This window comes from Exiguobacterium sp. RM11 (assembly GCF_059821525.1).
Genome location: NZ_CM187558.1, coordinates 150,001 through 260,889 on the forward strand (window position 1 = coordinate 150,001; position 110,889 = coordinate 260,889).

Annotated in this window: 131 protein-coding genes, 8 tRNA genes, 2 rRNA genes, 1 CRISPR repeat array and 2 riboswitches (2 of these 144 cut by a window edge); of the genes, 95 read left to right on the top strand and 46 right to left on the bottom strand. The window is 47.4% G+C overall.

Annotation, left to right across the window (positions count from 1 at the left end):
* From AC5LIL_RS00835 to AC5LIL_RS00965, 27 genes are all read left to right on the top strand, one after another.
* A 23S ribosomal RNA gene (locus AC5LIL_RS00835) occupies positions 1-569 on the top strand; it begins 2,343 nt to the left of the window's first position.
* Positions 570-662: 93 nt separating this feature from the next.
* Positions 663-779: ribosomal RNA gene (gene rrf / locus AC5LIL_RS00840) — 5S ribosomal RNA — on the top strand.
* Positions 780-787: 8 nt separating this feature from the next.
* Positions 788-862 (top strand) — tRNA-Asn (locus AC5LIL_RS00845).
* 5 nt (positions 863-867) lie between these two features.
* Positions 868-942, top strand: a tRNA-Glu gene (locus AC5LIL_RS00850).
* Between the two features lie 3 nt (positions 943-945).
* Positions 946-1,021: transfer RNA gene (locus tag AC5LIL_RS00855), tRNA-Val, on the top strand.
* 31 nt (positions 1,022-1,052) lie between these two features.
* Positions 1,053-1,125: transfer RNA gene (locus AC5LIL_RS00860), tRNA-Thr, on the top strand.
* A 6-nt stretch (positions 1,126-1,131) separates the two neighbouring features.
* Positions 1,132-1,215, top strand: a tRNA-Tyr gene (locus AC5LIL_RS00865).
* A 5-nt stretch (positions 1,216-1,220) separates the two neighbouring features.
* Positions 1,221-1,296 (top strand) — tRNA-Lys (locus AC5LIL_RS00870).
* 6 nt (positions 1,297-1,302) lie between these two features.
* A tRNA-Gly gene (locus AC5LIL_RS00875) sits at positions 1,303-1,377 on the top strand.
* 18 nt (positions 1,378-1,395) lie between these two features.
* Positions 1,396-1,471: transfer RNA gene (locus tag AC5LIL_RS00880), tRNA-Ala, on the top strand.
* Positions 1,472-1,672: 201 nt separating this feature from the next.
* A complete protein-coding gene (rocF, locus tag AC5LIL_RS00885; protein WP_224862717.1) occupies positions 1,673-2,575 on the top strand; it encodes an arginase in 903 nt (300 codons plus the stop codon).
* Positions 2,576-2,705: 130 nt separating this feature from the next.
* Positions 2,706-3,281, top strand: coding sequence for an RNA polymerase sigma factor SigW (gene sigW / locus AC5LIL_RS00890; protein ID WP_012727640.1), 576 nt, complete (start codon positions 2,706-2,708; stop codon positions 3,279-3,281).
* Positions 3,278-3,913 (top strand): RseA family anti-sigma factor, encoded by a 636-nt coding sequence (locus AC5LIL_RS00895; protein WP_214786340.1) that lies wholly within the window; start codon positions 3,278-3,280, stop codon positions 3,911-3,913. The genes sigW and AC5LIL_RS00895 overlap by 4 nt, the downstream gene beginning before the upstream one ends.
* Before the next feature lie 127 nt (positions 3,914-4,040).
* Entirely contained in the window at positions 4,041-4,901 is an 861-nt protein-coding gene (cdaA, locus tag AC5LIL_RS00900) for a diadenylate cyclase CdaA (protein ID WP_214697362.1), read from the top strand.
* On the top strand, positions 4,902-6,182 hold the full coding sequence (locus AC5LIL_RS00905) for a CdaR family protein (RefSeq protein ID WP_499824561.1): 1,281 nt from the start codon (positions 4,902-4,904) through the stop codon (positions 6,180-6,182).
* A gap of 36 nt (positions 6,183-6,218) precedes the next feature.
* Positions 6,219-7,577: a phosphoglucosamine mutase gene (gene glmM, locus AC5LIL_RS00910; RefSeq protein WP_074035349.1), complete on the top strand. Its 1,359-nt coding sequence runs from the start codon at positions 6,219-6,221 to the stop codon at positions 7,575-7,577.
* 359 nt (positions 7,578-7,936) lie between these two features.
* On the top strand, positions 7,937-9,733 hold the full coding sequence (glmS, locus tag AC5LIL_RS00915) for a glutamine--fructose-6-phosphate transaminase (isomerizing) (RefSeq protein WP_074035350.1): 1,797 nt from the start codon (positions 7,937-7,939) through the stop codon (positions 9,731-9,733).
* A gap of 140 nt (positions 9,734-9,873) precedes the next feature.
* Positions 9,874-10,437: a YdhK family protein gene (locus AC5LIL_RS00920; protein ID WP_214785191.1), complete on the top strand. Its 564-nt coding sequence runs from the start codon at positions 9,874-9,876 to the stop codon at positions 10,435-10,437.
* A gap of 116 nt (positions 10,438-10,553) precedes the next feature.
* Complete coding sequence (locus AC5LIL_RS00925; RefSeq protein WP_499824562.1) at positions 10,554-11,033, top strand: DUF2975 domain-containing protein; 480 nt, start codon at positions 10,554-10,556, stop codon at positions 11,031-11,033.
* A gap of 9 nt (positions 11,034-11,042) precedes the next feature.
* On the top strand, positions 11,043-11,261 hold the full coding sequence (locus AC5LIL_RS00930; protein ID WP_012727632.1) for a helix-turn-helix domain-containing protein: 219 nt from the start codon (positions 11,043-11,045) through the stop codon (positions 11,259-11,261).
* Positions 11,262-11,345: 84 nt separating this feature from the next.
* Complete coding sequence (locus AC5LIL_RS00935) at positions 11,346-12,032, top strand: DUF975 family protein (RefSeq protein WP_499824564.1); 687 nt, start codon at positions 11,346-11,348, stop codon at positions 12,030-12,032.
* A 69-nt stretch (positions 12,033-12,101) separates the two neighbouring features.
* The gene (locus AC5LIL_RS00940; RefSeq protein ID WP_499824565.1) at positions 12,102-13,043 is read left to right on the top strand and encodes an NAD(P)/FAD-dependent oxidoreductase; all 942 of its coding nucleotides are present in this window, start codon (positions 12,102-12,104) and stop codon (positions 13,041-13,043) included.
* Between the two features lie 71 nt (positions 13,044-13,114).
* The gene (locus AC5LIL_RS00945) at positions 13,115-13,588 is read left to right on the top strand and encodes a YfbM family protein (protein ID WP_499824566.1); all 474 of its coding nucleotides are present in this window, start codon (positions 13,115-13,117) and stop codon (positions 13,586-13,588) included.
* A 111-nt stretch (positions 13,589-13,699) separates the two neighbouring features.
* The gene (locus AC5LIL_RS00950; protein ID WP_499824567.1) at positions 13,700-14,143 is read left to right on the top strand and encodes a MarR family winged helix-turn-helix transcriptional regulator; all 444 of its coding nucleotides are present in this window, start codon (positions 13,700-13,702) and stop codon (positions 14,141-14,143) included.
* Positions 14,144-14,146: 3 nt separating this feature from the next.
* Positions 14,147-16,801, top strand: a complete 2,655-nt coding sequence (locus AC5LIL_RS00955) for an MMPL family transporter (protein ID WP_499824568.1) — start codon at positions 14,147-14,149, stop codon at positions 16,799-16,801.
* A gap of 103 nt (positions 16,802-16,904) precedes the next feature.
* On the top strand, positions 16,905-17,189 hold the full coding sequence (locus AC5LIL_RS00960) for a putative quinol monooxygenase (protein WP_214785177.1): 285 nt from the start codon (positions 16,905-16,907) through the stop codon (positions 17,187-17,189).
* A gap of 14 nt (positions 17,190-17,203) precedes the next feature.
* Positions 17,204-18,088 (top strand): VOC family protein, encoded by an 885-nt coding sequence (locus AC5LIL_RS00965; RefSeq protein WP_499824569.1) that lies wholly within the window; start codon positions 17,204-17,206, stop codon positions 18,086-18,088.
* Between the two features lie 35 nt (positions 18,089-18,123).
* Here the strand turns inward: AC5LIL_RS00965 and AC5LIL_RS00970 are convergent, their stop codons facing one another.
* The 3 genes from AC5LIL_RS00970 to AC5LIL_RS00980 form a co-directional block, all read right to left on the bottom strand.
* On the bottom strand, positions 18,124-19,941 hold the full coding sequence (locus AC5LIL_RS00970) for an LTA synthase family protein (protein WP_499824570.1): 1,818 nt from the start codon (positions 19,939-19,941) through the stop codon (positions 18,124-18,126).
* A gap of 87 nt (positions 19,942-20,028) precedes the next feature.
* Positions 20,029-20,427, bottom strand: a complete 399-nt coding sequence (locus AC5LIL_RS00975; RefSeq protein ID WP_214742322.1) for a VOC family protein — start codon at positions 20,425-20,427, stop codon at positions 20,029-20,031.
* The gene (locus AC5LIL_RS00980; RefSeq protein WP_499824571.1) at positions 20,427-20,849 is read right to left on the bottom strand and encodes a VOC family protein; all 423 of its coding nucleotides are present in this window, start codon (positions 20,847-20,849) and stop codon (positions 20,427-20,429) included. The genes AC5LIL_RS00975 and AC5LIL_RS00980 overlap by 1 nt, the downstream gene beginning before the upstream one ends.
* Positions 20,850-20,967: 118 nt before the next feature.
* Here AC5LIL_RS00980 and AC5LIL_RS00985 point away from each other — a divergent pair, with 118 nt between their 5' ends.
* On the top strand, positions 20,968-21,444 hold the full coding sequence (locus tag AC5LIL_RS00985; RefSeq protein ID WP_337874473.1) for a GNAT family N-acetyltransferase: 477 nt from the start codon (positions 20,968-20,970) through the stop codon (positions 21,442-21,444).
* 28 nt (positions 21,445-21,472) lie between these two features.
* Here AC5LIL_RS00985 and thiW read toward each other — a convergent pair whose 3' ends face one another.
* The 3 genes from thiW to AC5LIL_RS01000 form a co-directional block, all read right to left on the bottom strand.
* A complete protein-coding gene (thiW, locus tag AC5LIL_RS00990; protein ID WP_271305768.1) occupies positions 21,473-21,958 on the bottom strand; it encodes an energy coupling factor transporter S component ThiW in 486 nt (161 codons plus the stop codon).
* 67 nt (positions 21,959-22,025) lie between these two features.
* A riboswitch (TPP riboswitch) is annotated at positions 22,026-22,124 on the bottom strand.
* Between the two features lie 50 nt (positions 22,125-22,174).
* On the bottom strand, positions 22,175-22,921 hold the full coding sequence (locus AC5LIL_RS00995; RefSeq protein WP_499824572.1) for a hypothetical protein: 747 nt from the start codon (positions 22,919-22,921) through the stop codon (positions 22,175-22,177).
* A 73-nt stretch (positions 22,922-22,994) separates the two neighbouring features.
* Positions 22,995-23,687, bottom strand: coding sequence for a hypothetical protein (locus tag AC5LIL_RS01000; RefSeq protein ID WP_499824573.1), 693 nt, complete (start codon positions 23,685-23,687; stop codon positions 22,995-22,997).
* Positions 23,688-23,781: 94 nt separating this feature from the next.
* Here AC5LIL_RS01000 and AC5LIL_RS01005 point away from each other — a divergent pair, with 94 nt between their 5' ends.
* From AC5LIL_RS01005 to AC5LIL_RS01060, 12 genes are all read left to right on the top strand, one after another.
* Positions 23,782-24,702, top strand: coding sequence for an AAA family ATPase (locus AC5LIL_RS01005; protein WP_214785161.1), 921 nt, complete (start codon positions 23,782-23,784; stop codon positions 24,700-24,702).
* Between the two features lie 2 nt (positions 24,703-24,704).
* Positions 24,705-25,757 carry a DUF58 domain-containing protein gene (locus tag AC5LIL_RS01010; protein WP_214785159.1) on the top strand — a complete coding sequence of 351 codons (1,053 nt, stop codon included), beginning with the start codon at positions 24,705-24,707 and terminating at the stop codon, positions 25,755-25,757.
* 64 nt (positions 25,758-25,821) lie between these two features.
* Positions 25,822-26,361, top strand: coding sequence for a ribonuclease FAU-1 family protein (locus AC5LIL_RS01015; protein ID WP_214785157.1), 540 nt, complete (start codon positions 25,822-25,824; stop codon positions 26,359-26,361).
* A gap of 49 nt (positions 26,362-26,410) precedes the next feature.
* Complete coding sequence (locus tag AC5LIL_RS01020) at positions 26,411-27,541, top strand: tetratricopeptide repeat protein (protein WP_499824574.1); 1,131 nt, start codon at positions 26,411-26,413, stop codon at positions 27,539-27,541.
* 11 nt (positions 27,542-27,552) lie between these two features.
* Positions 27,553-27,984, top strand: coding sequence for a GNAT family N-acetyltransferase (locus AC5LIL_RS01025; RefSeq protein WP_337874480.1), 432 nt, complete (start codon positions 27,553-27,555; stop codon positions 27,982-27,984).
* A 133-nt stretch (positions 27,985-28,117) separates the two neighbouring features.
* Complete coding sequence (locus tag AC5LIL_RS01030; protein ID WP_499824575.1) at positions 28,118-28,561, top strand: MarR family winged helix-turn-helix transcriptional regulator; 444 nt, start codon at positions 28,118-28,120, stop codon at positions 28,559-28,561.
* Positions 28,562-28,588: 27 nt separating this feature from the next.
* Positions 28,589-29,581 (top strand): ring-cleaving dioxygenase, encoded by a 993-nt coding sequence (locus AC5LIL_RS01035; protein ID WP_214785150.1) that lies wholly within the window; start codon positions 28,589-28,591, stop codon positions 29,579-29,581.
* Positions 29,578-30,207: an NADPH-dependent FMN reductase gene (locus AC5LIL_RS01040; protein ID WP_074035419.1), complete on the top strand. Its 630-nt coding sequence runs from the start codon at positions 29,578-29,580 to the stop codon at positions 30,205-30,207. Before AC5LIL_RS01035 ends, AC5LIL_RS01040 begins: the two co-directional genes overlap by 4 nt.
* A gap of 96 nt (positions 30,208-30,303) precedes the next feature.
* A complete protein-coding gene (locus AC5LIL_RS01045) occupies positions 30,304-30,783 on the top strand; it encodes a hypothetical protein (RefSeq protein ID WP_499824576.1) in 480 nt (159 codons plus the stop codon).
* A gap of 40 nt (positions 30,784-30,823) precedes the next feature.
* A complete protein-coding gene (locus AC5LIL_RS01050; RefSeq protein WP_499824577.1) occupies positions 30,824-31,891 on the top strand; it encodes a saccharopine dehydrogenase family protein in 1,068 nt (355 codons plus the stop codon).
* Positions 31,888-32,385, top strand: a complete 498-nt coding sequence (locus tag AC5LIL_RS01055) for an NUDIX hydrolase (RefSeq protein ID WP_337874483.1) — start codon at positions 31,888-31,890, stop codon at positions 32,383-32,385. The genes AC5LIL_RS01050 and AC5LIL_RS01055 overlap by 4 nt, the downstream gene beginning before the upstream one ends.
* A gap of 39 nt (positions 32,386-32,424) precedes the next feature.
* On the top strand, positions 32,425-33,219 hold the full coding sequence (locus AC5LIL_RS01060) for a GNAT family N-acetyltransferase (protein WP_499824578.1): 795 nt from the start codon (positions 32,425-32,427) through the stop codon (positions 33,217-33,219).
* A 38-nt stretch (positions 33,220-33,257) separates the two neighbouring features.
* Here AC5LIL_RS01060 and AC5LIL_RS01065 read toward each other — a convergent pair whose 3' ends face one another.
* Positions 33,258-34,043: an SDR family oxidoreductase gene (locus AC5LIL_RS01065; protein WP_214695037.1), complete on the bottom strand. Its 786-nt coding sequence runs from the start codon at positions 34,041-34,043 to the stop codon at positions 33,258-33,260.
* A gap of 72 nt (positions 34,044-34,115) precedes the next feature.
* Positions 34,116-34,430, bottom strand: a complete 315-nt coding sequence (locus AC5LIL_RS01070; RefSeq protein WP_427372061.1) for a hypothetical protein — start codon at positions 34,428-34,430, stop codon at positions 34,116-34,118.
* Positions 34,431-34,574: 144 nt separating this feature from the next.
* On the opposite strand from AC5LIL_RS01070, the gene AC5LIL_RS01075 reads away from it, so the two are divergent.
* The 3 genes from AC5LIL_RS01075 to AC5LIL_RS01085 all read left to right on the top strand — a co-directional run bounded on the left by AC5LIL_RS01075 (position 34,575) and on the right by AC5LIL_RS01085 (position 36,543).
* Positions 34,575-34,883 carry a hypothetical protein gene (locus AC5LIL_RS01075; RefSeq protein ID WP_498390838.1) on the top strand — a complete coding sequence of 103 codons (309 nt, stop codon included), beginning with the start codon at positions 34,575-34,577 and terminating at the stop codon, positions 34,881-34,883.
* A 68-nt stretch (positions 34,884-34,951) separates the two neighbouring features.
* The gene (locus AC5LIL_RS01080; protein ID WP_499824579.1) at positions 34,952-35,956 is read left to right on the top strand and encodes a S66 family peptidase; all 1,005 of its coding nucleotides are present in this window, start codon (positions 34,952-34,954) and stop codon (positions 35,954-35,956) included.
* Positions 35,953-36,543, top strand: a complete 591-nt coding sequence (locus AC5LIL_RS01085) for an NUDIX hydrolase (protein ID WP_499824580.1) — start codon at positions 35,953-35,955, stop codon at positions 36,541-36,543. Before AC5LIL_RS01080 ends, AC5LIL_RS01085 begins: the two co-directional genes overlap by 4 nt.
* Here AC5LIL_RS01085 and AC5LIL_RS01090 read toward each other — a convergent pair.
* On the bottom strand, positions 36,532-36,996 hold the full coding sequence (locus tag AC5LIL_RS01090; RefSeq protein WP_499824581.1) for a GNAT family N-acetyltransferase: 465 nt from the start codon (positions 36,994-36,996) through the stop codon (positions 36,532-36,534). The two genes, AC5LIL_RS01085 and AC5LIL_RS01090, sit on opposite strands and share 12 nt — an antisense overlap.
* 50 nt (positions 36,997-37,046) lie before the next feature.
* Here AC5LIL_RS01090 and AC5LIL_RS01095 point away from each other — a divergent pair, with 50 nt between their 5' ends.
* From AC5LIL_RS01095 to AC5LIL_RS01105, 3 genes are all read left to right on the top strand, one after another.
* Positions 37,047-37,838: a GNAT family N-acetyltransferase gene (locus tag AC5LIL_RS01095; RefSeq protein ID WP_499824582.1), complete on the top strand. Its 792-nt coding sequence runs from the start codon at positions 37,047-37,049 to the stop codon at positions 37,836-37,838.
* Positions 37,835-38,020 carry a hypothetical protein gene (locus AC5LIL_RS01100; RefSeq protein WP_214759951.1) on the top strand — a complete coding sequence of 62 codons (186 nt, stop codon included), beginning with the start codon at positions 37,835-37,837 and terminating at the stop codon, positions 38,018-38,020. Before AC5LIL_RS01095 ends, AC5LIL_RS01100 begins: the two co-directional genes overlap by 4 nt.
* Positions 38,021-38,183: 163 nt before the next feature.
* Positions 38,184-39,167 carry a M23 family metallopeptidase gene (locus AC5LIL_RS01105; protein WP_499824583.1) on the top strand — a complete coding sequence of 328 codons (984 nt, stop codon included), beginning with the start codon at positions 38,184-38,186 and terminating at the stop codon, positions 39,165-39,167.
* 44 nt (positions 39,168-39,211) lie between these two features.
* On the opposite strand, the gene AC5LIL_RS01110 is transcribed toward AC5LIL_RS01105, so the two are convergent.
* Entirely contained in the window at positions 39,212-39,757 is a 546-nt protein-coding gene (locus AC5LIL_RS01110; RefSeq protein ID WP_074035454.1) for a TraR/DksA C4-type zinc finger protein, read from the bottom strand.
* Positions 39,758-39,862: 105 nt separating this feature from the next.
* Here AC5LIL_RS01110 and AC5LIL_RS01115 point away from each other — a divergent pair, with 105 nt between their 5' ends.
* Genes AC5LIL_RS01115 through AC5LIL_RS01130 form a run of 4 tightly spaced genes read left to right on the top strand, consistent with a single transcriptional unit; the run spans position 39,863 to position 41,566 of the window.
* Positions 39,863-40,432 carry a GrpB family protein gene (locus AC5LIL_RS01115; protein WP_499824584.1) on the top strand — a complete coding sequence of 190 codons (570 nt, stop codon included), beginning with the start codon at positions 39,863-39,865 and terminating at the stop codon, positions 40,430-40,432.
* 57 nt (positions 40,433-40,489) lie between these two features.
* Positions 40,490-40,789, top strand: coding sequence for a hypothetical protein (locus AC5LIL_RS01120; RefSeq protein ID WP_499824585.1), 300 nt, complete (start codon positions 40,490-40,492; stop codon positions 40,787-40,789).
* The gene (locus AC5LIL_RS01125; protein ID WP_499824586.1) at positions 40,789-41,262 is read left to right on the top strand and encodes a GNAT family N-acetyltransferase; all 474 of its coding nucleotides are present in this window, start codon (positions 40,789-40,791) and stop codon (positions 41,260-41,262) included. Before AC5LIL_RS01120 ends, AC5LIL_RS01125 begins: the two co-directional genes overlap by 1 nt.
* 4 nt (positions 41,263-41,266) lie before the next feature.
* Positions 41,267-41,566 (top strand): hypothetical protein, encoded by a 300-nt coding sequence (locus tag AC5LIL_RS01130; RefSeq protein WP_214759938.1) that lies wholly within the window; start codon positions 41,267-41,269, stop codon positions 41,564-41,566.
* Between the two features lie 39 nt (positions 41,567-41,605).
* On the opposite strand, the gene AC5LIL_RS01135 is transcribed toward AC5LIL_RS01130, so the two are convergent.
* From AC5LIL_RS01135 to AC5LIL_RS01145, 3 genes are all read right to left on the bottom strand, one after another.
* Positions 41,606-42,463, bottom strand: coding sequence for a pirin family protein (locus tag AC5LIL_RS01135; protein WP_214785116.1), 858 nt, complete (start codon positions 42,461-42,463; stop codon positions 41,606-41,608).
* Between the two features lie 107 nt (positions 42,464-42,570).
* The gene (locus AC5LIL_RS01140) at positions 42,571-43,836 is read right to left on the bottom strand and encodes a hypothetical protein (RefSeq protein ID WP_339963736.1); all 1,266 of its coding nucleotides are present in this window, start codon (positions 43,834-43,836) and stop codon (positions 42,571-42,573) included.
* Positions 43,837-44,122: 286 nt separating this feature from the next.
* Positions 44,123-45,019, bottom strand: coding sequence for an aldo/keto reductase (locus tag AC5LIL_RS01145; protein WP_339963737.1), 897 nt, complete (start codon positions 45,017-45,019; stop codon positions 44,123-44,125).
* 148 nt (positions 45,020-45,167) lie between these two features.
* On the opposite strand from AC5LIL_RS01145, the gene AC5LIL_RS01150 reads away from it, so the two are divergent.
* The 6 genes from AC5LIL_RS01150 to AC5LIL_RS01175 all read left to right on the top strand — a co-directional run bounded on the left by AC5LIL_RS01150 (position 45,168) and on the right by AC5LIL_RS01175 (position 47,975).
* Positions 45,168-45,779, top strand: a complete 612-nt coding sequence (locus AC5LIL_RS01150) for a protein kinase family protein (RefSeq protein ID WP_499824587.1) — start codon at positions 45,168-45,170, stop codon at positions 45,777-45,779.
* An 81-nt stretch (positions 45,780-45,860) separates the two neighbouring features.
* A complete protein-coding gene (locus AC5LIL_RS01155) occupies positions 45,861-46,190 on the top strand; it encodes a four-helix bundle copper-binding protein (protein ID WP_499824588.1) in 330 nt (109 codons plus the stop codon).
* 92 nt (positions 46,191-46,282) lie between these two features.
* Positions 46,283-46,795 carry a GNAT family N-acetyltransferase gene (locus tag AC5LIL_RS01160; protein ID WP_499824589.1) on the top strand — a complete coding sequence of 171 codons (513 nt, stop codon included), beginning with the start codon at positions 46,283-46,285 and terminating at the stop codon, positions 46,793-46,795.
* Between the two features lie 66 nt (positions 46,796-46,861).
* Entirely contained in the window at positions 46,862-47,200 is a 339-nt protein-coding gene (locus tag AC5LIL_RS01165) for a zinc ribbon domain-containing protein YjdM (protein WP_337874493.1), read from the top strand.
* Between the two features lie 116 nt (positions 47,201-47,316).
* A complete protein-coding gene (locus tag AC5LIL_RS01170; protein WP_499824590.1) occupies positions 47,317-47,703 on the top strand; it encodes a hypothetical protein in 387 nt (128 codons plus the stop codon).
* A gap of 89 nt (positions 47,704-47,792) precedes the next feature.
* Entirely contained in the window at positions 47,793-47,975 is a 183-nt protein-coding gene (locus AC5LIL_RS01175) for a DUF6440 family protein (RefSeq protein WP_074035494.1), read from the top strand.
* A gap of 66 nt (positions 47,976-48,041) precedes the next feature.
* Here the strand turns inward: AC5LIL_RS01175 and AC5LIL_RS01180 are convergent, their stop codons facing one another.
* Positions 48,042-49,499, bottom strand: a complete 1,458-nt coding sequence (locus AC5LIL_RS01180) for an aldehyde dehydrogenase family protein (protein ID WP_499824591.1) — start codon at positions 49,497-49,499, stop codon at positions 48,042-48,044.
* Between the two features lie 252 nt (positions 49,500-49,751).
* On the opposite strand from AC5LIL_RS01180, the gene AC5LIL_RS01185 reads away from it, so the two are divergent.
* Entirely contained in the window at positions 49,752-50,429 is a 678-nt protein-coding gene (locus tag AC5LIL_RS01185; RefSeq protein ID WP_214785100.1) for a YjjG family noncanonical pyrimidine nucleotidase, read from the top strand.
* A gap of 2 nt (positions 50,430-50,431) precedes the next feature.
* Here the strand turns inward: AC5LIL_RS01185 and AC5LIL_RS01190 are convergent, their stop codons facing one another.
* Positions 50,432-50,881 (bottom strand): NUDIX hydrolase, encoded by a 450-nt coding sequence (locus AC5LIL_RS01190; protein WP_499824592.1) that lies wholly within the window; start codon positions 50,879-50,881, stop codon positions 50,432-50,434.
* A gap of 55 nt (positions 50,882-50,936) precedes the next feature.
* On the opposite strand from AC5LIL_RS01190, the gene AC5LIL_RS01195 reads away from it, so the two are divergent.
* The 3 genes from AC5LIL_RS01195 to AC5LIL_RS01205 are packed head-to-tail and all read left to right on the top strand — an operon-like array spanning position 50,937 to position 52,566.
* Positions 50,937-51,539 carry a pentapeptide repeat-containing protein gene (locus AC5LIL_RS01195; RefSeq protein WP_499824593.1) on the top strand — a complete coding sequence of 201 codons (603 nt, stop codon included), beginning with the start codon at positions 50,937-50,939 and terminating at the stop codon, positions 51,537-51,539.
* Complete coding sequence (locus AC5LIL_RS01200; RefSeq protein WP_499824594.1) at positions 51,536-52,363, top strand: aminoglycoside 6-adenylyltransferase; 828 nt, start codon at positions 51,536-51,538, stop codon at positions 52,361-52,363. The genes AC5LIL_RS01195 and AC5LIL_RS01200 overlap by 4 nt, the downstream gene beginning before the upstream one ends.
* Positions 52,364-52,413: 50 nt before the next feature.
* Entirely contained in the window at positions 52,414-52,566 is a 153-nt protein-coding gene (locus tag AC5LIL_RS01205) for a hypothetical protein (protein WP_499824595.1), read from the top strand.
* A gap of 7 nt (positions 52,567-52,573) precedes the next feature.
* On the opposite strand, the gene AC5LIL_RS01210 is transcribed toward AC5LIL_RS01205, so the two are convergent.
* Positions 52,574-52,978, bottom strand: a complete 405-nt coding sequence (locus AC5LIL_RS01210) for an ion channel (protein WP_274664709.1) — start codon at positions 52,976-52,978, stop codon at positions 52,574-52,576.
* A gap of 127 nt (positions 52,979-53,105) precedes the next feature.
* Positions 53,106-53,210: riboswitch (TPP riboswitch) on the top strand.
* Positions 53,211-53,298: 88 nt separating this feature from the next.
* Here AC5LIL_RS01210 and tenA point away from each other — a divergent pair.
* From tenA to AC5LIL_RS01250, 8 genes are all read left to right on the top strand, one after another.
* The gene (gene tenA / locus AC5LIL_RS01215) at positions 53,299-53,973 is read left to right on the top strand and encodes a thiaminase II (protein WP_499824596.1); all 675 of its coding nucleotides are present in this window, start codon (positions 53,299-53,301) and stop codon (positions 53,971-53,973) included.
* Entirely contained in the window at positions 53,970-54,761 is a 792-nt protein-coding gene (thiM, locus tag AC5LIL_RS01220; RefSeq protein ID WP_499824597.1) for a hydroxyethylthiazole kinase, read from the top strand. The genes tenA and thiM overlap by 4 nt, the downstream gene beginning before the upstream one ends.
* The gene (gene thiD, locus AC5LIL_RS01225; protein ID WP_499824598.1) at positions 54,758-55,597 is read left to right on the top strand and encodes a bifunctional hydroxymethylpyrimidine kinase/phosphomethylpyrimidine kinase; all 840 of its coding nucleotides are present in this window, start codon (positions 54,758-54,760) and stop codon (positions 55,595-55,597) included. The genes thiM and thiD overlap by 4 nt, the downstream gene beginning before the upstream one ends.
* Positions 55,566-56,207: a thiamine phosphate synthase gene (gene thiE, locus AC5LIL_RS01230; protein ID WP_214785088.1), complete on the top strand. Its 642-nt coding sequence runs from the start codon at positions 55,566-55,568 to the stop codon at positions 56,205-56,207. Before thiD ends, thiE begins: the two co-directional genes overlap by 32 nt.
* A gap of 26 nt (positions 56,208-56,233) precedes the next feature.
* Complete coding sequence (locus AC5LIL_RS01235; RefSeq protein ID WP_214694957.1) at positions 56,234-56,872, top strand: SDR family oxidoreductase; 639 nt, start codon at positions 56,234-56,236, stop codon at positions 56,870-56,872.
* A 112-nt stretch (positions 56,873-56,984) separates the two neighbouring features.
* Positions 56,985-58,550 (top strand): GGDEF domain-containing protein, encoded by a 1,566-nt coding sequence (locus AC5LIL_RS01240; RefSeq protein ID WP_499824599.1) that lies wholly within the window; start codon positions 56,985-56,987, stop codon positions 58,548-58,550.
* 42 nt (positions 58,551-58,592) lie between these two features.
* Positions 58,593-59,042 carry an OsmC family protein gene (locus tag AC5LIL_RS01245; RefSeq protein WP_339963750.1) on the top strand — a complete coding sequence of 150 codons (450 nt, stop codon included), beginning with the start codon at positions 58,593-58,595 and terminating at the stop codon, positions 59,040-59,042.
* A 62-nt stretch (positions 59,043-59,104) separates the two neighbouring features.
* Positions 59,105-59,548, top strand: a complete 444-nt coding sequence (locus AC5LIL_RS01250; protein ID WP_499824600.1) for a GNAT family N-acetyltransferase — start codon at positions 59,105-59,107, stop codon at positions 59,546-59,548.
* Here the strand turns inward: AC5LIL_RS01250 and AC5LIL_RS01255 are convergent.
* Entirely contained in the window at positions 59,545-59,991 is a 447-nt protein-coding gene (locus tag AC5LIL_RS01255; RefSeq protein ID WP_012727567.1) for a DUF4385 domain-containing protein, read from the bottom strand. The two genes, AC5LIL_RS01250 and AC5LIL_RS01255, sit on opposite strands and share 4 nt — an antisense overlap.
* 75 nt (positions 59,992-60,066) lie before the next feature.
* On the opposite strand from AC5LIL_RS01255, the gene AC5LIL_RS01260 reads away from it, so the two are divergent.
* The 7 genes from AC5LIL_RS01260 (at position 60,067) to rbsB (ending at position 66,364) form a co-directional block, all read left to right on the top strand.
* The gene (locus tag AC5LIL_RS01260; RefSeq protein WP_499824601.1) at positions 60,067-60,609 is read left to right on the top strand and encodes a GNAT family N-acetyltransferase; all 543 of its coding nucleotides are present in this window, start codon (positions 60,067-60,069) and stop codon (positions 60,607-60,609) included.
* A 107-nt stretch (positions 60,610-60,716) separates the two neighbouring features.
* Complete coding sequence (locus AC5LIL_RS01265; protein WP_214875080.1) at positions 60,717-61,694, top strand: LacI family DNA-binding transcriptional regulator; 978 nt, start codon at positions 60,717-60,719, stop codon at positions 61,692-61,694.
* Positions 61,695-61,697: 3 nt separating this feature from the next.
* Complete coding sequence (rbsK, locus tag AC5LIL_RS01270) at positions 61,698-62,582, top strand: ribokinase (RefSeq protein WP_499824602.1); 885 nt, start codon at positions 61,698-61,700, stop codon at positions 62,580-62,582.
* Positions 62,582-62,971, top strand: a complete 390-nt coding sequence (gene rbsD, locus AC5LIL_RS01275; RefSeq protein ID WP_147536999.1) for a D-ribose pyranase — start codon at positions 62,582-62,584, stop codon at positions 62,969-62,971. The genes rbsK and rbsD overlap by 1 nt, the downstream gene beginning before the upstream one ends.
* A 12-nt stretch (positions 62,972-62,983) precedes the next feature.
* Positions 62,984-64,462, top strand: a complete 1,479-nt coding sequence (locus tag AC5LIL_RS01280; protein WP_214785076.1) for a sugar ABC transporter ATP-binding protein — start codon at positions 62,984-62,986, stop codon at positions 64,460-64,462.
* Position 64,463: 1 nt separating this feature from the next.
* On the top strand, positions 64,464-65,429 hold the full coding sequence (locus AC5LIL_RS01285; RefSeq protein ID WP_214694930.1) for an ABC transporter permease subunit: 966 nt from the start codon (positions 64,464-64,466) through the stop codon (positions 65,427-65,429).
* Positions 65,430-65,452: 23 nt separating this feature from the next.
* Complete coding sequence (rbsB, locus tag AC5LIL_RS01290; protein WP_214694925.1) at positions 65,453-66,364, top strand: ribose ABC transporter substrate-binding protein RbsB; 912 nt, start codon at positions 65,453-65,455, stop codon at positions 66,362-66,364.
* Between the two features lie 52 nt (positions 66,365-66,416).
* On the opposite strand, the gene AC5LIL_RS01295 is transcribed toward rbsB, so the two are convergent.
* The 5 genes from AC5LIL_RS01295 to AC5LIL_RS01315 all read right to left on the bottom strand — a co-directional run bounded on the left by AC5LIL_RS01295 (position 66,417) and on the right by AC5LIL_RS01315 (position 72,263).
* Positions 66,417-67,745, bottom strand: coding sequence for a sugar phosphate nucleotidyltransferase (locus AC5LIL_RS01295; RefSeq protein ID WP_499824603.1), 1,329 nt, complete (start codon positions 67,743-67,745; stop codon positions 66,417-66,419).
* Between the two features lie 99 nt (positions 67,746-67,844).
* A complete protein-coding gene (gene kynB, locus AC5LIL_RS01300) occupies positions 67,845-68,468 on the bottom strand; it encodes an arylformamidase (protein ID WP_499824604.1) in 624 nt (207 codons plus the stop codon).
* 15 nt (positions 68,469-68,483) lie between these two features.
* Complete coding sequence (gene kynA, locus AC5LIL_RS01305; protein ID WP_214792553.1) at positions 68,484-69,323, bottom strand: tryptophan 2,3-dioxygenase; 840 nt, start codon at positions 69,321-69,323, stop codon at positions 68,484-68,486.
* Between the two features lie 12 nt (positions 69,324-69,335).
* Positions 69,336-70,610: a kynureninase gene (kynU, locus tag AC5LIL_RS01310; protein WP_499824605.1), complete on the bottom strand. Its 1,275-nt coding sequence runs from the start codon at positions 70,608-70,610 to the stop codon at positions 69,336-69,338.
* A gap of 138 nt (positions 70,611-70,748) precedes the next feature.
* Positions 70,749-72,263, bottom strand: a complete 1,515-nt coding sequence (locus tag AC5LIL_RS01315; RefSeq protein WP_214785066.1) for a glycine betaine uptake BCCT transporter — start codon at positions 72,261-72,263, stop codon at positions 70,749-70,751.
* A gap of 133 nt (positions 72,264-72,396) precedes the next feature.
* Here AC5LIL_RS01315 and AC5LIL_RS01320 point away from each other — a divergent pair, with 133 nt between their 5' ends.
* Both AC5LIL_RS01320 and AC5LIL_RS01325 read left to right on the top strand, forming a co-directional pair.
* Positions 72,397-73,245, top strand: a complete 849-nt coding sequence (locus tag AC5LIL_RS01320) for a Cof-type HAD-IIB family hydrolase (protein ID WP_214785064.1) — start codon at positions 72,397-72,399, stop codon at positions 73,243-73,245.
* A 567-nt stretch (positions 73,246-73,812) separates the two neighbouring features.
* Entirely contained in the window at positions 73,813-73,977 is a 165-nt protein-coding gene (locus AC5LIL_RS01325; protein WP_214785062.1) for a hypothetical protein, read from the top strand.
* Between the two features lie 17 nt (positions 73,978-73,994).
* Here AC5LIL_RS01325 and abc-f read toward each other — a convergent pair whose 3' ends face one another.
* The gene (gene abc-f, locus AC5LIL_RS01330; protein WP_214785060.1) at positions 73,995-75,839 is read right to left on the bottom strand and encodes a ribosomal protection-like ABC-F family protein; all 1,845 of its coding nucleotides are present in this window, start codon (positions 75,837-75,839) and stop codon (positions 73,995-73,997) included.
* A 326-nt stretch (positions 75,840-76,165) separates the two neighbouring features.
* Here abc-f and AC5LIL_RS01335 point away from each other — a divergent pair, with 326 nt between their 5' ends.
* Complete coding sequence (locus AC5LIL_RS01335; RefSeq protein ID WP_214785058.1) at positions 76,166-77,065, top strand: DMT family transporter; 900 nt, start codon at positions 76,166-76,168, stop codon at positions 77,063-77,065.
* Between the two features lie 43 nt (positions 77,066-77,108).
* Here the strand turns inward: AC5LIL_RS01335 and AC5LIL_RS01340 are convergent, their stop codons facing one another.
* The 5 genes from AC5LIL_RS01340 to AC5LIL_RS01360 all read right to left on the bottom strand — a co-directional run bounded on the left by AC5LIL_RS01340 (position 77,109) and on the right by AC5LIL_RS01360 (position 79,897).
* Positions 77,109-77,300, bottom strand: a complete 192-nt coding sequence (locus AC5LIL_RS01340; RefSeq protein ID WP_214785056.1) for a hypothetical protein — start codon at positions 77,298-77,300, stop codon at positions 77,109-77,111.
* Positions 77,301-77,313: 13 nt separating this feature from the next.
* On the bottom strand, positions 77,314-78,219 hold the full coding sequence (locus AC5LIL_RS01345; protein ID WP_214785054.1) for a Gfo/Idh/MocA family protein: 906 nt from the start codon (positions 78,217-78,219) through the stop codon (positions 77,314-77,316).
* Positions 78,220-78,281: 62 nt separating this feature from the next.
* A complete protein-coding gene (locus AC5LIL_RS01350; protein WP_214785052.1) occupies positions 78,282-79,004 on the bottom strand; it encodes an anti-sigma factor in 723 nt (240 codons plus the stop codon).
* Complete coding sequence (locus AC5LIL_RS01355; RefSeq protein ID WP_214744848.1) at positions 79,001-79,561, bottom strand: RNA polymerase sigma factor; 561 nt, start codon at positions 79,559-79,561, stop codon at positions 79,001-79,003. The genes AC5LIL_RS01350 and AC5LIL_RS01355 overlap by 4 nt, the downstream gene beginning before the upstream one ends.
* A gap of 69 nt (positions 79,562-79,630) precedes the next feature.
* Complete coding sequence (locus AC5LIL_RS01360; protein ID WP_214785050.1) at positions 79,631-79,897, bottom strand: hypothetical protein; 267 nt, start codon at positions 79,895-79,897, stop codon at positions 79,631-79,633.
* Positions 79,898-79,959: 62 nt separating this feature from the next.
* Between AC5LIL_RS01360 and AC5LIL_RS01365 the strand changes: the two genes are divergently transcribed.
* On the top strand, positions 79,960-80,760 hold the full coding sequence (locus AC5LIL_RS01365; RefSeq protein ID WP_214785048.1) for an HAD-IIB family hydrolase: 801 nt from the start codon (positions 79,960-79,962) through the stop codon (positions 80,758-80,760).
* On the opposite strand, the gene AC5LIL_RS01370 is transcribed toward AC5LIL_RS01365, so the two are convergent.
* Positions 80,706-81,080: an RNA polymerase sigma factor gene (locus AC5LIL_RS01370; protein ID WP_499824608.1), complete on the bottom strand. Its 375-nt coding sequence runs from the start codon at positions 81,078-81,080 to the stop codon at positions 80,706-80,708. The genes AC5LIL_RS01365 and AC5LIL_RS01370 overlap by 55 nt on opposite strands.
* Before the next feature lie 86 nt (positions 81,081-81,166).
* Positions 81,167-81,382 carry a zinc-ribbon domain-containing protein gene (locus AC5LIL_RS01375; protein WP_214694872.1) on the bottom strand — a complete coding sequence of 72 codons (216 nt, stop codon included), beginning with the start codon at positions 81,380-81,382 and terminating at the stop codon, positions 81,167-81,169.
* A 122-nt stretch (positions 81,383-81,504) separates the two neighbouring features.
* Between AC5LIL_RS01375 and AC5LIL_RS01380 the strand changes: the two genes are divergently transcribed.
* The 4 genes from AC5LIL_RS01380 to AC5LIL_RS01395 all read left to right on the top strand — a co-directional run bounded on the left by AC5LIL_RS01380 (position 81,505) and on the right by AC5LIL_RS01395 (position 83,986).
* Positions 81,505-81,738, top strand: coding sequence for a hypothetical protein (locus AC5LIL_RS01380; protein WP_499824609.1), 234 nt, complete (start codon positions 81,505-81,507; stop codon positions 81,736-81,738).
* On the top strand, positions 81,735-81,935 hold the full coding sequence (locus AC5LIL_RS01385; protein ID WP_499824610.1) for a helix-hairpin-helix domain-containing protein: 201 nt from the start codon (positions 81,735-81,737) through the stop codon (positions 81,933-81,935). Before AC5LIL_RS01380 ends, AC5LIL_RS01385 begins: the two co-directional genes overlap by 4 nt.
* 149 nt (positions 81,936-82,084) lie before the next feature.
* Complete coding sequence (locus tag AC5LIL_RS01390; RefSeq protein WP_499824612.1) at positions 82,085-83,545, top strand: UDP-N-acetylmuramoyl-L-alanyl-D-glutamate--2,6-diaminopimelate ligase; 1,461 nt, start codon at positions 82,085-82,087, stop codon at positions 83,543-83,545.
* Between the two features lie 96 nt (positions 83,546-83,641).
* Positions 83,642-83,986, top strand: a complete 345-nt coding sequence (locus AC5LIL_RS01395) for a YflT domain-containing protein (protein ID WP_499824613.1) — start codon at positions 83,642-83,644, stop codon at positions 83,984-83,986.
* Between the two features lie 67 nt (positions 83,987-84,053).
* Here the strand turns inward: AC5LIL_RS01395 and AC5LIL_RS01400 are convergent, their stop codons facing one another.
* Positions 84,054-85,046 carry an MDR family oxidoreductase gene (locus AC5LIL_RS01400; protein ID WP_499824614.1) on the bottom strand — a complete coding sequence of 331 codons (993 nt, stop codon included), beginning with the start codon at positions 85,044-85,046 and terminating at the stop codon, positions 84,054-84,056.
* 143 nt (positions 85,047-85,189) lie between these two features.
* Between AC5LIL_RS01400 and AC5LIL_RS01405 the strand changes: the two genes are divergently transcribed.
* Positions 85,190-85,612 carry a hypothetical protein gene (locus AC5LIL_RS01405; RefSeq protein WP_074035571.1) on the top strand — a complete coding sequence of 141 codons (423 nt, stop codon included), beginning with the start codon at positions 85,190-85,192 and terminating at the stop codon, positions 85,610-85,612.
* A gap of 43 nt (positions 85,613-85,655) precedes the next feature.
* Here the strand turns inward: AC5LIL_RS01405 and cas2 are convergent, their stop codons facing one another.
* The 10 genes from cas2 to AC5LIL_RS01455 all read right to left on the bottom strand — a co-directional run bounded on the left by cas2 (position 85,656) and on the right by AC5LIL_RS01455 (position 92,971).
* Positions 85,656-85,919: a CRISPR-associated endonuclease Cas2 gene (gene cas2, locus AC5LIL_RS01410; RefSeq protein ID WP_499824615.1), complete on the bottom strand. Its 264-nt coding sequence runs from the start codon at positions 85,917-85,919 to the stop codon at positions 85,656-85,658.
* The gene (gene cas1 / locus AC5LIL_RS01415) at positions 85,916-86,908 is read right to left on the bottom strand and encodes a CRISPR-associated endonuclease Cas1 (protein WP_499824616.1); all 993 of its coding nucleotides are present in this window, start codon (positions 86,906-86,908) and stop codon (positions 85,916-85,918) included. The genes cas2 and cas1 overlap by 4 nt, the downstream gene beginning before the upstream one ends.
* Complete coding sequence (locus tag AC5LIL_RS01420) at positions 86,905-88,437, bottom strand: hypothetical protein (protein ID WP_499824618.1); 1,533 nt, start codon at positions 88,435-88,437, stop codon at positions 86,905-86,907. The genes cas1 and AC5LIL_RS01420 overlap by 4 nt, the downstream gene beginning before the upstream one ends.
* A gap of 1 nt (position 88,438) precedes the next feature.
* Positions 88,439-88,822: a hypothetical protein gene (locus tag AC5LIL_RS01425; RefSeq protein WP_499824619.1), complete on the bottom strand. Its 384-nt coding sequence runs from the start codon at positions 88,820-88,822 to the stop codon at positions 88,439-88,441.
* 121 nt (positions 88,823-88,943) lie between these two features.
* Positions 88,944-89,303, bottom strand: coding sequence for a hypothetical protein (locus AC5LIL_RS01430; RefSeq protein ID WP_499824620.1), 360 nt, complete (start codon positions 89,301-89,303; stop codon positions 88,944-88,946).
* Positions 89,300-90,403: an ATP-binding protein gene (locus tag AC5LIL_RS01435; RefSeq protein WP_499824621.1), complete on the bottom strand. Its 1,104-nt coding sequence runs from the start codon at positions 90,401-90,403 to the stop codon at positions 89,300-89,302. The genes AC5LIL_RS01430 and AC5LIL_RS01435 overlap by 4 nt, the downstream gene beginning before the upstream one ends.
* Positions 90,404-90,482: 79 nt before the next feature.
* Complete coding sequence (locus AC5LIL_RS01440) at positions 90,483-91,082, bottom strand: hypothetical protein (protein ID WP_499824622.1); 600 nt, start codon at positions 91,080-91,082, stop codon at positions 90,483-90,485.
* Positions 91,063-92,256, bottom strand: a complete 1,194-nt coding sequence (locus AC5LIL_RS01445) for a hypothetical protein (RefSeq protein ID WP_499824623.1) — start codon at positions 92,254-92,256, stop codon at positions 91,063-91,065. Before AC5LIL_RS01445 ends, AC5LIL_RS01440 begins: the two co-directional genes overlap by 20 nt.
* Positions 92,257-92,523: 267 nt before the next feature.
* Entirely contained in the window at positions 92,524-92,739 is a 216-nt protein-coding gene (locus tag AC5LIL_RS01450; protein ID WP_499824624.1) for a hypothetical protein, read from the bottom strand.
* Between the two features lie 10 nt (positions 92,740-92,749).
* On the bottom strand, positions 92,750-92,971 hold the full coding sequence (locus tag AC5LIL_RS01455) for a hypothetical protein (protein ID WP_499824625.1): 222 nt from the start codon (positions 92,969-92,971) through the stop codon (positions 92,750-92,752).
* A gap of 591 nt (positions 92,972-93,562) precedes the next feature.
* A CRISPR array of direct repeats spans positions 93,563-95,874; the repeat unit is 29 nt; unit sequence GTTTCAATTCCATTAAGGAAAGATCAAAG.
* Positions 95,875-96,087: 213 nt separating this feature from the next.
* Between AC5LIL_RS01455 and AC5LIL_RS01460 the strand changes: the two genes are divergently transcribed.
* Genes AC5LIL_RS01460 through AC5LIL_RS01500 form a run of 9 tightly spaced genes read left to right on the top strand, consistent with a single transcriptional unit; the run spans position 96,088 to position 104,994 of the window.
* Entirely contained in the window at positions 96,088-97,335 is a 1,248-nt protein-coding gene (locus AC5LIL_RS01460) for a TM1812 family CRISPR-associated protein (RefSeq protein WP_499824626.1), read from the top strand.
* Positions 97,319-98,011, top strand: a complete 693-nt coding sequence (gene cas6 / locus AC5LIL_RS01465; RefSeq protein WP_499824627.1) for a CRISPR-associated endoribonuclease Cas6 — start codon at positions 97,319-97,321, stop codon at positions 98,009-98,011. Before AC5LIL_RS01460 ends, cas6 begins: the two co-directional genes overlap by 17 nt.
* A gap of 12 nt (positions 98,012-98,023) precedes the next feature.
* Entirely contained in the window at positions 98,024-98,911 is an 888-nt protein-coding gene (gene cmr1, locus AC5LIL_RS01470) for a type III-B CRISPR module RAMP protein Cmr1 (RefSeq protein ID WP_499824628.1), read from the top strand.
* A gap of 14 nt (positions 98,912-98,925) precedes the next feature.
* Complete coding sequence (cas10, locus tag AC5LIL_RS01475) at positions 98,926-100,533, top strand: type III-B CRISPR-associated protein Cas10/Cmr2 (RefSeq protein WP_499824629.1); 1,608 nt, start codon at positions 98,926-98,928, stop codon at positions 100,531-100,533.
* On the top strand, positions 100,508-101,539 hold the full coding sequence (locus tag AC5LIL_RS01480) for a type III-B CRISPR module-associated Cmr3 family protein (protein WP_499824630.1): 1,032 nt from the start codon (positions 100,508-100,510) through the stop codon (positions 101,537-101,539). The genes cas10 and AC5LIL_RS01480 overlap by 26 nt, the downstream gene beginning before the upstream one ends.
* A complete protein-coding gene (gene cmr4, locus AC5LIL_RS01485) occupies positions 101,536-102,429 on the top strand; it encodes a type III-B CRISPR module RAMP protein Cmr4 (RefSeq protein ID WP_499824631.1) in 894 nt (297 codons plus the stop codon). Before AC5LIL_RS01480 ends, cmr4 begins: the two co-directional genes overlap by 4 nt.
* Positions 102,426-102,794, top strand: a complete 369-nt coding sequence (cmr5, locus tag AC5LIL_RS01490) for a type III-B CRISPR module-associated protein Cmr5 (protein ID WP_498388390.1) — start codon at positions 102,426-102,428, stop codon at positions 102,792-102,794. The genes cmr4 and cmr5 overlap by 4 nt, the downstream gene beginning before the upstream one ends.
* Complete coding sequence (gene cmr6, locus AC5LIL_RS01495) at positions 102,791-103,906, top strand: type III-B CRISPR module RAMP protein Cmr6 (RefSeq protein ID WP_499824632.1); 1,116 nt, start codon at positions 102,791-102,793, stop codon at positions 103,904-103,906. The genes cmr5 and cmr6 overlap by 4 nt, the downstream gene beginning before the upstream one ends.
* A complete protein-coding gene (locus AC5LIL_RS01500; protein ID WP_499824633.1) occupies positions 103,903-104,994 on the top strand; it encodes a putative CRISPR-associated protein in 1,092 nt (363 codons plus the stop codon). Before cmr6 ends, AC5LIL_RS01500 begins: the two co-directional genes overlap by 4 nt.
* Before the next feature lie 18 nt (positions 104,995-105,012).
* Here the strand turns inward: AC5LIL_RS01500 and AC5LIL_RS01505 are convergent, their stop codons facing one another.
* From AC5LIL_RS01505 to AC5LIL_RS01520, 4 genes are all read right to left on the bottom strand, one after another.
* Positions 105,013-105,222, bottom strand: a complete 210-nt coding sequence (locus AC5LIL_RS01505; protein WP_499824634.1) for a hypothetical protein — start codon at positions 105,220-105,222, stop codon at positions 105,013-105,015.
* A gap of 83 nt (positions 105,223-105,305) precedes the next feature.
* Positions 105,306-106,013, bottom strand: coding sequence for an SDR family NAD(P)-dependent oxidoreductase (locus tag AC5LIL_RS01510; protein ID WP_499824635.1), 708 nt, complete (start codon positions 106,011-106,013; stop codon positions 105,306-105,308).
* A gap of 11 nt (positions 106,014-106,024) precedes the next feature.
* Positions 106,025-106,414 carry a GNAT family N-acetyltransferase gene (locus tag AC5LIL_RS01515; RefSeq protein WP_214785036.1) on the bottom strand — a complete coding sequence of 130 codons (390 nt, stop codon included), beginning with the start codon at positions 106,412-106,414 and terminating at the stop codon, positions 106,025-106,027.
* Positions 106,411-107,451: a serine hydrolase domain-containing protein gene (locus AC5LIL_RS01520; protein ID WP_499824636.1), complete on the bottom strand. Its 1,041-nt coding sequence runs from the start codon at positions 107,449-107,451 to the stop codon at positions 106,411-106,413. Before AC5LIL_RS01520 ends, AC5LIL_RS01515 begins: the two co-directional genes overlap by 4 nt.
* 147 nt (positions 107,452-107,598) lie before the next feature.
* On the opposite strand from AC5LIL_RS01520, the gene AC5LIL_RS01525 reads away from it, so the two are divergent.
* The gene (locus tag AC5LIL_RS01525) at positions 107,599-108,498 is read left to right on the top strand and encodes a sensor domain-containing diguanylate cyclase (protein ID WP_499824637.1); all 900 of its coding nucleotides are present in this window, start codon (positions 107,599-107,601) and stop codon (positions 108,496-108,498) included.
* 21 nt (positions 108,499-108,519) lie between these two features.
* On the opposite strand, the gene AC5LIL_RS01530 is transcribed toward AC5LIL_RS01525, so the two are convergent.
* Positions 108,520-110,298 (bottom strand): solute:sodium symporter family transporter, encoded by a 1,779-nt coding sequence (locus AC5LIL_RS01530; RefSeq protein WP_499824638.1) that lies wholly within the window; start codon positions 110,296-110,298, stop codon positions 108,520-108,522.
* A 174-nt stretch (positions 110,299-110,472) separates the two neighbouring features.
* Between AC5LIL_RS01530 and AC5LIL_RS01535 the strand changes: the two genes are divergently transcribed.
* Positions 110,473-110,889: the 5' portion of a hypothetical protein gene (locus AC5LIL_RS01535; protein ID WP_499824639.1), read on the top strand. The gene runs 201 nt beyond the window's last position; the window shows 417 of its 618 coding nt (coding positions 1-417); the start codon lies at positions 110,473-110,475; the stop codon falls past the right edge of the window.

The window sequence follows — 110,889 nt, forward strand, 5'->3', positions numbered from 1 at the left end:
GCAGAAGGGAGCTTGACTGCGAGACCTACAAGTCGAGCAGGGACGAAAGTCGGGCTTAGTGATCCGGTGGTTCCGCATGGAAGGGCCATCGCTCAACGGATAAAAGCTACCCTGGGGATAACAGGCTGATCTCCCCCAAGAGTCCACATCGACGGGGAGGTTTGGCACCTCGATGTCGGCTCATCGCATCCTGGGGCTGGAGTAGGTCCCAAGGGTTGGGCTGTTCGCCCATTAAAGCGGTACGCGAGCTGGGTTCAGAACGTCGTGAGACAGTTCGGTCCCTATCCGTCGTGGGCGCAGGAAATTTGAGGAGAGCTGTCCTTAGTACGAGAGGACCGGGATGGACGCACCGCTGGTGTACCAGTTGTTCCGCCAGGAGCATCGCTGGGTAGCTACGTGCGGACGGGATAAGTGCTGAAAGCATCTAAGCATGAAGCCCCCTCCGAGATGAGATTTCCCTTTGAGCAATCAAGAAAGACCCCTCAGAGACGATGAGGTAGATAGGTCATGGGTGGAAGCGTGGTGACACGTGGAGCTGAATGATACTAATCGGTCGAGGCTTTGATCTAGTCTACGGTTTGTGTTGATGAATCCTCAGTTTTCAGGGAATAAACCCTAAACATTATTGACATGCGTATGACGTGGTGTTAATATTCATTTTGTCTGGTGGCGATAGCGAGACGGCCACACCTGTTCCCATGCCGAACACAGAAGTTAAGCGTCTCAGCGCCGAAAGTAGTTGGGGGATCTCCCCCTGTGAGGATAGGACGTTGCCAGGCAAGATCGTTCCGCAATAGCTCAGTGGTAGAGCAACCGGCTGTTAACCGGTAGGTCGTAGGTTCAAATCCTACTTGCGGAGCCAATTTAGGCCCGTTGGTCAAGCGGTTAAGACACCGCCCTTTCACGGCGGTAACACGGGTTCGAATCCCGTACGGGTCACCATATGGAGGATTAGCTCAGCTGGGAGAGCACCTGCCTTACAAGCAGGGGGTCGGCGGTTCGATCCCGTCATCCTCCACCATTTTAATGTATTACATCAAACCTATATATATGCCGGTGTAGCTCAGTTGGTAGAGCATCTGACTTGTAATCAGAGGGTCGAGGGTTCGAATCCTTTCGCCGGCACTCCTCGGGGGGGTAGCGAAGTGGCTAAACGCGGCGGACTGTAAATCCGCTCCTTCGGGTTCGGCGGTTCGAATCCGCCCCCCCCCACCAGGTTTGAGCCATTAGCTCAGTTGGTAGAGCATCTGACTTTTAATCAGAGGGTCGCAGGTTCGAGCCCTGCATGGCTCACCATTTTTTGCGGAAGTAGTTCAGTGGTAGAATACGACCTTGCCAAGGTCGGGGTCGCGGGTTCGAATCCCGTCTTCCGCTCCATATTCTTATCCCTGTTTCGGGGCCTTAGCTCAGCTGGGAGAGCGCCTGCCTTGCACGCAGGAGGTCAGCGGTTCGATCCCGCTAGGCTCCACCATATGTTTGTTTCTTAAGTTAGTGATGACTTAAGTTTTTTTTTGCCTAAAACCATGAACCATTCAAATGAGAGTACAGAGAAAGGCAGCCTGCCACCATTCAGGTTGCCTTTTTGTATGTTTATTCATTGTATTGCCGAGTTGAACCAAACGAATGATAGCGTTTACAATTTAGTTATCAAGCGTTCAAAGGGGGAATGGCAATGCAATGGTCATATATTCATGTACCGCTGCGATACGGTCAAGGGAAACTCGGGGTTGACCAAGGACCAGCAAAATTAAACGAATTAGGGATGGAGGCACTCCTGCCATCGGAAACGGTCAAACATACGATTCGCGTATTACCGGAATCTGAAATTCGTGAAAATGAGGAACACTTGAAGCGAGTCGATGGTGTCCTACACACAGTCACTGAATTGGCGGAAGTTGTGCATCGCGAGATTACAGCGAATCGATTCCCATTGATCGTTGGGGGCGATCATAGTATGGCAATCGGTACACTCGCTGGGTTGGCTCAAACAGGACCATACGGTGTCATCTGGGTAGACGCTCATGCTGACTTGAATACAGGAGAAACTTCACCATCCGGTAACATTCATGGAATGCCACTTGCGGCTGCGATGGGCATGGGAGATGTTCGTCTGACAGAGGTAGGCGGACGTGAGCCGAAGCTATCACCGGAGCATTTAGTATACATCGCACTTCGTGATATCGATGAAGGGGAAATGAACGAGATTAATCGACTTGGCATCAAAGTCATTACTGTAGAAGAAGTGCGAACGCGTGGTGTCGATATCATCATGCAAGAAGCATTGAATTATCTACGTGAACGCGTCAATCGTTTCTATATCAGCTTTGATATGGATAGTTTAGATGCATCACTTGTACCTGGCACTGGGACACCAGTTGATGGCGGTCTGACAGAAGTCGAGGCCAAAGCGATTTTAACAGAAGCTATGAAAGCAGATGATTTAATTGCTGTCGAACTCGTTGAATTGAATCCAGTGTTAGACCGAGAAGATATGACGGCAAATTTAGCGTATCGCCTGTGTGAAACGATCATAAAATCAAAAGAAAACCTGTTATTGGAAGGCGAGACAGTCTGATTTCCTTACAGTTTCCAAACCCGTTTGCTACAATGGGGGTGGAAACTTTTTTTATTTTAAATGAAACCATTTGAATCATGAGACGTATATAGAAATGACCGCATGTGTAGCGGAGAGGGGAAGTGGATTGATGGAACGGCTGACCACCCGTTTGGTAGATGAATTGAGGGCGGGGAATCACGATTCGTTTGCCGAACTGGTAGAACTATACAAGGATGGCGTCTTTGCAATCGCCTATAAAATTTTGTATGATCGTGGCGAAGCGGAAGACGCTGCCCAGGAAGCGTTCATTCGTGCGTATACACGAATCGATACGTATGACGCACAATATAAGTTCAAAACATGGCTCTATCGAATCACAACGAACGTTGCCATCGATCGATTGAGGAAACGGAAGCCAGAGTATTCGATGGATGCCGAAATTGCAGGTACAGACGGTTTGACCTATCAAGACCACTTAGCTGATGAAGCGCCCCAACCCGATGCCCAAGTGGTTCATCGCGAAATTCGAAGTGAGATGCATGAAGCGATCAAGCAACTCCCCGACAAATATCGTATTCCCTTACTACTAAAGTACGTGGATGATTTGTCATTAAAAGAAATCAGCGTGATGATCGACATGCCGGTCGCAACGGTTAAAACAAGGATCTTCCGGGGAAGAGAAATGTTAAAAACAATCTTTCAAAATAGGGAGGGGTTCAATTGACTCCTGAAGAAAAAGTACAACAATATTTGGAAGATGGCGTTTTGCCCGAAGAATCTGACGAATTGCGTCAATTGTTAGAAGACGATGAATTATACGAGTCGTATCTACAATATGAACGAATCGACGCAGAACTGAAAGCATTGCCTCGTCCAAAGTTATCAGCCGATTTTACTGCACGTGTGATGGCCGCTTTGCCTGAAGCACCTGTACAAAAAGCACCCGATACGGTCGTTCCGTTATCAAAACCAATCCGAAAAGAACGAAAACCGCACTCGAAACAAATCGCTTGGCTACAACGACACCCGGCTTTAATCGCGGCGGTCCTGTTCTTCAGTCTAATGTCTAGCGCGACACTTGGACTCTGGAACAGTGCATCTGAGACGATGACCTATACAAAAGTACCAGGGGTTGTCGTGTCAGAGAACGAAGTCATTGTGCCAGCCGGTGTAACGGTCGAGAAGGATATCACCGTTCAAGGTGGCGATTTACGAATCGAAGGAACGGTCAAAGGTGACGCGACCGCTGTGAATGGTCGTGCGTATTTAGCCAGTGCCGGTCAAGTGACAGGTGAGCTTGAACAGATTGACCAAATGTTCGAGTGGATTTGGTACTCGATGAAACAACTATTCTAAAGACGCATCTAGCGTCTTTTTTTCGTTTCAATCTGGTTTCGTTTTGAAGTGACGCAATGCGTCTAGACAGAATTGATGATATAATGGAACTTGCACGATTTAGCTAGGTAGTGAAGGAGGGGAGCATTTGCCGCTACTTGAACAAGTATCATTTTTCTCATTTTTAAATCTTTCAGAAAACGTACATTGGTACGATTATTTGAATGATGTTTTAGATATCGTCGTCGTCACGTACGTGATTTATAAGTTAATGATGATTGTACGTGGGACAAAAGCAGTTCAGTTAATCAAAGGGATCTCAATCATCCTGGTCAGTTGGTTCTTGAGCGGTTTCTTCGGATTGAAGACGCTCCAGTTCTTGCTAAATCAGGTGATTACGTATGGTCTTCTTGGGATTATCATCATTTTTCAACCTGAGTTGAGACGTGGTCTTGAACATCTCGGACGAACGAGCAATTTATTCGGACGTACGGGAACGAGTGACGAAGAGCAACAACGACAAATGATTGAAGCCATCGTCAGTTCTGCGCAGTATATGTCCAAACGGCGAATCGGTGCATTGATTGCCATCGAACGCGATACGGGACTCAATGAATATGTCGAGACAGGCATTCGGATGGACTCACATATTACGTCACAGTTGATTATTAACTTATTCATTCCAAACACGCCGCTTCATGATGGAGCGATGATTATTCAGGACGGGAAGATTGCAGCGGCAGCTTGTTATTTACCGCTCTCTGAAAGTCCACACATCGATAAAGCGCTCGGGACGCGTCACCGTGCAGCTATCGGCGTCAGTGAAGTGACAGACAGTGTCACCCTTACCGTCTCAGAAGAAACGGGAGCGGTCTCCCTTGCGATTGCAGGACGTCTGTATCGCGAATTGGATGAAGAGGCGCTACGCAACAAATTAATTCAAGAACTCGTCATCGAAGAAAAAGAGGCGACCCTCTCGTTCTTCGGTAAAAAAGGAGGGGATAAGTAAGTGATTGATCAGTGGTTACAACATAAATGGTTTCTCCGCTTCATCGCACTTGCTTTAGCCGTCCTTTTATACTTAATGGTCGCTGAGACCAGTTCTTCAAACAATGCGTCGAGTGCGCTGCCGATCGTCGGACAGAGTTCCATGACGCTCGATGTGCCGGTCGAAGTGTTTTTTGATGAGGTGCAATATGTTGCATATAATGTACCGGAAGAGATGGGCGTTGAGCTTCAAGGTCCATCCAGTAGTTTAACGATGACCAAATTGGTGAAAGATTATCAGGTATTCGTCGACTTGACGAACCTCGGGACGGGCTTTCACCGTGTTCCGGTCGAGGCACGAGGATTCGGTGGCGACGTCAACGTCAAGTTAGACCGAGAGACTGTCGAAATCTATATTGACCGGAAGCAAACGATTGAAGTGCCGGTATCTGTCAACTTATTAAACAAAGATCAGTTACCGGACGGGAAAGTAGCGGGCGATGTCGAAATCGAACCGTCTGCTGTGAAAGTCACAGGAGGCGCGAGTCGGATTCAAAACGTCAAAGAGATCACATTGAATGTAGACGTTGCGAATCAAAGTCAGACGTTTACCCGAGAAATTCCCCCGACTATTTTAGATGCGAATGGGAACCCATTAAACGTGTCGGTCGACCCGAATATCATCAATGTCACCGTACCGATTTATGATCAAAGTGCGATGATTCCAATCGAGGTCGTGACGAGCGGAGATGTGGCGGACGACTTCCGACTAGTCGATACGTTGTTAGGTGAGACGGAAGTCCGTGTCTTTGCTCCAAAAGAAGTGCTCGATGCACTCGAAACAATCGAAACGGAACCGATTGAGCTGGATGACTTAACGAAGTCTGAAAAGTTGAACGCTACCCTCCGCCTTCCAGAAGGTGCGACATCTCTCGGTAAAAAAGAAGTCGAAGTCCAGGTTTTGATTCGTCCGAACGACGAGTCGAAGGATGACACGGGTGAATTGACGGAACGGATTCGATTGACGGTTCCGGTCAATGTTCGTGGGTATGACCGAACGAATTATACGGTTCAAACGCAAGAAGTCGTCAGTGTGACATTGTCGGGAAAACGATCCCTTCTAGAGAACATCTCCTCGAACAGTGTCAATGTAACCTTAGATTTAACAGGTTTACCGAGTGGGACACACGCGGTAGATGTAGATTATGAAGTACCAAAAGGCGTGACTGTCATTTCGCCAAAAACAATCGATGTTCAATTGACAAGCGTCGATGAAGAAACAGAAACATCTTCTATTCAATAAAGATGTTCAATCATACAAAAGTGAGGATTTAATCTTATGGGTAAATATTTTGGAACAGATGGAGTTCGCGGTGTTGCGAACTCAGAGTTGACTGCGGAATTAGCATATCGTTTAGGTCGTGCGGGTGGCTACGTGCTCTCGAAACATTTGCCAGAAGGCGAACAGCCAAAAGTCTTGATTGGTCGTGACACACGAATCTCAGGACATATGTTAGAGGGTGCATTGATTGCGGGTCTTCTTTCAATCGGTGCAGAAGTCATGCGTCTCGGTGTCATCTCGACACCTGGGGTCGCTTACTTGACGAAGTCATTAGATGCGACAGCGGGAGTCATGATCTCGGCATCGCATAACCCCGTGGCAGACAACGGCATCAAATTCTTCGGTAGCGATGGTTTCAAATTAGATGACGCAACCGAGCAAGAAATCGAAGACATTTTGGACGCTGCAGAAGATACACTCCCACGTCCGACTGGAAAAGACCTCGGTTTCGTTTCAGATTATTATGAAGGTGCACAAAAGTATCTTCAAATGTTGAAACAGACTGTAGAAGAGGACTTTGATGGCCTTCACATCGCGCTTGATTGCGCACATGGTGCAACGAGTGGTCTTGCAGCTCGTCTCTTCGCGGACCTTGAGGCGAACGTGTCGACAATCGGAAACTCGCCAAACGGGTTGAACATCAACGAAGGTGTCGGCTCGACACACCCTGAGCACTTGGCTGAGTTCGTTCGTGAAAAAGGAGCGGATATGGGTCTTGCCTTTGATGGTGATGGAGATCGTTTGATTGCGATTGATGAGAACGGTGATATCGTGGATGGGGACAAAATCATGTACATCTGCGGTAAATACTTGAGTGAAAAAGGTCGTTTGAAAGACAATACGATTGTCGCGACGGTCATGAGTAACCTTGGCTTCCATAAAGCTGTGGAAGAAGCGGGTATGACTGCGCTTCAAACAGCAGTTGGTGACCGTTATGTTGTGGAAGAAATGAAGAAACATCAATACACACTCGGTGGTGAACAGTCGGGTCACTTGATTTTCCTCGATCACTCGACAACGGGTGACGGGATGTTATCAGGCGTCCAATTGGCGGAAATCGTCAAGTCGACAGGCCGTAAACTTTCTGAGTTGGCAGCTGAGATGCCGGTTTATCCGCAAAAGCTCGTCAACATTCGTGTGACGAATAAAAATGATGCGATGAACGGAGAACGTGTCCTTGCGACGATTCAAGAAGCAGAAGCGGAAATGGCTGGGAACGGTCGTATTCTCGTCCGTGCTTCTGGAACAGAGCCACTCGTCCGTGTCATGGCAGAAGCGCCGACAGCGGAAGAGTGCGACCGCTACGTTGAAAAAATCGCGCAAGTCGTGCGTGAAGATTACGGCGTAGAAGGATAATTTTTCAGAAACCGGGAATAACACAAGGGAATCCAACGTTGGATTCCCTTTTTGTTTCCGTTTTGTCATCGAGAAAACAATGGTTCTTCTTGACGAATGGGGGTGTGATTTGTACTATTAAGAGCGTGACCTTGGAAACGGAAGGACACAAGAGTACGAACAAGCGCCAGAACTCTGCGGAGTTGACGAGGTTAGAGGTTATCGAGATTTCGGCGGATGCCTCTTCGTCGCCTGTCACGACGAAAAGCACGCTTTTAAAACGCCCGGGTGACCGGACGGACAAAGAAGTGTGTGCTGACAGCTCTTAGAAAAAGCCCGTTTCCTTTTTCGAGAAATCGAAGAATAGAGGAGATTTGTTTATGTGTGGAATTGTAGGAATGATTGGGAATACCGGAGCGAAGGAAGTCCTTCTCAAAGGTCTTGAAAAACTCGAGTACCGTGGTTATGACTCGGCAGGTCTTGCGTTGATGCATGAAAATGTCAACGTTCACAAAGAAGTCGGTCGCATCGCTGCGCTACGCGAAATCATCCCAGCAGAAGTAGACGGCACGATTGGAATCGGCCACACACGTTGGGCGACACACGGGGTACCGAGCGTACCGAACGCCCACCCGCACCAAAGTACGACAGGACGCTTCACGCTCGTCCATAACGGCGTGATCGAGAACGACGAAATCATCAAGAAGACGCTTGACGTCCCGTTCCTTTCAGAGACGGACACGGAAGTCATCGTCCAGCTCATGGAGAAACACTTCGTCGAGCTCGGCGACGTCGAGGCGGCGTTCCGCAAGACGCTCTCGGACCTCCACGGTTCATACGCGATCGCGATGATCGACTCAGAGGACAAAGAGCGCCTCTATATCGGGAAGAACAAGTCACCGCTCCTCGTCGGACTCGGTGACGGCACGTTCAACGTCGTCGCATCGGACGCGATGGCGATGCTCCAGGTGACGGACCAGTACCTCGAGCTCCACGACGGCGAGATCGTCATCCTCACGCGTGAATCGGCGACGATCAAGACGCTCGACGGCGAAGTGCTCGAACGTGCACCGTACACGGCCGAGATCGATGCGTCAGACATCGAGAAGGGCACGTACGCGCACTACATGTTGAAGGAGATGGACGAGCAGCCGGCCGTCATCCGCAACATCATCCAGCATTACCAGAACGAGAACGGTGACATCGAACTCACGGACGGCGTGCGCGAGCTCGTCTCGGAAGCGGACCGCGTCTATATCGTCGCGTGTGGTACAAGTTACCACGCCGGTCTTGTTGGGAAACAATTGATCGAACGCGTCGCAGGTGTACCGACTGAAGTACACGTCGCGTCAGAGTTCGGTTACAACATGCCACTTTTGACAGAGAAGCCACTCTTCCTCTTCATTTCACAATCAGGTGAGACAGCGGACAGCCGTGCCGTCCTCGTCGAAGTGAAAAAGCTTGGCCATAAAGCGCTCACGTTGACAAACGTAGCAGGATCGACACTCTCGCGTGAAGCGAACGAGACGATGCTCCTCCACGCAGGACCTGAGATCGCCGTCGCCTCGACGAAAGCGTACACGGCACAGATCGCCGTCCTCGCGATTCTCGCATACGACATCGCTCGTGCGAACGGGAAGAAACTTCCGTTTGATTTGATGCAAGAGCTCGCACTCGTTGCAACAACGATGGACTCGATTATGGCACAAAAAGAAATCTTTGAAGAGCTTGCTGATAAGTTCTTGAAAGAATCACGTAACGCATTCTTCCTCGGACGTGGATTGGATTCATATGTAGGTCTTGAAGGCGCATTGAAGCTCAAAGAGATCTCATACATCCAAGCAGAAGGATACCCAGGTGGGGAACTCAAACACGGACCGATCGCGTTGATTGAAGACGGGACACCAGTCATCACGCTTGTGTCTCAACCGAACACACACCTCAACATTCGTGGAAACATCAAAGAAGTTGTGGCGCGTGGTGCAGTAGCTTGTACGATTTCAATGGAAGGCATGGAGCACGAGAACGATGCATTCGTTCTTCCACGTGTTGAACCACTTCTCACGCCACTCGTGACGGTTCTTCCACTTCAACTCATCTCGTACTATGCGGCACTTGCCCGCGACTGTGATGTCGACAAGCCACGTAACTTGGCGAAGTCTGTAACAGTTGAATAATCATCCATGGCCAGAATCTTTCGGGATTTTGGCCTTTTTTGTTGCAATGTGATAACAAATCATCGCAATGCTCTCAAAAATGTCTGTTTCCCCGAAAGAGCGGGTAAAATCAACATGAGCATGAATAAAGGAGAGATTCGATGAAACAGAAAAAATGGATGACGGGATTAGGTGTCATGATCCTCGCTACATCATTGGCTGCATGTGGGGATACAGCAGACGATACATCGATGGAGATGTCAGAAGAACAAAGCATGGACCATTCGGCAATGGACCACTCGGGGACTGGAGAGATACCGGACGGACTGATGGAAGCGAATGATCCGACATATCCGGTCGGGTCGACAGCGATGATGACAGCGGATCATATGCCGGGGATGGAAGGTGTCGAAGCCACGATTGTCGGTGCGTATGATACGACTGTATACGCAGTCAGTTATACACCGACGACAGGCGGTGATCCGGTAGAGAATCACAAATGGGTGATCCATGAGGAGCTCGAGAATCCGGGCGACGCGCCATTAGCAGAAGATGAGCAAGTCGTTTTGGCCGCTGATCACATGGAGGGCATGGATGGCGCAGAAGCGACAATTGATATGGCTGAAGAGACGACGGTTTATATGGTGGATTACACGACGGAAGATGGAGAAGAGGTCACAAACCATAAATGGGTGACAGAAAGTGAACTAGAAGCGATGAAGTAAGGAAAGAAGACCTCAAGAAATTTTTTGAGGTCTATTTTTTTCGATAAATATTTATTGATAAACGATAAATAAAGGGCGTATGATAAAGGAAATAAAATGAGTGAGGTGTATGACAGGTGAAACGAGAAACCGTCTTTTTAAAACTATCGGTGATTGTCTTAGCTCTTCCGATTCTTGCAGCCTGTATCTTTTTACTTCCGTTTCTTTGGCGAAACGCAACCGAGAGCGGGGGTTGGATTGCGAATTCGATGCGTCCGATTCTCGTGGGGATGTATGTGGCGGCAGTTCCTTATTTCATGGCTCTGTTCAAAACGTTTACCTTGCTAGGATTGATTGATCGGAATGAGGCGTTCTCCTATGGAGCGGTGAAAGTACTTCGGGTGATCAAGTATTGTGCATTGACCATCACGGTCATCTATACGGCGTTGCTTCCGTTCTTCTATTGGTTCGCTGAACGTGATGATTCCCCAGGTTTCTTAGTCATCGGGTTCGTCTTCGTGTTCGCCGCATTTGTCATTGCCGTCTTTGCTGAGTTGTTACAGAAATTATTGAAGCGAGCCATTGATATGAAACAAGAAATCGATTTGACGGTCTGAGGTGAGAACATGGCGATGATTGTGAATCTAGATGTGATGTTAGCGAAGCGGAAAATGAGTGTGACAGAGCTGTCGGAGCGGGTCGGGATCACCATGGCGAACTTGTCGATTTTAAAGAATGGAAAAGCGAAAGCGATTCGTTTTTCGACGCTCGAAGCGATTTGTGAAGCGCTCGACTGTCAACCGGGGGACATACTAGAATATCGAGCGGACGAACGAGCAGAGTGAATCTCTGCTTTTTTTGTGTGAACATGAAACGTATTTGAACGATATAGCGTATATAAGATAAATCATTCAGGGGGAGACTAGAAAATGGTTCAAACATGGACAGAACGGACACACGAAGCAATTAATGGGAAACGAGGCCTACTGTTAATCTGGTCGTTTCTCTGTGCCGTGATCTTAGAATTTAGCGCATTGCTCGACCCGACACTTTACGGGGCGAAAGCCGGTTCGTTACAGGCGATTGTATTCCTTTTAAGTACAATTGTTGTATCCTTTATGCTATATCCAATCATCATCGGGTATCACTGGGTCATTCTTTCAATCATTCGCGGACAAGACGCGGAGTTTCGTGATGTGTTTCGACCGATGAAAGAACGATTTGGTAAGCATGTGACGGCTGTCATCCTACTAGCCATCTTCCAGACGCTTTGGACACTATTGTTCATTGTTCCGGGAATCATGAAGTTCTTTTCCTACGCGTTCACGTACTTTATTTTGCGAGATGAGCCAGAGCTATCAGTCAGAGAATCGATCACGAAGTCACGCACGTTGATGCATGGTCGGAAGTGGGACGCATTTAAACTGATTTTGCCGTTCATCCCGATTTATTTGATTGGCTTCACGTTATTTATGGTTGTGAATTCGGTTTTACTTGCCGCATTATCATTATCGATTGCGACAATCCTCATTCGTCCATTCGTCGTTGCGCGTTTCGCTGTCATGTATGAAGACTCGCGTCGGGCGTACGACGAACAATGGAACAAACCAGCCTGAAGCATATTAGATAGAGGTTGAAAGGAATGAGCATGCTACAATCTTCATGAAGGAAAGGGGAAATGCTGAATGAAGATTGGAATCATTGGGGCTGGTCTGAGCGGGATTATCGCAGCGCGTGAACTCGCACGTCGAGGTCATACGGTCGAATTGATCGAAAAGAGCCAAAGCGTCGGGGGACGTTTGGCAACTCGCCGAATCGGTGACGGACAAGCGGATCACGGGGCCGTCTATTTCACCGTACGTGGAGAAAATCTCAAACGCGAGGTACAGTCGTGGATGAGTGCGAACTGGGTGCGTGTCTGGTATGCGGACCCTTATCCGCGATACGTGGGGACGGATGGTATGAATGGACTCGCCAAGCATCTTGCTGAGGGATTGACGGTACACTTGAATGAACATGTGGAGCACGTTCACATAGAAGAGGATAGTACCATCAGCGTGAAGACAGATGTGACGAGACGTTCATACGACCGAATCGTGATGACGGCACCGCTTCCGCAATCGTTCGAATTACTCGGGAGTTTGGTTGATCAGGTCACACCTTCCTTGCGACGTCTCGTGTATGCGCCGACGTTCGTTGGTCTCTTCGAATGTACGGGTGATGTACAGATTGGGGAAGATGGGATTCTCGATCATGACCTGACACCTGGATTGTTGAAGGTGATCAATAATCAGCAAAAAGGAATCACTGCGACCTCGCTCATCAGCGTCTATATGGAAGAAGCGTGGAGTGAGGAGTGGTATGAGCGACCGGAAGAGGAGACACTTGCAGAAGTTGAGCGGTTATTCCGAGAGGAAGTTGGCGATATCGACCTCGTGACAAAACAATTGAAACGTTGGCGCTATGCGCAAGCGAAAGACGTATGGCATGAACCTTTTTATCGGGTAAGCCATCATCCCATCTATTTAGCTGGCGATATCTTTCTTGAAGCGGATGATCCATCCGGACGAACTCGATTTGAGAGTGCCTATTTATCTGGTCTACGTGTCGCCGAGGCAATCGTTTAAACCTTCTACGGAAGGTTTTTTTCGTTTTGATGACGAATAGACAGACAAACGAACTGGAGAGGGGCACTCATATGGGGATGATTGGAACTTACTTGCGAGTAACAGATGATGAGTTGGCGCGGCTACTTGATGAACCTGATTATTTCGAGGAATTGTACACGTACGAGGAAAGGCAGTCAGACATCGATAAAGCATGGCACGGACTGTACTTTTTGCTGACCGGAGAAGCGGACTTGGACGACATTGACCGTCACTCCCTTGGTAGAACGATTTTCGGCGGAATGGTAATCGAAGAGGAAACAGGAACGGCCTATTTGACGTCATCAGAAGTGAAAGACTTAGCGACCCGACTTCACTATATCGAACGAGATGCCCTTGAATCACGTTATGACGCGACGGGGATGAATGCGCATGAACTTTACCCATTCGAGAGAGGGTGGGGAAGTGAGGAAAAGCAATACTTGCTCGAACAGTTCGAGGAATTGAAAGCGATTTTTTCATCCGCATCACAAAAGCAAGAAGGGTTGATCACATGGATCGGATAAAATACGACTGATATGTTGCGCCGATAGGACACTCCTAATCGGTCTTTTTATTTGACGTCATTTAGTTTAGGGCATAAACTATAACCATCTAGTTTAGGGGGTAAACTAAAAATGAAAGTATTGATGCGCGAAGCCGTGCAGTTATTTGAAGAAGTGATGTTCCATGGGACGGAACATGTCATCGAAGCGATGGAAGGGGATGTATGGCGTGAGTATTCGCGTGAACAACTCCAACTGTTAAAGTTGCTCGATCAATTTGGACCGACCCCTGCTGGGCAACTGGCACAAAAGCAAGGTGTCCATAAAAGTGCGGTCTCGAATCGACTCAAAAAACTGGTCGAAAGAGAACTTGTCACGAGTCGACGTGGACAAGATCAGCGCGAACGATTGATTGAATTGACATCAGAAGGAAAGCGGCTCGTCGAGGAAGTGGACGGTGCCGTCTATCGATATGTAGAATCCCTCATCGATGGAGAGGTAGACGAAATTGAAATTGAGCAATTTGTCCGAACGTTCCGGAAAATAAAACAATTGCTCCGAATCGGGGAGGAATAACGCGTGCATAAAATCATTCAATGGCGTTGGGGAATCCTCATTTCCCTCATCGTATTGACGGCGGCACTATTTGTCGTAGCGCCGAACTTAACAAAGCAAGCAGAAGAAGCTGGTAGTTTTCAGCTAGCGGACGATATGGACTCTCAGCGTGCACAAGCGATTTTAGATGAAGCCGGGAAGAGTGATAAAACCATCTCGCTCGTCTACGAGTTCGAGTCGATTGGCGAAACCGAGCGAACGGATGTCGCTCGTGTCATCGAAGAGCTTAGACAGAATGAAACGGTCGTGACGGATGTTCTCGATCCGTTTGAAAGTGAGGAGACAGAGGCACAGCTCGTCTCTGAAGACGGACGCATCGTCCTCGTCCCGATCACGGTCGAAGGTACGACAGAAGAAATCAATGCGTTTGCTGATGATGTCCGTGAAAACGTGCTTCCTCAAGAGGAAACAGTATATATCACTGGGGAAGAGATCATTAACAATGATGTAAACTTGAGTGCCCAAGAAGGATTGAAAAAGACGGAAATCATCACGGTCGTATTGATTTTTGGATTGTTGCTTCTCGTGTTCCGTTCTATCGTGACACCGTTCATTCCACTCATCGCGGTCGGCTTCACGTATTTATTGAGCCAATCGTTTGTCGCGTTCTTCGTGGATTGGTTCGGATTCCCGGTCTCGAATTACACACAAATCTTCCTCGTCGCCATCTTGTTCGGGATCGGGACAGACTACTGTATCCTGCTTCTTAGCCGTTACAAAGAGGAACTGAGTGCGGGACATGCGATTGAAGACGCAATCGTCAACACATATAAGACGGCAGGACGAACGGTTCTCATCAGTGGGCTTGCGGTCTTCGTCGGTTTCGCGGCCATCGGATTTGCAGATTTTCCGATTTTCAAATCAGCCGTCGCCGTCGCAGTCGGGATTGCGGTGTTGCTGTTGATTCTCTTCACGGTCGTCCCATTCTTTATGGCGACGCTCAAGCAACGACTGTTCTGGCCATCGAAGAAAGCAGGCGAGCATCATGATAGCAAGCTCTGGGCTGGATTGAGTCGATTGTCGGTCAATCGCCCGTTCGTATCGATTTTGGTCGTTGGATTGATCACGGTGCCAGTCCTGTTCACGTATGACGATGCCCGTTCGTTCAATACGGTCGATGAGATTGGAGACGGGTACGATTCGGTTCGTGGATTGAATTTGATTTCAGAAGGGTTCGGTCAAGGGGAATCCCTTCCGGTACAAATCATTTTGAAACAAGATCAAGCCATCACGGAATCGGAAGTTCCATACATTGAAATGTTCGCAAGTGAGCTCGAAAAAGTCGATGGAGTGAACGGTGTGCGTGCGCTCACACGCCCGACTGGTGAAGTCATCGACGATTTCTATGTCGACACGCAACTCGGTGAACTCAGTGAAGGTTTGTCTGAAGCACAGACGGGTCTCGGTGATGTCCAGGCTGGATTAGATGAAATTGAGCAGGGTCTAAACGCGGTCGTCGGACAATTGCCAAGCGGTTCAACCAATGCCGGGGCACCGCTTGCAGAAGCAGCAGCTGGGCTGAATCAGTTAAATAGTCAACTTGGCCTCATTGGGCAAGGATTGACAGCGACTCAAAATATTCCTGCTGCAGTCGGACAACTCGGTCAAGTGTCGGCAGGGCTCACACAAATCGAATCGGGCATCAGTGAAGCTGCCTCCGCATTAAATGCGCAAGGATCTCAGGTTGGTGAACTTAGTACCGGACTATCGCAACTCGCGACAGGTGTCGGCGAAGCGAACGAAGGATTAGGACAAATCGAGTCAGGCCTCGGCGAAGCGGTTTCGTTCTTGCAACAGTTGAGTGAAGCAGATTCGCTCCGTGAGACAGGCGTCTATCTTCCGGAAGGGACACTCACATCAGATGAGTTTTCACCTGCTGTCGAACGCTACGTCTTTGACGAAGAGACGGCGACTCAGCTCGAGGTGGTACTAGAGATGGATCCATACTCACCAGAAGCGATTGATGTCGTCGAGACGATTAAAGAGACGATGGATCGCTCTGTGACGGGGACACCATATGCAGATGCGACCATCGGATACGCAGGTATCTCAAGCATCAACAGCGATTTGAATGAAACGTCAACGAACGACTTCAATCGGACGGTAGCCATCATGCTCGTGACGTTGTTCATCGTCTTGACGGCATTGTTCCGCTCGATGATCATGCCGCTTTATATGATTGCTTCGCTTCTCTTGACGTACTATACGTCAGCAGCGATCACAGAGCTGATCTTTGTGGAAGGTCTTGGCTATGACGGAATCAGCTGGGCCGTTCCGTTCTTTGGATTCGTCATGTTGATTGCACTCGGAATTGACTATTCCATCTTCCTACTGGATCGATTCCGGGAAGAGACGATCAGTGGGAAGACGGTCCGTGATGCGCTCGTCTATTCGATGACGAAGATGGGTACCGTCATTATGACCGCTGCAGTGATCCTCGCCGGGACGTTCGGCGCCATGATTCCGTCAGGTGTGCTCAGTCTCGTTCAGATTGCGACCATCGTCATTACTGGTCTTTTGCTATACGGATTGATTGTATTACCACTCTTGATTCCAGCCATTACGATTTCGTTTGGTGATGGTGTTTGGTGGCCGTTCCGACAAAAGAAAAAGTCATAAACAGAAACGGATGTCTCGTACGATGAGATATCCGTTTTTTGGGATAGATTGCGGTAGATTCGGGAACAGAAAGGCAGGTCCATTATCGAAGGAGGAATATGGTATGGAAATCGTCATTACTGCAATCTTGAAAGCTCATCCTGGTAAAGAAGAGGCGTTACGTGAGGCGCTACACCGTGTGATTCCACCGTCACGAGCGGAAGAGGGATGTCTCGCGTACGTTCTTCACGAGGCGATTGATGCGCCAGGAACGTTTGTCTTTTATGAAAAGTATCAAGACGAAGAAGCGCTCGATCACCACATCCATTCATCGCATTATCAGGCATATCGTGATGAAGCTGGGGAGCTTCTCGCCGTACGTGATGTCTATCGTTTGCATGAAGTCTGAAAGGAGACTTTCTCATGATTACGCAACCTGTGATCCCATGTATTTGGTTTGAGGAGAATGTCGAGGAAATCGCCGAGTGGTATGTCTCCATCTTTCCAGATTCGTTTGTCGACTATACGACGAGATTTTCAAGCTCGCCAGCAGGCGAGACGACGATTGTGACGTTATCGCTCGCTGGGCAGTTCTTTCAGTTACTCGGGGGAGGCACGACAAAAGAACGAAATCCGTCCATTTCCTATATGGTATCGCTCCCGACAACTGAAGAAATCAATGCGCTATGGGAACGATTATCTGACGGAGCGGAGATCTTGATTCCATTAGATACGTACGACTTCAGTCAGCGTTATGGATGGTTGAAGGACCGCTACGGGGTTTCTTGGCAAGTCATGCATGATGGGGGGATGGACATTCAGCTCGTGACGCCATGCCTCTTGTTTGTCCAGGATGCTTTCGGTCGCGCCGAGGCGGCGATGAACGATTGGATTTCCATTTTCAAAGATTCGTATGTACTGGATGGACATACGGTACGATACACGGAAGAAGACGAGGAGGAACTCGACGGGAAAATCAATTATGCCCGTTTCGTCTTATCCGGCCGAGAATTTGTCGTGATGGACAGTAATGAGAATCATATGTTTTCATTTAACGAAACACAGTCGCTCATCGCTTTTTGTGAGACACAAGACGAAGTCGATACGTACTGGGAGCGGTTATCGGCTGTACCAGAAGCAGAGGAGTGTGGTTGGCTGAAAGATCGCTACGGCGTCTCGTGGCAAATCATTCCGTGGGAAATGGAAGAGATGATGACGGTCGGTTCGCAAGAGCAGATTGAACAAGTCGTACAGGCGTGTCTGCCCATGAAAAAACTCGATATCACGACGTTGCGTAAAGCCTATTAAACAAACCTCCCGAGACAAATAGCTCGGGAGGTTTTTCATGGACTCATTTGTGAGAGGGCATCTTTCTCGATGATGGTATCCGAGAGACGGAGCTGGCTGGCCGCACGGTCAATGTAAGGGGCGCATCGATCGAATGCGACCGGTTCTTCCGTCTCGACGGAATAGCATGTGCCGTTACCAGAACGTTCGGTCAAGTCTGGTTCATAGTAATGGTCTTCATATCGGAAAGCGCCCGTCCGAAAAACAGTCAGATTCGGTGTATCATTCAAGAGGGAGTCGCCAAGCATATATGCCGGAGAGATCCCAAGTACATCAAGAATCGTCGGTGCGATATCGATTTGACCGCCACTTGCCTCCATGACTTCTCCTGTCGTCAGTCCAGGTGGTTTGATAAAGAGAGGGACAGCACGGTCGAGTTGAAACGCATCAACCGTCGAGTCTACTTCTTCGATGGTAGCCATCTCTTCTCCAGGTGCCGTCAGACCGCTATCGTGGTCACCATATAGGACGAGAAACGTCTCATCCCACAACCCATCTTGTTTCAATCGTTCGATGAACTGACCGACTGCCGCATCGACGAAATGAACGGTATGATAATAGTTTTCGAGAAGCGGGTCCTCAATTTCCGACAGGTCCAATCGCTTCTCGTCCTCCGGAATGTCGTACGGCGTATGGCTCGTCAATGCGACTAAAAACGCATAAAACGGTTCATCCAACTCTTCCATGAATCCGACGGACGTATTCAAGAAGTCTTGATCGTTGAGTGCCATCCCGATGATTCCTTGGTCGGGGTAGTCTTTGTCGCTAAAGAAATGATTGAACCCGATGTTGTCATAAAAATCATCCCGATTCCAAAAGTCTTTACGGAAGGAGTGCATGGCTGCCGTATCATAGCCGGCCTCGTTTAAGGACTGAGAGAGCGCGCTGAATTGATTTCCCGGGAAACGTGTGTACACCGAACCGGATTTGACAGGGTAGAGTGACGTGTTCACGATGAACTCCGCATCGGACGTCCGCCCCTCATGCGTCTGATGATACACGTTCGGGAAATAGAGCATGTCACGTCGCAATCGATTTAAGTTCGGTGTCAATTCCTGTCCATTGATGCGTTGATCGATGACGGAAGTTTGGAACGATTCGAGTTGTAGGACGATGACGTTCGTATCCGGACTCGGGGCACTTAATTCCTGATAAGAGAGTGCTTTGATTTGAGAACGCTCCTCGTCTGTCAGGGCTTCGTTCCATCCCATGGCACGTTCGACGCCTCGGGCGACATCCATCGCGTGATAGCCCCAAAAACCGAGATGATAATATTCACGCATATTCGAGATTGGGTCGTCTGCGATCCATTTTTCCCCGCGCTGATAACTGAGGGTGAGCGGAATCGTGAAGAGAAGAAATCCTAGGGTGAAGCCGGCGAACGCCAATCGTCTTCCGTTCCGCTTCGCTTCACGGACAGGATGCCGTTTGATGTAACGTAAAATTAAACCGTAAATAATGAGGTCGATGAAGAAGAACGCATCAATCGGGCGGATGAGCGTCAAGAAGCCACCCCCGACATCTCCCATCTGTCCGATATCAGACAGTAAGGCGACAGATAATAAGTCTTCAAAATAGCGATAGTACCAGACGTCCGAGACGAGTAGGGTACTATGCAGGAACAGAGAAACGTATAAAATCCATCGGCGAATCGGGTAAGACACGGCAAGTGCCCAGCTCGTCAGGAGCAGAATCGTCGCCAAATTGATGAGGAAAAACGAGAAGTCGAACGCCGTCGCGGTCAACCAGCTAAAAAAGAAGAGCTTTGCCAGGGAGAGTGACAAGTAGCTCCAATAATCGAGATATTTGATCATGAACAACACATCCTTTTCATACCCATTCCCGATGAGACGAGTGAGGGAAACGTGAAGATGTGTCCAACAAAAAAGAGGCACAGGGCCTCAGTTAATCAGAAACGTATCACGCAGTTCAATGATGGTTCCTTCCGGTGCTTTTAGTTTACTTAAATGTCCATCGACGACGAAGTAGATGTTGCCACCGTGCTTCGGCAAGAACGTGACACCGAGCTGTTCGAGTCGAGCGACTTCCGCTTCGAGATCGTCCACATAGAGGGCGAAATGGACGGGACCGGCCGCATGTTTCGAATAGTCTTGTAACGTTTCATCCGTTTTAGCAGTCTGGAGCTCGATATAAAAATCCCCGAGTTTGAGCCAACTATTGAAGTCACGTGTGTGGAAGTTTGGCGATTCTTGGACGAGCTCAAAACCGAGCGCTTCGTAAAATGACTTTGATGCGGCATAATCTGGGGTTTGGATACAGATATGGTGAATTTGTTTCATTAAGACTTTCCTTTCGTTTGTAGGTCGTTCACGCGATTGCGGTGGAACGGGGAAGTCACATCTTCCGAGATAAGACTGATCGTATGGCCATCCGGGTCCACTACGTCAAAGCAAGACATGCCTCCGAAATCGTGAAGCGGTGTCGCAATCAACCCTGCTTGTTCGAACGATTGATACGCGAAATGAATGTCTTCACAAATGACGTTGAAATAGACATGGGCTTGTCCTGACGCATCTTTGAACGTTGCGGGTTGCGGTGACGAGGTTTGGATCAATCCGAGTTGAGTCGAACCGTCTGGTAGACACAAACCGATGCCTCCTTCCCAGCGACCAATTTCTTTGGCATCAAAATAAGTGGTATACCAGTGTAGGGACTGTTCTACATCTGATACGGGAATGAAGATACTTCCGATTCGGAACATGTGATAACCTCCTTTTCTCTTATTAGTGTAGCGAATGCATGATCTCGAAGATACGGGGGAAGAAACTTTTTACGGGAGAAAGCGTATGAAAGAAAGAGAAAATCAATGAGGTGAAAGCATGAAAGGAAATGAAATCACGATTCAGCCGATTGATGCATTCAATCGAGAGGCAATCATCACTCTATCAGTGGACGAGAAACAGTCCCGATTCATCGAGACGAATGCCGAGTCGCTTCAAGAGATGGTCGAGGATACGAAATATAATTGGCAGAGCTATGCATTTTATGACGGTGAGCGACCGGTTGGCTTCATGATGGTCGGAGCAGAAAATCAGACAGAACGTTATGTATGGCTCGACCGCTTCATGATTGATCACAATGAGCAGGGGAAAGGTGTTGGGACGAAGTGTCTACGCATGGCAGTGGAATTTATCCAGACACAATACGATGTGGATGATATCATCCTGAGCCTCCATCAAGAGAATGAAGCTGCGAAACGATTTTATGCGAAGAACGGCTTTGTCGACAGCGGTTTGATTGATGAATGGAACGGCGAAGCAATCTGGGTTTATCACACAAAAACCCGACCGTCATGAGCCGGTCGGATTCCTAAATCAAAATACGTTATTTGAGTATGCTCGGTCGCAACTGTTTGACACGTGATAAGACGAGCCAACCGAGAAGCGCGCCTGTCAAACTAGAGGCAAGGAACGCTGGAACGAAGAAGAAGGCACCGAACGTCGAACCCATCAACAGTTTCGCATACGGGACGGCAATCAACGAGGCGATGACACCGGTTCCGATGATTTCTCCGAGAGCGGCAGCATAGACGCGATTCGTGCGAACGAAGAACATACCAGCAAGAAGTGCACCAATCATGCCACCGGGGAACGCGAGAAGTGACCCTGTGCCGGTCATGACGCGAATGAGTCCGGTCACGAATGCGACGAGGACGGCTCCGATTGGGCCGACGGTAACTGCGGCAATCACGTTCACCATATGTTGAATCGGATAAGCGCGGGCGACACCTGTAGGAATCGAGATGAACATCGAGCCGACGACGGCGATGGCAACGAGCATCGCCATCCAAGTGAGTTGTTGAATACGCATGAATAGTCTCCTTTCAAAAATAAAAACGCCACGTTTCCAGACGGAAAAATGGCGTGGACATACAGAGACGTATCCCAAGCCACTTCCCTACGCTGGTATGAGCCAGATCAGGTTCAAAGGGTCCGGCAAATGCCGTCTCAGCCCGAGGGCTCCCCTAGTGGTCGTTTATTGGTTTGAGTATAACATAGCTATCTGAAATCGGGAGGGTTCATGAAATTATCCTTCATACTTGGCTAACAGGTCCTCATAGTCCTTCTCGTTCCAAAAGAGCGGTGAGATGGATTCGGGACCTTTTAAAATTTCTCCATCTTGATCGTATACGATGGCATATCCACCTTCGACATCGAACACGAACAAGTCGGCAGTGACTTCGGTCACGCCATTCCCAGCGATAATCACATCGTCGATTGGTTCCCGTGCCAGTTCGATACCCGCTTCATCGAGTTCGACGAGGAGGGCTGATGTGTACGCATGGCCGTCATAGACGGATTGAAATTCATCCTGCGTTAGGACGACATCGGTAGGTGGGGCACTTGTGCCGAATTTCCGGTTTTCAATCTCTTCGACGTATTGAAGGAAAGACTCCTCTTGCCAAAACAGCGGGGCGACCGACTCAGATCCATTGATTACCGTTCCGTCCTGACTGTCGAATACCGTGGCATACGTCCCATCATCGAGTTTGAACGGATAAATATCTGCATATGTGTGCTCAAGCCCGTTTCCGGCAATGATGACGCGTTCAAACGTCTCGCGGAACGGTTTGATGCCTTGTTGCTCGAGCGCAGCGAGGAGTGGTTGTGTTTGTTCATATTGGTCATAAACGTCTTTAAAGTCTTCACGTGTCCATTCGGTGATGGGTTCATCGGTTGATTCGATTGGGATCGGATTGTCTGCCACCGTATCTGTATCCGTACAACCCGTCAGTAAAAGTGCACCTAATCCGAACATCACCCATCGTCTCATGATTTCATCCCCTTAACTGACATTTTCCACCATTTTATCATTCATGAATGAAAAGTAGAACCTGTGCACATTCTCACTCGGGGTGAGGATGGGTCGTATAGTGATCGAGTATGCTCTTAAAGTGAAGCGTATCTTCTTCAGAAATCGTCACACCTGATGAGGTGCCGTAGCGAACCGCATGATAAACGGACGGGTTCATCGGTAAATCGATGCGTTGGAACCACTCTTGCAGTGTCTCATGAGCACGCAATCGCTTGGCTGGTACGAGAGATTGGTTGAATGTGATCAGTGCATCACGAATCGGGACGTTCGTGAACGCTGTGAGCGTCGAAACGGACGAAGCGTTTTCGCGTTGTAGCGATTCGACAAGCGGGTCTGCGTTTGAATCAGCATGATCTCGTGCGCGCGCCAAACGTTGCTTCCGTTTTCGATAGATATAAAAGGACAGGCAACCGAGCGCAAGCAAAGCGCCGAATAACCCGAGATTTCGTCGTGTAGATTCTCCAGATTCCGTGATTCTCTCAAAAAAGTTATGCTTTCCTTTTTGGGGGTCCAATTTAAATGGGTAATCTGCTTTGGATTCACCAATTAAAATTCCATCATCTTCATCCGATAAGAGATCAGTCGGAGGACTGTTATTTTCCTCGACGGGGATCGTTTCCGGATTATAGAGCCACTCGAATACACTCGTTGCAACCACTATCATCGTGAACGTACCAAGGAGTGTGGTGGCAATCAGGAGAAGAAACTTGTTCGTCCAGCGCAAGAGGATACCTCCTTTTTGAATGTTCAGACTATTTGTTGTTTATCTTACCATAAAAAGGTAAAGTTTGAGTAAGACAAAAAATGGAGGTCGTCATATGGGCATGGAGCAGGTCATCAAACAGTTGAACGAGGTGTATTTAGGAAAAGAGGATGTCGTACGCCTCTGTTGTACGGCGTTACTCGCGGAAGGACACATTTTGTTAGAAGATGTGCCAGGAACGGGGAAAACGTTACTGGCCAAGACGATTGCAACTAGCTTTGACGGCGCGTTTTCCCGGATTCAGTTCACGGCCGATTTGTTACCGTCTGACGTGATTGGCGCAGATTATTTCAACATGCAGACCCAGACGTTCGAGCATCGACAAGGACCAATCTTTGCGAATATCGTCTTGATCGATGAAATCAACCGAGCGGTTCCACGAACGCAGTCCGCCTTGCTCGAGGCGATGGAAGAACGGCAAGTCTCCATCGGGGGAGAGACGTATCCGATGCCAAAACCATTCTTCGTCATTGCGACGCAAAACCCGATCGAATCGGCCGGGACGTTTTCGTTACCGGATGCACAGCTCGACCGCTTCCTCATTTCGATTCCGGTCGGTTACCCTGATGTCGCGGAAGAGCGGGAGCTCCTCTTACAAGTCATGCGTCAAACACGGAAAATCGTGGAGGCGGTCGCGACGTTAGACGAGTTACGCCGCGCACAAGAAGAAGTGAAGCAAGTATCGATTCAAGATGACGTCCTCGATTATTTACTCGGGCTCGTCCATGCGACACGAGAACACCAATCTGTCGAGGTTGGTGTCAGTCCACGAGGAGCCATCGCGCTCATGCGAGCGTCTCAAAGTTATGCCTATCTGAACGATCGATTGTATGTCATTCCGGAAGATGTGAAAGCCGTGGCACCTTATGTATTGGCACATCGCCTGACGTTGACGCTTGAAGGAGGCATCAAATCGACGAAACAGGACATCATCCGTTACATCTTAGACACCGTTTCTGTTCCGGTCGAGGGTTGATGATGACGTTCTCGACACATAACGCCCTACAGAAACAATGGATCCCGGTCTACGGATTCGCCGGAGTGATTCTCGTATTTGTCCCGTACATGGAGATTGTCGGGTATGCGCTTTGTTTACTTGCGGGCATCGTCTGGTTCTTCGAACGGACGCGGAAACAGTTAGAGCGAGCCCTTCGTCTTCATATACATACACACGAATCTCTTCTCTTTGTTGGGGATGAGACGGAAGTGCAGGTGATGCTAGACGGAAGTGAAACCGTCGAACGACTCGGGCTTCCCGTTCGCGTTCGCATGAAATCTAGTACAACGCTTAGCTTTCCAGACCACGATCGCTCCCCAAATAGTTTAGATATGACGTTACGGACGGATCAGGCCCGCCATGTGCTTCGTGTCCAGGCCGAATTTCGGGGACCGGCTTATATCGAAGAGTGTGTACTCGCTGTGACGCTCCCGCTTCATCTCGGGACGTATCTTCTTGAGTGTCCCATCGAGAAACGGTGGACGGTGCTGCCGTCCCTCACGTTACATCCTCCGGTCGGCACGAAACGATTGGCACTCGGTGACCGTCCTTTGACCGCATCGCCTCTACGGAATCCATTACAGATTCTAGGTTCAAAGCCTTATGAAGGAGAACCGGTCAAGGAGATTGACTGGGTCGCCACGGCGAAGCTCGGGCGTGTTCAGTCGAAAGTCTTTCAAAAGACATCACTCGATACGTTCACGTTCGCAGTCGATTTGAGTGGTCCGTCTGGCTACACGCTCCATCATGACTTCGAGTCGATTATCAGCCAAGTCGCGTATGTGACGACCCGACTCTTAAAAGAAGAGTGTAAAGTCGAACTGTTCATCAACCGCTTCAACGGGGAAGGGAAGATGGAGCATATCTCTCTTCAAGAGGGAGAACGAGGTTCACGCCTCATCCTCATGATGCTGGCCGACCTCCATCCCGGGAACCGCTTCATCTCGACAGACGCATTCGTCCGCATGGTCGAGCGGAAACGGCTGAAGCAAAGCCATCTCGTCTGGTTCAATCAGCATAACCTGTACGACTAACAAGGAACTTTCCTTCTTCTGGCGAACTGTATCATACAGAGATGACCGAAAGGGAGAGATCCATATGGCAAAACGGAAGTATGCGAATCGACGAGACTGGGAGCGAATTTTAAAGAACCGTTATGCGCAAGAACGCGTTCAGACGGAACAGTTTTCCGGGGTGGTTGCCTTATTCCAAATCGATGAGGTTCGAGCGCCACTATATAAAAAACACAGAGGGGAAGAATTTATTGTGGCGGATGCCGGTTTTAGTTGGCTCCAATATTTCCCGGACAATGAACCATTCGGTGTGACGGCGATGATCAATCCGGAAGGTGAAATCGTGCAGTGGTATATCGACCTCGTCGACCGGATCGGCGAAGAGGATGGCATTCCGTATATGGACGACTTATTGCTCGATATTCTTGTGTTTCCGAATGGGGACATCGTCAAAAAGGATGAGGATGAGTTCGAAGCGGCGACCGAGAGTGGCGAATTGACACCTGAACAAGTCGAGCGGGGATGGCGTGAGTTTGAAGCGACGCTCGAACGAATCGAACGTGGAGACTTTGTCTACTTTGATTTGGCAAAAGGACATTACGAACAGTTAAAACAAAAGCTATGAGTGGATTCACTCTCTCTGCTACAGTAAGAGCGTAGAAGGGGGAGTTTTTATGAAACAAATTGAAATCGAGATGTGGGCACGACGTAAGCATTTTGAGTTTTTCAAATCGTTTGACGCGCCGCATTTTAACGTGACGGCGAACGTGGATGTGACAAATCTCTATACATATTCGAAAGCGAGCAATCAATCGTTCTTCAAACTCTTTTTATACGGTGCAGTGAAAGCGGCGAACACGATTCCGGAATTGCGCTATCGGATCCGTGGAGAAGCGGTCGTCGAACATGAGGTGGTCCACCCATCGTTCACCGTCATGTTAGACGAGGATGTCTTCAACTTTTGTGCGGCTACGTTCCATGAGGATTTACCAACGTTCTTACAAGAAGTGACGATGCGGATGGAGCGAGCTGCCGATGAAGTCGTGGTTGGGGATGACGAGCCCGACGACTTACTGTATATCACGAGTGTGCCGTGGGTCACGTTCACAAGCATCATGCACCCGACGCATCAGCAACAACATGACAGCGTCCCGCGCATCGCCTGGGGCAAGTTTGAGCGTCAAGGAGAGCGTCTAAGGATGCCGTTATCCGTTCAAGCCCATCACGCACTCGTTGATGGCGTGCATATCGGCAAGTATTATGAAGCGCTCCAATCATGGTTAGACCAAGATTTCGCACACGAGGTGACCGACGTGACAGAAGAAAATGAGTTTAACCGAGCAGTACGCCTCCGTGAAGAGGGACAACTCGAACAGGCGAAGCAACTGTTCTTATCGCTCTTACGGAAGGATGAGAAGAATCCGAGACTTCATGCATACTGTGCGTGGTGTTATGACTCGCTCGGTGAAGAACGTCAAGCGGTACCGCATTATGAGCGGGCCATTCGACTCGGATTGACCGGAGATGAGTTGGCGGAATCGTATCTCGGACTCGGTAGCACGTATCGGGCACTTGGTCGATACGAGGAAGCGGAACAATTATTTGCAGAGGCAATCGAACATTTCCCGAATCATGGGGCGCTCAAAGTGTTTCAGGCGATGACCCACTATAACGTCGACCGTCATGAAGAAGCGATGGGCGCGTTACTCGAGCTGCTTGCCAGTCCAAAACCGGACGAAAGCATCGCAAGGTACCGTCGTGCCATCGCGTTCTACGCACGGAATTTAAACGAAACGTATGAGTAAAGGAGAAGAATATGATTTCATTACGTCCGATTGATGCACAAAATTGGTATACATGCTGTCACTTGGTACTGAGTGAACAACAGCAAACATACATGGAGCCGAATGCGATTTCGTTACTTCAAGCGATGTACGAACCGACGTTACGCCCACGCGCGATTTATGAGGAAGAGACGATGGTCGGCTTCCTCATGTACAACACGGAGCCGGAAGAGTTGGATGCATGGTGGATTTACCGAATCATGATCGACCACGCTCATCAAGGTAAAGGAATCGGCCGACACGCGACAGAGCTGATGCTTGAAGAAATCGGAGAGGGGAAATCAATCGTTGTCGGGTATCATCCTGAGAACAAGGCGGCCCATCACTTATACGAAAGCTTAGGATTCGTTGATGAAGGACATCGATTCGGTCGTGAGATGGCCGTGATTCGTCGAGGAGAATAAGGCGGGGGGGAATCCCGTCTTATTTTTTTGAATCAAATCGATTGACGGCAAAATCTTCACGTGATATATTTATCTCGAATTAAAGATATTTGAATTTAAGTTAATGACTCTCTTGGACAAAGGAGGGAGACAGATGGAACCATCTGATGCATTAAAAACAATCACCGTGCTCTTGCGCGCCTCACAGTCGCTTCAAGACCTGGTGAAACAGGAAGTAGCGTCGTACGGATTGAACGCGACCGAGTTTGCGGTACTCGAGTTTTTATATCATAAAGGGGATCAACCGATTCAAGTCATCGGAAAGAAAATCCTACTCTCGAGCGGGAGCATGACGTACGTCGTGGACCGGTTAGAAGAGAAAGGGTATCTCGTCCGAAAAGCTTGTCCGAGCGATCGCCGCATCACATATGCCGCGTTAACGAATGACGGAGAGCACTTGATGCAAGATATTTTTCCGAAGCATACGGAGCATATGAATGCATTATTTGAAGGATTATTTCTGACAGAAACGATTGAACAGTTGAAACAAATTGGGAAGCGGGCAGAAGCCGCAAAAAATTTTAATCATGTATCTTGAATTCAAGATATAAAAGGAGAGAGAACGATGAACCACGTAAAAGGAATTCACCACGTCACGGCGATTACAAGTAGTGCCGAAAAAAACTATGATTTCTTCACCCATATTCTTGGAATGCGCTTAGTGAAGAAAACGGTCAACCAGGACGACATTCAAACGTATCACTTATTTTTTGCAGACGATAAAGGGAATGCCGGTACAGACATGACGTTCTTCGACTTCCCGGGTATCCCGAAAGGCAAGCACGGAACAAATGAAATCGCGAAGACGTCGTTCCGCGTGCCGACAGATGAAGCGTTGACGTATTGGGTCCGTCGCTTCGACCGTCTCGGTGTCGAGCATGAAGGGATTCAAGAACAGTTCGGGAAGAAGACGCTCTCGTTCATCGATTTCGACGAACAGGCGTATCAACTCATCTCGGATGAGTTCAACGAAGGGATCGCATCAGGAGAGCCGTGGAAGAACGGTCCAATCCCGCTTGAGTACGCCATCACAGGACTCGGTCCCATCTTTATTCGAATTGCCGACATCACGTATTTCAAACAAGTGATGGAGCAAGTGATGCTATTTAAAGAGATTGGACGAGATGGTGATGTCTATCTCTTTGAAGGAGGTGAAGGTGGAAACGGAGCGCAAGTGATCGTCATTCATGACGAGACATCTCCACAAGCGCGTCAAGGGTTCGGTACCGTGCACCATGTCGCATTTCGTGTCGAAGACCGGAGCGTCCTCGATGAATGGACAGCACGTCTCCAACAGTTCGGTTTGCCGACTTCTGGCTACGTCGATCGCTTCTTCTTTGAATCATCCTATGCACGTGTCGCACCGCAAATCTTGTTCGAATGGGCGACAGATGGTCCTGGATTCATGGGAGACGAGCCGTACGAGACGGTCGGTGAGAAGTTGTCACTCCCGCCGTTCCTCGAAGCAAAACGTTCGCAAATCGAGGCGATGGTACGACCAATCGATACAGTCAGAAGCACGAAAACATTTGAGAAAGAATATGAGGGCATGAAATGAGTTTCTTGAATCGCTTATTTGGAAAATCAGATGAATCACAACATAACCAAGGAGGAACTACTATGTTAAACATCGGAATCGTACTCGGATCAACTCGTGAAGGTCGCGTCAGTCCACAAGTCGGGGAATGGGTGAAAGAACTCGCCGACAAACGTGGTGATGCCAACTATGAAGTCATCGACATCGCAGACTACAACTTGCCGCTTCTCGGTGAAGCTGGCCAAGACGCATCAGGCGCAGCGGCCTGGTCGGAGAAAATTGCGCAAATGGACGGATTCATCTTCATCGTCCAAGAATATAACCATTCCATCTCAGCATCTCTTAAAAACGCACTCGACTACTTACGCGTCGAATGGAACAACAAAGCAGCTGGAATCGTCTCATACGGTTCTGTCGGTGGAGCACGGGCAACAGAGCATTTACGTGGCATCTTGAGTGAATTGTCAATCGCTCACGTACGTGTCCATCCTGCACTCTCACTCTTCACGGACTTCGAGAACGGCACGCATTTCGCACCGAAAGATGTGCAAGCACAATCGGTTAACGACATGCTCGACCAACTCCTTCCGTGGACAGAAGCGATGCAATCGGTCCGTACAAAAGCCGGAGAAGTTGCAAACAATTAACAAATCGCGAAGCCAGCCTGAATTCAGGCTGGTTTTTGTGCGTTTTCAAGTTGATTGCGCTAAAGTGGAGAAGAATGGAAAGAAAGGAGGGATTCGATGGTGACACGAAAAATCATCGCGGCTTCCTGGACCGTACCCATCTATGCGTTTGTGTTAGGCATCGTTGAATTTTCGCAACAAACCCTTATGGAAACTTCATTTGTAGAGAGCGTATCGGGATTTCTTTTATTGTGTACGATTTACATGGCATATAGTTCCCCTATCATTTTGACATATGGTGTCGTGACATCATGGTTTAGCGATTGGGTCGCAAAGCGATTCAGTTCGGAACGCATACAGTCGTTCACTTCGCTCGCTTTACATATTCTATTTGGGCTCGTCTTGTCATGGCTGAGTCTTCTCGCAGCCGTCTTGTTCTTCCTGATTGATCGTCGATTGATAAATCGAATGGACGTGACAAAACGAGCTGCCATCAAAAGTCTTTTCATCCCAATCGGGTGTTTGCTTGTCATGATGGGGAGCGTGTATCTGATTGGGGTCGTTCAAGATTTTTTCGTTCGATTCAACTCGATTTAGGGAAACGAACAAGGACAACCTTACATAAGGAGGGGTAACTATGAGATGGATGATTTACGGGGCGAATGGATATACAGGGGAACTGATTGCCCGTCAGGCCGTCAGTGACGGATTGCGTCCGATTCTTGCGGGGCGAACTGGTCGGGAGATTCATCGACTCGGAGACGAGCTCGACTGCGAGACATCGATTTTCGCATTAAGTCGTGAGGCGGCAATCAAGGCGCTTCGCGATGTGGATTTAGTTCTTCACTGTGCGGGTCCGTTCACGGATACGAGTCAAGTGATGATCGAGGCATGTCTGGAAACGGGTACGCATTATTTGGATATTACCGGGGAAATCGATGTGTTCGAATATGTTCATTCTAAACAACGGGCGGCTCAGGCGAAGGCACGTGGTGTCATTCTATGTTCTGGCGTTGGATTTGACGTCATCCCGACCGACTGTGTCGCACGAAAATTAAAGGAACTCTTACCCGATGCGACATCACTCGCTCTCGGATTTTCGGCGGCAGGTGGCATCTCACCAGGAACGATGAAGACAGCTGTCCGTGGACTTGGATCGAGTAGCGTGGAACGTGTGAACGGAAAGCTAGCACCGTTCCCAATCGGGGCAAAGCGCAGGACGATTGATTTTGGACGAGGAAGCCGCACCGCGATTGCGATTCCTTGGGGAGACGTTTCGACCGCCTACTATACGACGGACATCCCGAATATTACGACGTGGGTGCCAGTGCCGACAGCGGCAGCCTATGTGGCACGCGCCTTGTCTTGGTTCAGTCCCATTCTTGGGAAAGTTGCTGTGCAGCAGCGATTGCTGCGTTATGTTGATGAGAACGTATCGGGACCGAATGAAGTCGAACGCAAAAAAACCTCGACGTATGTATGGGGAGAGGCGACAAATGAGGAGGGGCGCAAGATCGTCGTTCGCATTCAAACGGCGAGCACGTATGCCTTCACCGTCTATGGTGCACTCGCCGTCGTCAATCGATTGCTCGGTTCCGGTCGGATGCTTGCGGGAAGTTTCACGCCGGCCATGTTATTTGGGTCACATTTCATTGAAGAGATCCAAGGTTCGTCTTCGTTCACGATTGATGAGATTCGTCCATGAGCCGAGAAGCGTGGGATTTACTAGACGAAAACCGGCAACCGCTCGGACGAACGCATTTTCGCGGGGATGAACTGGATCCGAATACCTTTCACACAGTCATCGAAGTATTCACATTTGATCCGGATGGGAAATTGTTACTCTCGAAGCGCCATCCCGATAAGAAGTATCCTCTTCTTTGGGAAGGCACGGGCGGCTCGATTTTAACGGGTGAGACGAGTCGGCAAGGTGCGGTCCGTGAACTCCAAGAAGAATTGGGACTAACCGTCGACCCCGAACAGTTGCGTTTCGTGACGACAATCAAGCGCGGGACGTACTTCTTAGATGTGTATGTCTACACGAGCGAGCAACCGATTGATGTAAATCAACTTTCCTTACAAATCGATGAAGTGGTCGATGTGAGATTAGAGGAGTGGGACACGGTGCTCGATTCTGTTGAACTCGTGCCTACTGTCAAAGAACGGTTGATCCAGTACGGTCACTTGATTCGAACGTGATATGCTACACTCAACATGAAAAGCAAGGGAGGGAACAAAGTGAAACGTTTAGAATTGGCACGACGCATCGAAAGCATTAAAGCAGAGGGAACGTCTGCGTATATTCGACACCGCAAACAAACCCCTCCCTATGAAGGTGCGGAATTACACGTAGAAGGTAAGGGGCACGTGTTCAAAATGGGGAATATGAGCTTTGCAGTCGGGTTTGGACTCAATCGACCGACAAGTTTTTACGACCTGCACCAGATGGAAAAGTGGGTGCGTGGAAAAAATGTGTCTCGACTACATATCGAAGTTTGTCCGTTAGCGGACGATTCCTTACTACGCTTACTGCAAGAACGTAACTATACGCTCGATCACTTTTTAGACGTATGGACGTTAGATGTGACGCAATATGACGGACCGCCTGCTTCGAATCAAGTGGAAAAGGTACAAGATGAGACGCTCCATGAATGGGCGCACGCGATTGCGGCTGGATTTGCCGAATCTGGAACGATTCTTCAAGAGACGGTCGATACGGCGAAAGGATTTTATGCGCTGCCGAGTAATCACGCTTATCTTGTACGAGAATCGGACACTGTCGTAGCAGGTGGGATCCTCGCCACGCAAGACGGAATCGGGGAACTGTTTCTGACGAGTACCGTGCCGTCTTACCGGCAAAAAGGCTACCAAACCCAACTCATCTTAGAGCGAATAGCCGAAGCGAAAGCGCTTGGCTGTGACGTTCTCACTGTAACGACGAAGGTCGATTCGGCTTCAGGTCGAAACATGGAACGCCTCGGGTTTCAACCGTTCTATCAAAAAGCGGTCATGAAAAGTCCGATTCTCAAATAAAAAGCAGACCACTTCACATGAGGTGGTCTGCTTTTCGATTACAAGAGGGATTCAGCACCGTCGACATACACTTCAGAACCGGTGACATGGCTCGACATGTTGCTCGCAAAGAATAAGACGACGTCAGCGACTTGTTTCGCGGCACCGGACTTTCCGGCAAGCGGTTGGTTGCCGAGCGGATACTCGATAGGGATGACGATTTCTTCTAGCAATGCATCGTCTCGATTGGTCGAATCATCGATATTCGTATCAATGGCTCCAGGACAAATCGAATTTACGCGAATTCCGAATTGCGCGAGCTCGGCAGCTGCCATTTTCGCAAATCCGGTCTGACCTGCTTTCGTCGTCGCATAGCCACTGAAACCAAAGTTTTTAAAGTAGCGATTGCCGTTGATCGATGAAGTGATGATGATACTGCCACCATTCTCTTTTAAATGAGGAATGGCATGTTTGACGGTCAAAAAGGTTCCCGTCAGATTCGTCTCCACGACACCATTCCAGTCTTCAATGGACAAGTGTTCAATCGGTGTGATGGTTCCGTTGCGTCCGGCGTTGGCAAATACGATATCGATTTGTCCGAATCGCTCAATCGTCCGTGCATACGCTTCTTTCATTGCAGCTTCATCCGCAACATCGGCGCTGATCCCGATGGCCCGTTCCTCTCCGACGAGACTAGCGAGACGCATGGCATCCTCTTCATTCAAGTCGAGAATGGCGACTTTTGCACCCGCTTGAATGAAACGGATAACTGCGGCACGTCCAATACCAGATGCCGCCCCAGTGACGAGCGCTACTTTTCCAGATAGTAATTTATTTGAAATCAATCCGATCACTCCTTTTTATGACTCTTTCTCATATTCCACAGTTCTGGAAAAGTTACGCTTCATTTCAGAAAATCATGGCGATATGACTTCAATTGTCCGTGCGATGTTCAAGTTGGACTCCGTGGGGATGACCTCGATGGTGACGAGCTGACCGCTTTGTAATCCTTGTACGCTATTGACGATGCCCGTTACCTCGGTTTGGTCGTTAATTAAGATGACGCGCAGCGTAACTTCTTCTGAGGATTCGGTGGATTCAATCAATAGCTGAGGAATGTCGACCCGTTCAATTTGGCCTTCGACCACATTGTCATTCCATGTACTCATCCAATACATGACGATTAAAAAAAGACCGAGAAAGGCTAGGGCAAAGGTTAACCGTGCACTCATGCGCAACCCACTCCTTCATTGTCCGGCATCGCATCTTGTCTAATTTACCTTTACCCGGAAATTCTCTCAATCCTTGAAAAAATAGTAGGAATCTCAAGAAAAATGGGGAATAGAAAGAAAAACGAAAAGGTGAGGTGCGGGCGAATGTGGATGATGGTTGCGGCACTAGGATTTGTTGCTTGTGTATGGATTACGTTTGGCTGGTTTACTATCGGCAATGCGGGGCGACGAGTACGTGGAGGGCTCTTGTCCTTGAGTATGACCTGTCTGTTTGCGCCACTCTTCCTTGTGAAGCTAGGAGAACAGTACGGATTTATCGGGGTTCAAGTAGGGCTGACCGTTTTATTCGGCTTACTCCTAGGTGCCTTTTTCTTCGTGGCGCTCGGCTGGACGGGGCGACCGACGAAAGTTCGAAAAGTAAGAACGTTATCGGAAGACCCTGATTTATTTTGAAGCCTGACTTACCACTCCTACGGTATAATGCGGTCATAACGATGTTTACAGGAAATGGAGTGGAAATGATGATTGCACCACCACAGTTGAAGAACGGAGATACAATTGGTATCATCACGCCTTCTTTTCCAGCACCCGTGCAGTTTGAGGAGCGCTATCAACGAGGGATTGATCAGCTTAAGCGTATGGGGTTCAAGGTGAAAGAAGGCACATGTACATATGAATCAGAAGGGTATCGGTCATCCTCCATTCAGAATCGAGTGAACGAACTGAATGCGTTTTTGCATGACCCTGAAGTGAAAGCGATCATCAGTACGATTGGAGGAACGAACTCGAACTCGTTACTCCCATATATCGATTATGAGCAATTAAGACGCCATCCCAAAATCATCATGGGCTATAGTGATGTGACGGCAATCTTGATGGCGTGTTACGCCAAAACGGGGGTTATCACGTTTTACGGACCGGCTGTCGTGCCGTCATTCGGCGAGTATGGTGGGATGTTCGAGAAAGGGTCCCAGTACGTACGAGATATCCTCAGTTTGGAGAAAACTGCCCCGTTCGATTTGGACGTGCCGAAAGAGTGGACCGAAGAGATGCTCGATTGGTCGACGCAGCAACGTATCAAAACCTTTCAACCGAATGAAGGATGGTTACCACTAAGGGATGGAAAGGCACAAGGCACATTGATTGGCGGGAATTTGAATACGATGTCAGGTTTCTTCAAATCGGACTATTATCCCGATTTGAAGGGGGCAATTCTTTTCTTAGAAGACTCGTTCAAAACGATGGCTGAAGAAGAGCGTTCGCTCAGTATGTTGAAATTGGCTGGTGTATTTGATGAGATTTCGGGTTTAATTATCGGCAAGCATGAGCATTTCCAAGATCAATCGGCTCCGTTCTCGTTCAACGACTTGTTGCTTGAAATCATCGGCGACACGGACATCCCGATTTTGACGAATGTCGATATTGGTCATACGTTCCCGTCACACGTCTTCCCGATTGGCATTCAGGTCGAATTGGATGCGACGAATGGAACCATCCGGTTTTTAGAAGATGGGGTGTCAGCATGAAAGAATACCTCACCATATTTGACGAAAATCATCAAAAACTTGGGGAGAAAGAGCGCGGACAGGTTCATCTAGACGGAGATTGGCATGAGACGTTCCACTGCTGGTTTTGGAAAGACCAATTTATCTATCTACAGCGTAGAAGTATGGAGAAACAGGACTTTCCCGGGAAATATGACATCACCGCAGCGGGACATCTCGCTTCAAACGAGACGTTCATTGATGGTATTCGCGAAATTGAAGAAGAGCTCGGACTGTCATTGACGTTCGAACAGCTCACAGCTCTTGGAATATTTGAAGACGTGATTGAACTGGACGGTTTCCTCGATCGCGAGTTTGCACATACGTATAGCTACGCTTACCAAGATGAACCGCTCCGTTTTGACGACAGGGAAGTGATGGACGTGGTGGCGGTTCACAGGGACGAGCTGATGGCGCTCACGGAAGGACGATTGCGTACGATTGAAGGAAACTCCATCATGACGAATCATCTCGTTCACATCACACAAGCCGATTTAGTTCCGCATCGTCTGACGTATTGGCACCGTATATGTGAGGGGTTAGCACGAATCGATGCGTCAAATCGATAAAGAGAGAATTCGCTGCTCGCCAATCGGTCCACCGATTCGACGTCCGGTATCGACCCATCCGTTTGTCGTATAAAGTGTAAACGCCACATCATTTTTCAGGTTGACGGACAATACGACTTCACGGATATGAGGGAAATGCTGTTGTACAAACTTCGGAAGTTCTTGGAGTGCTGCTTTTGCGTACCCCTTGCCTTGATCTGCCTCATTGATGGCAAAAGCCGAGAAGAGCAGCGCATATGGTTCGTCCGTATAAGAAGCGACTCGTTCGTTGTCATGTAGTAAAAACATGCCGACCGCCTTCTGTTCGACGACAACAATCGGATGAACGCCTTCAGGAAGTGGGTCGTCCATGTCTTTTGGAAGGGTTGTATACTTTTCTTGATCCGTCGGCAAGGTGAACGTATCGAGAATCGGTCGATTCGTATCATTTCGATATTCTAATGAGATGTTCATAAGGCGTCTCCTTCTGGCTTTATTGATTTCATTCAGAAAAGGGGAATTATATGGCTACACAACTTACATATCGTCAAAACCCGCCTGTGCGAGATTTATATCGGGCGTTTATGACTGGTTTTTCTGATTATATCATTCCGTTCCAATTCGATGAGCAGACGTTTGAAGACGTCTTTCTCGTACGAGACCAAAATCAGCCGTCCCGTTCCATCGTCGCTTATGACGGGGAAGAGCCGGTCGGCGTCGTATTGAGTGGGATTGCATACCTCGATTCGGGATGGCAGACGCGTTGCGGCGGACTTGCTGTCGCCCCGCACGCTCGGAAATTGGGCGTTGCGACCGAGTTGATGCAACGATTTGAAGAGGAAGCCAAAGGAACTCGTTTGCTTGAAGTAATTCAGGGGAACGATGCAGCGTTGTCGCTTTATCATCAACTTGGATATAAGACGACACGTGAAATCTATTACTTTCAGGCGGTACCACTTGAAACGACTGCTCACATGACTTCGGAACCGATTCAAACGTTGTTCGACCGACTATACCCGACAGCTCAGCATGTTCCGATTTGGCAACGCGATGTGCGCGTGACTCAACAGGAGGCGGAACTTGTGAAAAAGATCGAAGACGAACGAGAAGGATTTTTGTTATACCGCGATCATGTATTGCTTGATGTTTTTGGTCACGCTGAAGATGCAGAATGGTTATTGCGCGCGGCTGCGACCCGATCCCCACTTCACCTCACTTTGACGTCCGACCGTCCTGAATGGATAGAAGCGGCACGCCGACTAGGATTTGTACAAGACGACATTTCGCAGTTTGAAATGGTGAAGGACGAACGATGAAGCGATTGTTACTTGTTTGTATCATCGGATTGATGTTAGGAAATACAGCGACCATCATCGCGCTGACGACGAATCTCTCGCCAGGAACGGTGAATCTGTTGCTAACAGGCGGGGTTGGACTGACCATCTTGTCAGTCATCGGCATCGTCCTTGCCGGATATTATACGAGGAAACGCAAGTGAAATCCTTGTGAAGTAATGCTTGAACATATCACATCGTCCTGTCATGAATGACATGAAAATGAAAAACTTCATTTATTGAAATGTTTAACCCCCAGTGGTATATTCGCATATGTAGCTTTTTTGAAGTTCATGAATGTATCAATTTGGAGGGTTTATTATATATATGTGGAAACAACTGATCATGACAGCAGGTGTCGGCGTACTCTTGTTCCAAGGACAAACCGCATCCGCTAACGAAATGACCCCGCAAGACCTCGTTCAAACGGAGAAATTTGTCCAACAAACCACGAAACAAGTCAAAGAAACGAAACAAGCCATTCAAAAAATCCAGTCAAAGTTGGATGAAGTCAATCAAAACGCGGAAGTATTGCGTGACAAGATTGAAGGCACTTCTGAAGAATTAGAAGCGGTCGAAGCGGAACTCGTTCCGACAGAACAGTCACTCTTTGCGAAAGTCGTATCGTCTGTGCTACCGAGTGCGAAAGCGGAGGCTGCTGAAGCAGAAGAAGCGCATCAAGCACTCGTTGAGAAGAAAGAACAAGTGAATGAAACGCTGAAGCAGCTAACAGAAGAACAACAACAGATTGAAGCGACACGTCAAGACGTGAAGACAGCATATGACGAAAAGTCGAAACAATATAAGAAGCAAACGAATCAGTTAAGTGATTTGAAGAAGCAGTATGAAGCGATGGCGCCTGATCAGTTCTTGATGCCTGCAGAAGGACGCCTCTCACAAGGGTTCGGTGCAGCAAGCGGACAGTTCGGATACACGTTCCACAACGGTTTGGATATTGCCGCTAAAACAGGTACACCGATTTACGCCGCAGAAGCTGGAAAAGTCACAAAAGTTAGCTCAAGTGGACCTTATGGAAATCATATTCAAATTGAGCATAACGTAGATGGCCAGAAATGGACGACGGTCTATGCCCATATGCATAAGGTCGATGTGAAAAAAGGTCAGACGGTGCGTCAAGGTGAACCGATTGGTCAAATCGGAAACACGGGCAACTCGTCAGGTCCACACTTACACTTTGAAATTCATAAAGGGAACTACAATTTCTCAGCTAGTTCAGCTGGAAATGCCGTCAACCCGATGAAAGTGGCAGAGCGCCTTGGTGGTGCTTCTCCAGTGAAAGCAACGTTTTAATCAGACAGATGCCCTGAGCCTCGTAAACGAGGTCAGGGCATTTTTCATTGTTCGCGTGTCGGGTCGTGGTTGCCTTCACTATCGGCAATCGTATCCGAACTGCCGTAATCTTCAACTTGTGAAAAGGCATCCGTCTTTTGACCGGGTTCATCCGTTCCGTCCAGTTCTTTGCGACGGGCCGTCTCATTCGGGTTCAACACGTCTTCTTCGACCGGTCGATCGAGTTCATGTTCGTGTTCTTCCTCTTCCTGGGCACGAGCGTGCTCGATGCAAAGTGTAGCTTCTGGGATGACTTCTAGCCGGTCCAGTTCAATGTCTTTCCCGCACACTTCACATTTGCCATACGTACCGTTCTGGATGGCGAGTAACGCCTTGTCGACATCGCTCAAGAACTCTTCGTCGAGCTCATTGAGTGCTTGGTCACGTTCGCGTAAAAAGAGTTCTTCACCTGAATCGGCCGGGTGATTATCGTAATGAGAGAGCTCGCCTTCATCGTACGTCTCTTCTCGGCTATCCATGTAACCTTCAGTTTTTGCTTTTTCTTTCAACAGACGTTTTTTAAACGTTTCGATTTGTTCTGCAGTCAACATATTGATTCACTCTCCAGTTCTGAAGTCATTAATATAGGGTTTCCCATTTTATTTGCGCACAAACCTTTTGAAGTGGAATCCATTATGTCGAGAGGGGAAAAGGGTATGATGACAATAGAGCGTATCGATTTTAGTGAGGAGGAACGAATCATGCGAAAAGTTGAAGTGGTCGCATATCATCCGGAATGGAAGCACCGATTTGAAGAAGAGGCAGGGAAATTGAGTCGATTGTTTGAAGGAGAGCTCGTCGCGATTCATCATATCGGGAGCACATCGGTCGAAGGACTCGCGGCGAAGCCAATCATCGATATGATGCCTGTCGTACGGGACATCGAACGAGTTGATGCGTATACGGAACGGATGGAAGCGCTCGGATATCGAGGACTCGGTGAATACGGTATTCCAAAGCGTCGCTATTTCCGAAAGGGCGAAGAGGAGCGGACAGTTCACGTACATGTGTTTGAAGAAGGGAATCCAGATGTCTTGAGACACCTCGCCTTCCGGGATTACTTGCGTACATTCCCTGACGTGCGCGATGCGTATGGAGAGTTGAAGTTGCAACTCGCAGCGCAACATCCGGAAGATATGGAAGGCTACATCCAAGGAAAACATGAGTGGATCATCGAAACGGAACGACTGGCAACGAAGTGGTATAAAGAAAATCATGGCGTGTGAAACCTCTTTGTGGGAATCGTCGTATAATACATCAAACCTTGAAGGGGGAGATCTCATATGAAATGGTTTCTTGGAAAATGCGTGGAATACTCTTTGGCTGCACTCGTATTCGTCGGGTTGTTCTTCGTCCTCCGAATGATCGCCGGAGATACAGATAAAGGGTATATGTTGACGTTACTCGGTTCATTTTTTCTTGTGTTGCCGATTTCGCTTCTTATGGGTTACTTCTTGGCCCGTCCGCTTCAACGTCGCCTAGAAGGGAAAGGGACTTCGACTTCGAAAGAGCATACGTTGCATGGGACTGAAAAACCACATGGTGTAGTAGAAGATCGGAATCACACAGGATTCAGCGGTTGATGGACAGCGTGTTCGTCTCGACAACAGATGCCCGACTCATCGCACGATTGAATCGTTCCATTCATGAGCATCACGTCCGCATGAATTCAGATTACTTTGCAGAGTATGAGGAAGAGAAGATGTATGAAGCCTTTTTGACGCTGATGGGGAGACCGAATCATCATTTCATGGTGATGGAAGTAGAAGCAACCCCTGTCGGCTACATATGGTTCGAGGAGAAAGTGAGTGAGGCGACCGCGTTCCGTCAAGCCGTCCGAACGGTGTATGTGCATCACATCAGCATCGATACGATGTATCAACGCAAAGGATACGGACGACGCATGATGGAGTGGATCGAGCAATGGGCACGTGATCACCAATTCAAGTCGATTGAGTTGGACTATTGGATGATCAACAGCGAAGCGGCCTCTTTTTACGACGAGCTCGGATTCGTTCCGAAGCGTCAGATTGTCATGAAAACATTGGGGGAATGAGCAAATGGAATGGATCACAATTGGATTAGGAATTCTCGGGGTACTTTCATTGGGTTGGTTCTTTTATAGTTACTGGCTCGGATATAAAGGGGGAAACATCGTCATGACCCTCGATGAGCATTACACGAAGTTAGAAGAATACGTGCCTGCCATTTTGGCGAAGCTATATGAAGACGGCAAGGCTGCCCATTACCTTGGGGACCGCAAGTTCGAAGTCGAAGGTAAACGTTACGTCCTCGTGGAGCGTACTGTACCAATCGGTCACGTTCCGACACAACAAACCGTACTACAACCGGAAAAATGAACGAAAGGGAGCTCTCGCAAATTGAGATGCTCCCTTTGTTTATTTGACGGCTGGAGGGCCGAAGTCGCCGCTATGATAGTCGCGGAAGGCTTGGCGAATCTCTTCTTCCGTATTCATCACGAAAGGACCGTGCGCGATATACTCTTCCCGAATCGGTTTTCCCGAATAGATGAGGACGCGTGTGCGGCTTGTCGCTTGGAGGTGAAGGGTACTCATCGCATCGGATGTTTCATCAAACGTCAGTGTCGCCACATCCGTCTTATCGAGCGGGGTACTGGATGTCCCGACTTCAACAGATCCTGCTAGAACATACAGGAAGCTGTTATGGTTCGCGGGAAGGACATGTTCGTACGCACTCTCTTCTTTCAGCAAGACCTCGGTCATCGTGATTGGAACGAGACTCTCCATCGGTCCTTTTACACCAGCGATTTCGCCAGAGTAGACACGAAGCTGCCCACCGTCAATCAGAACAACCGGCGCGTCTTCGACATACACATTTTGATAAGAGGTCGTCGTCGTTTTTAGAGACTTCGGCAAATTCAACCACAATTGAAGGGTATGGATGAGGTCATCATCGACGGCTTCCTCAGCATGGCGAGCCGCCCATCCGGCATTCATATATTGGACATCACCAGCATCTAAAATCGAATGTCCTCCATGATTGTCAATGTGTTCGAGACGCCCGTCGATGACGTATGTGATCGTCTGGAACCCACGATGTGGATGATCGGAAAACGTTCCTCGTTTGAACCAGTCTTCGGCCATCAAAATGAAGGGGTCAAACGTCTCTTTTTGTTCAGGTGGTAATACCCAACCTTGTTGAACGTGCGGATATCCGTTTTGGCGATAACTGACGCGCCAATGCTTGTCGACATCTCTAACAAATGAATTGGTCACAACACTTCACTCCTTTCTCTTTTTATCTTCCCAAAAAACGTTTTCGTTAGGGTCTAATTTGCCTCATGGATATGCAAAAAAGGCAGATGCACTTGGCATCTGCCGAATCAACTATTGTCTTTAAATAGGTTATGCCACTTGATGGCGTCCTCACGTAACAGTTTAAAGTGGGCCCCCGTCTCCGCATTCGTTACGTAGACATCGTTCCCGTCATAACTCACGTCAAACGTTTGGGCACATACACCTTGAAACAGTGTTAAGTAAGGAACAGGTGCAGGTGTTCCTGCGTGAGATGTCGCATTCGCCTGTTCAATCGCACGGAAGAGAAAGTCTACTTCTTCTGTTCCGACATGCTGTAAAAACGAGGCGTCTTTTGACTCTGTACCAAGAAGCGCTAACTCATGAAACAGGGCATGTCGCTCACTGCTTAACGTTTCGTGAATTTGTTCGTTCAATTTCTCTCCATACATTAATTCTGGTTGATGATACGTGATGGAGACGAGCTGACGGTGCGCCGTTCCGTCTTTCATGTACGTAAAACTATACAGTGGATAGCTGTGTCCGGGTATAAGAACAGATGGCAATTGAGATGCTGCCTTCGCACCGAATACCTGTGACATATGACCATCTTTCGGTCGTAAGACCGTTTGATAATCGTTTTGATCTGAACTGGTGTAAATCGCATATTGTAACGTATCATCCGATTGCTCTGCCCCGAGACCTACTGACAGATAAGGTTGACGTGATGCATCAATCGGAATCATCAGACGCTCTTCTCCTTCTGACGATGTCAATGTCAGTTCAAATTCTCCGTTAAACGGCATCGTGATATGGAAGAGGGTATGTTCGATTCCGGTTCGTTCTGGATAGGGCTCATTACCTATCGGCTTTTTCATCTCTTCAGCAAAATGGTCATATTCATGTGGTTCGGCAGAGCGAATCTTCGCGATATCTGGATAAGAGTCTGCTGTATATTGGACATCATGTAAGCTTTCAGGAAGATTGTTTGTTTTGGTGACATACGTAATCGAGTCTAGCTGACATTGTACGTACGATTCATTATTGACTGTAAACAATGTGGCCGTCGGGAACGCGGATGACGTGGCGACATCTGTTAAGGGCTGTGTCAGCGTGACCGTTCCAAGCCAATGTCTCTCGCCGCTCGGAATTGTCGAAACTGCATTGTCTGGTTGACACAATTTGATGATCAATGCGCGATCGGATTCTGGCATTTCGATTTGTTGTCCATTCGGTAACAAGGCACGTCCTTGATAATATTCTGGGGCAGGTTGGAGTCGGAGTGCGCGTTCTTCCTCGCACCCGAATAAGAAAAATAGGATGACGAGGGTACTGAAAATCAGGTACTTTTTCACATCGGTACTCTCCTTCGATGAATCACTTTCACCATTCTAGCACCATTTTTTTGTGACTTTAGTCTTAGGAAAATTAATGTGTTATTTTAAAAAAAAATGAAAAAACCCGTCCAACTTGAACTGAACGGGGGATGAAACCATTTATGTTTTATTTTTACTTTTAGCTTTTTTTGTCGTGTCGATTTTTGACGAAAAAACGTTGATTTAAAGCAGATTCGAAAAATAACAATTTTTCGTCTAAATGATCAGATTAGAATCCGGTGGAATTTATTTGATGAAGTTCCCTTCAATCAACATCTCGACCGCGTGCTGCCTTCAAAATTTCGAACCATTCTTCACGCGTGAGATCGATTTGAAGTGCGTCGACACCTGTTTGAACGCGCTCGATTTTTCCTGATCCGATAATTGGCATGATGTTCGCAGGGTGTTTGATGAGCCATGCATACACAATCGAATCGATTCCGCTCGCATTGTGACGCGCGCGAATCTCCTCGAGTTTTTCACGAAGAGGTGCGTACTGTTCGTCTTTGAAAAGCTGCCCTCCTGCGAGTGGGCTCCAAGCCATGAGTGGCATCCGTTTTTCGTGACAAAGGTCAACCGACCCATCTTCGAAATGTTTCAATTGCATTGGAGAGAGTTCAAGTTGGTTCGTCACGAGTTGGAACGGGAGACGTGATTGAAGCAAGTGTTGTGTGGCCGGCACGTGGTTGGATACACCGAATTCACGTACTTTGCCACTATCACGTAACGTAATGAAGGCCTCGGCGACTTCATCCGGGTTCATGAGTGGGTCTGGGCGGTGAATCAATAATGTATCAATGTGATCGATGGCAAGTTCTTTTAACGAACGCTCCGCTTGCGCGATGATATGTTCTTTTGTCGTGTCATAATAGTTGAGCGTTTGACCCGGATTGAATGATCCTGTCAATTTGATGCCCGTTTTTGTGACGATCTCCATTTGGTCACGGAGTTCAGGCTTTAGTTTTAACGCTTCCCCAAATAATCCTTCACATGTATAACCACCATAAATATCCGCATGGTCAAACGTCGTGATGCCGAGTTCGAGACATTGTTCGATGAACGTGAGACGTTCCTGTGGGGTCATGTCCCAATCAGCGAGTCGCCACATTCCATGGATGACGCGTGAGAATGATAGTTCTTCTGTTAAAGCGATGCGTTGCATAATAGCTCCTCCTTGGTTGTCAGTCGCTTTTCATTATACGTCTTCAAAGAAAGCGCGTCACTTGTCACCCCCTCGAGCAGTTTTAGCGTCAAATGAGCTTGTATGCGCTATGATGATAAAGAAGAGAAACAGGAAAGAGGCGTGACAGATGAGTGACTATAAACCATATGCGGACGTCACCTTCGAACGGGTGGGCGACTCGTTTCAGGTAATGGAGATGCACCCCGAGCTTCAGTTACACGGGATTGGACGCAGTGCGGCCGTGTTTCGTTTAAAAGAAAGGGACCGCGTCATTAAAGTGTTCTTTCCGGGATACGAACAAATCGCAATCGAAGAGGCAGCCATCTATGAAAAGCTAAAAGGGCTTCCTTATTTTCCGACTTGTTATGAAGCGGGTGACTCTTATTTAGTCATGGATTACATCGAAGGGAAGACGCTGTTTGAGTGTCTGACAGAGGGCATCTGGATTGACCCGTCTTATATCGAAATCGTGGACGAAGCACTTCGTCAAGCACGGTTGTTAGGATTGACCCCATCGGACGTCCATTTGCGAAACATTATTTTGACCCCGAACGGACAGATTTTCTTGATTGATTTGGCACGCTTTAGACAAGGACAACAAATCGACCATCAGTGGGAAGACTTGAAACGAATGTATCGTCTCTATCGCTATCGTTTCATGCCGAAACGGTATAATGAGGCCTTACTTAATCGAATCGCTTATTTGTACCGTAAATTCGTGAACGATCCGGATGTTTGATCTGGGTCGTTTTTCTTTTGTCGATTAGGGAACAAGGGTAACGTGTCCAAATCCAAAGGAGAAGTGAAAGGGGAATGACGAATGGCTCATCGAATCTATGCGAATGAACTCGAAACACTCCACGAATGCGTGGAAACATGTAATGATTGCTTGGAATCCTGTCTAGAGGAAAAAGACGTACAGATGATGGTCGATTGTATCCGGCTCGACCGTGAATGTGCCGCGGCCTGTGCGTTTCTCGCCGAGGCAATGACGCGTGACTCGGCATTTGTCCCAGAACTTGCTCGAGCGTGTGCGGTCATCTGTAAAGCCTGTGCACAAGAGTGTGAGAAACATAAACACGCGCATTGTCAGGAATGTGCACGCGTCTGTGCAGAATGCGCCTCGATGTGTGACCGCTTAGCAGCATAATCTGAGTGATCGGTCGATGGGACCGGTCACTTTTTTCGTGTCTTTTGAAGAAGGGATTCGTATAATGAAAAAAACGAGAAGTAGGTGTTGGTATGATTCGCAACTGTCGGCGAGACGATCTTCAAATGATTTTACATATTTATAATGACGCAATCGTGAACAGCACGGCCGTCTATCATTATGAACCGGTAACGCTCGAGAATAGGGTCGCCTGGTATGAAGAGAAGAAAGAACAAGACTGTCCGATCATCGTGTGGGTCGAGGATGATATCGTCATGGGATTTGCAACGTTTGGGCCATTCCGCCCGTGGCCGGCATACCACTACACGGTCGAGCATTCCGTGTACGTACACCCTGGCTATCGCGGGAAAGGAATTGGGAACAAATTATTAAAGGAAATCATCCGTATCGCAGAAGCGAGAGGGATGAAGACTGTGATTGGTGGAATTGATGCGTCGAACGTGACGAGCATCCGTGCCCACGAAAAAGTTGGATTCGTACATTCAGGAACGATTCGAAATGCCGGATATAAATTCGGAAAATGGCTCGATTTATCGTTTTATCAACTTGATTTAGAAGGTCCTGCGTCACCTACGGAAGGATGAACCGTCTAGAAAGGGTGCCACTCCATACGATATACTGAAACGAGTGAATCGAATGGAGGAAAATGTATGAACGAGTACCCGAATTGCCCAAAATGCCAATCGTCTTATGTATATGAGGACGGTCCACTTCTCATCTGCCCGGAGTGCGCCTATGAGTGGTCACCGAGCGAGGCAGCCGAAGCGGAAGCCGCGTCTCAAATCAAAGACGTGAACGGAAATCCGCTTCAAGATGGAGATACTGTCACTGTCATCAAGGATTTGAAAGTGAAAGGGACATCGCTTGTCGTCAAACAAGGGACGAAAGTAAAAGGGATTCGACTTGTGGACGGTGACCATGACATCGATTGCAAAATCGAAGGTCTCGGCGCGATGAAACTGAAGTCAGAGTTTGTGAAGAAAATCTAACATAACGTCAGACTGTCGACGAATTGGGGTGTGAAATGCGCCTTGGTTCGTCTTTTTTTGTAAATTATGGCTTATGATGATATGTAAGAGTATTCAAAATGTAAAGGAGGGAGAACATGTTATTGAAGAAAATGATTACCTTCCTCAGTGTGATTTCGTTATCTATATTAATAGGATGTGGTCAACAAGAACGAGAGCTCGTTGTTGGCAATTATACTGATGAACAAACAATTGTGTACTCTGAAAATACGGTGACAGATAAAGAAAAGATTGATGACTTCAAAACGATGATTGAAGCAAGTTCAATCACGAACGAACGTCCAAAAGGGCTTCCTCAATATGTAGTGACCATCAATAACCCAGCTGAATCTACGATGGAATTGATGGTGAACTTTTGGATAAGTGATAACAACGAGTTCATTTTTTCAAAAGGAATAGAAAGTCGCGAATATTTTAAAGTTGATGAAGAACACATCAAGGATGTAAATGAACTCTTAGAATGATTGAAATGGTAAAAAATAGTATGTGCCTTATGTAGATATGAGATGATGATGAAGGCATTCTAAATCAAAAAAGAGGAGGAAGACATTTCGTGGGACAACGATTTGTATTGAAGTCAAAACAGCATATGAGTGGTGGAATCATTAAAATTGTCGTGGATAGCTATACAGGCGTTCACTACTTGATGACTAGCGGCTTAGGATTGAGTGGAATGACGCCTCTTCTAGATGAACATGGAAAAGTCGTCATTGAGAAGCCAAAATCGACTTCGTGAAATCGTGGAATATAGAATTCATACAAAAAACCAGGCTGATCAGCCTGGTTTTTTGTATGGACCGTCTTATGAGAAGAATGGTTTATACTCGCGACGTTCATGCATGACGGATACCCATTGAAGCGTCGTGAACTCCTCGAGTACCCATTCGCCATTGAATCGTCCGAGACCAGAGTTTTTCTCGCCTCCGAACGGCATATGCGGTTCATCGTTGACCGACTGGTCGTTGACGTGAATCATGCCGGTTTCGACTTTTCGTGCGAAATTGGTCGCACGGTAAACCGAACCGTGGACGGCACCGCTCAATCCATACGGCAATTCATTCGAGAGACGGAGTGCCTCTTCGTCATCTTTAAACGATAGGATGACCGCAACCGGTCCAAAGATTTCATTTTTCGCGAGTGGCATGTCATTCGTGACACCACTGAGGACGGTCGGTTCGAGAACGTTGCCGTCGGCTGTTCCGCCAGTATGAACGGTCGCACCTGCATCGACGGTTTTCTCGATTTGCTCTAAGATACGATCGATTTGATCGTGGTCGATGAGCGGACCGACTTGCGTGTCTTTTTCGTTCGGGTCACCCGCTTTCAATTGTTTAACGCGCTCGACGTAACGTTCCACGAATTCATCATGAATCGATTCGGCGACGAGGATTCGGTTCGTCGACATACAAATTTGCCCTTGATGGTAGAATTTACTGTATACCGCTGATTCGACGGCGCGGTCGAGATCGGCATCGTCGAGTACGACAAACACGTTATTCCCACCGAGTTCAAGAGCGGTTTTCTTCAAGAGGCGTCCCGCCTTCTCTGCGATTCCTTGACCAACCTCGGTTGAACCTGTGAACGAGATGAGACGCGGAATCGGATGTTCGACAATCGCATCGCCGATTTCAGACCCTCGTCCGACGACGACATTGAGTACGCCTTTTGGAAGTCCTGCTTCTTCAAAGAGCGATGCGAACAGAAGGCCACCTGTGACCGGTGTCGCGGTAGCCGGTTTGACGACGACCGCATTCCCGGTCGCGAGAGCCGTCACGATTGAACGAACAGCCAAATGGAACGGGAAATTCCAAGGACTAATGATTCCGATGACCCCGAGTGGTTTACGGTAAACCCGGTTTTCTTTGTTCGGCACGACCGAAGGTTTGATGAGTCCGTCCATACGGAATGGGAATGTCGCGGCTTCTTTGATGATAGCCATTGATGCGGCAAATTCGCCTTCTGCCTTGATCCGTGTACTGCCAGACTCTTTCACGAGCCAATCGACGATGTAGTCCTTGTTGTCCATCGTCACCTGAGCAAACTTCTCGATTAATTCCCGTCGTGCTTGCGGAAGCATGTCAGCCCAGTCCGTCTGAGACGCTTTGGCTGCTTCATAAGCGCGATTCAAATCATCTTCGTCTGCCGATTGAATCGAGAAAAGTGTCTCGTTTGAGAACGGATTGACGTTGTCGATCGACTTCTCGCTCGACCCGTTCACCCATTCACCATTGATGTACATTTTCGTAAAATCTGTATGCATGTAGAACACTCCTTTGTTTTTCTTCACCATAAGAAGTATTCACTTATTTTATAAAAATAAACATCTTAATCGGTCGAGTGATTAGGTTTGAAGCATGACGTTTGAGACGGATATGGGAAGTGGGGAGGTCTGTTAGCAAGAGTAGAAACATACCATTACTAGAACTCAAGTGTAGATTCATCCGTCGCCACTCTTTTGAAGTTCCTGAATACTTCCTGTACAGTTAGACGAAGAGAGGGGTTAGAAAGAAATATGAAACGTTATGAAGCAATTTTATTTGATATTGATGACACGTTGCTAGACTTTAAACAAAGTGAGCACGTTGCGTTAGAACAATTACTCGCATCCTACAATGTCCAGATGACGGATGAAGTGAAGGCTCGGTATGTCGACATTAACAGTGGCCTATGGCGCGCATTTGAGCGCGGCGAAGTAGACCGTGAAGAAGTACTCGTTGGTCGTCACACGAAACTGTTCGATTCGCTCGGACTCACGGTCGACGGTCCGCAAGTCGAACAGCAGTATCGGGACTACTTACATGCAGGCGTACACATGGTCGACGGCGCGTTAGAGATTGTCCAAACGCTGAGCGCGGACTATCCGCTCTATATCGTCACAAACGGTGTGACGGAGACGCAATTCAAACGGTTAGAGTCATCGGGACTATTGCCGTACTTCCAAGACGTCTTCGTATCGGATGCGACCGGCTCGCAAAAACCGATGAAGCCGTTCTTTGACTACGTCTTTGATCGAATCCCGAACGTAAAGCCAGAGAAGGGCTTAATCATTGGCGACTCAGTCACGGCAGACATCGCCGGTGGGCGGATGTACGGCCTAGATACATGTTGGTTCAATCCGAATGAAGTGGCCGCGACGATGGAGTCGACGTACGAGATTCGACATTTAAACGAGTTGAAATCGCTTCTCTAAGTTCAAGCCGGATTTAGTGAATGAGACGGCAAACGATTCGGTAGTTGTGCGAGTACTTCTGGATAGAGCGTGACCTCTCGAAGACGGTCGAGTTTTTGCCAACGATAGATGAGGTGGTCTCCTTCAGGTCCATAAAAGTCTCCTTCTTGGAGCGGGAGATCACCGTCTACATAAAAGTACAGTCCAATCTCATGAAACGGCTGTTCGTTGTAGGTAAATAAATTCTCGTGGACGAAGGCGAACGTGGTATCGGTCACGCACATATCCAATTCTTCATGTAGCTCGCGCGCGAGGGCGGTTGCGGCTTCTTCACCGAGCGTCACGCGACCGCCAGGCAGTGCCCAAAAGTCATCCCGGATATTTCGGTGAATCAATACGTGTCCGTCTTTCACGAAAATACCGGCGACGCGGTAATTGAAGACGCCTTGTTCGGTCGGGAATACGAGGTCCATCTATATCACTTCCAATCTTTGTAATCTGTTCTAGTATACCTGAAGGAGGGATATTATGTTTCAACCACATACGCAATACCGAGATGAAGATTTCCGCGACGTGACACTCCGTGACGAAGAGCTGTCACACATCACGTTCGAGAACTGTCGCTTCACATACGTCGATGCGACGGAACTACAAACGGAGCGCTGTCAGTTCATCAACTGTGATTTTACCGATTCGAAATGGAATGCGTCCCGTCATGTCGGCAGCTCATTTTTGAACTGTCAGTTCCATGGTGCCAATTTGTTCACGAGTGAGTTTGAGCAATGTAAAATGACGGGGTCTTCCTTTGAGGAGAGTCAGTTTGAGGGCGTCCATGTCACAGAAGGGGACTGGTCATTCGTCAACCTTCGTCACGTGTCACTCAAGAAAATGGATTGGACCCACGTTCGTATGGTTGAGGCGGACCTATACGGTGCCGATTTGACCGAGACGGTTTGGCATCAGGCGGACTTGTCACGAGCGACACTTCAACATGCGGTGTGCCGTGGTGCTGACTTCAGAGGAGCACTTGTCGATGGGGTTGATTTTTCAAACGTGACGTTACAACAAACAAAATTAGACGCGATGCAGGCAATCCAAGTCGCGCGCTCATTGGGGGCGATTATAGAATGAAACCGGAACAAATGATTGAACAGTTGATTGCGTTCGCAAAAGAACGTGAATACATCCGAACGGTCGTCTTGAACGGCTCGCTCGTCAATCCGAATGTACAAGCGGACGCGTATCAGGATGTCGACCTCACTTTTTACGTAGAAGATGTAAAAGCGGTTGCGACCGATCGCTCATGGATCGATATGTTTGGAGAAGTCTTGATCATGCAGATACCTGAAACGTCTGATCCTGAACGACATGTGGCATTTTTGGTGCAGTATGTAGACGGACATCGTATTGATTTGACGATTCGAAGCATCGAGCAACTTGATGAGATGCTCGAAGCCGATTCGCTCAGTCAAATCGTGTTCGACCGAGACCATCATCCGAGTGTGACACCGTCAGACGACACATACCGTGTGACACGCCCGTCTGCTGATGAGTATGCGTCTTGTTGGAATGAATTTTGGTGGGTGTCACTCTATGTTGTCAAAGGAATCAAACGACACCAGGTGTTATACGCGCTCGATCATCTCGACATCATGCGAAATATGCTCCGTCAGATGATGCAATGGAATATCGGCTATGCGACGAACTTTTCTGTGAATCTCGGGAAATCGGGCGACGGGATGCGAGAGCATTTACCGGAAGAATTGTGGGAGATGCTCACGGCGACGTATGCCTCGGCTGAGCTGAGCGCAATTGAAGACACGCATGATCGCCTGCAATCACTCTTCTTCTTTTGCGCGCAGCGTGTCGCGGAACAAGGTGATTTCGTCTTCCGGGAAGAAGAAGCCAGACGCGTCCGTGCCGCATGTGCAACACTTCGACATTCGAACGATTAATGAGGCCGTGAGCCGGGAAACGCTCCTTATAGAGAAAGGAGCGTTTTTTCATGAACCCATATACGACATTTATTGCTCTTCTAGTCGGAAGTCTTGTCCTCTTTGTCGGCATTCGCTTAAAAAAATGGCCAATCATTTTGGTTGCGATGCTCCCCCTTGGTGTCGTCGCATTTAATATGTTCTTACTCATCACGGGGCGCTAGGATATGTTCACTTGTCTTTTTGATACATCGATTTGATGAAGAAGGCACTCGGTAACAAAATGCCGATGGCGCCTTCGATGATGGCGAATAATCGGGTCAAACCAATCGGCAACAAATCACCAAATCCGATTGATAATAAAGTGACCCCGCTGAAATACAGGAGGTTTTCCCAAGTCGGTTCAACGGCATTCATGGATTCGAGTGAAGTCACAAGAATGACTGAATCACGAGACAAAGCATAATAAATCAATGTGAATCCTAACATGACACCAAGTAGGCTAACGAACAACTGAGCGAACAATCTCCCGTCAAATCCTGTTTGCTTGTACGTTTGACGTTTGAAAAACCAAAACACGTTCAAACTGATGAAGAGTAATGCAATGGTTAATAAAATCGTATTCAATCCGGACACATCCTTTTCATGTAAATGAGTTCATTTACCCATTCCCGAAGCGAAGAATGAAAAACAGAATCGGAAAAGGTTTGCAATTGATGAAAAGATTGATAGAATGTGGTCGAAGACGACTGAATTTCATAATGTTTGCCACTAGGGGAGTCGCGTCACGCGGCTGAGATGGACATGGTCCAGACCCTTCGAACCTGATCTAGTTCAAACTAGCGTAGGGAAGTGGGCGAAACGACTCATATGGCTTCACCTAGATATGACTGTCCGAGACGCCGCTTCCGTTATGGGAGGCGGCGTCTTTTTATCTGTGATAAGGGGGAGTTACTATGAAATTTACAGATCACTTACGTCAGGAAGCAGATGGATTGTTTGAAGCAAGCTTTCATCATCCGTTCGTTCGTTCACTCGGAGAAGGAACACTCGATGAGAAAAAGTTTAGACATTACGTCATGCAAGATTCGTATTACTTGAATCAATTCTCAAAAGTGCAGGCCAAAGGGGCGACGCTCGCACCGACAATGGAACTATCGAGTCGCTTTTTAACACATGCCTTACACACGATCGAGGCGGAACTCGCACTTCATCGTGAGTTCTTTACGATGCTCAATGTGACGGATGTTGAACTGGCGACATTCGAGCCGGCACCGACCGCGTATGCGTATGCGCTCCACATGCAACAGGCAGGACCGACACTCGGTGACGTATTGGCGTCAATCCTTCCGTGTTACTGGGTGTATTACGAGATTGGTGAACGCTTAAAGGATAAGCGCCCAGACCATCCGATTTATTCGGCTTGGATTGCGACGTACGGTTCGGAGTGGTTCCGTGAGCTAGTGGAAGAACAGATTGACCGATTGGACGAATTGGCTGGGCAAGCGACAGAAGAAGAGCGGCTTCGTTACACGAAACTCTTCTTGAAGAGTTGCTACTACGAAGTTGCCTTCTGGGAAATGGCGTGGACACTAGAGTCATGGACATTGTCACAGGAGGTCAACCAATGAGACATGAGATTTGGAGTGAGGTTCGAAAAGCGGCACCGTTGATCCACAACATCACAAATACGGTCGTTGCTAACTTTTCGGCGAATGGACTGCTCGCCATTGGTGCTTCTCCCGTCATGGCCGATGCGATTGAAGAAGTGGCGGAGATGACGTTTGTGAGCGATGCGCTCGTGTTAAACATCGGGACACTCGGCACGATGACTGAGGCGACGATGATTCGTGCGGGACAGGCGGCGAATGAAGCGGGATGTCCGATTGTACTCGATCCGGTCGGTGTCGGGGCGACGTCGTTCCGTCGAGATGTCGTCGAGCGGATCCTTCGCCACGTCCGTGTATCGGTCATTCGTGGGAATGCAGGAGAAATCGCGACATTGATTGGCGTTGATTGGACAGCACGAGGTGTGGATGCGGGTGACGGGGCGTATGAACCAAGTCAATTGGCACTCGAAGCGGCGAAACGATATGGATGTGTCGTGGCCGTGACCGGAAAAGAGGATATGGTCAGCGATGGAAGTGTCGTCATAGAAGTTCATGGGGGGACAAAACGGATGACCGATACGACCGGTACGGGATGCTTACTCAGTGCGGTCGTCGGAGCATGTCTAGCGGTCGAAAAGAATGCCCTCAAGGCGACGGTGACAGCCGTATCAGGATATGCCTATTGCGGGGAGTTGGCGAGTGAACGGGCAGAAGGACCAGGAGATTTTCCGATTCACTTTTTAAATGCCCTCCATCAATTGACGCAATATACAATCCCGACGAATCGAATCGAGGTGTCGACCTCATGAGACCACAAGTCTTGACGATTGCAGGATCTGATTCAGGGGGCGGCGCTGGTATTCAGGCCGATTTAAAAACATTTCAAGAGCTCGGTGCGTTCGGGACGAGTGTGTTGACCGCGGTTACGGCTCAAAACACACTAGGTGTGCATGGGATTGAAGCGATTTCCCCGGAAATGATCACTCGGCAAATCGATGCAGTGGCCAATGACTTTCAGATTACAGCATGCAAGACTGGCATGTTGGTAGATGTGGAGCGAATTGAAGCGGTAGCCGCAGCACTTGAACGTCATCGTTTCCAACACGTCGTCGTCGATCCTGTCATGGTGGCGAAAGGGGGCGCTTCTTTGTTGCAAGATAGCGCGGTCGAGGCACTTCGGACGAAGCTGTTGCCATATGCGACGGTCGTGACGCCAAATATCCCTGAGGCAGAGGTATTGGCCGGAATCGAGATTCGAACGGAGGCAGATCAGATGAAGGCCGCTCAATTGATTCGGGCACTCGGTGTCGATGTCGTCATCATCAAAGGTGGACATATGGAAGGTGTGAAGGCCGTCGATTTGATTGTGTCCGAATCTGAAGCGTTTCAAGTGAGCGCACCCCGCGTTCGGACGAAAGACACACATGGAACGGGATGTACGTTCTCTGCAGCTTTTACGGCTGAGCTGGCATACGGAAAGACACTTCGTCAAGCTGTCGCGGACGCGAAGCAATTTATCCATCAGGCGATCACGCATGGATTATCGATTGGACAGGGACATGGACCGACAAATCATTGGGGACATCGTTTAGCGAAAGAAGAGGTAGTTACCGTTGACGTCATGTACGAAACAAGCGCTCGCTAAGCAACTTCGTCTTTATTTTGTGTGTGGGACGACGGATACATCTGATTTGGTGGGGACACTCGAAACGGCACTTCGATGTGGTGTGACATGTTTTCAATTTCGCGAAAAAGGTAAAGATGCATTGTATGGAGATGAAAAAGAAGCAATGGCAAGGACGCTCCAACAGGTATGTCGACAAGCGAATGTTCCATTCATCATCAATGACGATGTGAACTTGGCAATCTCGATTGGTGCAGACGGTGTGCATGTCGGACAAGACGACTTGCCTGCCGAATGGGTCCGTGCAAAGTTAGGCCCTGACAAATGGTTAGGGGTGTCGGTCCATACGATGGAGGAAGTAAGTGCGGCTCTTCCGTTTGCAGATTATGTCGGGATTGGCCCGATTCACGCGACGAAAAGCAAATTGGATGCGGGGCATGTGCGCGGCACTGAACTGATTCAACAAGTCCGTGAACAATACCCACAGCTTCCGATTGTGGGGATCGGAGGCATCCTTCCAGAGCATGTTCCTTCCATCATTCATGACGGGGCAGACGGCGTTGCCGTCATCTCTGCCATTGCTTCTGCACCGGATGTAGCAACGGCTACCCGGCGTTTCGCTTGTCTCTGAATTTAATTTCTTGAGGAGGAAGACAGATGAACGTATTTGTAATCGGTGCAAACGGCCAGATTGGCCATCAATTGGTGGAAAAGTTACACAATGAAGGGAAGCATCACGTCACAGCGATGGTGCGTAAAGAAGAGCAACTCAATGACTTCAAGTCAAAAGGATACAACGCCGTACTCGGTGACCTTGAAGGTTCAGTGGCAGACTTGGAAAAGGCAATCGACGGAATGGATGTCATCGTGTTCGCAGCCGGTTCTGGTGGAAGCACTGGAGCAGACAAGACACTCTTAATTGACCTAGATGGTGCAGCGAAGAGTATCGAAGCAGCACAAGCGAACGGAAACATCAAACACTTCGTCATGGTCAGCGCCTTGAAAGCAGAGGATCGCTCAGCTTGGCCAGATTCGATGAAGCCTTACTATGTAGCGAAGCATCATGCCGATCGCTTACTCGAACAGAGTGGACTCACATACACGATTGTACGTCCGGGCGCATTGACAGATGATGCGGGAACGGGCAAAGTGAACACGCAATTCGAGGGAAGTGGAGAGATTCCACGCGAAGACGTGGCATCATTCTTGGTGCACGTCCTTCATAACCATTCAAACGCGCAGAACAAAGCAATCGATTTGATCAAAGGGGATACCCCGATCGAAGAAACGTTATAAGTGTGTGACACGAAGAACGGGATGTGAACCATCCCGTTTTTTGTCGCGTTAAAGAGGGAAAAGAACGCAGAATAACGAAATAGAAGAATACGAACAGATGAGGAGGTCCCGCATGACCGAGATGTTTATTTATCTGGCGGTCTATTTGTTACCGTCATTTTTGCTCGGATTTTTAGCACTCGATGTCTTTCAACGCAATCCGAATAAAGTAGAGCATCGTTTGCTGAGCCTGTTTGTGTTCGGTTATTCGATGCTCTTCTTGGCTGAATTTGTCCGCCATCTTTCTCCGATTGAATACAGTCCGGCACTCATTGCGTATTGGTTTGGGAATGCCGGCATCTTCATCTTTATCTTTTCTGTTCATTTCATATTAAGTATCACAGGCGTCGGAGCAAAGGCACCGAAGTGGCTGTATCCTTGGGTCGTCTATTTGCCGCTGATTCCCGTCATATTGACGTATATCCGGCGAGAGAACATCATCAACAGTCAACAGTTTGAGCAAGTGGGGATCTGGATTTATCCCGAGTTCAACGCTTCTTATTTGATTACGCTGACCGTCGGGAACATCTTTCACATATTGATCATCGGTCTCATTTTTTATGCTCTCAAACGTGCGGAACGAAGAGAACACCAACGCGTGTTGCGCATGCTTTTTTGGACGGCAAATGTCGTATTGTTATGGGATGTTGTCTTCGGTTATTTTCAATTCCGTGGGTTCATTCCGCCGTACTCTTATATGTATGGAGGGCTCGTATGGGCAGTGGCGCTCGTCATCGCAATGAATCGTTTGGATTTCTTGACCTCTTACGTGAAACGATACGGGACACTGTATAACTTGAATCCATCTGCCATCTTGTTGATTGATCCCGATGGAAAAGTGGAAAGTGCGAATCCAGCAGCGCGCACACTCTTTCATACGGTCCGTGTCGTAAATGAACGCTTTGTCGATTTATTACCGGAAAAGAAAAAGGCGGAGTGGATGGAGCATTATCATCAACATTTCCAGACTCGCAAAAAGTTTTTAGAGTTCGAGACGAAGATTATGACGAAATCCGGGCAAGAGCGGTATGTCGTCATTGATGGGGACTTTGTTGATATCGATCGAACAATCCATGGGATGATCATCATTCGAGACGTTCATTCGTTCAAAGAAGCAGAGCAAACAATCCGTTTCTTTGCCTATCATGACCCACTGACGAAGTTGGCCAATCGACGTGCGTTTTATGAACAGGCAGACCATGCGTTACTAAGTTCCTCAAGATTATCTTTATTGATTATTGATTTGGACGGTTTCAAAGCGGTCAATGATACGTATGGTCACCAAGAGGGCGATCATTTCTTAACGCATTTAGGTGGATTGTTAGAAGTATCAACGCGAGATGTCGGCTTGGCTTCCCGTGTTGGAGGTGATGAGTTTTATATCTACTTAGTCGATCTGACGGAATCTGAAGTACTCGCATTTATTCATGAACTTCAGATGACGTTGAATCGGAATCCATACAGAACGCCGGATGTGACGATTCCAATCCGGGCAAGTATTGGGGTCAGTCATGCGCCGGATCAAGGGACGGACTTGGATACGCTGATTCATAAAGCGGACCAGGCGATGTATCAAATCAAGCAGGACGGAAAAAACGATTATGCGATTTATGACGAGGCGTTACATGGTCCGAAATAAAGGGAACATAGAAGTGTTTGATGATGAAGAGGAGGATGGAACATGTCAGAAAGACCGTTAGTCACGATGCGCGCCGAGGGAGAAGCGGGAGGCGTCAAGACGAATGTACGTGTAGGTGAGCACACCCCATTTATCGTAGATGAGCCGGAACGACTCGGTGGAACGAATATGGGGCCGAATCCGCTTGAGTACCTTCTCGGTGCGTTGTCGTCTTGCACGACCATCATGATTGCCTATGTCGCACAGGACTTGAACTTTGATTACGAGGGTGTCCATTTCGTGACGGAAGGGACACTCGATCCGAGAGGGTTCCAAGGGATGGAAGGTGTCCGAACGTATTTTGAGTCAGTTCAGATGAAGATCGTACTCGATACGACTGAATCGGATGAGCGAATTGCCGAATTACAAAAAGGTGTCGAGGCACGATGCCCGATTCATAATTTGATGCATGAAGCGGACGTGGAGATGACGGCAGAATGGACTCGGAAATAAGGATGAGGGCGACCTCATCTTTTTTACATAGACATTGGGAAAAGCGTACGGAGGGAAGACGAATGCATCACCGACCGATGACGCGTGAATGGGCAAGTCAAATTCAAGAATGGACGTACGGAGCTCCTTATGATTTCTATAATCAGTCGCCTTCTGAAGAGGGGATTGACGAATTGATGACGTATCAGGTGATGTTAGAGGATCATGAGCTGATTGGATTTTATTGTATCGGAGCTGCTGCACAAGTGCCAAATTCGACATATCCGTATTCGTCAGACTTCATGGACATTGGGTTTGGGATGAGACCTGACTTGACGGGTAAAGGACGCGGACAATCGTTTGTGGAATACGTCATGGAGAGAGCGGCGGAACAGGGGAAACCGCTCCGTCTAACTGTCGCCTCCTTTAACGAGCGTGCGATTCATCTATATGAAACGCTTGGATTTTGTACAATCACATCGTTTGAGCGAAATGAGGTTCCGTTCCAAGTGATGGTGCGCGATTAACCGTACTGTTTCTGATGTGCCTTTTTACGTCGTAAATAATCCTCGTCGGCACGGAGTTGATCCCAATACGTTTTAAAGATACGGGCAGACTCTGCTTTCTCTTCGTCGATTTCGCGCTCGTGGATGTCACCGTCTTCTTTATATTTACGTCCTCCTTTATAATTGGCGTAGCGTCGGGCCCGCGTGTAGCCCATTTGGATGAACTTTCGGGCCATGTCCATCCCGACGAAATCGTCGTTCGCGCGATACGCTTCAAACAATTCCATGATTTCTTCAGCGGATTGCTTGGCGATCTCTGGCGTCTTGAATCGCCAATGGGGCAAAATCTCACTTTTATACGGCTCAACGAGTAGTACCCCTTGTTCACCACGGCCGACTCGGTACAGTTCGGGTTGTTTTCGGAAGTCGATTTCATCAAAATTTAAATCATAGTCAAATGGCATGTTTATTCCTCCTCGCCTAACGTTTTCCCATTAGGTCGGGGAAAGAAACAACTTGAAGGAAAAGGATGGGTTTGTATGATCAAGATGGAGACAGAACGATTGATCTTAAGAGCATTTACGCTAGAGGACGCAGAAGATATGTATCGTTACGCCAAAGACGAACGTGTCGGACCGATGGCGGGTTGGGCGCCACATGAATCCGTTGAAGAGACGAAAGATGTCATTCGACTGTTTATTGAGGAAAAAGACGTGTGGGCGATCGTGTTGAAAGAAACCGGGCAAGTGATTGGCAGCATCGGATTACATGACCGAAGACCGGACCCTACGATTCAACATGAGGCTCAACGTGAAATCGGTTATGTGCTCAGCCCCGATTACTGGGGGAACGGCTATGTGCCGGAAGCCGTTCAGGCGATGATTCGATTTGGATTCGAAGCATTAGGGCTGGAGCGGATTTGGTGCGGCTATTTCAGCTTCAATGACCAATCCCGACGTGTCGTTGAGAAATGTGGGTTCACCTATGCGTTCACGAAAACGCAAGAATTGACTCGACTCGATGGACGAACGGTAGAATGCCTCGTCTATGTCCAACTCAATCCGACGTTCTCTACACATTGAAGCGCTGTTTCGATGTGTTTTTTCATGAAATCATAAAAACCCCTTGATATGTAACCGGTTACACATTAAGATGGTTTTGTAAGCGTTTCCAGAATGGAGGATGTCAAATGGCGACCATCAAACAAGTAGCAAAACATGCGAACGTCTCAGTGGCGACCGTATCACGCGTCATGAATAAAAGCGGATATGTGAGCGAAGAGGCGAAAGAAGCGGTCGAAAAGGCGATTGCGGAACTGAATTACGCACCGAACCGAGTCGCTCGTTCGCTCTATAAAAAATCGTCGAATTTGATTGGACTCATCATGCCGGACATCACAAACCCGTTCTTTCCACAGCTGGCTCGGGCGATTGAGGATGTCGCCAATCAGCATGGGTATCAAGTCGTCTTATGCAACACAGACGAACAACTCGAAAAAGAGCAGACGTATTTGGTCGCCTTGCAGACGATGCATGTCGACGGGCTGATTATCACCACGAACCATTCGCACAACCCGAATTACGAGACGTTGGATTTACCGATGGTCGCGCTCGACCGAATCGTGAAGGCTGGAATCGACGCCGTTGTATCGGATGGTTACGAGGGCGGAAAGTTGGCAGCCGACACGTTGTTACAACGCGGTGCGACACGACTGGCTCACATTGCCGGACCTGATCATCTCAAGACGGTCAAGCGTCGGACCGAAGGATTTGTCGAAGTGGCAGGGGACAAACTCGTCGGGATGACCGAGTCCACGTTCACGTTCAAAGACGCCTTGAAAGCGTCCCAAGAGCTGTTTGATCATGCGTGGCCGTTCGATGGCATCTTCGCAGCAAACGATGTGATTGCAGCCGCCGTATTGCAGGAAGCAGTTCGTCGGAACATTCGTGTCCCGGAAGAACTACAGGTCATCGGATATGACGGAATCGAGCTTGGCGAGATGACGTCCCCGCCACTGACGACCATCGTCCAGCCCATCTATGAGATGGGTCGAGTCGCGACCGAGCGATTGCTCGATTTGATTGAGAAAAAAGATACACGACCGAGAGAGATGTTGTTACCGGTCACGTTGCTTGAAAGACAAACGACAAAGCGGAAGGAGAAATAAAGAATGAAACGCATTGTTGTCATTGGCAGTATATCGATGGACCTTGTCGTCACGTCCGACAAACGTCCGCAAGCAGGGGAAACCGTCATCGGCGAGTCGTTTCGTACCGTTCCAGGAGGGAAAGGTGCGAACCAAGCGGTCGCTGCTTCTAAGTTAGGAAGTACGGTGCAGATGGTCGGTTGTGTAGGGAACGATCCGTTCGGTCAGCAGATTGTTGAGAACTTCAAACAGTATGGCGTCGATGTTGCGCACGTTCGGATCATACCGAATGAAGTGACGGGGACGGCACACATCGTATTGGCGGAAGCAGATAATTCGATTGTCGTCGTCCAATCCGCGAACAAGCAGGTCTTCTTCACGGAAGAGGAACTAGATCAGTTACTCGATGAGCAGTCGTTCGTACTCTTACAGCTCGAGATTCCAATCGAAACCGTTCGACTAGTGACCGCTTACTGTAAAGTGAAAGGGATTCCCGTACTACTCAATCCGGCCCCGTCTCAACCGCTCCCGTTAGAAGTGATTGAAGACGTCACGTACTTGACGCCGAACGAACATGAATGCCGGGATTTATTTAAGGAATTGTCCGTGGACGAAGTGCTTGAACGATATCCGAACAAGTTAATCGTCACGGAAGGCGTTCGTGGTGTCCGATTCCATGATGGACGAGAAGTACGGCATGTGCCAGCCATCCGAGCGAACGTCGTCGACACAACAGGAGCTGGTGACACGTTCAACGGTGCGCTCGCTGTCTCCCTCATCGAGCAAGAGGATTTAGAGACGGCCGTACGGTTTGCCGTCGTCGCATCCGGCATGAGCGTCGAAGGCTTTGGTGCACAAGGTGGTATGCCGACACGAGAAGATGTACAACAACGATTGGAGCGCGTGTGATGAAAAAACAAGGGATATTAAATAGTCATCTAGCAAAAATCTTTGCCGATCTCGGGCATACGGATCGCGTCGTCATCGCAGACTGCGGACTCCCGATTCCGGACGGGGTGAAGCGTGTCGACCTTAGCCTCCGAATCGGGGAACCTTCCTTTCTTGAAGTACTTGATGTCGTCGAATCGGATTTGGTCGTAGAGCGCATCACGATTGCCGAAGAGATTCTCACACACAACCCGACGATTGCAGACTCACTGAAAGAACGATATACAAGCATCGACATGTGTTCGCATGAAGATTTCAAACGGGAGGTCGCAAAAGCAAAAGTGGTCATTCGAACTGGGGAAGCGACACCTTACGCGAACGTCATCTTACACGCCGGGGTCATTTTTTAAGGGGGGATTTCGATGCACATTCAGTTGAAAGGCATCCATAAGTCGTTCGGTCCGGTCTCCGTCTTGAAAGGGGTCGACTTCGAACTATTGCCCGGAGAAATTCATGCGCTCATGGGGGAAAACGGAGCAGGCAAGTCAACGTTGATGAAAGTGATGACCGGTCTTCACGCTCAAGATGAAGGAGACATCCTCATCGATGGGAAGAAACGTCAATTCAAACACCCAAAAGAAGCGGAGCAAGAAGGGATTGCCTTCATCCATCAGGAGCTCAACATTTTACCGGAGATGACGGTAACGGAAAACTTATTTTTGGGTCGGGAGCTGACGGGGCCGTTCGGGATGGTCAAACAGCAGGAAATGACACGACGCGCTCGTGAATATTTGGCAGAATTGAACGTCTTCATGGATGTCGATGAAGTGGCGCGCAACTTATCGGTCGGTCAGCAACAGATGATTGAGATTGCCAAGGCACTCATGACAGATGCGAAAGTCATCGTCATGGATGAACCGACGGCCGCCTTGACGGATCGCGAAATTCAGGCACTCTTCGCCGTCTCACGTGCCTTACGAGATCAAGGTGTGTCCATCATTTATATCTCTCACCGCATGGAAGAAATTTTTGACTTGTGTGATCGAATCACCGTACTTCGGGACGGACAGTCCATCTCGACCCGTATGATTCAAGACACATCTTTTGAGGAAACCGTACGCGATATGGTCGGACGCGAAATCGGTGAACGCTATCCGACGCGCACCGCGACGCTTGGGGAGGTCGTTCTCGAAGTAGATGATTTAATAGGTAACCGGTTCCACAACGTATCATTCAACGTTCGAGCCGGTGAAATCGTCGGATTCTCCGGATTGATGGGAGCAGGACGGACTGAAGTGATGCGTGCTTTGTTCGGAGCAGACGCCCACAAAGGTGGAGTCATCAAACTGAACGGAAAACCGATTCGGATCAAGACTCCGGCAGACGCCATCAAACATGGCATCGCCTTTTTAACAGAAGACCGAAAAGGCGAGGGCTTGCTTCTCGACTTCTCGCTAAGAGAAAACTTATCACTCCCGACACTCGATAAACGGGCAAAAGGGTCGGTCATCTCCAAACAACAAGAAGCGACATTCGCCGAGACGTACTTACAAAAACTGCGGGTCAAGCATCATTCGATGGAGCAAAAAGTGAAGTCGTTGTCCGGTGGGAACCAACAGAAGATTGTGCTCGGTAAATGGTTAGGTGTCGAGCCGGACGTCTTGATTTTAGATGAACCAACCCGTGGAGTCGACGTCGGTGCCAAGAAAGAAATTTATAACATCATGAGTGATCTTGCGGAGTCAGGTGTCGCCATCATCATGGTCTCCTCCGATTTACCGGAAGTGCTTGGGATGAGTGACCGAATCGTCGTCATGCGGGAAGGGGTTGTGACCGGAACGCTCACAAAAGAAGAGGCGACGCAAGAAAAAGTAATGACGTATGCGACAGGAGGGCAATGATATGGAATTGAAAGCAACGACTGCACTGAAGCGCCCGGGTCGACTTGGATGGGGACAAAAGTTAGGACCGCTGTTTGGTCTACTCGTCATCGTCGTCGTCGTGACCGCGCTCGAACCTGGATTTTTATCATTAAATAATATCTTTAACGTACTTCGACAAGTGTCCATCAATGCCTTGATTGCCTTCGGGATGACATTCGTCATCTTGACAGGCGGGATTGATTTATCGGTCGGCTCGATTTTAGCGCTCGCATCTGCACTAGTGGCAGGCATGATGGTGGACGGTCAACATGCGGTCATGGCCGTTGCACTTGGCTTGATTGCGGGTGCCGTTCTCGGGGCTTTTAACGGGGCGGTCATCACATACGGGAAAGTGGCGCCGTTCATCGCGACATTGGCCACGATGACGATTTACCGAGGTTTGACGCTCGTCTATACGGACGGGCGACCGATTACTGGTCTCGGAAATTCTGGGTGGTTCGAGATGCTGGGACGTGGCTACTTCTGGATTATCCCGGTGCCGGCATTGACGATGTTACTCGCGTTCGGTGTTCTTTATTTCATTTTGAAAAAGACGACATTTGGTCGTCACACGTACGCAATCGGTGGAAATGAAGAAGCAGCAAAATTGATGGGGATTGGCGTCAATAAAGTCAAAATTATGATTTATTCGCTATCGGGTATGCTTGCTGCACTCGCGGGCATCATCTTGACATCACGTCTCAACTCCGCACAACCGACGGCAGGAACGTCATATGAACTCGATGCTATCGCGGCGGTCGTTCTCGGGGGAACGAGCCTTGCAGGTGGTCGAGGTTGGATTGTCGGAACATTGATCGGGGCACTGATCATCGGCACATTGAACAACGGATTGAACCTTCTCGGCGTATCATCTTTCTTCCAACTCGTCGTAAAAGGTGCAGTTATATTGTTTGCAGTATTGCTTGATCGTCGACAAAACGCGTAACACGCGAAAGGGGAAAACGGAACATGAAAAAATGGACAGCTTGGCTACTCGCACTAACGATGGTACTGATGGCAGCTTGCTCGACTGAACAACCGGGGTCTACTTCTGAGACTGAAACGAAAGATGGGGATTATGAAATCGGCTTATCCATCTCGACATTGAACAACCCGTTCTTCGTCGCATTGAAAGAAGGCGCAGAAGAACAGGCGAACGAAATGGATGCGACATTGACAGTGGCGGACGCGCAAAACGATGCCGCGAAACAAGTGAATGACGTTGAAGACATGATTCAAAAAGGAATGGATTTGATTCTCATCAACCCGACAGATTCAGAAGCAGTCGGCGCAGCGGTACAAGCAGCAAATGATGCAGGCATTCCGGTCATCACGGTAGACCGTAACGCAGAGACTGGTGAAGTGGTCGCACACGTCGCCTCAGACAACGTCGCGGGTGGACAGTTGGCGGGTGACTACATGGTCGAACTCGTAGGCGAAGGTCAAAAAGTCGTCGAACTCGAAGGGATTCCGGGAGCGTCAGCGACACGTGACCGTGGACAAGGATTTAACGAAGCAATCGATGGGAAATTGGAAGTCGTGGCAAAACAATCTGCAAACTTTGACCGTGCAGAAGGATTAACGGTCATGGAGAATATTTTACAAGACAATAAAGACATCGTCGCTGTATTCGCACATAACGATGAGATGGCACTCGGTGCTGTTCAAGCACTTGAAGCGGCTGGAATGAGTGACGTGAAAGTCATCGGATTCGATGCAACAGACGATGCGGTCAAAGCGGTCGAAGGTGGGACGATGGCAGCAACGGTTGCTCAAAAACCAGCTGAGATTGGTAAATTGGGTGTAGAAGCGGCAATCAATCATTTGAAGGGTGAAACGGTGGAAGAGAACATCCCGGTCGAACTCGAATTAATCAAATAAGGAAAATGAAACCTCACGATGCCTTGATTTCGGGTAGAGCTCGTGAGGTTTTTCATCTAAATGGAGAAATAAGTAAATGCGTATCTTTGTTCATGTATCCCGAAGAGTATTGTAATTCTATCAAAATGACAGTTTCACTAGCTCTTAACATATGAGCCTGTCCACGTTGGATTGAGATAACGTCGGCTGGCTTCGCTTCAAACGATTGTCCATCAATTGTTACGGTCGCCGTTCCTTGAAGCAGCGTCCAAATCGTATCGGTCGCTTCGTGATAATGATAGCTGAGTTCTTTTCCGACCTGGACGAGCATCCGTCGCGTCACACTGTGATGACCGTCCGCGAGCGTCTCGTGATGAATCACTTCGGATTGTCCCCAGCGCTTCCATTTGAACTTTGGATAGTCGTCAGAGGAGGCTAGATAATCTTTTAACTGCGGCGTCGCATCTTTCGTCGAGACGAGAATCCCGTCCGCGTTGACGGCGACAACGAGATCTTCGAGCCCGATTCCAATCAACGGAAGATTCAATTCATTGATGACATGTGTGTTCGTCGACTCGAACAACTCAACCTGACCGTGGGTGGTGGACGTCATTTCTTCCGTCAAGGTATTCCATGTTCCTAGGTCCTTCCAATCCCCATCGTAACGATGGACGAACACGGACTCCGCATGTTCGACGACGGCATAGTCGAACGACGTTTTTTCTAAATCATCGTAGCGGGTCGTAAGTTCTGAATATGTCGTCGGTAAGTTTCGCTCCGTCAGTTCATCGAGCAACAAGTGCAACTTACAAGCGAAGATTCCACAGTTCCATAATGCGCCTTGTTCAATCAACTGTTCCGCCACATCGACGGTCGGTTTTTCTTGGAACAAGCGAACAGAGGAGATTTGAGCCGTTTCGTCTGGGACGATGTATCCGTATTTCGAAGTCGGGTGGAGGGGAGTGACCCCAACCAGATGTAGGGCATCGTCATTCGCTTGTACCGCTTCATCCAATTGAAGAAAATATTCAAAGAAACGAAGGTCGACATAAGCATCAACCGGCATCACGAGTACCGTCTCATCCGGATTGACCTGTTGTTCGTTCAAATAACTAGCACCGAGTACGATTGCAGGGAATGTATCTCGCCGACTTGGTTCGGAGATGATATTAGTATCTGTACCAATTTGATGAATGACACAATCTTTTTGCTGAATATTTGTGGTGATGAAAGCATGAGTGTCTAAATCGTGTTTTTTAAGTTGATTATAAACTCTTTCAAGCATTGATTGCTTCGTTCCATCTACGCTAGGCAACAAGCGAATGAATTGCTTAGCGTTCGAATTATTCGAAAGTGGCCATAATCTTTTTCCATCACCACCAGATAATAATAGAATTTTCATCGCACATCCTCTTTTCAAATGGAGTTTTCATCTATTTCGCCAAACGTTGGACTATCCCTGTCTAATCAAAAAAAGAGACAGCCGATTCCGGCTATCTCATTACGACATGGGGCGAAGCAGTGCACGAACGGGGCTTCCGTCACCTTCGACGATTGGTAGAGGGACGGCATTCAAGTCATAATCTCCAGGCAAAATATCGTCTAGGACGAGCCCTTCTAATATATGGACACCGTTTCGTGTTAACGCATGATGGGCACCCATCTCTTTACTGTTAATCGCATCAACAGATGGCAAGTCGAGTCCGATTAAAAAGATTCCGAGTTCTCCGAGACGATCGGCAAGAGACAGAGTCAGTTCAGGAATCGTCTCTGGGAAGACGCTCTTATCTGGCCAACCATCCGTCTTCAAAATGAGGCGTTCGACCCCGGTCAAGTCATGAGCGTCCAAGTCAGACGCTTCAATTTTTGACTTATGTGGCATATGAATGACACGGGCTGGACCGATATAGAGGGAAGGGTCGAGGTCGATGACACGCTTCCCGTGGTCGTCAAAGTGAAATGGGGCATCGATATGCGTCCCGACATGTAAACTCATCGTCACTTTCCCGACATTCACTGAACCGCTCTGTGCCATCGGCCAAGCGATCTCATACGAAAACTTCGTGTCTCCCGGCCATGTCGTCACATCGGCTTGAAGCGGTTGGGATACATCAATCCATGTCATTTCGTTCAGCTCCTCTTATAATGATGTTCGGACCGTCCAAAGCTCTGGGAAGAAACGATGATCGAGCACGCGGCGCAAGTAGTTCACACCGGACGAGCCCCCTGTTCCCATCTTCTGTCCGATGATGCGTTCTACGGTACTCATATGGTTGAAGCGCCACATCTGTTGCTGGCTGCCGATATCGAGTAGTTTTTCACCTAGCTCATACAAGTCCCAATACGTCTCGACGTCTCGATAGACCTCGACCCACGCCTTCTCGACACTCTCGTTCCATTCCCAATCCTGTGTGACATCTCGTTCGAGCACGCTCGCATCAATCGACAGACCACGGCGATGCATTTCACGGACAGTCACATCATAAATGCTAGGGGCTTGTAGCGAGCCTTCGAGCAGTGGATACAGCTTTTCATCATGCGCATAAACACTGAGTGTGCGCGCGTTTTTAAAACCGAGCGCAAATTCGATTTGTCGATTCTGGTAGGACTGAAAACCGGATGAAGAGCCGAGCTCGTCCCGGAACTCTAAATACTCTGCCGGAGTCAACGTCGCGAGGACGCCCCATGATTGGATCAGTTGCTGCTGAATCTTCGAGACACGGGCGAGCATCTTGAATGAGCGCTCGAGCTCCCCGTTCGTGATAGCGGTCGTGGCCGCCGTCAATTCATGCAAGATGAGCTTCATCCATAACTCACTCGTCTGATGGATGATGATAAACAACATCTCATCATGATGGTCAGAAAGACGATGCTGACTCGACAAAATTGGGTCGAGCTGAAGGTAGTCGCCGTACGACATGTCTTTCGAGAAGTCGGTTTGAATGGTTTTTTCCACTTTATGTTCCATACGTTCACTCATGACAGTTCCCCCTTATGCGACCACTTCACGGACGTTCTCGAACGCCTCATATTCTTTGTCATCCATGATTTTTTTCAACGTCACGATCACGTCATACACGTCGGTGAACGTGTTATACAATGCGACCGGTGCGAGACGGATGATGTTCGGTGCCCGGAAGTCAGGGATGATGTGATGTTTTTTCAATGCTTTACAGATGCGTGCCGCTTCAGGGTGCTCGAGACTCAAGTGGGCACCGCGTTGACGTGTGTCCGTCGGGCTTCCGATGAAGAATCCGTGTGGTGCGAGCATGTCTTCAATCAAATCCATCATATACGTCGTGAGTGCGAGCGATTTTTGACGAATCGCTCCCATTCCGACCTCATTAAACATCTCGAGGGCGCCAAGTTGCGGAGCGAGACTCATGACGTGTGGCGTCCCGATTTGGAACGCACCGGCATGCTCAGCCGGTGTCATCGTATGGTCCATATCAAACTGTTTGTCTTTGCGTGAACCGAACCATCCAGCGAGTCCCGGTGTCGTGCCGAAGTGACGTTCATGTACGAATAAGCCGCCGACCGTTCCCGGACCACCGTTCAAATGTTTATAGTTGCACCAGTAAGCGAAGTCGACACCCCAGTCGTGGAAATCGTGAGGGATGGCACCGACGGAATGACAAGCATCAAACCCGATTAAAATGCCACGTTCGTGCGCCGCTTTCGCCAGACGCGGCATGTCTAAAATCTGGCCGCTCCGATAGAGGACGGTCGGCAATACGATCAGGGCGATCTCGTCGGTCATCGCGGCAATCAAATCGTCTTCTACTAAGAAGCGCCCGTCCGGACTTTCGACTTGAACGAGATGCTCCGAAGGGTCGAGTCCACGTAGTTCGAGCTGACTCTTCAAAGCGTAGATATCAGACGGAAACGTGAGGGTGTCTGCCAAAATTTTCGTACGTTTGCCTTCTGGTTTAAAGAACGAAGCAACGAGTTGATGCAAGTTCACCGTCGTCGAGCCGGTGACCATCACTTCTTCTGGCTTTCCACCGATGAGCGGCGCATTCAGTGCGGCCAACTCTTCGGACAAGTTGAACCAAGGATGACGACCGGACATCCAGCCGTCAATCCCGAGCTCTTTCCAGTCCGCAAGCGATTCAAGGAGCGTGCGCTCGGCTCGTTTCGATAAGAGCCCGAGTGAATTCCCATCCATATAAATCCCGTCTTCCGGTAAGTAAAATTCTTCCCGATAAGATGCGAGTGGGTCTTGTTTGTCTAGTTGTTGTGCGTAGGCACGTGTGAAATCGTTCATATCCCCATTTCCCCCTTCATGCTGTGTACGTTGTCAAAATCGTAGCAATCGGTTATGAGGAAGTCAACAAACAACGAGGTGTCAGCGAGTCAAACTAAAAAACGCTCAAGCGTAATCTTGAGCGTTTAGGAGTGTAGCTTATTTTATTTTTCGTACATTCTCTTGTCGGAGTAGCTTGAATAGTGTGAAGACCATCAATAAAAGGATGATGGTGAACGGCAAGGCGGAAATCAATGATGCGGTTTGAAGTCCTTCCAACCCACTCGCAATCAATAGAACGGCGGCGATTCCTCCTAACAGAACACCCCAGGCGATGCGAACGGGTAGAGGAGGATTCAAGCTACCATTTGTAGTCATACTGCTGATGATATAGGTAGCAGAATCTGCCGATGTGATCAAGAACGTCAAAATCAAGAGAATCGACAAGACGGACAGGATGAAGCTGAATGGTAGCTCGGCAAACGTCACAAACAGTGCGCTCGTCACGTCCGCATTGACGGCTTCGGCGATGGAAGTTCCTTCGAACAAATCTAAATGGAGGGCAGTGCCGCCAAACACGGCAATCCATAAGAGTGCGATGAACGGAGGAACGATGAGGACCCCGACGATGAACTCACGAATGGTGCGTCCTCGTGAGACACGTGCGACGAATGCTCCGACGAACGGTGACCAAGCGATGGCCCACGCCCAATAAAAGATCGTCCAATCTCGGACCCACGTCCCTTGCTGATACGGTTGTAGACGCAGACTATAGCGAATGAAATTTTGTAAGTAGTCACCTAAGCCAAGGGTGAGGGTCTCTAGGATGAAGATGGTTGGACCGGCAAAGAAGACAAACACCATCAACACGAGTGCGGTCCCTAAATTTATGTTACTCAACCACTTGATGCCGCGATCGAGCCCTGTCGTCGTCGATGTTAAAAAGAGGGCGGTCAAGACGACGATGATGGCGACTTGCATCCAAGCGGTGTTCGGGAGCCCGAATACGCTGTTCAGTCCGCCATTGATTTGAAGAACGCCTAAACCAAGTGACGTCGCGACACCCATGACAGTGGCGATGACCGCTAAAATATCAATCGTCTGGTTCAACGGTTGTTTGTACGGTCGCTCTTTTATAAGCGGTGAAAGGCTAGTCGAGATGAGTCCGTCCGCATTACGACGGAACTGGAAGTAGGCGATGATCAGTCCGACAATCGCAAAAACAGACCACTGACTGACACCCCAATGGAAGAACGAATAGGCCATCGCAAGACGTGCTCCCTCAACCGTCAGTGCCTCCGTATCCGCGTACGGTGGCGTGAAGAAATGACTCATCGGCTCGGCAACACCCCAAAAGACGAGTCCGACACCAAACCCAGCGGAGAATAACATACCGATCCAAGTGAAGAACGGATATTGAGGGCGATCGTCATCTTTCCCGAGACGGATTTTTCCGTATTTACTAAACGCTAAAAAGACTAAAAAGAGCACAAACAAGAACACGGAAAGTAAATAAAACCAACCGAACGAGCGAGTCGTAAAGTTAAAAATGGATCCTGCGATTGAAGCGAATGTCGTTGGTGCAATCGCTCCGAATAGAACGAGTAAGGCGATCAAACTTGCTGAAATGTAAAAGACGCGATTCAAACGTGGCTTTTGTGTAGAATCTTTCATAGATGTCTCCTTTCAAAAAATATTATGTAGGACTAATAAACGATTCCCTAATCTTCACATTGCAAACAGGAAGCGCGTTTTATCGTGTTTTGTATAGTTGAATCGGGAAAAGAACCAAAGAGGAGGGAATGCTATGAAATTGATTGCGATTGATTTAGACGGGACGCTGTTATCGCGCACGGGTGTGATTACAGAGGCGAACCAGGAAGCGATTCGTCGTCGACAAGAAAATGGTGATATCGTCGCCATTTGTTCAGGACGTTCGATTCATGATATCGAAGAACTGTTGAAGCGAAGTGACCTCGTCTGTCCGATTTTGTCAGGTAACGGAGCAATCGGCTTTTATGAGAACGAGCGAATTTACTATCATGCGATGGACCAGACAATTGTAAATGAACTATGGGAAATCGCAAAAGCGGACGATGCGTACGTCGAATTTTATACGAATGCGGGAGTGAAGGTGCTTCGTTCGGGAAGCGATTTATTAAAGCGGGAACTCGATGAAGTGTTGCCGCACGATCAATCATTTAGTCGGGAATGGGCAGAACGTGAGATTGAAATTCAAAATGAACAGTTTGGTCTGACGTACATGGACTCGATGGAAGACATCGACTTTGAACGAGATGAAGTGTACAAGGTGTTTGTCTACTCGTTCGATCGCCAAAAGCTACACCGCTTGCGCAAAGTTTATGAACCACGGAACGACATTTTGATCACGACAGCGGGTTGGACGAAAATTGAGATTGGACATCCTCATGCAAGTAAAGGAGCGGCGCTAAAACAGCTAGCGGAGCATTATCAGATTGCCATGCATGATGTCGTTGCCATCGGAGACAATTTGAATGATGTATCGATGTTTGAAGTAGCAGAGACAAGGATTGCGATGGGAAATGCCGTGGATCCGCTAAAAGATTTGAGCACACATATTACCAAAGATGTGGAAGAGGACGGGGTCGCTTACGCGTTGGCGCATTATGTATAAATTGGATTATGGAGAAATCGTGAACGAGGATTGAATCTCGCTTAAAACGGATATTGTATACATGTAACCATTCACTTTCTGAAATGAGTCGGGGAACGGGGAGGCACTTTCGTCACCTGTAGCTGATCGCAGAAAGCGGATGGGAAAGTCCATGTGAGCGTGAATCGTGTATTCCAAACGATGATGCGTCGGCCTCTGCTTGCCATACGATCAAGCATACCAGACAGACTGTTTGTATAAGGAATTCCACATGATCCGCGCCAGAAGTGGACAGTATAGGTGCCAAGTCTATCGTGCCCATTCAATCAAAATGTCTACGAGTCACCTGTTCGATTTCATTTTATGTAATGAAAAACAATTGGTGAACCAATGGACGATGAACTGATTCGAATGATGCGTCACGTTGGCTTGGACATCTCTAGTCGAACCAAATCACAGATGGGACGGTCAATCGAGCGGGGCTTGGTTGGATGAAAGTCCGGGGACTAGAGAATCAAGAAAAGCGCCGGGTGAGGGCGCTTTTCTTGTGGTATCCTATTGAGTGAATGCAACCGATGGAGGGATCATATGCCAAAGCTATATTGGTTTGGGACGCTCTTGAGTGGAATGATTCTTTTGACCACGGGAACGATGGAAGGTCTTTATCGCATATTCCCGATTGGGTTGATGGCCATCGCGGTCATCGGCTATCTCATACAGACTCGATTTGAGCAAAAGAAGCGACGCCCTTGATTGGGTGCCGCTTCTTTTTATAAGGATTCGAGTAAACGTGTCATCACGTCATCGATTTCTTCTTGCAGTGCATCAACTTGTTGTTGTAGCGCCATCAATTCATCAAGGTCATCCAATTCATTCATCCGTTGGAGCAGTGCCTGATGCTCTGCTTCTAATCGGGTCAGGTGAGCTTCTTCATCAATCGTAGATGGAGTAGATTTCGTCTGCTTCACCGATTTCGATGGTTTAACGTATTCCGTTATAGGTTCATCTTTCGATTCCTGTCCACGTTTGTCGAGGGCATAGGCGACGTTGCCTTCAAACCGCGTCATCGTCCCGTCGAGCCAATACGTGATGGGGAACAATTTATTTAAGAAGTAGCGGTCATGGGAGACGGTAACGACCGATCCAGGGAAACGTTCGAGCGCTTCTTCAAGTGCCTCTCTCGATTCGATATCAAGGTGGTTTGTCGGCTCGTCTAAGACGAGGACATTGATTTCTTCATGGACGAGGATTGCAAGCATGAGGCGCATCTTCTCACCGCCGCTTAAATTCGAGACAGGTTTGAATACACTCGGTCCGTAGAACAAAAACTGAGCAAGGAGGTGTCTCGCTTTTCCTTCATCGACTGCGATTCGGTCTCGGAACGCTTCAATTAATCGATGCGACTCATCAAACGTGATGTGTTGCGATAAATAACCGATTTTGGCTTGGTCGGCTCGCCTCACAGTTCCGGCTTGCGGTACGACTTGACCGAGCAATATCTTCAACAGCGAAGACTTCCCGCTCCCGTTCGGTCCGACGATGGCGACGCGTTCCCCGTGCCCCGTGTAAAAATGCATGTCTTCAAATAGAGGACGATCATAGGCGAGTGTCACGTCACTCACTTCGAAGACGTCGCGCCCGGTCCGTCCGTTCGTTGTGAAGTGGATGTTCGGTTGGTCGGCTTCGAGTTGTGGTTTCTTGATCCGCTCGATTCGTTCGAGAGCCTTTTCCATCGATTTAGCGCGACGATAGAACTTTTCATTCGGTGGATTGCCTTCGTTGGCCCATTGCCGTAACTGCCGAATCGTTTCTTTCATCTTTTTAATCTTCTTTTGTTGCTCGGTATAGGCATGGAACTGATCGAGCAATTGTTTTTCTTTTTGGGCGACGAAATCGGTATAGTTTCCGGGATAACTCGTCAATTCACCGTCTTCACACTCGACGATTCGCGTGGCGACCGCATCCAAGAAGACACGGTCGTGGGACACGATCAGGAGCGCTGAATCGTAATCCTGTAAATAGGATTCGAGCCACGTCATCGCTTCTAAATCCAGATGGTTCGTCGGTTCGTCCAAAATGAGTAGCTCTGGCTTTTGAAGAAGCGCCAAGGCGAGACCGATTTTTGTACGTTCCCCGCCGCTCAACGTATCGAACGGTTGGTCTACGAATGAGGTCAGCTTCAACCCGTCAATCATCGCACTGATTTTTGACTCGTAGACGTAGCCGCCCGCATGTTCGAATTGCGCTTGGACCGTCCCGTATGTTTCGAGAAGACGTTCGAGCTGTTTAGTCGTCGCCATCTCTTCCTCGAGGCGAGACATCTTCTCGCGAAGGCGAAGGACTTCCTCGAAGGCGGTCTGAAGGACATCGCGTCCACTGTTTCCGGGATAATCGGGAAGCTGGACCAAATAGCCGATGGAGAGTCGTTGCCGACGGTAAATCGTTCCGGCGTCATGCTCTTCAGAGCCGACAATCATGCGTAACAGTGTCGTTTTACCGCTGCCGTTCCGACCGACGAGCCCGACTCGTTCGCGTTCATTTATCATTAAATTCGCATCTGTGAGAACGGCGTGACCACCGTATTGTTTTTGAATGTGTTGTAAATCGATTAACATAATAGGTTCCTCCTGAGATCAGGGCCTATCAAAAAAAACCGAGCGCAAAGAAGCGCTCGGTTTAGAGAGAGAGGCGCTTTGTCGTATATTCAGCAATGTCTAAAAAAGGACAGACGGGTCCCTTGATTAAGCGACATCGTGAAAAATCGCACGCAAAATGTACAAATGTTCAGTTGTCCAATGCGTACGGTCGACAAATTTCACCTTTCTCCCTCCTTTCATTTATCTATGTCTTGATTGTAAGCGTTTTTCTTTAGACTGACAATGAAAATAAAGGAAATAGACATGAGGATGTCGTATATAGTCGCCATTGAGGAGGCGAAAGCATGAGGAAAGAATGGCTAGGAGCACTCAGTTTGACACTTGCGGCGAGTATATGGGGCGGGATGTATGTGGTCAGTAAGTATGCGCTCGCTTATATTGAACCGTTCACGTTTGTCTGGCTACGATATGCTGTTGCATTTACCGTCCTATTCGCCGTCTGGCTTCGGTTTGGACGGGAGCGGATTCGACGGACAGATTGGAAATGGATTGGACTCGTCGGTGTCATCGGGTACGTCGCTTCGATTTCGTTTCAATTTATCGGAACGAAGCTATCGGATGCGCATACCGGATCCCTCGTGACCGCAGCGACGCCAGCGTTCATGGTCTTATTCGCTCGAATCCTATTGAAGGAGCGATTGACCCCTGTCAAAGTAGGTGCCCTCGGACTGGCGACGGTGGGTGTTCTCATTGTGGTCGGTTGGGAAGGGGAAGGGACGTATCGCGTAGGCAGTTTTATACTCGTATTAGCCGCCGTGACGTGGGCGCTCATGTCCATTTACGTGAAAATCGGGACACAGACCTTATCGACGTTGACACTGACGACGTTTGCGATTGGAGTCGCATGGTTGCTGATGACCCCTTTGATGAGTATGGAGGTCATGCAAAACGGCTTTCCGGAATTGAATGGTGTTCTTTGGCTCAGTGTCCTATATATCGGTGTCGTGTCGACGGCAGGGGCGTTCTTCTTTTGGAACAAGGGGCTTGAGTTAATGGATGCGAGTGTCGGGTCACTCTTTTTCTTCTTCCAGCCTTTGGTCGGAGGGACGCTCGGATGGCTCGTCTTGAATGAGACGCTCCATCTGAATTTCTTTATCGGTGCCGGTTGTATCATGACGGCCGTGACGTGGTCGACGCTCGCAGAACGGCGACAACAACTGCCCATGTCAGAACGAAATCTTTGACGACAACACGGTTGCTCTCATGTTTAGAGGGCGACCGCTTTTATTAAAAACCGTGATGCTCGAGCTTGTCTTGTTCGCGTTTCATTTCGAGTTGAAGACGTTGGATAGCGAGCTTCTCTTCTTCAATTTTTAGGCGACGCTCTTCGACACGAGCTTCTCTCGTTTTGATAATCGTATTGGCACCGATCGACGAAACGACGATTACCATGACCATGATGTAGAAAAAGAAATCCATGTGTATCCCTCCTTTACTCGAAACATTTTGTGACAAGCCGCTGTGTCTCAAGCGCAACACGACCGTCTGTTTGAATGGGTGTATCATCGATGAGGGCTGAAATGAAGTGATCGATTGCTCCCTGGAACCCTCGCTGTGTGAGTGTCGGGTCCCACGATCCGAACGTCTCCACTTCATGTCGTCCATCGTTGAAGCGATGTAGCGTGACCATCTCGTCGACGGATAGCTGCTCTCCGTCACGGACGATGGAGACGTGCTCATGGTTCGCTCCAGCCGAACGATGCATCGATGTCGTATGCATCCCATGCTCGTCTTGCCATATATGACGGGCGAAGCGAAGTTCTTGCTTGTCATTGACCTCGAGTTGACCTGATACGAGTCGAAGCTCGTTTCCGGCGAGGAAACGTAACGTGTCAACGACATGCAAATAATCATCAAGAAGGGTGAACATCGCATCCTGTGGACCGACATCGTTCTCCCGATGTTTCACCACATCGATCATATGTGAGGGTGATTCTTGTTGAAGACGTCTATACATCGGGGCGAAGCGTCGATTGAACCCGACCATCAATTTGCGGCCGAGTCGCTCGGCTAGTTCGACGAGTTGTTCCGCCTCATCCAATGTTGCGGCGAGGGGCTTATCCACGTAAACGTCGACCCCGCGTTCTAGTAAATACGAAACGACGTCATAATGGGTTTCAGTCGAACTATGTACGAATGCCGCATCGACCGATGAGGCGAGTTCCTCCAATGTGTCGAACGAGGTCATCCGATACGTTTGGCAAATCTTTTCCCGCTTCGATGTGTTCGGAGAAAATGCACCGATTACATCAATGAGGGGGTGGTTCGCAAGGATTGGTAAATACGCTTTTTGGGCGATGTTTCCGAGTCCGACAATCCCGATTTTAGGTTTTTGCATCCCATTCACTCCTTTGGTCCATCATAACAAAAAAACCGGACAGTATATGTGTCCGGTTGAGGTTAAAGGCTGGCACTTAAGACGATTTCGCCTTCTGGTGTCTCGTTGCCACGATTCGGTTCTTTTGTGACGGCGACCGTATCCCAGTCGACGTCGACTTCATCCGAGTCGAGCGTATAGATGACCGTCCCGTTGCCCTTATCGTCTGTGACGAAGGCACCGGTAGGAATTGGGGAACCATCTTTTAACAGCCACACTTGGTACACTTCATTGTCGTCGAGTGAGGCTAAGCCGTTCGTTTGAACAATCAATTGTGTTGTACCATCCTGTTCTGCAAGATAAGCGGTTCCTTCAGACTCACCTTCAAGTGGAATCGATTCGGTCAGTGCGATGCCAGGTGAATCGGGTTGATTGGTAAGCAGATACCCGTTTCCAATCAAAGAGAGCAGGAGCGCTGCTGCGAGCGTAACCATTCCCCAGACAGGTACTTTCCGTTCTCGTTTCTGTTTGAAAGGTGTAACGGGTGGGACAGATTCGGATGTTGCGGGCGATGGGACAGGTTCATTGTCTTCTTCTTCGAATACACGATCGAGGACACGTGCTTTCATGCCTCGGGGTGGTTCAATCGGAGTAGACAAGAACGCGACGCCACCGACGAGTGCTTCGAGTTGCTCGAGCTCTTCTTGACAATCTTTACACGATACTAAGTGTTGTTCGAATTTTGCTCGTTCATCTTCCGATAGATGTTGGTTGAAATAGTCAATCAATTGGTCGCATGCGTTCATTGTTCTACCTCCTTTCCGATGAATTCATGGGATAACTGTTTCCTCAGTTGCTTCAGCGCCAGTCGAATCCTTCCTTTCACTGTACCAAGCGGGATGCCACATGCATCAGCAATCTTTTGCTGACTGAGCCCTTGGAAGTACATGAGTCGAACGACTTGCTGTTGTTCGGCCGGCAGTGTCGCCATGGCCGTCTCGATTTGAGCGCGTTCTTCTTGCCACTCCACTTCTTTTTCAACGGATGGTGACTCAGAAGGAATGGCCTCGGCGTACGATTCGTCTAGTTGTAAATCAGGTTTCCGCTTGCGGATCAAGTCGATGGCTACGTGACGGCTCATCGTAAAGAGCCACGATCTGAACTTGCCTTTCGAATCATCGTAGACGCCACCGCCACGCCACAACTTGATAAATACTTCTTGCATAGCTTCTTCGGCTAAATCACGATCCTTTGTCAGCTGTAGGACAAAAGCGTATAAAATTCGCTCATACCGATCATACAATATTTCGAGCGCTTCTTTGTCCTTTTGCCGGACACGCTCGTATAATTCTAAGTCAGTCATAACATACTCCTTTGCGCAGAAGGGATGTCCCTTGTATTGATCTAACGTACAAAACAGAAAAATGGATGACTATTTTGTGTGACTATTTATTGAACATGTAGATGATGGGATTGGAAGTTTCGTATAAATGAACAATCGTAATTTCTCTGAGAGCGTATAGGTGATCACACTTAACCCGACTGCTGTCATGAGCATCAAGCCGATGGCGACCAAGGGAGAACTGACCGTTATCCAAAAGAAATACGATCGAATGCCAAGTAGGAAAGCGAGAACGATGATCAACCCCGTCATCAGGCTACTTATTTGGCAATAGATTTGAGCGATACGTTGAATCATAAGATCCCTCCTCCGTTTCATTGTACTATACAGGAAAGGGAAAACGATAAGGAGACGATAGAATGAAACGATTCACAGATGAAGGGCGTATACTTGTTTGTTTTGATTTTGATGAGACCTACTTTCCACATGCGTGTTCTGATGAGCAACTAGCTTCCATCCGTCGGCTCGAGGATTTTTTGGAACGACATTCGTCAAACGTGTCGACGATGTGGGTGACGGGTAGCTCGCTGGCGTCGTTACACGAAAAAGTAAAACGAGCGAATCTTCGCTTTTGGCCTCATCGGATCGCCTCAAGTTTAGGCACAGAATTATATCGAATCGAGACGGACGGAACGTTCGTTGAGGACAAGGTCTATCAAGAACTGTTTCCGAGCGATTTTGCATCACGTGTGGAACGTATCGTGTCACAGACTGGACAGATGCGTATTCAATTAAATGAACAGCCGGGGAATGGGATGAGTCCTTGGATTCGAAGTTACTATGCCCGCGACCAAGTCGGTTCATGGAGAGAAACGATTCGGATGCTGACAGATTCAGCCGGCATCGCAGTCAACATCAGTCGATGCAATCCGAACGCAGGTGACCCGGCCGATGCGTTCGATGTTGATTTTTATCCAAAGCATGCGGGGAAAGTATCAAGCTTGGAATATGTAAACGCCACTGCTTCCTTTTCACGAGAAGATACGTACGCTTTTGGCGACAGTGGAAACGACATTGGCATGCTAGCATATGTCGGAAACGGATATTTAGTGAACAACGCGACCGAACAGGCGAAGCGATTGCATTCAAAGGTGACAAAAAACACCTATGCGGAAGGAATTTTAGAAATACTGGAGGCGGATGTTTCTTCGTTCATATGATGCATGATTTGTTCTAACGAACGCATAAGAGTCGCGCGAACGGTTTCTTTATGGGGTTCGAAGTTGAGGCGTTGTTGCCAGACGTGACAAAATAAGTCCGTCAAAGCTGCCTCAGCAGTCGCGGGATGGTTATTTAGATGAAGCGCATATCGATAGAGAAGATTTTCATAGCGGGCATATAAATGTTCTAGGGCTTGTCGATTTTTTAAACGAATTTGATCGATTAGGCGCTCGTCGAGTGTAGGAAGCATATGCAACTCCTTTCGTATGAAATAAAGGTTCAACAGTGAAAAACAAGGAACTTTACTTAGATAAAGCATCCTTTTTCTTATTTCACTAATTTGAGGTCATTCAAACAAAAAGAATGTCAAAATACATGGTTAAATATGCAACCTACTTCTTCCATCTAGAACGTATGATAACAATTTGGACACGTCTGCGCATCTCCCGGCGCGCGTTTAAATGACGTTTTGCACTTCGGGCAAGTGACGGTTTCACTCTGTTGATTGAACAGGGTGCCGCGATTGAATAAAATGTTGCGAAGATTTGGTAATGCCAGTGCAGCGAAAATCATCGCACCGAATAAAAAGGCCGCTAAAACGAGTAATAAAACGTAGGTCATCGTCTTCTTTCCTTTCCTGTTGAATTTCTTCCATCATAATCGAAATTTACATAAGCGAACAGCTTATCAATAGAAATGAGAACAAACGTTCTGTATAATGGAATCGAAGGAGGGAAAGCAGGATGAGAGAAGAATTGTTACGATGGATGCGTTCGGGTCTGGTCACAGAAATGGTTTATGTGGATCGACATGGAGTATTTTCAAAACGGCGGGTCAAATTGATCAAAGTACAGGGTGAACTTGTCGTGGCGTGGGATTTGAATAAACGGGCCAGACGAACATTTCGAATCGAACAAGTTCTTGCCTGTCTTCCCATTAACGAACGACTTAGAAAACGGAAGGTGGAGATTGGATGATTGCCTTACCGAAATTAGCTGCACCAGCCAAAAGAGCTTTGACGTCAAAAGGAGTCGATTCCTTAGATGCCTTATCTCTCTATACGCGTCGTGAAGTAGAGAGTTGGCATGGCGTTGGACCCAATGCCATCCACGTCCTGCAAAAAGAGTTAACCAAACATCATCTAGCATTTATGGAAGAGGAACCTAGTACGTGAATGAAACGTCTAGGTTTTTTCGTGAAGTGATTGCTTTTCATTGAAAACGGGAAGTAATATATTTGTCATCTCAATTGCCGTTAAAATCTAGTAACATGACGATAAGGTTTATACACCTAGCGACACCCATGAGAAAGGACGTACACAGCATGAGAACGAAACGTTTATCCGCCATTTTACAAAATGAGATGGATGACATGAAGCTTGATCCATGGGTGACCGGAGTCGAAACGGATTCCAGAAAGGTCAGTTCAGGGAATGTCTTTATTTGCATTCGTGGCTACACGGTTGACGGGCATAAGTTTGCCGAAGACGCCGTGGCGAATGGTGCGAGTGCGGTCATCTCAGAATATCCACTCGATCTTGATGTGCCGAATGTGGTTGTTGCCGATACGAAGCAGACGGCAGGAGCGGTTGCGAGCGCTTTTTATGATCACCCGTCCCATCGGATGCGTATATATGGTGTGACAGGAACGAATGGTAAAACAACGACAGCGACGTTGACCTATGATTTATTGCGTCTGTCTGGCCTTCGTGCAGGGATTGTCAGTACAATCGGTGCCCGTTTCCACAATCAAACGATTGAGACGGCCAATACAACCCCGGAAGCCGTCGTCTTACATCGCATTTTAGCGGATATGGTTGATGCAGGTGTCACAGACTGTGTACTTGAAGTGTCATCCCATGCATTGATGGAGGGACGTGTGGCCGGAATTCACTTTCATGCGGCCGCATTTACGAATTTGACGCATGATCATTTAGATTACCATCGTTCAATGGATGAATATGCTCGTGCAAAAGCACGATTGTTTGAACAGGTAGAAGTGACGAATGGAGACGCAATCGTGTTAAATGCGGAAGACAAGGCGAGCCGAGTCATGTCCGAGTTTGCACCGACACGCCAAACCATTATGTATAGTACATCAGAGCAAATAGAGGCCGATATTCAAGTCATCTGGCGTGAGGATACGGTTCTTGTTCATATGAAAGAATTTAAGCTAGAAGTTCCCGTCCGGTTTATGGGCGCATTCAATGCCTCGAATTTGGCGGCGGCAATCGGGCTTGTCTCCACTTCTGATATGGCACTTCGGACGATTGTCTCGAACGTACCAGGTCTTACGTTGCCAAAAGGACGTCTTGAGCGCCTCGATACTGAAGATGCCGAAATTTATATTGATTATGCACACACTCCGGACGGTCTAGAGAAATGCTTATCCACGTTACAACAAGACGACCAATCGCTCGTCGTCGTCTTAAGTGCGGCAGGAGACCGTGACCCGACGAAACGCCAAGACATGGGTCGCATCGCGAGTCAATATTCAAACGACGTGATTGTTACTGTACATGATGTTCGAATGGAGGATCCGAAACAAATCATTGACGATTTAGTCAAAGGGATTCAGCCGAACGTGAAGTACGTGACATTTGAAGCGAGAGAAGATGCCCTTCGCCATGCGGCGATGCAGGCGTTAAAAGGGAAGCGAGTCGTGGTCGTCGGTAAAGGACACGATCACATCGAGCGAATCGGTCGACGTTCGATTCCGTTCAATGAATCAGATATTCTATTGGAAGAATTGAAAAAACAAAAAGGGCAGGAACCTGCCGTTTAACAAAACGATGACGTTTGTCATCGTTTTTTAATGTGTGAAAAATGACGAGGAAGGTAATACATAATAGTGTAGTAGAATTGAAGGAGGAGAATAGACATGTCAGTTTTGTACAAAGAATTTACAAATGATGAAGAAGTCGTTACCGCCGTTCAATCGATGAAATCAAATGGGGTAGATGAGTCCAACATCTATGTCATCACACATGACGATGACAGAAGTAAACGTGTTGCGGACAATGCAGATGCGAATACCGTTTCTGCAAGTGATGTCGGATTGGGGACAGCCGCTAAAAACATGTTCCGCAAAAAAGGGGACGAACTTCGCGCTGAGTTCCAGGAACTCGGTTTCACGAAAGAGGAATCGGAACGTTTAGAAGAAAAACTAGACCAAGGCAAAGTGCTCGTCGTTGTGAAAGACGCACCGGCTGGCTTTACCATCTAATTCCACACCATGGAGAATAGAGAGAAAAGAGGCTGAATCGCGAGCGATTCAGCCTCCTTTGATGTGTTTAGCGAAGGCGAACAACAGTGCGACCGCTCAACTCGCCGCGCATCATCGCTTCGGCGTGACGTGGGACGTCGTGTAGCGGAATCTCATGAATCATGTCATTCAACACTTTCGGATCAATGAGTTCCTCAAGGCGTTCCCATGCGTTTGTACGGCGTGCTATCGGCTGCATAACCGAATCGATTCCAATCAGTTTCACTCCACGAAGGATGAACGGATAGACACTCGTAGGCAAGTCAGCGCCACCGACGAGACCGCATGCGGCGACAGCACCTTCATATCGGGTTTGGCTCAAAATGTTGGCGAGGGTATTCCCACCGACCGAATCGATGGCGGCATCGAAACGTTGTTTAGCCAGTGGACGAGGAGGTCCTTCTAATTCGCTTCGATCAATGATTGTCTCGACACCGAGTGAGCGTAAGTATGGTGAATCCGTTTTACCAGTCGAGGCGACGACATGATAGCCAAGACGACGAAGTAACGTAATGGCGAAACTTCCTACGCCACCCGTCGCGCCCGTGACAAGCACCTCTTCCCCAGGGCGAACGCCAGCATGTTCAAGTGCGTCAATCGATAGCATGGCTGTGAGACCTGGAGTTCCGATGGCGATGGCATCCCGCATGCTCATCCCTTTCGGTAATTTGACGAGCCAGTTACCTGGCACTTGGGCGTATTGACTGAAGCCGCCGAAATGACGCTCCCCGATTCCGAAACCGGTGGCGATGACTTCGTCCCCAACTTTGATATCCAGATGATCCGATTCGACTACTTTCCCGACAAATTCACATCCTGGAATAAATGGGTAATGGCTTACGATTTTGCCTGATGTCGTCAATCCGAGCGCGTCTTTATAATTCAACGCGGAGTAGTGGACTTCCACTAACACATTTCCGTCTTCTTCTTTCGGAAGGACGTCGGATTTCACTTCTTTCACTTCGGCATGAAGGTGTTCATCGTGCTGGTCGAGCACGAGTGCTTGGAATGATTCATTCATGTGCGTAACCTCTTTTCCTATGGATGTTCTCACTCTAACAGTCTTTCCCGTGACAAATAAAATATATGCACGAATCTTTAGGGGGAATCGGGTAGAGAGTGGTACAATAAAGGGGATTCAAATTGCGTAAGGAGGAATGTAGTATGCGGCACGATGACTATGAGTTTGATGATGTAGAAGTAGAAGAAGGCGAATTGTTCAACGTATACGATATTCTCCCGCCAGATGGGACAATCCTCGAGATGGCGACCGCTGAAGAAATGGTCCGAGCGGCCGAATTAGAAGCGAAACATCATGCGCTTCAACGGCTCCAAGATTCAAACTTCCAATTAACGGGTGTTTCGTTCAAAGAACTCCTGACAGAATTTGAACAGTATGAGCAAGAATCGATGGAGTTCTGGACAGGGGTTTATAACCGATTACGCATTCCTTGGGCGTGGACGATTCGCATCGATGTGGCCAATGGCCCAATCCACGTTGTGAACGATCGCGATATTTTTATCGACGAAGAAGACTTTGAAGAATATGATGTCGACGACTTATTAGAAGAATACGAAGAAGACTGAATCGAAAACGTCTTTCCCTCATTCAGATGGGAAAGACGTTTTTTCATGAAAGAATGCTAGAAACAAACGTGATGATGCCAAAATCTTCACGTTTGTAGGAATGTCCTGGATAGATTCGATATAGCGTGACGGCATCATAGCTAGGGTCGATCACATCTCTTAGTTCGTTCGATAAAATCAGATACTGTTTTTCAGTCAGAACCCCTTCAAAAACAGAACGTTGCGTAGCGGATAAGTATCGTATACATACTCTTCTGACCGCTTTTAAGCGTGTGTTTTTCACATCATACGTTAGCAGAACAATCATATTTTCCAAGCACCAGTATATGGAGTGTAATCATGTTGATGAGTAAATGCCTTTTTGAGTTTTTGTAATTCTAAGATCAGATGGCGCTGTAAAATAACAGAACCTGTTGAAGTGAGTGGATATTTTGACTTCCATTGAATATTCCAAGCAGATAGATATCTTGCTTTTCCGCTCGAGGATAAATAGCATCGTGTGTCATCTTTTACAAAATCGGCAGATGTGAAAACATTACCGAACACGAGCAAAAAATTGAACCAATCAACCGTGAAAGGTTTAAACAATTCGGCTACATCTAGGTGTAACGAATACGAGCGATGTTGACTACTGTGAAGTACACTAATTCTTGGGTCTAAAGTCGATTTATGAATCTCTTGTAGTGTTTTTTGATAAAGTAATGTATTTCCCCAACTAGTCAGTGCATTTATCTCATCTAATGGTGGGCGCTTAGAGCGTTTAGAGAAAGGAAATGGTGAATGTGCATAGAGCGTTCTCCAGTACTGATAATATAGTTTGCGACAGTTTGCTTCGACAATCAATAACGAATCGACTGTTTCTGCGCTATCAATCTCGACTTTGTGACGTTCTAACTCTAGCAGGTGGATGGGAAAGAGATGTTGGTGTACCGAACTAAATTTTAAAAAATGAATCATTTCTTGAAGACTACCGTGTACGAAATGTTTTGCTAGTTTCAATCGCATATCGGGATTTAAATAAACTGCTGCCTGAGCAAGAAGTGTCTCGTTGGAGCGTGATGGATGGTTGGGAGAGAATGTGCCAATGGATTCATGATATTGATTGTACCAGAACAATAAAATATTGTGTTCAGCGCATAATCGAACTGCCGGGAGGGTCACATGAACATTCGCTAAAAGGTGAATGGACTCTATGACGATAACTGGAAACAGTTGAGAGGATTCTTTTGTCTCGTATAATAAAGTTTCTTCTTGGACACGAAGTGTACCATAGTTTGTCAAGTAAAGTTCTTTCACGTCAATCCTCCTTGTCGGCGATAGCCTCGATCTAATAAATCAGAAGTGGGAGAAAAAGCCAGACGAAATGGATGATTTGGATGCTTTTTCACGGCTTGAAGATACTCGGAGAGAAGCGGATAGCTCGATTTCGGTACATATTCATATATATCTAACATTAGCTGAGCCAACCATTCTCCTTGAAGCTGTAGGGAGTCGATAGCCTGCGAACGTTGTTGCAATCGCTTTAGCATAGAAAAAATCTCATTTTCCATTGAAATAAGTTGCTCGGGAAGTGTCTCGAGATAACGAGTCAAATGGTCAGCATATGCTTCTAGTAAAATGGCACGCATGGTCGGTTCTGTCGGGTGAGTCGGATCGAGTTCGTCACGATACAATGTCAGTTCACGTTTTACGGAATGTAATCGTTCGATTACAGTGTCTCTCTGAAGTGCTTGCTCAATAATCCATTGTCTGACGAAAGGGGGAAAACCTTGCGCCATGTACTCGTTGATTTGATGATAGCTCTTCATCAGACGAGAATACTGCCAATTCAACTGAACTCGTTTTCCAATACGATTCCCTACGCCAATGCCCCAAATGCTTCCCACTAAGCCGACGCCGGGAGCGAATGGGAGGGTGAGGGCGGTAGCGATTCCACTAGACACTGTGAAACCAATCCAACCTCCTGTGGTTCGCGTTCCGACTTTTACAAACTCTCCTGCCGAACCTCCTGTTTTTTCTGATGTACTTAATTCATGATTTCGTTGAATTTGAATGATTCGATACGTGGCGGCAGCGATCGATAAGATAGGTAAAGAAACGAGTGCGCCATCTTGAAATGCTTCAGAAATGACGTCACTCGTTGGCAATTGACCTAAAGAAGATAGTGCCTCATTGCGCAACATTTCATTCGAATACTCTCCATTCCAAACAACAATCCCTTCTTGTGCCAAAGAATTCAGTTGTCCCGAGTGCTGCAACTGTTCGTAAAGCTCTTCATTTACCATGAAATGTTGAACATGTTCACGTTTGTCCTCGATAACATCAAGGAATCGGGATTCACTCGCATATGTTTTGACCTGAATTGGAATGATTTGTCCAGATTCTTCAGTAATATAAAGGTCGGCATGAGGGTGGTTGACGTCAGTAGGACGATACGGTGTATATCCCATTTGCTCTAAATGATGAAATGCGGCGGTCTCGGCTTGATAGCCGGAATACCCATTCACATAGCCCATCAATACATCTTCGCGATTGCTCATCGCTTCTAACTTGTCATGCCACTCTACTGAAGATAAACTTTCGAATTCTTTTGGATAACGCTGCTCGAAAATGTGTAGAGCTTCAACCGGATCAGGTTGAAGCGTGAGTTGATAAAGTGTATTTGCGACTCCACCACCTAGTATCCCTGCGCCTAGTAAAGAAGGGGTAGGTGTCGGTTGATGTAATAATGCGAATGTAGCTCCTTGGGAAGTGACAGGAACTCGTTTTAGCCGTTTTGCTTCTTTTCGCATACGTGCTAGTTGAATCATCTTGCGCCACTTCATGTCACTCTCCTCCTTTATAGGACATCCATTGTTGCTTTTGTGCAGGTGAAAGCAAATGATACAGTCGATCACTTTCTTGATGAATGATTTGGTGACCATCCGATCGACCGAGCGCATCGTAGATTGCGAGTAATTGCAAAGTGAGGTGTGCCTCTTGGCGAATTGAATTTGCCTGACGAATCATGAGTTGGAGTTGTGCGATTGCTTGATTTTCATTCCCGTTCTTCAACATTGCTTCGATTTCTTCGAGTGGATTTTGTGAAGAAGTGCGCCGATGTTTGATTTTGACATTTGGCTTTTGTGGAGGAGATGTGTCTTGACTAATCAATACACCAACGGTTACCGCAACTCCAATGAACACGAGTAACAGGATGAGTAAAATCATTTTTTCACCTTCTTTGTATGGTGGGATACGATTCTTGTTTTATAAGGTTTAGGTGTAGAAGGAGATTCCGGTTCAGATAAAAAGTAGAAGACCACCACACCGAGCAGGATAAGGGTGATCATCACATGTCACCCTTATACTCGAATCGTTGTTGAATTTTTCGTCTGTTCGATAATTCGTGAAGTAACGCCTGATCAATTTCATGTTCATGGTAGAGCGTCTCTACTTCAACTTCATCAAGTGCTGTTCCGTCAGGCGTTAAGGTCATTAATGTGGTTCGTTGACGAACTTTTCCCATGAAGCGATCAACAATGACGACCGCTTGTTGCATTCGCGAGCGAGCATCATATCCAAGATAGCGACCGACGAAATCTGCTGCAGTCGTGTTCAACCAATCTCGGACAGTATCCCAATAGCGAATCAATAAGGCAGAAGCAACGGTACCGACTAATATCCAACCTAGTAAAAACAGTAGACTCATGATGATTCTCCTTTCTGGATAGAGAGTGATTGAGATGTTGTGGCGCGACGAGCTTGAATCGTGTCGTAGGCCGTTTGTACATGATCTTTAGTGAGTGCGGTATCGTGTGAGTTTGCAAGCTGAAGTGCGGCGTGAAGGAACATATCTTGAATGTCTGCACCACTAATGTCGCTATATAATGCGAGTTCGTCTAGAGTAATGGCGGAAGGGAGTGTATCTGGAAGCATACGATTCCAAATATCGCGGCGTAATTCAAAAGTCGGTAAGCTAAAAGGAACATGAGCGAAAATACGTCGTTCAAAAGCGGAATCATAATTTTCGTATCGATTCGTTGTGAAGATGACGACCCCTTCATGACGTTCTAATTCGAGCAAGAGGACACTGCGTGATAAATTGACCCCGTGATCGGAGGCTTGAGTTAAAGATGATAGACGTTTTCCAAGCATCGAGTCCGCTTCGTCGAAGACAAGAACTGCATTGTTTTTACGAGCTTGTTCGAACAGTGCCGTAATATTTTTCGGAGTGTCTCCAACATATTTGGATTCAAGCTCGGCATAGTTCACGAGACAAAGAGGACGATTTAAATGGGATGCAATAGCTTCGGCCATCATCGACTTTCCGGTTCCAGGTGCACCTGAAAAATTGAGTACCAATGGTCGAGGACGCTTCAGGGTTTCGTGAACACCCCAATTTCTCAATGTAGTGTTCCAATGAAGCTCATAAGATAAGGCGTTATCGATAGTGGCACGGACGAACGGATCTACGACCACGTCATCAAGTGAGACTCTGGGCTTCGTGAAAGTGATGGTTGAAGACGGTGTCTGTCTTTCATCTGTACTTGATTCGACCGATGTTGTTTCGGCGTGAAGTGTGATCATTGGAATGGGTGTTAACAAAGAAGTTTTGGTTCGTTGAATCACACGTTGAATTTGTCTCGCTAAATCATGCAAAATAGGTTCGTCCATAAGTTTTGCAATATCGTCTTGCATATAGAATGGGGCGTTTTCGACTTTTAAGGTAAGTTCTCCTGCCCGTAAATATGCAGGCTGACGAAGAATCGATAAATCGTGTTCAGGACTCATGCGTTTAAATGGGTTCATAGAAAAGACCTCCTCTTAAATGAATATAGCTTGAGTATAAGAAGAGGTATTTTTGTTGTGTAGGGAGAATAGTGGGGGGTTATTCGTATAACGCGCTCCAGCCGATTAAGGAATCAACGATTTCTTGACGCAACTTTTCATCATTCGGTACGGCACGAGAGCCTAGTGAACGCAATATACGCAAGATCTGTGGACGTTCTTCTATCAGGAAAGAAACAATCACGAGGTCTTCACTGAGAAATCGATGCAAATAAGGCTGCAGCGTGAATGCAATCCGTTCGAGGTCAAAAGAATCTTTTGGGAACAAGGTGAGTACTACTTCTTGACGTTCGATGGAGGGATTAACTGTCTCATGAGAGTGACTGACTACAGAGCAGTGATTGATGTGGCCAATAAAGATCTGTTGATGGTTGTCGCAGATATACAAACGGCCGCGTGTCGGATAAATTGAAAAATGGGTTGGCATTAGATGAATGATAGCTCCGGAGACGAGAGTCAGCGCAATAGTTGTTTGCTCCGTAATCGCATTTGCCACAGTATGGAGTAAGTGAAATTCTTCACGTGTGAACGTATTTTCGACGTAACTACTCCACCACTCATGCATCTCGAGAGTGATAGGAATCAATCCATGCTGGTTTAGGTAACTGGCACGACCACGATCAAGATGGTGCGGATTCATAACGTTCCCTCATTTCTAATAAGTGTTGATAAAACAGCGTACGTTCGGTTTGAGGTGCAACCCATTCGCATGAACTGCCAAAAGCACGTACCCAAGGGAAATACTGACGAGGTTCATCTGTCTCAATCCATACTTCTGTAACGTCTGAAGAGCAATGCATGTTTAGTAGATGTGGTTGAATGTCGTGCCGGACTCGATTGAGAATCCAAGGATTTTTCGTGTCTGTACTAAAAAAACGAAGGTGAATGAATGTTGTGTTTTGTGATGGGGATGGATATGTGAAGTCGTTCGATAAAATATCGATATGACGAATTCGGTCGATTCGGATTTTTCGAGCACCTGGGTGGTCTGTTACAGCGTATAAACGCTTCGTCAATGGTTCTTCTACTAAATCGAGGATATGACAGGTTAGTGCGACCTCTGCCTGTCGGTAGGTAAATATGGCACATTTCTTTTCTTGGAGTACAAGTTTTTGTAAAATGCTCCGTTTAGAAGCAGTGAGTAAAGGTAGCTCTTGAACCCCGTGAAGGGACACAAATGATATGGCTTGAGTAGAGAAATATTCACTCATAAATTGAGAAATTGGTGAATAGGTCGTGGTGGATGCATGTAGTGACGTTACATAGTAGACGATATGATTGGCAAGGCTTAATTGTTCGAACGGGTGAGGAATGGTTCGATATAATCCGTTATCCGTTTGGGACACGACTTGGAGTGAAATCAGTTGCTGGATGAGAGGTGTGGCTTCTTTTCGAGATAATCCTCGCTCATCAAGTTCGCTGTACGCGTTGAGCCACTCTTCAAGATGAACAGGGTGAGAGAGATCTTGAAGCGCATACCAAAGCGAAAGCATTCGCTCAGCTTCGTAAGGAATCCCACCTTTCCGTTTGATTGTCTTGTCATATCCGTTCAGCGTACCGAGAAAAGAGATTGGGGTTCGGATAATACGGTATTTGCGCTTGCGACCATCTTCAGAAACATCCTGTAAGTAATCTGTTAAAGAAACCCCATGAAGGGTTTGGTAGCGGGTTAGAAGTCGAGACCAAATTTTTTCAAACCGTTTAGGGGTAACCTGGAGTAAGTGAGCTAACTCCGATTGCGTATGTCGACCTGGATAGAGGGTCAGTAATCGCAACAATTGTTCTTCCATAGAATGGTTATGAAAACGGTGCATAAACCTCTTCCTTTCATGCTTCTTAGGAAATTTTACTTTGCTTATTTAGAACGAATAACGTCTGTACCTGCCACTACTTCCCCGCAGATAGGACAGTTATACTCTGCCTTAGTATCTTTTATACGCTCGGGGTCAGGTAGATACCTAGAGTCCTCAGGGTTCTCGATATGCTCGTCTACACTGTCTATAAGACCTAAGCGCAATCTAGTATTGGCATCCCAGTGCAAAGCAGAATCCGTGTGTCTACACTTAGGACACATAATGTAATCATTCATATACATCATCCTCAATAATATCTTCATCTGGTACAGGAGGCATTTTACCTCCTAGACTCTGAACTAAACGCTCATAGTCTTCATGCATGACATCCTGGTGCATGTCGATATCAGTATGAGTGCCTAACGATAATCCCTCTCTAGATTTATGTGTCTGGAAAGGAACCGTACGCTTAGTTAGAGTAATGACCTTCCCTTTCTTCGTCATGTCATACACCTCACTTTATAAAGTCGTTTTCAGGACGGACATCATCAAATAAAGCAGGATACTTCTTATACATTTTACTATCCAACTCTAGAGCTTCTTCTGGGGATAGAGCAAGATTACCTGCAAGCCTGTCTGCATCTTCTATTGCGTTTGTTAGTGAGTCGTTACTCTCGTATACGGGTGCGAGTTGAGATGCCGTTGATGCTACCGATGTTTTTAGCTTTGAATTCATAGATTTTAGCCATCCATAGTCTCCTAACTGGATTTAATAGGTTGGGCGTTCACAAAAAAGAAGAACGGAAGGTCAAACTATCTCCACCTCCTCCCTATTAATAACTACGTTTCCTAGACGAGAATAGTAAAGAGTGTATATCTCGATAGCCCCATCAAACTGTTTCTGGCTGTAACACTTTAGGGTGTCAATAGACCGAGGACTCTCACGCTTAGATACGATAATCACATAGTCATCTAGGATGTTGTGTACATTTATATACACGGGTTGGAACGTATCATGCTCAACCCATTGCCAGTTTTCGTTACGTAGGGTACCTTGATTCTCCTAGTGACCACTATAGTTATACTCACGAGTTTCACGTCGATATTCAAGCATCAACTTACCGACTGCTAAGAATATTTTATCTAATATATTCATCTGAAACACCTCTTCATCATGACGCCGATGAGAAATTTCTCATTGGGCGTCATTATTTTAATAGAAGTAAAATGGACCATCTTTTGGTGGCGCGTGTTGTCAAGGGAATGTTCATTTTGGTGAGCTATGATGATCTCTACGAGGTTCTGAGTAATGAGAGATTTTGATGTTCGAGCAATTCCATTAAGGAAAGATCAAAGCCGCTCGCCTAGCGCGTCGGCACCGCGGGCACCCCACTGGTTTCAATTCCATTAAGGAAAGATCAAAGACGTACGCGGTCCTAAGAAACCTAGCTTCAACTTATCAGTTTCAATTCCATTAAGGAAAGATCAAAGATGAGCAGAAGTTACAAGAAAACGCCGATTCATAAGTTTCAATTCCATTAAGGAAAGATTAAAGGCACAGGTTGGTATCTTCTTCAATGGGGAATGGTTCTGTTTCAATTCCATTAAGGAAAGATCAAAGGTCAGGCAGGAACGCCTCTCCATGTTCGTTCCAATGGAGAGAGTTTCAATTCCATTAAGGAAAGATCAAAGGAGGTATTGGATCTGAAGCACGAGGTGGTAGGCAAGGAGTTTCAATTCCATTAAGGAAAGATCAAAGTAGCCAAGGAAGGACGTGCCACAGCATGAGACGATTATTCAAGTTTCAATTCCATTAAGGAAAGATCAAAGAGTACTGCAACAAGCCAGGGAGCAGAAACCGCTCCGTGGTGTTTCAATTCCATTAAGGAAAGATCAAAGATGTACGAACGCTACAAGGCGAACAAGCAATTCATTCCGTCGTTTCAATTCCATTAAGGAAAGATCAAAGGCGTTCGCACGATGAACGCCGACAAGGACGCGAAACGCGTGTTTCAATTCCATTAAGGAAAGATCAAAGTCTTCGATACGTGTCACGAGCTTGAGGCATTCGTAGGCGGCGTTTCAATTCCATTAAGGAAAGATCAAAGTGTTTGTCGAGCTCGTGGAAATTGCACGAGAAGAGAAAGAGTTTCAATTCCATTAAGGAAAGATCAAAGCTAATTAAGAACAAGGCTTGTTGCAGTTTGAGTACTGCAGTTTCAATTCCATTAAGGAAAGATCAAAGTTGGTAATCTTTAACCCGCTCGTCGTCGCACCGTTCAAGCGTTTCAATTCCATTAAGGAAAGATCAAAGTCCCTCGTGTAGCGGGGAAAATCCAGGAGGCTGAGGACCGTTTCAATTCCATTAAGGAAAGATCAAAGACCTCGAACTCTCTGACGCGGTGGGCGACACGCTCGAGTTTCAATTCCATTAAGGAAAGATCAAAGCCTTAGAGAAAGACAGTGAAGGGAACTATGTCATCCGTCAGTTTCAATTCCATTAAGGAAAGATCAAAGGGGCGGACTACGACGGCGACCAGAACGCGATCATCACGAACCCGCTGTTTCAATTCCATTAAGGAAAGATCAAAGTAAGACGGACGGCTTCGAAATCTTCGGGGCGTACTTTGCGAGTTTCAATTCCATTAAGGAAAGATCAAAGGCGTTTGCTCATCAAGTTTGCAATTGAGCAGGGCGGCGAGAAGTTTCAATTCCATTAAGGAAAGATCAAAGTTGATGCAGGAAACGAACCCCCTGCAAAACGCCGAGGAAGTCCGTTTCAATTCCATTAAGGAAAGATCAAAGTTGAACGAGATGATTGCCGTGAAGAACAAACTTGGGATGACGTTTCAATTCCATTAAGGAAAGATCAAAGGCTTGACTCTTTCTCGATTTCCAAGCGAGTTGCTTGGGTTTCAATTCCATTAAGGAAAGATCAAAGCAGCCCTAGTCGCCAAAACAGATAGTTTCGAAGTCTTCGGGTTTCAATTCCATTAAGGAAAGATCAAAGGTGGAGAGGCTGTGGCCGAGCTTGACAACATCGAGCTCGGTTTCAATTCCATTAAGGAAAGATCAAAGACGACATACTGGTCGGCACGGGCCGCCGCCAATTCCTCCAAGTTTCAATTCCATTAAGGAAAGATCAAAGACTAAAAGATGGGGCGTTCCGTCGCCGTTATGCCAAGCTCGTTTCAATTCCATTAAGGAAAGATCAAAGAGGCTTCCACGTCGTGATGTACTCAGGGGCACGCAAGCTGTTTCAATTCCATTAAGGAAAGATCAAAGTGTTGGATGTCGTAAGCAAGGAAATCACCGTATCACAAAAGGGTTTCAATTCCATTAAGGAAAGATCAAAGATGCCCTGAACAAAGGAGTCATTTGTTATGACAAACGTCAGCAGTTTCAATTCCATTAAGGAAAGATCAAAGTTGGTAGACACTTGTGTCGAGTGCCATGCAGACATCGAGGCCGTTTCAATTCCATTAAGGAAAGATCAAAGAAGAAAACTCGTCTGCAAGCCATCTGATTTCGAGCAACAGTTTCAATTCCATTAAGGAAAGATCAAAGGTGTAGCAGGTGTAGGTCGTATCGTCAATGGACGTATCACGTAGTTTCAATTCCATTAAGGAAAGATCAAAGGCACTCAAATGTGTGAAAAATCCCATAATTATAGGATGATTAAGCCCTTACATTTATTTAATCACACTCAAAATAGAAAGACAAATCCTTCTATACATATAAATAGAAAAACAGTATCATTAAAGGTAAACATTGCATGTTTAAATACATATATTCCCCTATCGCAATTCACTTCAAATAACGTTTGATCACTTATAGTTAGGATGGTGAATGATGAAATTATTTTCATTTGTAGGAACAGGAGATTATCAAGAAACTTCATATTCCTTTGATGGGACTCCTCCTTCGAAACCAACGCGCTACATACCTGTTGCACTGATTGAACTATTGGCTGCTCATGAACCAGTAAAAGAATTGATTTTAATGGTGACTCCACAAGCGAAAGCGACACATCTAAATAATCTTGAAACTGAGTTGAGTCGGCGCTTTCCGAATCTTCCCTTCCAAGTCATTGAGTATCACTATGCGGATTCTCAAATTGAATGGACATTGTTTGAAAAATGGATGTCGATTCTTGAAAAGGGAGATACGTTCGCAATCGATTTAACGCATGGTATGCGTAGCTTATCTATTCTTTCCGTTCCAATCTCTCAATTTTCAACGTTATTCGCTGAGGCGAATATGACTCATCTATTTTATGGAAATTTCCAACCACATGCATCGGTCAATCCGATTATTGATTTGCAGAATGTTCTTCTCGTAGAAGAGTGGACTTATGCAATCCGACAATTTATAGAGACCGGGCAAAGCAACGCCCTAAAACGGCTAACGGATCATGCACGTCAAACGTATGCGATGACGTCGGAAACAAGAGCGCTCTTCCCGTTTATGCAAATCGCTGACGTTCTCGACCAGTTTGTAACATATCTCAATTTGAACCGTTATCAATTAATCGTTCAACACATCCCGAAATTAAAAAAAGCTTTGAACGTTGAAGTTCCAAAAGATGCACGTTTGTTACCTTATCGTTTATTAGTAGAGCAATTGCGTGAGGATTTGGCTCAATTCATAAACGCCCAAAACGATGTAGATATACATATTGCCCTCTATGACTGGTATATGAAACACAATCGAATTTTACAAGCGATTACCGTTTGGCGAGAATCTGTCGTAACAGTAGCGGCTCGCTCGCTCGGTATAGACCCGTATGTTCAAGAAGTACGCAAAAAATTAGATCGGACGCTGACGGCATACACGAAGGGATATGGGCTCGGTGAGGGGGCAGGTCGAGACGAAAACCTGTTTTTTGCATCGCTCCATCAACTCTCATCTTCGTGCCGTGATAATTTAGCGCACATTCAAGAAAAGCGAAATGATATGAACCATATGGGATTACGTGAGAGCTCAAGTGGTGCGAATAAATTGCTTAGTCTCCAACAACAATCGAATATTCGTGAGCTACACATTGAAGTGTTGCGACACATCGCCAGAATGGAGGTAGAACATGCGCCTCATACTTGAAATCGAACCGGAACAAGTAGGATATCTTCCTGGGCATTATCGTGACTGGTTACGTGCTGTCGTGTATCGAACATTACAAGATCGAACAGTACATGATGCACCCTGTCCATATTTTACCTTTTCGATGTTGCGAGGAAATATACGGTTTGACACGAAACGAAAAGAGTTCTATGTCTCAGGACCCTGTCGATGGGAAGTTCGATTCATCCGTATTGAAGATTTGCGAGCATTTAAGGAAACTCTTCGGAAAGAAAGGTCAATTCAGCTAGGAAAATCTAAATTTTGGATCAACTCGCTCGAGACACCCGACGTTCCGAAATTTAATCCAATCATGCACCTCCATTTGGACAGTCCGATTACAACATTCCAAACGAGCGAAGGCAAGCGTCGTTATTTTCATCCTGCAGAGGGAGAATTTTATCATCAGTTAGAAAGGAATGCGCGTTTTAAATACAATTTTCACTATGGAAAGGAATATAACGGTCCATTTGAGTTGATTCCGACTTCTGACGAGTTTAATAAAAATGTATCGAAAATTCGAAAAACATACGTTACATCGTATTATGGACGATTTGATTTAAAAGCGGATGAAGATATGCAACGCATCTTGTACTTAGTTGGATTAGGAAGTCATAATGCGAGTGGTCATGGCATGACTCGCGTTATTCACTATTAAAGGAGGAGACGTATGAAGAGTGCCTTACAGCAACGTACCGCTTTGCAACAAGTGACATTATCTCTTCAAGGGGTCACACCTATCGCGATTCATGGTGCAATGTCTGATGAGAGAAAAAAGATGGTTCCAGAATTAAGAATCCCATCGCTAAAAGGGATGATTCGGTATTGGTACCGAGCAAGCCAGGACGGACCGATTGACGTGATTCGTGAGCAGGAAGTCAAACTGTTCGGCGGTGCGCTCGGCAGTCAAAAGCAGAAGTCGATGTTACGGTTGTCAATGTCTGAACCAGAAACGTGTAAAAAAGTAGAGTTTCGACCAAGTCATTCGAAAGGCTTTACAATTTCGGCTCTCCAAGTGAACGGATGGGACATTCATCTTTCCGCAAAAAAAACGGAAAGAGGGTTTGAAGAGGCGGTCGCGACAGTCAAGTTCGCTTTCGCGGTCGGAGGCGTCGGACAGCGTGCACGGCGCGGCGCGGGTTCGCTTCAAACTGAAGTGTATAAAGATTCCGATGCATATTTGACTGACGTAAGAACGCAACTTGACATACTCGGTACTCCATACTCACGTGAAGGGGGGCTGTTACGGGCAACGACCTTAGTTAAAACGGACCGCCCACAGTGGCGCCAAACGATACTTATTGAGAAAACGTATGATACTGCAGAAGAAGCGTTAAAGAAATTGCGTCTTGCTGCGCATAATGCTTCAGAAGGTGCGTTACATGGTGCTCTTGGGAAAGTAAAAGGTGGACGATATGCTTCACCGCTACATGCGACGGTCAAACATTTCAAGGACGGTTATCGTGTCATCGTGACAGAAGTGTCACAAACGACGCGCTCACCACATCCCCAGTTTGAAAAGGCGAAAAACCGATTCATGGAGACATTGATGTCATAACGATGGAGGAATGTATGAAATATTATCTCGTGTATTCGATTGGTCCGGTACAATCTTTTATCGCATCGGCCCGAAAAACAGAAGACTTATGGAGTGGCAGTCATCTCTTGGCTGAATTGAGTAAACAGGCAATGCGTGTATATGCTCCTTTTGTCACGACCTGGGTCCAACCAGGAAGCCGACCAAAAGAATTGTCAGATGTCGCTGATGTGCCGAACCGATTCAGTGTGATTTTAGAGGCGGATGCAAAAAAAATCATCGAACTGTCGAAAGAGGCCGAAAAGGCGATTATCAGCTATTTACAGAAAATTGGGGAAACATCACTAGAAATGCTGTTTCAATCAGTTCCTCTCGATACATTTGAACAGATGCGAAAAGAAATGGAGCGTTTACCTGAGATATATTGGGCATTTCGTCCACTTCCGTCAGAAGAATCATTTAAAGATGTAAGGAGAGAAGTAGAAAAGAATCTGGCCTCAGTAAAGGCAAACCGATCGCTCCACATCCTGAAACAATCAGGACTGACGTGTAAACTCTGTTCTGAAAGATCAGCACTGAGTGCTGAGCATCCAACTGTAGAAATGACATATGCGGAGCTGATGGCTCAACAAAACCGATTATGGAGTCAGCTTCGTGAAGAGAAGAATCACATCGTGCGAGCAGGGGAACATTTATGTGGGGTTTGTCTGACGAAACGAATGCGTCGTACATTACTTCGAACAGAGTTCGGAACTCAATTTGATTCCTTCCCTTCTACTCGTGAATTTACACCAAACCACACTGAGCATGGCTATTATGCTGTGCTCATGATGGATGGGGATAACATGGGACAGTGGATTCAAGAAGGAAAGTTGACAGGAAAAGTGGATATTGAAAGTCAGCAGGAGTTATCGCAACGATTAGGTCGATTCGCTGAGCAGACGGTTCGTGAATTGATGGCGGAGAAGCAACTGAGAATTGTATATGCCGGTGGGGATGATGTGATGGCGTTTGGTGAAATCACGGACGTATTACGTTATGCGACAGAGTTACGCCGAGCATTCGGGACTAATGAGGACGGCCTTGCTCATGGAGCGACCGCATCAGCCGGGATTGTCATCGCGCACGCGAAAGCCCCGCTTCAGTCAGTTCTTCAACAAGTACGCGTGATGGAGAAGACTGCGAAAGCTTACGAGGATCGCCATCAAACAAAAGATGCGATTGGACTCTCACTCATGAGTCATAGTGGTCAAATCCGACAAACTGTGCTCCCTTTCAAATTAGAACAGGACTGGACGACGGAGTGGGTATTGGAACTTTCAAAACTGCTTAAAACTGGAATCAGTTTCACCTTCCTTCAACACTTCGCCGAAAGCATGAAGCCACTCGTACATGAACTAAAAGGTGAAAAACCGTTTATCGACCATCCGATGGTCGAAAGCGAATTAACGCGACTCGTTAAACGGGCATCTTACAAGCTTGAACCTGAAAATCAAAGACAGCTGGTACAAAAACTGACATACATGTATACGACATTGCCAGGACAATTTTTAGAGTTTCGTCAATTAGTTGAAATGGCACGTTTTCTCGGAGAACATGTTGAGAAAGGAGTATCGGATGCAACTACTACATACAATGGATAGTTTCTATTTTCGGGGGCATGGATCATTTGGAATAGGGGACCAGATTGGTGCACCGTCTTTATTTCCTCCACGTCCTGGGACCGTTTACGGAGCATATCGAACCGCATGGATCGAACGAAATGGGACTATTGAAGATTTTTTAAATGGGGATTACACTGAATCGATTGGAACACCCGAACAGTCTGGTGCACTTCAACTGCGTGGACTCTTTCTTAAAAAAGGCGAGGATATTTTTCTTCCGTTGCCATATGACCATCAAGTTGTCGATGGAAAGGCTTATCCGCTCGAGTTACGAAAAGGATTAGGTTATGAGAGTGATGGGACAGTTTATCGACTGTATGGTCCCATTGATCAAAAATCGGAGTCTGCTGATGGAAAATGGATTCGACTGAGAGACGTAGAGGAACTTCTGACGCATCATCGTCCTGTCGAAGTGTTTCCGCGAAGTTATTTTGTTCATGAAGAACCAAAAGTGGGTGTGGCGCTAGATCGAGTGAGCGGTCGTGTCGAAGAGTCGATGCTCTATCAAATCAATCGTTTACGGTTAAAACGAGACGTTTCTCTTCTAGTTGACTCGACATTAAACGAGACGTTGCCGACGGTGAAGCTCGGTCAAGGAAGTACGAGATGGTTGGTCGCTGAAGACGATACGCACACGATTCCAATCCGTATCGGGTCTACTGAATCAGACACGCTTCGCGTAACGTGGCTCACGCCTGCGGTGATTACGGAACCTCTCGTGATGGAAGGAAGATTTCGTTATTTCGATGCACCGTGGATTCAGACTGCGATGGCGAGAACTGGCCTAGATGGAGGATGGGATATGGTGAAACAACGACCGAAAATTCGAAAAACGTTGATTCCGGCAGGCACATCATTATTGGTTGATGCGAGAGGACAATCGTTAACGGATTTACCATCACAATTGACAGACGAAGGCAAGGAACAAGGCTATGGTCGAGTCATGTACTCATCAGGCCCATCTTTAAAGGAGGAAATGAAATGAAGTCAATCACACAACTCTGGTTTATGCGTGCTCTCAGTCCACTTCATGTCGGTAGCGGAAGCGAGATTGGTATTGTTGATTTGCCGATTCAGCGAGAAAAGCATACTCAGTTCCCAAAAATCGATAGTTCTTCTTTTAAAGGGGCACTGCGCTCGCATTATTATGGAAAATGGGAAGAACAGAACAAGCTGTATAACGTATTTGGTTCAGACGCGGGTGCAAAAGACGGAGCTCAAGCGGGCGCAATTTCTACAAGTGACTGCCGTACACTCCTCTTCCCAGTCAAGTCGATGAAAGGGGTATTTGGTTATGTGACGTGCCCATACGTCTTAGACCGATTTAACCGCGAAATGGCCGCGTATGGATTGGCGCTGCGATTGCCGGTTCCTGATCTGTCAGAAGGGGACGTGGCTGTATCCTCTGATAAGTTGTTGATTACAAGAAAAGTGGTCTTAGAAGAGTTTGTGTATGCTGCTAAACAGAGTAGCGACGTGACGGAACTCGCATCGCGTATTGCGAAATATTTTGATGCAGACCCTTCTATTACGGATCGGATCATCGTTGTATCGGATGATGAATTCAAGCAGTTTGTCGAACTGTCGACGGAAGTGAATGCCCGTATTCGAATCGATGAAGAAACTGGTACGGTTACCGATGGAGCACTCTTCTATGAAGAAAATGTACCCGTCGAAACACTCATGTACACGCTCTTCCATATCGGAGAGACAAAATCAATCCAAGACGGAAAACGGGAACATTTAGGATATCCGGCCGAACGGGTGAAACAAGAGTTGAACCAATCTTTCCCGAACGTTTTGCAAGTCGGTGGAAATGCGACGCTTGGCCGAGGCATGATGCAAATTGTATCAGCTGAGGAGGTGCTCGTATGATAGAAAGCGGTCGTGCAAAACATGCCTATGATTGCACCCAAATGAAAGAAGGTTCCACCGAATATCGATCCTATGTGAAAAAAATGCCTATGATGATTAAAGTGAACGGCTTAGCCCAAACCATCGTGTTTTATGAAAGCAAGAGTCATGATCACCGTGATGTGGTGAAGCATGTAGAATCGTGGCTGCGGAAGGAAGAAGTACGTAAACGTCTATCCTTGCCCGATAAAGTGAGTCTTATGGAGGCTGTATGCAAAATGGAGACGGAGCAGTATCGTCTCGTAACATATGAAATTATGGAGCTCTTAGGGTGGATGCGTCGATTTGTAGATGCGCATGCGAAGACGAAGGAAGATCAGACATGACGAAGTATAGTAATGCTCCTTTTTTAAATCTAGCGGATGGTTTGACGAAAGATCATTTGGCGTACTCGATGAATTATAATCTTTCATTCGAAGATGAAAGAAACGGAGGATTGAAGGCTAAATTTGGAACACAGCATATTCATACGAGTCCGAGTCAATCGAAGCTGATTGCCTCTACATATGAACGTGATGTTTGGTTACTAGATCAAACGGAACGATTGTATGAACGTTTATGGGTGAGTGGAGAAGGGACCTTTATGTCGGGATTGGGCGCCCCACATGTAAGTGAAGCAGGAGTGTTGATTCATACAGTTTACGGTGTCCCTTATTTGAACGCATCATCCATAAAAGGGATGGTGCGAGATTGGGCTGTCGCGGCTGAAGTAGAGAACGATTTAATCAATCGTTTATTTGGTACAACAGAAGATGCCGGTTTAATTCAGTTCTGGGATGTGGTTTTCTGTGACGTGACGCTTGAACCGGATATTATGACCCCTCATTATGGGAAATATTATAACGGGAGCTTAGCAACAGATACAGATTCGCCAATTCCGATTTCATTTTTCCGTGCACGAGTTAATCGTCCCGCTCCATTGATCTTGACGACATCTTCACGTGCTTCAAAAGACGATTTGGAATTGGCCGCTGAATGCGTAATCCAAGCATTTAGCGAATTTGGTTACGGAGCCAAAACTACAAGTGGGTATGGTCGATTCACTGTCACGAAAGAAGCAGACGATGTGAAAAGTAAGCGATGGGAAGCGATTCAGGAAGAGGCATTAGAAGCTGAACAACGTGCAAGCGAAGAGAAAAAGCGAATCGAAGGGGAAATGGCACTCATGCAACGCGTTGCTCATTTGTCGCAAAATGAGCAACAACTCGTCCTCGAATTGTATCAAGAATTACAAACCGCAATGACTGAAAATAAGCAGGAACTTGTTGATGCTTTAAAAGCGAAGGAAAAACTGGAGGTTGCCACTCGTTTCCCGAAAGAGGTTGGGACGGTTTATCGCCAATTTGCAAAGCAATTCGGCTTTTGGGAGAAACCGAGTAAGAAACTGATTGAGCGTCTGAAACCTCTGAAGGAAGCTCTAAAAGGAATCAACGAATGAGTAAGGCAGTATATGCGATTGTGACGACAGGTATTTCCATATCGAACAAACCTCGGGTAATGGATGTCACACGTGAGGATCTGAAACGATTATCAGCTGAAACAAACTTGATCTCAGGATGGATTCATGAAGGTCATTTGTATGACACTTCTGAAATAACGCTTTTACATAGCGATACCGAACCAGGGAGAAAGAGTGTTGGTGAAATTCAATTCTATTTGAACAAAGTGTATCCGAACCTCATTTTAAAAACGGTTGAAGTCGAAAGCTTGGACATGGGAAGTTTACGACAAGGGCTTGAAGGAATGTACCGCTTCATACAACAGTTGACCAATTTGTTAACGAAATACCCAGCTGCTCACACAGTATTTGGTCCGATTGGTGGTTATAAGAGTATGACTGCCTTATCATACTCTTTGGCGGTTTCATATGGTTATCCGATTTGGTACTTGCATGAAACGATGGATCGTCCGATCACTTTGCCGACATTACCGATGGTGTTCGACCAGTCAGTTCTTGCAGTGAATGAAGTTCGCCAAGCAATTCAAGAGATGACATTTCGAATGGGGTATGATTGGAGCAATTGTATTCATGAAGACGAACTGTCAATGGATACTAAACTAGTGGTGAACCAACATCCACTACTATTTTATCGACTGGACGAGTTAGTGGCCATCTCACCTCTTGCGAGAACGCACTTGGAGAAGCGCCCAGAATTGTGGCATTTGCAAATTTATATCAGACAAAAAAAGTTGCTTAAACATCGTGTACCTTTACAAATACTTCGTGATGAATTTGAAAGCTTCTATCAAACGGAAAGAAATTCAAAATGGATAAAGCGATTTCAACATGAGCGGCAATTACAGAAAACAAAAAATAAATCCTGGCCATATTCCTTGTATCGTATGGACAATAAACAATATTCCTTCCGTGCATTGTATCAGTTGTCTGATGAAGGTGAATTGTATTTGTATCATGTATGGGAAAAGCATCAAGATTACGAACGAGAAATCAATAAATTCGATTTTTCGAAAGATGTGGCTTCTTTCGATACAAATGAGTATACACTCGCTTCGTTAGAAGACTGAATCAAAAACGTCTTTCCCTCATTCAGATGGGAAAGACGTTTTTTTGTCATGAAGGAAGTCGCTGCGGACGCGGGCAAGCTCGGTCGACCCAAAAAAGAGACCGACACTACACAGTAGTGCAACACCACTGACCATCGCCCCGACGACAGCGGTATCTCCGATCATCGTGAACGACATCGTCAAACTAAATAATCCAAATAATAGTAATCCTCCGGCAATCGTCTTCATCATGATCCACCCTTTCACATGTCTATGAAAGTAGTGTAGACGGTTTACCGATAAGAGGGTGACTTTATTTTTGACCAGGTAAATTATTTGATCAAGTTGTAAATCGAGTACGTCTTGCCGTTTTCAAGAGGGCGGTCAATCAATTGTTCGACGCACACACGCGCGACCGTCTCGGGAGAGCGGAGTCGTCCCTCTGTTTCGTATGAACGGAATTGTTCGATATCGGCGAACGCCTCTTCTGAAGAAGAACGAATCTCCGCCTGCATCGATGTATCCATCACGCCAGGATTGAAGAGTGCCGCACGATGCGGGGTACCTTCGAGCTCAAGTGCCAGCGTTTCCGTGAAACGGTCGAGTCCCGCTTTCGTGCCGCAATACGCACTCCAACCTGAAATCGGACGTTTGGCCGCGCCAGACGTCACATGAATCAAATCGGTCGGCTTGTTGAAAGCGAGGACCGCGTTCGCCAATAGCATCGGTGCGAGTAGGTTGGCATGGACATGAGCCGTCACTTTCTTCCCATCCAACTGTCCGACACGATGAATCGGTTCAATCCATGCGGCATTTTGAACGAGAAGAATCGAATCGGCATTCTCTAGAAACGGAGTAATGTCTTGAATGGCCGTTTCGATTCCTGAGACGTCTGAGAGGTCGATGGGTAGTTGTTCATATGTGACGTCTTCGGCCTGTGAACGTGAGAGACCGATCACGTCATAACCTCGAGCTTGGAGCTCTTGGGCAATGGCACGGCCGAGACCGCGTGACGCCCCGGTGACGAGTGCAAGTTTCATATATATTCCTCCTATTCGTGAATCGTTTTCCGAAAGCCGTAAAACGGACGGAATCGCAGTTTTTCGTAATATGTGTGCGAGGCTTGGCTCGCTAGCATCTCAAGACGCGTGTCAGGATAGAGCGCATGGACATGTTGAAGAAGTTGTTCACCAAGACCTCGTTTTCGATAGGCGGAAGCGACTAACAATTCACAAACATACAAGCTGACTGTCGTATCGGTCAGTCCCCGTAAGTAGGCGACAATCTCTCCATTATCAGACTCCATGACATACGTGACGTTCGATTGACGCCACGCTTCACGGGTCAGCTCTCCCTGTTCGACGAGTTGAGTCCAACCTTCCTCACGATTGAGCTGCTGGATGTGTTCAAAATCAGATGCGACATATGCACGGATCTTCATTCGATTCGCTCTCCAATCTGTGCTTCGATTTGCTTCATCACATCAAACGCCCCGTCTGATTGATTCGAACAAACGACCGAAATGACCTCAGTTTCTGGGTAGTATCCGGAATGAAAGCTGACGCCCGGGTCATATCCCATCACATGGTACTTATAAATGTCTCCTGACGAATGATGCTGAATCCAAATCCCATATCCATAACTACCACCTCGGTCATTGACCGTCACATGTGGTGTGAGAAGTAGGGATGTGGATGCGGCGTCAAGAAGTTGATGTGAAAACAACGCCTCCCAAAAACGAGTCATATCTTGAACGGTCACATAAGCTCCACCATCTGCCCCGCCTTTGACCGGAATCGCATATTGATTCGTACGCCATGAGCCGTCCGAATGATCGATATAGCCGAGCGCCGTCTTGGCGGGTAAGGCATCGAGTGAGAAATATCCGGAATCGCTCATGTTGGCAGTTTGAAAAATCGACTGTTCGATATAGTCGGTGAAGGGTTGCCCGGTCACTTCTTCGACAATCAACCCTAACAGGATATACCCGGCATTGTTGTAGGAGAATCGGGAACCTGGTTCATTCTTCATCGCTTTTTGTTGAAATAGCGGTAAAAAATCTCGTAGTTGTTGAAGACGATACATCGGAACATCACGCCACAACGCTTCGAAGTCGTCAGAGACGGACTCATCAAAATAGTCAGGGATGCCCGACGTATGCGTTAATAGCTGATGGATTGTAACTTCTGAGGATATGTAGGGCAGGTCGAATGTCTGAAACGAATCCAGTGAAGTTGAAAAAGAGAGTCGACCTCGTTCGACTAACTGACAAATGGCGATTGCTGTGAACAGTTTGCAACCGGAAGCGATTCCGAACCTCGTCGCGACTTCATTTTGAGTCTGTTCCGAGCGATTAGCATAGCCAAGGGATTGATGGATGGACGTTTCTGGGTTGGTAACGCAATAGACGCCAGAGAATGTTTCGTCCACTGTGAGATGCGTGATGTTTTGCAAAAGAACCTCCAATTGTTGAGTCATCAAGTACTTCGACTATATCACGTACATGCACAACATCCATAAATTTACTCAATATTCAAAAAAACATTTACCAAATAACAGGAATTGAGACAGGTGTCTGACCTCGAACGTGGTACGATATGGGCGAACAGAGAGGAAGTGTATTCAATGACGCTATTCTTTTTAGGGATACTCGTTGGATGTTTGATTGCTTTGTGGCTACATAAGCGTCAACGGCCACATCCACAAACGCTTTCGTTCATGCATTTCGGGAACCAAACGAAAGATGTCATCTATATTTTTGAAACGAAACCAACGTGGCGTTTTCGGTATATTAGTCCTTCTTTAGATTTGTATCTAGGGGAAGGGACCGTCATGCGTAGTTATTCGAATGCGCAGGAATGTTTCCGTAGAATCCATCCGGACGATCGACGATTGTTGCTAGACAAAGTGTTGGGGCGTGTCGACTATGAAGAAGCAATTCTTCAGCGGTGGCGGACGAATGAAGGGACTTATGTATGGTTCGAAGAGTATACGACCCCGATCTATGAGAACGGTGAGATTGTGGCGGTGCAAGGTGTGATTCGGAACATCGAGGCGGCCATGACCGAGCGTGAGCGTCTTCTGTATGAAAGTCGTCATGACAGTTTGACAGGTGTCTTCAATCGTCGGGCGTTTGAAGAGACGATCGGTCAAGCGGAAGGGATGAGAAACGTCGGAATCATCGTCATCGACGTGAATGACTTGAAAGTTGTGAACGATCAAAAAGGACACTCTGCCGGTGATGGTTTGTTGAAGCGTGTCGGTAACCTCCTTCAAAACATCGAGTCCTCTGTCTATCGGATTGGAGGAGACGAGTTCGTCTTGTTTCTTCAGATAATGTCAGAAGAAGCATGCGAGAAGATGGTTCATGAGATCGAAACGGCATGCCGAGAAGAGGAAATCTCAGTGGCCATCGGGTTGGCTTGGGCATCTCATCCAGAATCAATCGAAGTACTCTGGCAAGAAGCAGATGACGCAATGTATGAACAAAAGCAGCAACAAAAAAGAGATCTTCTTGACGTCTAGTTCAAGAAAATCTCTTTTTCGTTAACTACTCGCTTCCTCTACTTCAGGTGGTTCTTCACCTAAGTTATTGAGGTAACGTTCATATCGTGCGAGTCCATAGCGATAAGATGCCCAAATCAGAAGGGTCGTCACAGCAATGAGTCCAATCGTCAATGGAGCGAACCATCCGGAAACAATTCCATCCGCGTAGGCAAGTCCAATTGGTGAAAAGACGAGATAGACGAAAATCATCGAAGCGACAAGCAAGATTGAAGTCGATAACGCGTGACGCCATGGTTTGACTCGTCCGAGCTCGATTCGAATCGGATTCGCTTGGAGCATCGGTCGTACGCGAGCGAAGATGAGCATGATAGCCGTCTCGACGACGAAGAGGATTCCGTAAATGTGAATAAAGTTGATGCCGATTTCGACGTCGAACCATTGTTTCGTTCCCCACACGAGGAAATAGTAGGCGATGACGTGGAAAAAGACGACGGTCTTCGCGGCAATCGGCGGCACACGTTTGACGAGCATCCCGATTAAAACGATGACGAGAATCGGGATGTTGAAGAAACCGGTGAAGCGACGAATCAAATCCCACAAGCCATCTGGTGCATACATGAGATTCGGGGCGACAAAGAACGAGACGAGCGCCACGAACGTCCCGAACCATTTACTGACACGGATCAACTCTTGGTCAGAAGCATTCGGCTTGAACTTCGGTTTATAAATATCGAGGACGAAGAGCGTCGCGATACTATTCAAAAGCGAGTTGAACGAGCTGAACACGGCACCGAGCAAGACGGCGAGGAAAAAGCCCATGAGCCACATCGGGAGTAGCTCGGCAATCAAGCTCGGATACGCTAAATCGGCTTTCTCGACATTTGATCCATACAAATGGAAGGCGATGACACCAGGCAAGAGCATAAAAATGGGAACGAGTAGTTTTAAATAACCTGTAAACAGTACTCCTTTTTGTCCCTCTGCCAAGTTTTTTGCGCCGAGAGCGCGTTGAATCACGTATTGATTGAGTGCCCAGTAGAACAAGTTTGCAAAAATCATCCCCGTGAAAATAGACAGAAACGGAACCGAATCGTTGGATGAGCCGATGGCGTTCAATTTTTCGGGATTCGTCGTCGCAATCGTCTTCATCCCGTCCAACAGATTCCCGTCACCTAATGCGAGGAATCCAAGCGTCGGAACGAGGAAGCCGATGATGATGAGACCGATTCCGTTTAGCGTGTCGGAAACGGCGACCGCGCGAAGCCCACCGAAGATGGCGTAAATCGCCCCAATGATCCCGATGAACCAGACGACAATCCAAAGAGACTGTTCAAAACTGATGCCGAGAAGGGTAGGTACGTCGAATAGTTGGAGGACGGCTAATCCACCTGAGTACAGCATAGACGGAATCGTCACGCACATATAGCCGAGTAAAAACAGCAGGACGGTCAATCGACGAACGTCCTCGTCATAACGTTGGCTTAGAAATTCAGGGATGGTCGAGATCCCGATGCCAAGAAAACGTGGTAGTAAAAAGAGCGCCATGATAATGGCGGCTATCCCGGCCGTGACTTCCCAAGCCATTGCCGACATGTTTCCCGCGAACGATTGACCGTTCAAACCAATCAATTGTTCAGCAGATAAGTTGGTCAAGAGGAGCGAACCTGCGATGAAGACGCCCGTCAATCCGCGACCAGCCAAGAAATAATCATCGGCACTTTCGACTTTTCCTCGCGTCATGCGATATGAGACGTAAGCGACGAGTGCCATGAACAAAGCACCAGTCACGAGTATGTAGAGTACTTGCTGAATCGTCATAGAATCCCCTCACTTCTTACTTATGTTATATAATCTATTTGTAGGAAATACCCTAAAGTGTAAGAAAGTAGTCCTCTTATCTTGATGGAATGATAAAAAGTCATGGGCTGGGCATAAATTTCTCAATGTGATCGATTAGAAATTCAATAGGGTGAATCGGTGGGAGGAATCTCTTTGAGGAAATGGATGATTGGAATATTATCTGTTGCAGTGGTAGCAGGTTATGTCATGTTTAGCGAAATCCTGAAAGAAGGAAACACGAGTGATTTGACTGTGACCGAAAGCTTCCGACGCATAGACGATTTAGCTACACGCTCGCCGGTCGTCATCGTCGGCAAAGTCAGCAGTCACCCGAGATCTTTTGAATATCATTCGGTTACTTTCTTTGAATCAGATATTCACGTGCAGCGTGTCTATCGAGACGTGAGTCATGAACTCAAGCAAACTGATACGATTACCCTCTTACAAAACGATATGGAAGAAGACCCGCTCGTCAGACGAGGAGAAAACGTCCTCTTGTATTTACAAAAATACGAGGGACCCGTGATTGAGAAAGCGTATCGAATTGTCGGTCTACAACAAGGACATTTC

Bases quoted from the DNA above. Each gene is read 5' to 3' on its own strand.
- AC5LIL_RS01005 (WP_214785161.1), top strand. From the start codon at position 23,782: ATGGGCATGGAGCAGGTCATCAAACAGTTGAACGAGGTGTATTTAGGA.
- AC5LIL_RS01260 (WP_499824601.1), top strand. From the start codon at position 60,067: ATGATCAAGATGGAGACAGAACGATTGATCTTAAGAGCATTTACGCTA.
- AC5LIL_RS01105 (WP_499824583.1), top strand. From the start codon at position 38,184: ATGTGGAAACAACTGATCATGACAGCAGGTGTCGGCGTACTCTTGTTC.
- AC5LIL_RS00950 (WP_499824567.1), top strand. From the start codon at position 13,700: ATGAAAGTATTGATGCGCGAAGCCGTGCAGTTATTTGAAGAAGTGATG.
- glmS (WP_074035350.1), top strand. From the start codon at position 7,937: ATGTGTGGAATTGTAGGAATGATTGGGAATACCGGAGCGAAGGAAGTC.
- AC5LIL_RS01190 (WP_499824592.1), bottom strand. From the start codon at position 50,881: ATGGACCTCGTATTCCCGACCGAACAAGGCGTCTTCAATTACCGCGTC.
- AC5LIL_RS01185 (WP_214785100.1), top strand. From the start codon at position 49,752: ATGAAACGTTATGAAGCAATTTTATTTGATATTGATGACACGTTGCTA.
- cas2 (WP_499824615.1), bottom strand. From the start codon at position 85,919: ATGATTGTTCTGCTAACGTATGATGTGAAAAACACACGCTTAAAAGCG.
- AC5LIL_RS01445 (WP_499824623.1), bottom strand. From the start codon at position 92,256: ATGCACCGTTTTCATAACCATTCTATGGAAGAACAATTGTTGCGATTA.
- AC5LIL_RS01395 (WP_499824613.1), top strand. From the start codon at position 83,642: ATGTCAGTTTTGTACAAAGAATTTACAAATGATGAAGAAGTCGTTACC.
- AC5LIL_RS01035 (WP_214785150.1), top strand. From the start codon at position 28,589: ATGAACCACGTAAAAGGAATTCACCACGTCACGGCGATTACAAGTAGT.
- AC5LIL_RS01405 (WP_074035571.1), top strand. From the start codon at position 85,190: ATGCGGCACGATGACTATGAGTTTGATGATGTAGAAGTAGAAGAAGGC.
- AC5LIL_RS01170 (WP_499824590.1), top strand. From the start codon at position 47,317: ATGTTATTGAAGAAAATGATTACCTTCCTCAGTGTGATTTCGTTATCT.
- AC5LIL_RS00940 (WP_499824565.1), top strand. From the start codon at position 12,102: ATGAAGATTGGAATCATTGGGGCTGGTCTGAGCGGGATTATCGCAGCG.
- cas10 (WP_499824629.1), top strand. From the start codon at position 98,926: ATGAAATATTATCTCGTGTATTCGATTGGTCCGGTACAATCTTTTATC.
- AC5LIL_RS01345 (WP_214785054.1), bottom strand. From the start codon at position 78,219: ATGCAAAAACCTAAAATCGGGATTGTCGGACTCGGAAACATCGCCCAA.
- AC5LIL_RS01165 (WP_337874493.1), top strand. From the start codon at position 46,862: ATGAACGAGTACCCGAATTGCCCAAAATGCCAATCGTCTTATGTATAT.
- thiD (WP_499824598.1), top strand. From the start codon at position 54,758: ATGAGACCACAAGTCTTGACGATTGCAGGATCTGATTCAGGGGGCGGC.
- AC5LIL_RS01110 (WP_074035454.1), bottom strand. From the start codon at position 39,757: ATGTTGACTGCAGAACAAATCGAAACGTTTAAAAAACGTCTGTTGAAA.
- AC5LIL_RS00980 (WP_499824571.1), bottom strand. From the start codon at position 20,849: ATGTTCCGAATCGGAAGTATCTTCATTCCCGTATCAGATGTAGAACAG.
- sigW (WP_012727640.1), top strand. From the start codon at position 2,706: ATGGAACGGCTGACCACCCGTTTGGTAGATGAATTGAGGGCGGGGAAT.
- rbsD (WP_147536999.1), top strand. From the start codon at position 62,582: ATGAAAAAACAAGGGATATTAAATAGTCATCTAGCAAAAATCTTTGCC.
- abc-f (WP_214785060.1), bottom strand. From the start codon at position 75,839: ATGTTAATCGATTTACAACACATTCAAAAACAATACGGTGGTCACGCC.
- AC5LIL_RS01075 (WP_498390838.1), top strand. From the start codon at position 34,575: ATGTGGATGATGGTTGCGGCACTAGGATTTGTTGCTTGTGTATGGATT.
- AC5LIL_RS00970 (WP_499824570.1), bottom strand. From the start codon at position 19,941: ATGATCAAATATCTCGATTATTGGAGCTACTTGTCACTCTCCCTGGCA.
- AC5LIL_RS01120 (WP_499824585.1), top strand. From the start codon at position 40,490: ATGAAATGGTTTCTTGGAAAATGCGTGGAATACTCTTTGGCTGCACTC.
- cmr6 (WP_499824632.1), top strand. From the start codon at position 102,791: ATGACGAAGTATAGTAATGCTCCTTTTTTAAATCTAGCGGATGGTTTG.
- AC5LIL_RS01355 (WP_214744848.1), bottom strand. From the start codon at position 79,561: ATGACTGACTTAGAATTATACGAGCGTGTCCGGCAAAAGGACAAAGAA.
- AC5LIL_RS01335 (WP_214785058.1), top strand. From the start codon at position 76,166: ATGAGGAAAGAATGGCTAGGAGCACTCAGTTTGACACTTGCGGCGAGT.
- AC5LIL_RS01265 (WP_214875080.1), top strand. From the start codon at position 60,717: ATGGCGACCATCAAACAAGTAGCAAAACATGCGAACGTCTCAGTGGCG.
- AC5LIL_RS00965 (WP_499824569.1), top strand. From the start codon at position 17,204: ATGATTACGCAACCTGTGATCCCATGTATTTGGTTTGAGGAGAATGTC.
- AC5LIL_RS01365 (WP_214785048.1), top strand. From the start codon at position 79,960: ATGAAACGATTCACAGATGAAGGGCGTATACTTGTTTGTTTTGATTTT.
- AC5LIL_RS01115 (WP_499824584.1), top strand. From the start codon at position 39,863: ATGATGACAATAGAGCGTATCGATTTTAGTGAGGAGGAACGAATCATG.
- cmr4 (WP_499824631.1), top strand. From the start codon at position 101,536: ATGAAGTCAATCACACAACTCTGGTTTATGCGTGCTCTCAGTCCACTT.
- AC5LIL_RS01015 (WP_214785157.1), top strand. From the start codon at position 25,822: ATGGCAAAACGGAAGTATGCGAATCGACGAGACTGGGAGCGAATTTTA.
- AC5LIL_RS01235 (WP_214694957.1), top strand. From the start codon at position 56,234: ATGAACGTATTTGTAATCGGTGCAAACGGCCAGATTGGCCATCAATTG.
- AC5LIL_RS01255 (WP_012727567.1), bottom strand. From the start codon at position 59,991: ATGCCATTTGACTATGATTTAAATTTTGATGAAATCGACTTCCGAAAA.
- AC5LIL_RS01520 (WP_499824636.1), bottom strand. From the start codon at position 107,451: ATGACTCAACAATTGGAGGTTCTTTTGCAAAACATCACGCATCTCACA.
- AC5LIL_RS01020 (WP_499824574.1), top strand. From the start codon at position 26,411: ATGAAACAAATTGAAATCGAGATGTGGGCACGACGTAAGCATTTTGAG.
- AC5LIL_RS01450 (WP_499824624.1), bottom strand. From the start codon at position 92,739: ATGACGAAGAAAGGGAAGGTCATTACTCTAACTAAGCGTACGGTTCCT.
- AC5LIL_RS01360 (WP_214785050.1), bottom strand. From the start codon at position 79,897: ATGATTCAACGTATCGCTCAAATCTATTGCCAAATAAGTAGCCTGATG.
- AC5LIL_RS01205 (WP_499824595.1), top strand. From the start codon at position 52,414: ATGAACCCATATACGACATTTATTGCTCTTCTAGTCGGAAGTCTTGTC.
- AC5LIL_RS01285 (WP_214694930.1), top strand. From the start codon at position 64,464: ATGGAATTGAAAGCAACGACTGCACTGAAGCGCCCGGGTCGACTTGGA.
- AC5LIL_RS01425 (WP_499824619.1), bottom strand. From the start codon at position 88,822: ATGATTTTACTCATCCTGTTACTCGTGTTCATTGGAGTTGCGGTAACC.
- AC5LIL_RS01070 (WP_427372061.1), bottom strand. From the start codon at position 34,430: ATGAGTGCACGGTTAACCTTTGCCCTAGCCTTTCTCGGTCTTTTTTTA.
- AC5LIL_RS01320 (WP_214785064.1), top strand. From the start codon at position 72,397: ATGAAATTGATTGCGATTGATTTAGACGGGACGCTGTTATCGCGCACG.
- AC5LIL_RS01510 (WP_499824635.1), bottom strand. From the start codon at position 106,013: ATGAAACTTGCACTCGTCACCGGGGCGTCACGCGGTCTCGGCCGTGCC.
- AC5LIL_RS01500 (WP_499824633.1), top strand. From the start codon at position 103,903: ATGAGTAAGGCAGTATATGCGATTGTGACGACAGGTATTTCCATATCG.
- AC5LIL_RS01420 (WP_499824618.1), bottom strand. From the start codon at position 88,437: ATGAAGTGGCGCAAGATGATTCAACTAGCACGTATGCGAAAAGAAGCA.
- AC5LIL_RS00930 (WP_012727632.1), top strand. From the start codon at position 11,043: ATGGCGATGATTGTGAATCTAGATGTGATGTTAGCGAAGCGGAAAATG.
- AC5LIL_RS00920 (WP_214785191.1), top strand. From the start codon at position 9,874: ATGAAACAGAAAAAATGGATGACGGGATTAGGTGTCATGATCCTCGCT.
- AC5LIL_RS01280 (WP_214785076.1), top strand. From the start codon at position 62,984: ATGCACATTCAGTTGAAAGGCATCCATAAGTCGTTCGGTCCGGTCTCC.
- AC5LIL_RS01455 (WP_499824625.1), bottom strand. From the start codon at position 92,971: ATGAATTCAAAGCTAAAAACATCGGTAGCATCAACGGCATCTCAACTC.
- AC5LIL_RS01295 (WP_499824603.1), bottom strand. From the start codon at position 67,745: ATGAAAATTCTATTATTATCTGGTGGTGATGGAAAAAGATTATGGCCA.
- cmr1 (WP_499824628.1), top strand. From the start codon at position 98,024: ATGAAGAGTGCCTTACAGCAACGTACCGCTTTGCAACAAGTGACATTA.
- AC5LIL_RS00945 (WP_499824566.1), top strand. From the start codon at position 13,115: ATGGGGATGATTGGAACTTACTTGCGAGTAACAGATGATGAGTTGGCG.
- AC5LIL_RS01460 (WP_499824626.1), top strand. From the start codon at position 96,088: ATGAAATTATTTTCATTTGTAGGAACAGGAGATTATCAAGAAACTTCA.
- AC5LIL_RS01315 (WP_214785066.1), bottom strand. From the start codon at position 72,263: ATGAAAGATTCTACACAAAAGCCACGTTTGAATCGCGTCTTTTACATT.
- thiM (WP_499824597.1), top strand. From the start codon at position 53,970: ATGAGACATGAGATTTGGAGTGAGGTTCGAAAAGCGGCACCGTTGATC.
- AC5LIL_RS01145 (WP_339963737.1), bottom strand. From the start codon at position 45,019: ATGCAACGCATCGCTTTAACAGAAGAACTATCATTCTCACGCGTCATC.
- cas6 (WP_499824627.1), top strand. From the start codon at position 97,319: ATGCGCCTCATACTTGAAATCGAACCGGAACAAGTAGGATATCTTCCT.
- AC5LIL_RS01325 (WP_214785062.1), top strand. From the start codon at position 73,813: ATGCCAAAGCTATATTGGTTTGGGACGCTCTTGAGTGGAATGATTCTT.
- AC5LIL_RS01125 (WP_499824586.1), top strand. From the start codon at position 40,789: ATGGACAGCGTGTTCGTCTCGACAACAGATGCCCGACTCATCGCACGA.
- AC5LIL_RS01505 (WP_499824634.1), bottom strand. From the start codon at position 105,222: ATGAAGACGATTGCCGGAGGATTACTATTATTTGGATTATTTAGTTTG.
- AC5LIL_RS00935 (WP_499824564.1), top strand. From the start codon at position 11,346: ATGGTTCAAACATGGACAGAACGGACACACGAAGCAATTAATGGGAAA.
- kynU (WP_499824605.1), bottom strand. From the start codon at position 70,610: ATGAACGATTTCACACGTGCCTACGCACAACAACTAGACAAACAAGAC.
- AC5LIL_RS01045 (WP_499824576.1), top strand. From the start codon at position 30,304: ATGGTGACACGAAAAATCATCGCGGCTTCCTGGACCGTACCCATCTAT.
- AC5LIL_RS01480 (WP_499824630.1), top strand. From the start codon at position 100,508: ATGCAACTACTACATACAATGGATAGTTTCTATTTTCGGGGGCATGGA.
- AC5LIL_RS01155 (WP_499824588.1), top strand. From the start codon at position 45,861: ATGGCTCATCGAATCTATGCGAATGAACTCGAAACACTCCACGAATGC.
- AC5LIL_RS01385 (WP_499824610.1), top strand. From the start codon at position 81,735: ATGATTGCCTTACCGAAATTAGCTGCACCAGCCAAAAGAGCTTTGACG.
- rbsK (WP_499824602.1), top strand. From the start codon at position 61,698: ATGAAACGCATTGTTGTCATTGGCAGTATATCGATGGACCTTGTCGTC.
- AC5LIL_RS01160 (WP_499824589.1), top strand. From the start codon at position 46,283: ATGATTCGCAACTGTCGGCGAGACGATCTTCAAATGATTTTACATATT.
- AC5LIL_RS01380 (WP_499824609.1), top strand. From the start codon at position 81,505: ATGAGAGAAGAATTGTTACGATGGATGCGTTCGGGTCTGGTCACAGAA.
- AC5LIL_RS01250 (WP_499824600.1), top strand. From the start codon at position 59,105: ATGCATCACCGACCGATGACGCGTGAATGGGCAAGTCAAATTCAAGAA.
- AC5LIL_RS01440 (WP_499824622.1), bottom strand. From the start codon at position 91,082: ATGAATCCGCACCATCTTGATCGTGGTCGTGCCAGTTACCTAAACCAG.
- AC5LIL_RS01085 (WP_499824580.1), top strand. From the start codon at position 35,953: ATGAAAGAATACCTCACCATATTTGACGAAAATCATCAAAAACTTGGG.
- kynB (WP_499824604.1), bottom strand. From the start codon at position 68,468: ATGACATGGATTGATGTATCCCAACCGCTTCAAGCCGATGTGACGACA.
- AC5LIL_RS01090 (WP_499824581.1), bottom strand. From the start codon at position 36,996: ATGAACATCTCATTAGAATATCGAAATGATACGAATCGACCGATTCTC.
- AC5LIL_RS01180 (WP_499824591.1), bottom strand. From the start codon at position 49,499: ATGCATACAGATTTTACGAAAATGTACATCAATGGTGAATGGGTGAAC.
- AC5LIL_RS01245 (WP_339963750.1), top strand. From the start codon at position 58,593: ATGTCAGAAAGACCGTTAGTCACGATGCGCGCCGAGGGAGAAGCGGGA.
- AC5LIL_RS01240 (WP_499824599.1), top strand. From the start codon at position 56,985: ATGACCGAGATGTTTATTTATCTGGCGGTCTATTTGTTACCGTCATTT.
- tenA (WP_499824596.1), top strand. From the start codon at position 53,299: ATGAAATTTACAGATCACTTACGTCAGGAAGCAGATGGATTGTTTGAA.
- AC5LIL_RS01150 (WP_499824587.1), top strand. From the start codon at position 45,168: ATGAGTGACTATAAACCATATGCGGACGTCACCTTCGAACGGGTGGGC.
- AC5LIL_RS01515 (WP_214785036.1), bottom strand. From the start codon at position 106,414: ATGAAGATCCGTGCATATGTCGCATCTGATTTTGAACACATCCAGCAG.
- cmr5 (WP_498388390.1), top strand. From the start codon at position 102,426: ATGATAGAAAGCGGTCGTGCAAAACATGCCTATGATTGCACCCAAATG.
- AC5LIL_RS01095 (WP_499824582.1), top strand. From the start codon at position 37,047: ATGGCTACACAACTTACATATCGTCAAAACCCGCCTGTGCGAGATTTA.
- AC5LIL_RS01375 (WP_214694872.1), bottom strand. From the start codon at position 81,382: ATGACCTACGTTTTATTACTCGTTTTAGCGGCCTTTTTATTCGGTGCG.
- AC5LIL_RS01195 (WP_499824593.1), top strand. From the start codon at position 50,937: ATGTTTCAACCACATACGCAATACCGAGATGAAGATTTCCGCGACGTG.
- AC5LIL_RS01200 (WP_499824594.1), top strand. From the start codon at position 51,536: ATGAAACCGGAACAAATGATTGAACAGTTGATTGCGTTCGCAAAAGAA.
- AC5LIL_RS00975 (WP_214742322.1), bottom strand. From the start codon at position 20,427: ATGAAACAAATTCACCATATCTGTATCCAAACCCCAGATTATGCCGCA.
- AC5LIL_RS00985 (WP_337874473.1), top strand. From the start codon at position 20,968: ATGAAAGGAAATGAAATCACGATTCAGCCGATTGATGCATTCAATCGA.
- AC5LIL_RS01080 (WP_499824579.1), top strand. From the start codon at position 34,952: ATGATTGCACCACCACAGTTGAAGAACGGAGATACAATTGGTATCATC.
- rocF (WP_224862717.1), top strand. From the start codon at position 1,673: ATGCAATGGTCATATATTCATGTACCGCTGCGATACGGTCAAGGGAAA.
- AC5LIL_RS01390 (WP_499824612.1), top strand. From the start codon at position 82,085: ATGAGAACGAAACGTTTATCCGCCATTTTACAAAATGAGATGGATGAC.
- AC5LIL_RS01530 (WP_499824638.1), bottom strand. From the start codon at position 110,298: ATGACGATTCAGCAAGTACTCTACATACTCGTGACTGGTGCTTTGTTC.
- AC5LIL_RS00960 (WP_214785177.1), top strand. From the start codon at position 16,905: ATGGAAATCGTCATTACTGCAATCTTGAAAGCTCATCCTGGTAAAGAA.
- AC5LIL_RS01370 (WP_499824608.1), bottom strand. From the start codon at position 81,080: ATGCTTTATCTAAGTAAAGTTCCTTGTTTTTCACTGTTGAACCTTTAT.
- thiW (WP_271305768.1), bottom strand. From the start codon at position 21,958: ATGCGTATTCAACAACTCACTTGGATGGCGATGCTCGTTGCCATCGCC.
- AC5LIL_RS01030 (WP_499824575.1), top strand. From the start codon at position 28,118: ATGGAACCATCTGATGCATTAAAAACAATCACCGTGCTCTTGCGCGCC.
- AC5LIL_RS01400 (WP_499824614.1), bottom strand. From the start codon at position 85,046: ATGAATGAATCATTCCAAGCACTCGTGCTCGACCAGCACGATGAACAC.
- kynA (WP_214792553.1), bottom strand. From the start codon at position 69,323: ATGAGTGAACGTATGGAACATAAAGTGGAAAAAACCATTCAAACCGAC.
- AC5LIL_RS01055 (WP_337874483.1), top strand. From the start codon at position 31,888: ATGAGCCGAGAAGCGTGGGATTTACTAGACGAAAACCGGCAACCGCTC.
- AC5LIL_RS01130 (WP_214759938.1), top strand. From the start codon at position 41,267: ATGGAATGGATCACAATTGGATTAGGAATTCTCGGGGTACTTTCATTG.
- AC5LIL_RS01435 (WP_499824621.1), bottom strand. From the start codon at position 90,403: ATGAACCCATTTAAACGCATGAGTCCTGAACACGATTTATCGATTCTT.
- AC5LIL_RS01040 (WP_074035419.1), top strand. From the start codon at position 29,578: ATGAGTTTCTTGAATCGCTTATTTGGAAAATCAGATGAATCACAACAT.
- AC5LIL_RS01350 (WP_214785052.1), bottom strand. From the start codon at position 79,004: ATGAACGCATGCGACCAATTGATTGACTATTTCAACCAACATCTATCG.
- AC5LIL_RS01100 (WP_214759951.1), top strand. From the start codon at position 37,835: ATGAAGCGATTGTTACTTGTTTGTATCATCGGATTGATGTTAGGAAAT.
- AC5LIL_RS01010 (WP_214785159.1), top strand. From the start codon at position 24,705: ATGACGTTCTCGACACATAACGCCCTACAGAAACAATGGATCCCGGTC.
- AC5LIL_RS01525 (WP_499824637.1), top strand. From the start codon at position 107,599: ATGACGCTATTCTTTTTAGGGATACTCGTTGGATGTTTGATTGCTTTG.
- AC5LIL_RS01430 (WP_499824620.1), bottom strand. From the start codon at position 89,303: ATGAGTCTACTGTTTTTACTAGGTTGGATATTAGTCGGTACCGTTGCT.
- glmM (WP_074035349.1), top strand. From the start codon at position 6,219: ATGGGTAAATATTTTGGAACAGATGGAGTTCGCGGTGTTGCGAACTCA.
- rbsB (WP_214694925.1), top strand. From the start codon at position 65,453: ATGAAAAAATGGACAGCTTGGCTACTCGCACTAACGATGGTACTGATG.
- AC5LIL_RS01340 (WP_214785056.1), bottom strand. From the start codon at position 77,300: ATGGATTTCTTTTTCTACATCATGGTCATGGTAATCGTCGTTTCGTCG.
- AC5LIL_RS01050 (WP_499824577.1), top strand. From the start codon at position 30,824: ATGAGATGGATGATTTACGGGGCGAATGGATATACAGGGGAACTGATT.
- AC5LIL_RS00995 (WP_499824572.1), bottom strand. From the start codon at position 22,921: ATGAGACGATGGGTGATGTTCGGATTAGGTGCACTTTTACTGACGGGT.
- AC5LIL_RS01025 (WP_337874480.1), top strand. From the start codon at position 27,553: ATGATTTCATTACGTCCGATTGATGCACAAAATTGGTATACATGCTGT.